This window comes from Bowmanella dokdonensis, from assembly GCF_017254865.1.
Lineage (GTDB): Bacteria > Pseudomonadota > Gammaproteobacteria > Enterobacterales > Alteromonadaceae > Bowmanella > Bowmanella dokdonensis.
This window is the reverse complement of sequence record NZ_JAFKCV010000003.1, coordinates 1-111482: the sequence shown is the minus strand read 5'-3', so window position 1 is coordinate 111482 and position 111482 is coordinate 1. Positions and strand designations below refer to the sequence as shown.

Annotated in this window: 128 protein-coding genes, 1 tRNA gene, 2 rRNA genes and 1 riboswitch (1 of these 132 running past the window's edge); of the genes, 65 read left to right on the top strand and 66 right to left on the bottom strand. The window is 54.0% G+C overall.

From position 1 onward, the window contains the following. The 16 genes from dnaE to rpsB all read right to left on the bottom strand — a co-directional run. A protein-coding gene (dnaE, locus tag J0A66_RS06420) for a DNA polymerase III subunit alpha (protein ID WP_206572975.1) crosses the window boundary here: on the bottom strand, positions 1 to 418 show its 5' end (the start). 3050 nt of this gene lie to the left of the window's left edge; 418 of the gene's 3468 nt are visible here — the first part of the coding sequence; the start codon lies at positions 416 to 418; its stop codon lies beyond the left edge, outside the window. Then, the gene (gene rnhB, locus J0A66_RS06415; protein ID WP_206572974.1) at positions 411 to 1004 is read right to left on the bottom strand and encodes a ribonuclease HII; all 594 of its coding nucleotides are present in this window, start codon (positions 1002 to 1004) and stop codon (positions 411 to 413) included. Before rnhB ends, dnaE begins: the two co-directional genes overlap by 8 nt. After that, the gene (lpxB, locus tag J0A66_RS06410; protein ID WP_206572973.1) at positions 1001 to 2146 is read right to left on the bottom strand and encodes a lipid-A-disaccharide synthase; all 1146 of its coding nucleotides are present in this window, start codon (positions 2144 to 2146) and stop codon (positions 1001 to 1003) included. The genes rnhB and lpxB overlap by 4 nt, the downstream gene beginning before the upstream one ends. Positions 2147 to 2149: 3 nt before the next feature. Next, a complete protein-coding gene (gene lpxA, locus J0A66_RS06405; RefSeq protein ID WP_206572972.1) occupies positions 2150 to 2920 on the bottom strand; it encodes an acyl-ACP--UDP-N-acetylglucosamine O-acyltransferase in 771 nt (256 codons plus the stop codon). Between the two features lie 4 nt (positions 2921 to 2924). After that, positions 2925 to 3371: a 3-hydroxyacyl-ACP dehydratase FabZ gene (gene fabZ / locus J0A66_RS06400; protein ID WP_206572971.1), complete on the bottom strand. Its 447-nt coding sequence runs from the start codon at positions 3369 to 3371 to the stop codon at positions 2925 to 2927. After that, positions 3372 to 4418: a UDP-3-O-(3-hydroxymyristoyl)glucosamine N-acyltransferase gene (gene lpxD / locus J0A66_RS06395; RefSeq protein WP_206572970.1), complete on the bottom strand. Its 1047-nt coding sequence runs from the start codon at positions 4416 to 4418 to the stop codon at positions 3372 to 3374. An 11-nt stretch (positions 4419 to 4429) separates the two neighbouring features. Further along, positions 4430 to 4948: an OmpH/Skp family outer membrane protein gene (locus J0A66_RS06390; RefSeq protein WP_206572969.1), complete on the bottom strand. Its 519-nt coding sequence runs from the start codon at positions 4946 to 4948 to the stop codon at positions 4430 to 4432. A gap of 42 nt (positions 4949 to 4990) precedes the next feature. Next, a complete protein-coding gene (gene bamA / locus J0A66_RS06385; protein WP_206572968.1) occupies positions 4991 to 7456 on the bottom strand; it encodes an outer membrane protein assembly factor BamA in 2466 nt (821 codons plus the stop codon). Between the two features lie 52 nt (positions 7457 to 7508). After that, positions 7509 to 8861 (bottom strand): sigma E protease regulator RseP, encoded by a 1353-nt coding sequence (gene rseP / locus J0A66_RS06380; protein WP_206572967.1) that lies wholly within the window; start codon positions 8859 to 8861, stop codon positions 7509 to 7511. Beyond that, positions 8862 to 10046, bottom strand: coding sequence for a 1-deoxy-D-xylulose-5-phosphate reductoisomerase (ispC, locus tag J0A66_RS06375; protein ID WP_206572966.1), 1185 nt, complete (start codon positions 10044 to 10046; stop codon positions 8862 to 8864). It lies immediately after the preceding gene. Then, positions 10046 to 10909, bottom strand: a complete 864-nt coding sequence (locus tag J0A66_RS06370) for a phosphatidate cytidylyltransferase (protein ID WP_206572965.1) — start codon at positions 10907 to 10909, stop codon at positions 10046 to 10048. The genes ispC and J0A66_RS06370 overlap by 1 nt, the downstream gene beginning before the upstream one ends. Positions 10910 to 10928: 19 nt before the next feature. Continuing rightward, positions 10929 to 11654: a polyprenyl diphosphate synthase gene (gene uppS / locus J0A66_RS06365; protein WP_206572964.1), complete on the bottom strand. Its 726-nt coding sequence runs from the start codon at positions 11652 to 11654 to the stop codon at positions 10929 to 10931. A 30-nt stretch (positions 11655 to 11684) separates the two neighbouring features. Then, the gene (frr, locus tag J0A66_RS06360) at positions 11685 to 12242 is read right to left on the bottom strand and encodes a ribosome recycling factor (protein WP_206572963.1); all 558 of its coding nucleotides are present in this window, start codon (positions 12240 to 12242) and stop codon (positions 11685 to 11687) included. Positions 12243 to 12266: 24 nt separating this feature from the next. Continuing rightward, on the bottom strand, positions 12267 to 13007 hold the full coding sequence (gene pyrH, locus J0A66_RS06355) for a UMP kinase (protein WP_206572962.1): 741 nt from the start codon (positions 13005 to 13007) through the stop codon (positions 12267 to 12269). 332 nt (positions 13008 to 13339) lie between these two features. Next, positions 13340 to 14212: a translation elongation factor Ts gene (gene tsf / locus J0A66_RS06350; protein ID WP_206572961.1), complete on the bottom strand. Its 873-nt coding sequence runs from the start codon at positions 14210 to 14212 to the stop codon at positions 13340 to 13342. Positions 14213 to 14326: 114 nt separating this feature from the next. Further along, complete coding sequence (gene rpsB / locus J0A66_RS06345) at positions 14327 to 15055, bottom strand: 30S ribosomal protein S2 (protein ID WP_206572960.1); 729 nt, start codon at positions 15053 to 15055, stop codon at positions 14327 to 14329. 330 nt (positions 15056 to 15385) lie between these two features. Between rpsB and map the strand changes: the two genes are divergently transcribed. From map to dapD, 3 genes are read left to right on the top strand one after another with little or no spacing between them, the layout of a single operon-like run. Next, positions 15386 to 16174, top strand: a complete 789-nt coding sequence (gene map / locus J0A66_RS06340) for a type I methionyl aminopeptidase (RefSeq protein WP_206572959.1) — start codon at positions 15386 to 15388, stop codon at positions 16172 to 16174. A 9-nt stretch (positions 16175 to 16183) separates the two neighbouring features. Continuing rightward, a complete protein-coding gene (gene glnD / locus J0A66_RS06335; RefSeq protein WP_206572958.1) occupies positions 16184 to 18832 on the top strand; it encodes a [protein-PII] uridylyltransferase in 2649 nt (882 codons plus the stop codon). Then, positions 18820 to 19644, top strand: coding sequence for a 2,3,4,5-tetrahydropyridine-2,6-dicarboxylate N-succinyltransferase (dapD, locus tag J0A66_RS06330; protein ID WP_206572957.1), 825 nt, complete (start codon positions 18820 to 18822; stop codon positions 19642 to 19644). Before glnD ends, dapD begins: the two co-directional genes overlap by 13 nt. A 51-nt stretch (positions 19645 to 19695) precedes the next feature. Here dapD and J0A66_RS06325 read toward each other — a convergent pair whose 3' ends face one another. Continuing rightward, positions 19696 to 20133, bottom strand: coding sequence for a flavodoxin domain-containing protein (locus J0A66_RS06325; RefSeq protein ID WP_206572956.1), 438 nt, complete (start codon positions 20131 to 20133; stop codon positions 19696 to 19698). A 2-nt stretch (positions 20134 to 20135) separates the two neighbouring features. Beyond that, a complete protein-coding gene (gene truC, locus J0A66_RS06320; protein ID WP_338143870.1) occupies positions 20136 to 21224 on the bottom strand; it encodes a tRNA pseudouridine(65) synthase TruC in 1089 nt (362 codons plus the stop codon). A 67-nt stretch (positions 21225 to 21291) separates the two neighbouring features. On the opposite strand from truC, the gene J0A66_RS06315 reads away from it, so the two are divergent. The 4 genes from J0A66_RS06315 to J0A66_RS06300 all read left to right on the top strand — a co-directional run bounded on the left by J0A66_RS06315 (position 21292) and on the right by J0A66_RS06300 (position 25721). Beyond that, positions 21292 to 22311, top strand: coding sequence for a DUF3549 family protein (locus J0A66_RS06315; RefSeq protein WP_206572955.1), 1020 nt, complete (start codon positions 21292 to 21294; stop codon positions 22309 to 22311). Next, a complete protein-coding gene (locus J0A66_RS06310; protein WP_206572954.1) occupies positions 22308 to 22610 on the top strand; it encodes a DUF3301 domain-containing protein in 303 nt (100 codons plus the stop codon). The genes J0A66_RS06315 and J0A66_RS06310 overlap by 4 nt, the downstream gene beginning before the upstream one ends. An 831-nt stretch (positions 22611 to 23441) precedes the next feature. Continuing rightward, positions 23442 to 24596: a glycoside hydrolase family 43 protein gene (locus J0A66_RS06305; protein WP_206572953.1), complete on the top strand. Its 1155-nt coding sequence runs from the start codon at positions 23442 to 23444 to the stop codon at positions 24594 to 24596. Between the two features lie 81 nt (positions 24597 to 24677). Then, positions 24678 to 25721 (top strand): alpha/beta hydrolase, encoded by a 1044-nt coding sequence (locus tag J0A66_RS06300; RefSeq protein ID WP_206572952.1) that lies wholly within the window; start codon positions 24678 to 24680, stop codon positions 25719 to 25721. 213 nt (positions 25722 to 25934) lie between these two features. Here J0A66_RS06300 and J0A66_RS06295 read toward each other — a convergent pair whose 3' ends face one another. Further along, positions 25935 to 26576 (bottom strand): GNAT family N-acetyltransferase, encoded by a 642-nt coding sequence (locus J0A66_RS06295; RefSeq protein ID WP_206572951.1) that lies wholly within the window; start codon positions 26574 to 26576, stop codon positions 25935 to 25937. 109 nt (positions 26577 to 26685) lie between these two features. On the opposite strand from J0A66_RS06295, the gene J0A66_RS06290 reads away from it, so the two are divergent. Next, positions 26686 to 26916 (top strand): DUF2789 domain-containing protein, encoded by a 231-nt coding sequence (locus J0A66_RS06290; protein WP_206572950.1) that lies wholly within the window; start codon positions 26686 to 26688, stop codon positions 26914 to 26916. Between the two features lie 11 nt (positions 26917 to 26927). Here J0A66_RS06290 and J0A66_RS06285 read toward each other — a convergent pair whose 3' ends face one another. Next, positions 26928 to 27296 (bottom strand): DUF3192 domain-containing protein, encoded by a 369-nt coding sequence (locus J0A66_RS06285; RefSeq protein ID WP_206572949.1) that lies wholly within the window; start codon positions 27294 to 27296, stop codon positions 26928 to 26930. Positions 27297 to 27461: 165 nt separating this feature from the next. Between J0A66_RS06285 and J0A66_RS06280 the strand changes: the two genes are divergently transcribed. Next, entirely contained in the window at positions 27462 to 27764 is a 303-nt protein-coding gene (locus J0A66_RS06280; RefSeq protein WP_206572948.1) for a DNA-binding protein, read from the top strand. Positions 27765 to 27788: 24 nt separating this feature from the next. Here J0A66_RS06280 and syd read toward each other — a convergent pair whose 3' ends face one another. Next, complete coding sequence (syd, locus tag J0A66_RS06275; protein WP_206572947.1) at positions 27789 to 28331, bottom strand: SecY-interacting protein; 543 nt, start codon at positions 28329 to 28331, stop codon at positions 27789 to 27791. A gap of 54 nt (positions 28332 to 28385) precedes the next feature. On the opposite strand from syd, the gene queF reads away from it, so the two are divergent. The 9 genes from queF to J0A66_RS06230 all read left to right on the top strand — a co-directional run bounded on the left by queF (position 28386) and on the right by J0A66_RS06230 (position 39315). Beyond that, positions 28386 to 29225 carry an NADPH-dependent 7-cyano-7-deazaguanine reductase QueF gene (gene queF / locus J0A66_RS06270; RefSeq protein ID WP_206572946.1) on the top strand — a complete coding sequence of 280 codons (840 nt, stop codon included), beginning with the start codon at positions 28386 to 28388 and terminating at the stop codon, positions 29223 to 29225. A 412-nt stretch (positions 29226 to 29637) separates the two neighbouring features. After that, positions 29638 to 31212, top strand: a complete 1575-nt coding sequence (locus J0A66_RS06265) for a GGDEF domain-containing protein (protein WP_206572945.1) — start codon at positions 29638 to 29640, stop codon at positions 31210 to 31212. Then, positions 31212 to 32570, top strand: coding sequence for a nucleotide 5'-monophosphate nucleosidase PpnN (ppnN, locus tag J0A66_RS06260; RefSeq protein WP_206572944.1), 1359 nt, complete (start codon positions 31212 to 31214; stop codon positions 32568 to 32570). The genes J0A66_RS06265 and ppnN overlap by 1 nt, the downstream gene beginning before the upstream one ends. 97 nt (positions 32571 to 32667) lie before the next feature. Further along, positions 32668 to 33042, top strand: a complete 375-nt coding sequence (locus J0A66_RS06255; RefSeq protein WP_206572943.1) for a DUF3192 domain-containing protein — start codon at positions 32668 to 32670, stop codon at positions 33040 to 33042. Next, positions 33043 to 34716, top strand: a complete 1674-nt coding sequence (locus J0A66_RS06250; RefSeq protein WP_206572942.1) for a hypothetical protein — start codon at positions 33043 to 33045, stop codon at positions 34714 to 34716. It begins immediately after the preceding gene. A gap of 130 nt (positions 34717 to 34846) precedes the next feature. After that, entirely contained in the window at positions 34847 to 35854 is a 1008-nt protein-coding gene (locus J0A66_RS06245) for an isocitrate dehydrogenase (protein ID WP_206572941.1), read from the top strand. Positions 35855 to 36010: 156 nt separating this feature from the next. Then, complete coding sequence (locus J0A66_RS06240; protein ID WP_206572940.1) at positions 36011 to 36322, top strand: ComEA family DNA-binding protein; 312 nt, start codon at positions 36011 to 36013, stop codon at positions 36320 to 36322. A 119-nt stretch (positions 36323 to 36441) separates the two neighbouring features. Continuing rightward, positions 36442 to 37854, top strand: coding sequence for a mannose-1-phosphate guanylyltransferase/mannose-6-phosphate isomerase (locus tag J0A66_RS06235; RefSeq protein ID WP_206572939.1), 1413 nt, complete (start codon positions 36442 to 36444; stop codon positions 37852 to 37854). 15 nt (positions 37855 to 37869) lie between these two features. Then, complete coding sequence (locus tag J0A66_RS06230) at positions 37870 to 39315, top strand: phosphohexomutase domain-containing protein (RefSeq protein ID WP_206572938.1); 1446 nt, start codon at positions 37870 to 37872, stop codon at positions 39313 to 39315. A gap of 58 nt (positions 39316 to 39373) precedes the next feature. Here J0A66_RS06230 and argS read toward each other — a convergent pair whose 3' ends face one another. From argS to J0A66_RS06175, 11 genes are all read right to left on the bottom strand, one after another. After that, entirely contained in the window at positions 39374 to 41110 is a 1737-nt protein-coding gene (gene argS / locus J0A66_RS06225) for an arginine--tRNA ligase (protein ID WP_206572937.1), read from the bottom strand. 123 nt (positions 41111 to 41233) lie between these two features. Next, entirely contained in the window at positions 41234 to 42850 is a 1617-nt protein-coding gene (gene prfC / locus J0A66_RS06220; protein WP_241264058.1) for a peptide chain release factor 3, read from the bottom strand. 83 nt (positions 42851 to 42933) lie between these two features. Then, on the bottom strand, positions 42934 to 43386 hold the full coding sequence (gene rimI / locus J0A66_RS06215; RefSeq protein WP_338143869.1) for a ribosomal protein S18-alanine N-acetyltransferase: 453 nt from the start codon (positions 43384 to 43386) through the stop codon (positions 42934 to 42936). Beyond that, the gene (locus tag J0A66_RS06210; protein ID WP_206572935.1) at positions 43383 to 43733 is read right to left on the bottom strand and encodes a hypothetical protein; all 351 of its coding nucleotides are present in this window, start codon (positions 43731 to 43733) and stop codon (positions 43383 to 43385) included. Before J0A66_RS06210 ends, rimI begins: the two co-directional genes overlap by 4 nt. Before the next feature lie 656 nt (positions 43734 to 44389). After that, positions 44390 to 44466 (bottom strand) — tRNA-Trp (locus tag J0A66_RS06205). Positions 44467 to 44556: 90 nt separating this feature from the next. Further along, a complete protein-coding gene (locus tag J0A66_RS06200; RefSeq protein ID WP_206572934.1) occupies positions 44557 to 45354 on the bottom strand; it encodes a choline/ethanolamine kinase family protein in 798 nt (265 codons plus the stop codon). Continuing rightward, positions 45332 to 45940: a nicotinamide riboside transporter PnuC gene (gene pnuC, locus J0A66_RS06195; RefSeq protein ID WP_338143868.1), complete on the bottom strand. Its 609-nt coding sequence runs from the start codon at positions 45938 to 45940 to the stop codon at positions 45332 to 45334. Before pnuC ends, J0A66_RS06200 begins: the two co-directional genes overlap by 23 nt. Next, positions 45940 to 46197: a hypothetical protein gene (locus J0A66_RS06190; RefSeq protein WP_206572933.1), complete on the bottom strand. Its 258-nt coding sequence runs from the start codon at positions 46195 to 46197 to the stop codon at positions 45940 to 45942. The genes pnuC and J0A66_RS06190 overlap by 1 nt, the downstream gene beginning before the upstream one ends. A 12-nt stretch (positions 46198 to 46209) precedes the next feature. Then, complete coding sequence (locus J0A66_RS06185) at positions 46210 to 48279, bottom strand: TonB-dependent receptor (protein WP_241264057.1); 2070 nt, start codon at positions 48277 to 48279, stop codon at positions 46210 to 46212. 67 nt (positions 48280 to 48346) lie between these two features. Further along, a riboswitch (TPP riboswitch) is annotated at positions 48347 to 48503 on the bottom strand. Positions 48504 to 48553: 50 nt separating this feature from the next. Beyond that, a complete protein-coding gene (locus J0A66_RS06180) occupies positions 48554 to 49147 on the bottom strand; it encodes a DUF502 domain-containing protein (protein ID WP_206572932.1) in 594 nt (197 codons plus the stop codon). Between the two features lie 65 nt (positions 49148 to 49212). After that, positions 49213 to 50085 (bottom strand): MBL fold metallo-hydrolase, encoded by an 873-nt coding sequence (locus J0A66_RS06175; protein ID WP_206572931.1) that lies wholly within the window; start codon positions 50083 to 50085, stop codon positions 49213 to 49215. 96 nt (positions 50086 to 50181) lie between these two features. Here J0A66_RS06175 and J0A66_RS06170 point away from each other — a divergent pair, with 96 nt between their 5' ends. The 7 genes from J0A66_RS06170 (at position 50182) to J0A66_RS06140 (ending at position 56761) form a co-directional block, all read left to right on the top strand. Continuing rightward, entirely contained in the window at positions 50182 to 50934 is a 753-nt protein-coding gene (locus J0A66_RS06170; RefSeq protein WP_206572930.1) for a sulfite exporter TauE/SafE family protein, read from the top strand. Next, positions 50931 to 51320 carry a rhodanese-like domain-containing protein gene (locus tag J0A66_RS06165; RefSeq protein ID WP_241264056.1) on the top strand — a complete coding sequence of 130 codons (390 nt, stop codon included), beginning with the start codon at positions 50931 to 50933 and terminating at the stop codon, positions 51318 to 51320. The genes J0A66_RS06170 and J0A66_RS06165 overlap by 4 nt, the downstream gene beginning before the upstream one ends. Positions 51321 to 51532: 212 nt before the next feature. Further along, the gene (locus J0A66_RS06160) at positions 51533 to 54079 is read left to right on the top strand and encodes an efflux RND transporter permease subunit (protein WP_206572929.1); all 2547 of its coding nucleotides are present in this window, start codon (positions 51533 to 51535) and stop codon (positions 54077 to 54079) included. Next, entirely contained in the window at positions 54079 to 54876 is a 798-nt protein-coding gene (locus J0A66_RS06155) for an outer membrane lipoprotein-sorting protein (RefSeq protein ID WP_206573295.1), read from the top strand. The genes J0A66_RS06160 and J0A66_RS06155 overlap by 1 nt, the downstream gene beginning before the upstream one ends. Positions 54877 to 54880: 4 nt before the next feature. After that, on the top strand, positions 54881 to 56161 hold the full coding sequence (locus J0A66_RS06150; protein ID WP_206572928.1) for a hypothetical protein: 1281 nt from the start codon (positions 54881 to 54883) through the stop codon (positions 56159 to 56161). Between the two features lie 57 nt (positions 56162 to 56218). Continuing rightward, entirely contained in the window at positions 56219 to 56440 is a 222-nt protein-coding gene (locus J0A66_RS06145) for a YgaP family membrane protein (protein WP_206572927.1), read from the top strand. Positions 56441 to 56458: 18 nt separating this feature from the next. Next, the gene (locus tag J0A66_RS06140) at positions 56459 to 56761 is read left to right on the top strand and encodes an ArsR/SmtB family transcription factor (protein WP_206572926.1); all 303 of its coding nucleotides are present in this window, start codon (positions 56459 to 56461) and stop codon (positions 56759 to 56761) included. 14 nt (positions 56762 to 56775) lie between these two features. On the opposite strand, the gene J0A66_RS06135 is transcribed toward J0A66_RS06140, so the two are convergent. Further along, positions 56776 to 58101: a sigma-54 interaction domain-containing protein gene (locus J0A66_RS06135; RefSeq protein ID WP_241264055.1), complete on the bottom strand. Its 1326-nt coding sequence runs from the start codon at positions 58099 to 58101 to the stop codon at positions 56776 to 56778. 198 nt (positions 58102 to 58299) lie between these two features. Between J0A66_RS06135 and J0A66_RS06130 the strand changes: the two genes are divergently transcribed. The 6 genes from J0A66_RS06130 to J0A66_RS06105 all read left to right on the top strand — a co-directional run bounded on the left by J0A66_RS06130 (position 58300) and on the right by J0A66_RS06105 (position 65751). Next, positions 58300 to 59574: an NAD(P)/FAD-dependent oxidoreductase gene (locus tag J0A66_RS06130; RefSeq protein ID WP_206572925.1), complete on the top strand. Its 1275-nt coding sequence runs from the start codon at positions 58300 to 58302 to the stop codon at positions 59572 to 59574. 231 nt (positions 59575 to 59805) lie between these two features. Further along, entirely contained in the window at positions 59806 to 61377 is a 1572-nt protein-coding gene (locus J0A66_RS06125; protein WP_206572924.1) for a cytochrome ubiquinol oxidase subunit I, read from the top strand. Continuing rightward, positions 61374 to 62510, top strand: a complete 1137-nt coding sequence (gene cydB / locus J0A66_RS06120; protein WP_206572923.1) for a cytochrome d ubiquinol oxidase subunit II — start codon at positions 61374 to 61376, stop codon at positions 62508 to 62510. The genes J0A66_RS06125 and cydB overlap by 4 nt, the downstream gene beginning before the upstream one ends. 10 nt (positions 62511 to 62520) lie before the next feature. After that, positions 62521 to 62625 (top strand): cytochrome bd-I oxidase subunit CydX, encoded by a 105-nt coding sequence (cydX, locus tag J0A66_RS06115; protein ID WP_206572922.1) that lies wholly within the window; start codon positions 62521 to 62523, stop codon positions 62623 to 62625. Continuing rightward, on the top strand, positions 62618 to 64210 hold the full coding sequence (locus J0A66_RS06110; protein ID WP_206572921.1) for an ATP-binding cassette domain-containing protein: 1593 nt from the start codon (positions 62618 to 62620) through the stop codon (positions 64208 to 64210). The genes cydX and J0A66_RS06110 overlap by 8 nt, the downstream gene beginning before the upstream one ends. Continuing rightward, positions 64207 to 65751: an ATP-binding cassette domain-containing protein gene (locus J0A66_RS06105; RefSeq protein ID WP_206572920.1), complete on the top strand. Its 1545-nt coding sequence runs from the start codon at positions 64207 to 64209 to the stop codon at positions 65749 to 65751. The genes J0A66_RS06110 and J0A66_RS06105 overlap by 4 nt, the downstream gene beginning before the upstream one ends. Here J0A66_RS06105 and J0A66_RS06100 read toward each other — a convergent pair whose 3' ends face one another. Beyond that, positions 65752 to 66168 (bottom strand): acyl-CoA thioesterase, encoded by a 417-nt coding sequence (locus J0A66_RS06100; RefSeq protein ID WP_206572919.1) that lies wholly within the window; start codon positions 66166 to 66168, stop codon positions 65752 to 65754. It abuts the gene before it with no gap. Between the two features lie 59 nt (positions 66169 to 66227). On the opposite strand from J0A66_RS06100, the gene J0A66_RS06095 reads away from it, so the two are divergent. Further along, positions 66228 to 67991: a GNAT family N-acetyltransferase gene (locus tag J0A66_RS06095; RefSeq protein WP_206572918.1), complete on the top strand. Its 1764-nt coding sequence runs from the start codon at positions 66228 to 66230 to the stop codon at positions 67989 to 67991. Between the two features lie 304 nt (positions 67992 to 68295). Here the strand turns inward: J0A66_RS06095 and J0A66_RS06090 are convergent, their stop codons facing one another. The 24 genes from J0A66_RS06090 to J0A66_RS05975 all read right to left on the bottom strand — a co-directional run bounded on the left by J0A66_RS06090 (position 68296) and on the right by J0A66_RS05975 (position 88012). Then, positions 68296 to 68841 (bottom strand): phage tail fiber protein, encoded by a 546-nt coding sequence (locus J0A66_RS06090; protein ID WP_206572917.1) that lies wholly within the window; start codon positions 68839 to 68841, stop codon positions 68296 to 68298. A gap of 4 nt (positions 68842 to 68845) precedes the next feature. Further along, positions 68846 to 69175 carry a hypothetical protein gene (locus J0A66_RS06085; RefSeq protein ID WP_206572916.1) on the bottom strand — a complete coding sequence of 110 codons (330 nt, stop codon included), beginning with the start codon at positions 69173 to 69175 and terminating at the stop codon, positions 68846 to 68848. After that, positions 69172 to 70587, bottom strand: a complete 1416-nt coding sequence (locus J0A66_RS06080) for a hypothetical protein (RefSeq protein ID WP_206572915.1) — start codon at positions 70585 to 70587, stop codon at positions 69172 to 69174. Before J0A66_RS06080 ends, J0A66_RS06085 begins: the two co-directional genes overlap by 4 nt. After that, entirely contained in the window at positions 70584 to 70865 is a 282-nt protein-coding gene (locus tag J0A66_RS06075) for a hypothetical protein (protein ID WP_206572914.1), read from the bottom strand. The genes J0A66_RS06080 and J0A66_RS06075 overlap by 4 nt, the downstream gene beginning before the upstream one ends. After that, positions 70858 to 71139, bottom strand: a complete 282-nt coding sequence (locus J0A66_RS06070; RefSeq protein ID WP_206572913.1) for a hypothetical protein — start codon at positions 71137 to 71139, stop codon at positions 70858 to 70860. The genes J0A66_RS06075 and J0A66_RS06070 overlap by 8 nt, the downstream gene beginning before the upstream one ends. Position 71140: 1 nt before the next feature. Further along, positions 71141 to 71680: a hypothetical protein gene (locus J0A66_RS06065; protein ID WP_206572912.1), complete on the bottom strand. Its 540-nt coding sequence runs from the start codon at positions 71678 to 71680 to the stop codon at positions 71141 to 71143. A 12-nt stretch (positions 71681 to 71692) separates the two neighbouring features. Further along, positions 71693 to 72133: a hypothetical protein gene (locus tag J0A66_RS06060; protein WP_206572911.1), complete on the bottom strand. Its 441-nt coding sequence runs from the start codon at positions 72131 to 72133 to the stop codon at positions 71693 to 71695. Positions 72134 to 72145: 12 nt separating this feature from the next. Next, entirely contained in the window at positions 72146 to 73891 is a 1746-nt protein-coding gene (locus J0A66_RS06055) for a hypothetical protein (protein ID WP_206572910.1), read from the bottom strand. A gap of 3 nt (positions 73892 to 73894) precedes the next feature. Next, the gene (locus J0A66_RS06050) at positions 73895 to 77578 is read right to left on the bottom strand and encodes a phage tail protein (protein ID WP_206572909.1); all 3684 of its coding nucleotides are present in this window, start codon (positions 77576 to 77578) and stop codon (positions 73895 to 73897) included. Continuing rightward, the gene (locus J0A66_RS06045; protein ID WP_206572908.1) at positions 77578 to 77988 is read right to left on the bottom strand and encodes a DUF6950 family protein; all 411 of its coding nucleotides are present in this window, start codon (positions 77986 to 77988) and stop codon (positions 77578 to 77580) included. Before J0A66_RS06045 ends, J0A66_RS06050 begins: the two co-directional genes overlap by 1 nt. After that, the gene (locus J0A66_RS06040; protein ID WP_206572907.1) at positions 77985 to 78593 is read right to left on the bottom strand and encodes a hypothetical protein; all 609 of its coding nucleotides are present in this window, start codon (positions 78591 to 78593) and stop codon (positions 77985 to 77987) included. Before J0A66_RS06040 ends, J0A66_RS06045 begins: the two co-directional genes overlap by 4 nt. Next, on the bottom strand, positions 78590 to 79183 hold the full coding sequence (locus tag J0A66_RS06035) for a hypothetical protein (RefSeq protein ID WP_206572906.1): 594 nt from the start codon (positions 79181 to 79183) through the stop codon (positions 78590 to 78592). The genes J0A66_RS06040 and J0A66_RS06035 overlap by 4 nt, the downstream gene beginning before the upstream one ends. After that, positions 79180 to 81945, bottom strand: coding sequence for a tape measure protein (locus J0A66_RS06030; protein WP_206572905.1), 2766 nt, complete (start codon positions 81943 to 81945; stop codon positions 79180 to 79182). Before J0A66_RS06030 ends, J0A66_RS06035 begins: the two co-directional genes overlap by 4 nt. After that, entirely contained in the window at positions 81932 to 82285 is a 354-nt protein-coding gene (locus J0A66_RS23690) for a DUF1799 domain-containing protein (protein WP_206572904.1), read from the bottom strand. The genes J0A66_RS06030 and J0A66_RS23690 overlap by 14 nt, the downstream gene beginning before the upstream one ends. Then, positions 82243 to 82554: a hypothetical protein gene (locus J0A66_RS06020; RefSeq protein WP_206572903.1), complete on the bottom strand. Its 312-nt coding sequence runs from the start codon at positions 82552 to 82554 to the stop codon at positions 82243 to 82245. Before J0A66_RS06020 ends, J0A66_RS23690 begins: the two co-directional genes overlap by 43 nt. A gap of 8 nt (positions 82555 to 82562) precedes the next feature. Continuing rightward, positions 82563 to 83486, bottom strand: a complete 924-nt coding sequence (locus J0A66_RS06015) for a hypothetical protein (RefSeq protein ID WP_206572902.1) — start codon at positions 83484 to 83486, stop codon at positions 82563 to 82565. Then, positions 83473 to 83637 carry a hypothetical protein gene (locus J0A66_RS06010; protein WP_206572901.1) on the bottom strand — a complete coding sequence of 55 codons (165 nt, stop codon included), beginning with the start codon at positions 83635 to 83637 and terminating at the stop codon, positions 83473 to 83475. Before J0A66_RS06010 ends, J0A66_RS06015 begins: the two co-directional genes overlap by 14 nt. Then, the gene (locus tag J0A66_RS06005; RefSeq protein ID WP_206572900.1) at positions 83627 to 84085 is read right to left on the bottom strand and encodes a phage tail terminator protein; all 459 of its coding nucleotides are present in this window, start codon (positions 84083 to 84085) and stop codon (positions 83627 to 83629) included. The genes J0A66_RS06010 and J0A66_RS06005 overlap by 11 nt, the downstream gene beginning before the upstream one ends. Next, complete coding sequence (locus J0A66_RS06000; protein ID WP_206572899.1) at positions 84076 to 84519, bottom strand: phage virion morphogenesis protein; 444 nt, start codon at positions 84517 to 84519, stop codon at positions 84076 to 84078. The genes J0A66_RS06005 and J0A66_RS06000 overlap by 10 nt, the downstream gene beginning before the upstream one ends. Next, positions 84516 to 85013 (bottom strand): phage protein Gp36 family protein, encoded by a 498-nt coding sequence (locus J0A66_RS05995; protein ID WP_206572898.1) that lies wholly within the window; start codon positions 85011 to 85013, stop codon positions 84516 to 84518. Before J0A66_RS05995 ends, J0A66_RS06000 begins: the two co-directional genes overlap by 4 nt. Further along, positions 85013 to 85357, bottom strand: a complete 345-nt coding sequence (locus J0A66_RS05990; protein WP_206572897.1) for a hypothetical protein — start codon at positions 85355 to 85357, stop codon at positions 85013 to 85015. Before J0A66_RS05990 ends, J0A66_RS05995 begins: the two co-directional genes overlap by 1 nt. 137 nt (positions 85358 to 85494) lie before the next feature. Further along, entirely contained in the window at positions 85495 to 86427 is a 933-nt protein-coding gene (locus J0A66_RS05985; protein WP_206572896.1) for a major capsid protein, read from the bottom strand. Between the two features lie 11 nt (positions 86428 to 86438). After that, positions 86439 to 86795 carry a capsid cement protein gene (locus J0A66_RS05980; RefSeq protein WP_206572895.1) on the bottom strand — a complete coding sequence of 119 codons (357 nt, stop codon included), beginning with the start codon at positions 86793 to 86795 and terminating at the stop codon, positions 86439 to 86441. After that, positions 86792 to 88012: a hypothetical protein gene (locus J0A66_RS05975; protein ID WP_206572894.1), complete on the bottom strand. Its 1221-nt coding sequence runs from the start codon at positions 88010 to 88012 to the stop codon at positions 86792 to 86794. The genes J0A66_RS05980 and J0A66_RS05975 overlap by 4 nt, the downstream gene beginning before the upstream one ends. A gap of 204 nt (positions 88013 to 88216) precedes the next feature. On the opposite strand from J0A66_RS05975, the gene J0A66_RS05970 reads away from it, so the two are divergent. Genes J0A66_RS05970 through J0A66_RS05960 form a run of 3 tightly spaced genes read left to right on the top strand, consistent with a single transcriptional unit; the run spans position 88217 to position 88906 of the window. Continuing rightward, a complete protein-coding gene (locus tag J0A66_RS05970) occupies positions 88217 to 88414 on the top strand; it encodes a hypothetical protein (protein WP_206572893.1) in 198 nt (65 codons plus the stop codon). Between the two features lie 32 nt (positions 88415 to 88446). After that, positions 88447 to 88752: a PapB/FocB family fimbrial expression transcriptional regulator gene (locus J0A66_RS05965; RefSeq protein ID WP_206572892.1), complete on the top strand. Its 306-nt coding sequence runs from the start codon at positions 88447 to 88449 to the stop codon at positions 88750 to 88752. Beyond that, positions 88721 to 88906: a hypothetical protein gene (locus J0A66_RS05960; protein ID WP_206572891.1), complete on the top strand. Its 186-nt coding sequence runs from the start codon at positions 88721 to 88723 to the stop codon at positions 88904 to 88906. The genes J0A66_RS05965 and J0A66_RS05960 overlap by 32 nt, the downstream gene beginning before the upstream one ends. Positions 88907 to 89034: 128 nt before the next feature. Here the strand turns inward: J0A66_RS05960 and J0A66_RS05955 are convergent, their stop codons facing one another. The 5 genes from J0A66_RS05955 to J0A66_RS05935 are packed head-to-tail and all read right to left on the bottom strand — an operon-like array spanning position 89035 to position 90742. Continuing rightward, positions 89035 to 89385 (bottom strand): hypothetical protein, encoded by a 351-nt coding sequence (locus J0A66_RS05955; RefSeq protein ID WP_206572890.1) that lies wholly within the window; start codon positions 89383 to 89385, stop codon positions 89035 to 89037. After that, positions 89378 to 89878, bottom strand: coding sequence for a hypothetical protein (locus tag J0A66_RS05950; RefSeq protein WP_206572889.1), 501 nt, complete (start codon positions 89876 to 89878; stop codon positions 89378 to 89380). Before J0A66_RS05950 ends, J0A66_RS05955 begins: the two co-directional genes overlap by 8 nt. A 22-nt stretch (positions 89879 to 89900) precedes the next feature. Beyond that, complete coding sequence (locus J0A66_RS05945; RefSeq protein ID WP_206572888.1) at positions 89901 to 90284, bottom strand: hypothetical protein; 384 nt, start codon at positions 90282 to 90284, stop codon at positions 89901 to 89903. Continuing rightward, positions 90281 to 90496: a hypothetical protein gene (locus J0A66_RS05940; protein WP_206572887.1), complete on the bottom strand. Its 216-nt coding sequence runs from the start codon at positions 90494 to 90496 to the stop codon at positions 90281 to 90283. The genes J0A66_RS05945 and J0A66_RS05940 overlap by 4 nt, the downstream gene beginning before the upstream one ends. A 30-nt stretch (positions 90497 to 90526) precedes the next feature. Further along, positions 90527 to 90742, bottom strand: coding sequence for a hypothetical protein (locus tag J0A66_RS05935; protein WP_206572886.1), 216 nt, complete (start codon positions 90740 to 90742; stop codon positions 90527 to 90529). A 284-nt stretch (positions 90743 to 91026) separates the two neighbouring features. Between J0A66_RS05935 and J0A66_RS05930 the strand changes: the two genes are divergently transcribed. After that, entirely contained in the window at positions 91027 to 91305 is a 279-nt protein-coding gene (locus J0A66_RS05930) for a helix-turn-helix domain-containing protein (RefSeq protein WP_206572885.1), read from the top strand. A 106-nt stretch (positions 91306 to 91411) separates the two neighbouring features. Here the strand turns inward: J0A66_RS05930 and J0A66_RS05925 are convergent, their stop codons facing one another. Next, positions 91412 to 91693: a hypothetical protein gene (locus J0A66_RS05925; RefSeq protein WP_206572884.1), complete on the bottom strand. Its 282-nt coding sequence runs from the start codon at positions 91691 to 91693 to the stop codon at positions 91412 to 91414. A gap of 37 nt (positions 91694 to 91730) precedes the next feature. Between J0A66_RS05925 and J0A66_RS05920 the strand changes: the two genes are divergently transcribed. The 29 genes from J0A66_RS05920 to J0A66_RS05780 all read left to right on the top strand — a co-directional run bounded on the left by J0A66_RS05920 (position 91731) and on the right by J0A66_RS05780 (position 110612). Beyond that, positions 91731 to 92192, top strand: coding sequence for a hypothetical protein (locus J0A66_RS05920; RefSeq protein ID WP_206572883.1), 462 nt, complete (start codon positions 91731 to 91733; stop codon positions 92190 to 92192). A 10-nt stretch (positions 92193 to 92202) separates the two neighbouring features. Further along, the gene (locus tag J0A66_RS05915; protein ID WP_206572882.1) at positions 92203 to 92475 is read left to right on the top strand and encodes a hypothetical protein; all 273 of its coding nucleotides are present in this window, start codon (positions 92203 to 92205) and stop codon (positions 92473 to 92475) included. Next, positions 92462 to 92920 carry a hypothetical protein gene (locus tag J0A66_RS05910; RefSeq protein WP_206572881.1) on the top strand — a complete coding sequence of 153 codons (459 nt, stop codon included), beginning with the start codon at positions 92462 to 92464 and terminating at the stop codon, positions 92918 to 92920. Before J0A66_RS05915 ends, J0A66_RS05910 begins: the two co-directional genes overlap by 14 nt. Beyond that, a complete protein-coding gene (locus tag J0A66_RS05905) occupies positions 92917 to 93846 on the top strand; it encodes a hypothetical protein (RefSeq protein WP_206572880.1) in 930 nt (309 codons plus the stop codon). Before J0A66_RS05910 ends, J0A66_RS05905 begins: the two co-directional genes overlap by 4 nt. Then, the gene (locus J0A66_RS05900) at positions 93846 to 95564 is read left to right on the top strand and encodes a TnsB C-terminal domain-containing protein (protein ID WP_206572879.1); all 1719 of its coding nucleotides are present in this window, start codon (positions 93846 to 93848) and stop codon (positions 95562 to 95564) included. The genes J0A66_RS05905 and J0A66_RS05900 overlap by 1 nt, the downstream gene beginning before the upstream one ends. A 21-nt stretch (positions 95565 to 95585) precedes the next feature. Then, the gene (locus J0A66_RS05895; protein WP_206572878.1) at positions 95586 to 96620 is read left to right on the top strand and encodes an AAA family ATPase; all 1035 of its coding nucleotides are present in this window, start codon (positions 95586 to 95588) and stop codon (positions 96618 to 96620) included. An 8-nt stretch (positions 96621 to 96628) separates the two neighbouring features. Next, positions 96629 to 96832: a hypothetical protein gene (locus tag J0A66_RS05890; RefSeq protein WP_206572877.1), complete on the top strand. Its 204-nt coding sequence runs from the start codon at positions 96629 to 96631 to the stop codon at positions 96830 to 96832. Then, positions 96825 to 97487, top strand: a complete 663-nt coding sequence (locus J0A66_RS05885; protein ID WP_206572876.1) for a DUF3164 family protein — start codon at positions 96825 to 96827, stop codon at positions 97485 to 97487. Before J0A66_RS05890 ends, J0A66_RS05885 begins: the two co-directional genes overlap by 8 nt. A 76-nt stretch (positions 97488 to 97563) precedes the next feature. Continuing rightward, the gene (locus J0A66_RS05880; protein WP_206572875.1) at positions 97564 to 97836 is read left to right on the top strand and encodes an HU family DNA-binding protein; all 273 of its coding nucleotides are present in this window, start codon (positions 97564 to 97566) and stop codon (positions 97834 to 97836) included. 34 nt (positions 97837 to 97870) lie between these two features. Then, positions 97871 to 98662, top strand: a complete 792-nt coding sequence (locus tag J0A66_RS05875; protein ID WP_206572874.1) for a hypothetical protein — start codon at positions 97871 to 97873, stop codon at positions 98660 to 98662. Positions 98663 to 98671: 9 nt separating this feature from the next. Continuing rightward, positions 98672 to 99433 (top strand): 3'-5' exonuclease, encoded by a 762-nt coding sequence (locus J0A66_RS05870; RefSeq protein ID WP_206572873.1) that lies wholly within the window; start codon positions 98672 to 98674, stop codon positions 99431 to 99433. Next, a complete protein-coding gene (locus J0A66_RS05865; protein WP_206572872.1) occupies positions 99430 to 99732 on the top strand; it encodes a hypothetical protein in 303 nt (100 codons plus the stop codon). Before J0A66_RS05870 ends, J0A66_RS05865 begins: the two co-directional genes overlap by 4 nt. After that, a complete protein-coding gene (locus J0A66_RS05860) occupies positions 99729 to 99923 on the top strand; it encodes a hypothetical protein (RefSeq protein WP_206572871.1) in 195 nt (64 codons plus the stop codon). The genes J0A66_RS05865 and J0A66_RS05860 overlap by 4 nt, the downstream gene beginning before the upstream one ends. A gap of 157 nt (positions 99924 to 100080) precedes the next feature. Then, a complete protein-coding gene (locus tag J0A66_RS05855) occupies positions 100081 to 100437 on the top strand; it encodes a hypothetical protein (RefSeq protein ID WP_206572870.1) in 357 nt (118 codons plus the stop codon). A gap of 242 nt (positions 100438 to 100679) precedes the next feature. Further along, positions 100680 to 101390, top strand: coding sequence for a DUF2786 domain-containing protein (locus tag J0A66_RS05850; protein ID WP_206572869.1), 711 nt, complete (start codon positions 100680 to 100682; stop codon positions 101388 to 101390). A 42-nt stretch (positions 101391 to 101432) separates the two neighbouring features. Further along, complete coding sequence (locus tag J0A66_RS05845) at positions 101433 to 101678, top strand: hypothetical protein (protein WP_206572868.1); 246 nt, start codon at positions 101433 to 101435, stop codon at positions 101676 to 101678. Continuing rightward, entirely contained in the window at positions 101671 to 102303 is a 633-nt protein-coding gene (locus J0A66_RS05840) for an HNH endonuclease signature motif containing protein (RefSeq protein ID WP_206572867.1), read from the top strand. Before J0A66_RS05845 ends, J0A66_RS05840 begins: the two co-directional genes overlap by 8 nt. Next, positions 102296 to 102715 (top strand): phage protein GemA/Gp16 family protein, encoded by a 420-nt coding sequence (locus tag J0A66_RS05835; RefSeq protein ID WP_206572866.1) that lies wholly within the window; start codon positions 102296 to 102298, stop codon positions 102713 to 102715. The genes J0A66_RS05840 and J0A66_RS05835 overlap by 8 nt, the downstream gene beginning before the upstream one ends. Beyond that, a complete protein-coding gene (locus J0A66_RS05830; RefSeq protein ID WP_206572865.1) occupies positions 102696 to 103097 on the top strand; it encodes a Mor transcription activator family protein in 402 nt (133 codons plus the stop codon). Before J0A66_RS05835 ends, J0A66_RS05830 begins: the two co-directional genes overlap by 20 nt. 401 nt (positions 103098 to 103498) lie before the next feature. Then, positions 103499 to 103912 (top strand): N-acetylmuramoyl-L-alanine amidase, encoded by a 414-nt coding sequence (locus tag J0A66_RS05825; RefSeq protein ID WP_206572864.1) that lies wholly within the window; start codon positions 103499 to 103501, stop codon positions 103910 to 103912. Continuing rightward, a complete protein-coding gene (locus tag J0A66_RS05820) occupies positions 103909 to 104460 on the top strand; it encodes a hypothetical protein (RefSeq protein ID WP_206572863.1) in 552 nt (183 codons plus the stop codon). Before J0A66_RS05825 ends, J0A66_RS05820 begins: the two co-directional genes overlap by 4 nt. A gap of 66 nt (positions 104461 to 104526) precedes the next feature. Beyond that, positions 104527 to 105087, top strand: a complete 561-nt coding sequence (locus tag J0A66_RS05815; RefSeq protein ID WP_206572862.1) for an alpha/beta hydrolase — start codon at positions 104527 to 104529, stop codon at positions 105085 to 105087. Next, positions 105080 to 105298, top strand: coding sequence for a hypothetical protein (locus tag J0A66_RS05810; RefSeq protein ID WP_206572861.1), 219 nt, complete (start codon positions 105080 to 105082; stop codon positions 105296 to 105298). Before J0A66_RS05815 ends, J0A66_RS05810 begins: the two co-directional genes overlap by 8 nt. A gap of 2 nt (positions 105299 to 105300) precedes the next feature. Then, positions 105301 to 105798, top strand: coding sequence for a DUF1804 family protein (locus tag J0A66_RS05805; protein WP_206572860.1), 498 nt, complete (start codon positions 105301 to 105303; stop codon positions 105796 to 105798). Further along, a complete protein-coding gene (gene terL / locus J0A66_RS05800; protein ID WP_206572859.1) occupies positions 105791 to 107419 on the top strand; it encodes a phage terminase large subunit in 1629 nt (542 codons plus the stop codon). The genes J0A66_RS05805 and terL overlap by 8 nt, the downstream gene beginning before the upstream one ends. Beyond that, positions 107409 to 108851, top strand: coding sequence for a phage portal protein family protein (locus J0A66_RS05795; protein WP_206572858.1), 1443 nt, complete (start codon positions 107409 to 107411; stop codon positions 108849 to 108851). The genes terL and J0A66_RS05795 overlap by 11 nt, the downstream gene beginning before the upstream one ends. After that, entirely contained in the window at positions 108851 to 109048 is a 198-nt protein-coding gene (locus J0A66_RS05790) for a hypothetical protein (protein WP_206572857.1), read from the top strand. The genes J0A66_RS05795 and J0A66_RS05790 overlap by 1 nt, the downstream gene beginning before the upstream one ends. Positions 109049 to 109056: 8 nt before the next feature. Further along, the gene (locus tag J0A66_RS05785) at positions 109057 to 109350 is read left to right on the top strand and encodes a ubiquitination-like system serine protease family protein (RefSeq protein ID WP_206572856.1); all 294 of its coding nucleotides are present in this window, start codon (positions 109057 to 109059) and stop codon (positions 109348 to 109350) included. Beyond that, a complete protein-coding gene (locus J0A66_RS05780; protein WP_206572855.1) occupies positions 109350 to 110612 on the top strand; it encodes a phage head morphogenesis protein in 1263 nt (420 codons plus the stop codon). The genes J0A66_RS05785 and J0A66_RS05780 overlap by 1 nt, the downstream gene beginning before the upstream one ends. Before the next feature lie 522 nt (positions 110613 to 111134). Here the strand turns inward: J0A66_RS05780 and rrf are convergent. Then, positions 111135 to 111250 (bottom strand): 5S ribosomal RNA (gene rrf, locus J0A66_RS05775). Positions 111251 to 111366: 116 nt separating this feature from the next. Further along, positions 111367 to 111482: ribosomal RNA gene (locus J0A66_RS05770) — 23S ribosomal RNA — on the bottom strand; the annotation flags it as partial.

The window sequence follows — 111482 nt, the reverse complement described above, 5'->3', positions numbered from 1 at the left end:
CCAGATCCCCTTCCCGGCCACCGGAAAGAATAATCACGCCTTCACGGTGTTCAGCCAGCCAGTCCTTATCTATGACCGGCCTGTCCTGCAGGTAACCACGCTGGTACGCCCTGGAAATCAGCAGGGTGATATTCTTGTAGCCTTCGTTGTTTTTTGCCAGCAGCGTCAGCCGAAAGAGCTGCTCTTCCAACTCTTCACCACGCACCCAGAAGTCGGCGCCTATGATAGGTTTGATACCCTGGGCGTGGGCCTCACCGTAAAAACGTACCAGACCACAGAAGTTCATCTGATCGGTAATGGCCACGGCCGGCATGTTCAAAGCCTTGACCTTGGCCAGAATGGGCTTGACCTTGTTCAGGCCATCCCGCATGGAAAAATCGCTGTGGACGCGAAGATGCACAAAGCTGGGTTCAGCCATTTAACACTCCATGGCGTTGCTTCAGGGCCATCTGGACAGGTTTAAAACTCAATCTGTGGTGCGCCGTCGGCCCCAACAAACTCAATTGTTGCAGATGCACCGCAGTCGGATAGCCTTTATGCTTGGCAAAACCGTACTCGGGAAACTGGCTGTCCAGCACCTGCATTTCCCTGTCGCGGGTGACTTTGGCGACAATGGAGGCAGCCGAGATGCAGGCATGCAGACTATCGCCCTTGATCACCGCCTCACTGGAATAACCCCAGCCAGGACAGCGATTACCATCCACCAGCACGTGCTCAGGCTGCACAGACAGCCCTTGCACAGCACGGGTCATGGCAAGCAGGGTGGCGTGCAGGATGTTCAACTTGTCGATTTCTGCCGGGTTCGCCCGTCCCACCTGCCAGCACAAGGCTTTGCTGAGAATTTCATCATACAGCAGCAGGCGTCTTTTCTCCGACAAGGTCTTGGAGTCCGCCAGGCCTGCAATGGGCCGGGCCGGGTCCAGAATCACGGCTGCTGTCACTACATCCCCCACCAGGGGTCCTCGACCGACTTCATCCACGCCGGCTATCAATCTGTTCTTCATGCTTGTTCTATCAACTTCCCGACTGCCAGCGCGGCCTGATGATCGGCATCTTTTTTCAGGCTCTGGTGCAATTGTTCGAACCGGGCTACAAGTTGGGGGGCGCCGTCGACCAGCATGGCCTCAAGCAGTTCGGCCATTTTATGCGGCTGTACCTGATGTTGAAGTAACTCCGGTACCAGTTCCTCCCCTGCCAGCAGGTTGGGCAGGGAAAAATACTTGGGTTTGTACATCCTTCTGCCCATCTGGTACGTCAGCCAGTTAAACCGGTAAGCCACCAGCATGGGTCTTTTGCATAACATGGCCTCCAGGGTGGCCGTGCCGGACGCCAGCAGTATGGCGTCTGCGGCCACCATCGCCTCACGGGACCGGCCATCTATCAGCTTGAGTTCAAGTTCAAAGGCATGCCCTGCCAGATAGGCTTCTATTTGTTCACGACGCCTGGCATTGGCAGCCGGGAGCAGAACCTTAAGACCTGGCAGGCGCTTCTGCAACAGGCTGGCGGCGGTCAGAAAGGGCTCCAGCAACAGCTTGATTTCGCTGCCACGACTGCCCGGCAGCAGGGCCAGTACCCTGTCATGCTCTTCCAGCCCCAGGGCCAGCCTGGCGGCCAGTTGATCCGGATGCAGTGGAACCTGATCGGCCAGCGTATGACCGACAAAGGTGCAGGGAACCTGATGCCTGTCATAGAAGGCTTTCTCAAACGGCAGCAGGCTCAATACCAGATTGGTGGCTTCGGCTATCTTGAAAATGCGTTTTTCACGCCAGGCCCAGACACTTGGGCTCACATACTGGACGGTTTTGATGCCGGCTTTTTTCAGGCGTCGCTCCAACCCGAGGTTGAAGTCAGGGGCATCGATACCGATAAACACATCAGGAGGATTAGCGCTAAAATGCTTCGCCAAAGCCTTGCGAATTGACAGCAGCCGTCGAATCCGGGATAGCACTTCCACCAGCCCCATCACCGACAGCTCTTCCATATCAAACAGGGATTGGCAGCCTTGTGCCTGCATCAGCGGACCGCCAATACCCTCAAACCGGGCATCGGGAAATCGTTCCTTGAGAGCACGGATAAGGCCAGCCCCCAGGATGTCGCCGGAAGCTTCTCCGGCTACCAGCCCAATTCGGATCGGCCTGTCTGCCATGACTCAGCGCAAGATGCCGCGGGAGGAGTTGGCCACAAAGTCTGCCAGAATGCCGACCTCAGGCGTGTCCTTTTCCATTTCGCGCAACTCAATCAGTGCTTCCTCCACCGTCTTACCACTGCGATACAGCACCTTATAAGCCCGGCGGATGGCAAGGATACTTTCCTTGCTGAAGCCTCGTCGGCGCAAGCCTTCTGCATTGATGCCGTGGGGGGCAACTTTCTCCCCGCCCGCCATTACATAAGGAGGTAAGTCCTTCAACAGGATAGAGCCTGCCCCACAAAAACTGTGGGAGCCTATATGGCAGAACTGGTGAACCCCGGACATGCCCCCTATGATGACCCAGTCACCTATATGCACATGGCCGGCGATACTGGCGTTGTTGGCAAAAATATTGTTATCCCCGATCATGCAGTCATGAGCGATATGCACATAATTCATGAACAGGTTGTTGGATCCGACCCTGGTCAGGGACTGGTCCTGGACGGTACCGCGATGAATGGTGGAAAATTCACGGAATACGTTGTTGTCGCCCACCTCCAGGTAGGTGACTTCGCCGGCGTATTTCTTATCCTGACAATCCTCCCCTATGGAGGAGAACTGAAAAAACTTGTTCCTCCTGCCGATCCTGCTCGGCCCCCTGATCACCACATGGGGCGCGATGACACAATCATCGCCGATCTGCACGTCGGCGCCGATGACGGAGTAAGGCCCCACCTGAACATTCTCACCAAGGCGGGCACTGGGATCGATTATGGCTGTTGCGTGGATCACCTTGTTACATCTTCCTCATGGCACACATGAACTCGGCACTGCAGACTTCGGCACCATCGACACTGGCGACACCGGAAAACTTCCAGATTCCCCGGCGCTCCTTGATCAGGCGTACATCGAAGTCCAGCCTGTCGCCGGGCACCACGGGGCGTTTGAACCTGGCATTGTCGATGCCTGCATACAGATACAGATCGTCTGAATTGCCCACGGTCTTGAATCCCAGGATGCCGGCAGCCTGCGCCATGGCCTCTAAAATCAGCACACCGGGAAAAATGGGCTTGCCCGGAAAATGTCCGGTGAAGCAGGGCTCGTTGAAGCTGATATTCTTGTAGGCGATGATTGACTCACCAAGCTTGTATGCCGTTACCCGGTCAATCAACAGAAAAGGGTACCGGTGGGGCAACAGCTCCATGATTTCTTCAATTTGGATCTGATTCAACTCATTAGCCAACTACTTGTCTCCCTCAGGGGCGTCTTTCACGCCATGAATACTCTGTTCCAATCTTTTGACACGTTGACCCAGCTTGTCCAGGTTACGCACACTTGCCACCGCCTTGCGCCACTCCCTGCTTGGCTGGGAGGGCAGGCCTGAAGAGTACAAGCCGGCTTCAGTAACACCTTTGGTGACCATGCTCATACCGGTGAAATGAACATTATCGGCAATCTCCACGTGGCCGGTAACCGCACTCAGGCCACCAATGGTACAGTTGCGGCCAATATGCGTACTGCCGCCGATGACGGTGCAACCGGCGATGGCGGTATTCTCCCCAATTACCACGTTGTGGGCAATCTGGCACTGATTGTCGATGATAACCCCGTCATGCAGCACGGTGTCTTCGAGGGCTCCCCTGTCCACTGTGGTGCTGGCGCCAATTTCCACCCTATTACCCAGGATAACCCGGCCAATCTGCGGAATCTTGACCCAGCGGCCCTTGTCATTGGCGTAACCAAATCCGTCTGCACCGATAACAGCGCCGGACTGAATAAGGCAGTCTTGGCCAATCTGCACATCATGATAGAGGGTGACGTTGGCCCACAGCTTACTGCGGGCACCGATACGACTGTTCCTGCCGATCACACAGCCCGCACCAATCTGCACACCTTCGGCCAGTTCAACACCGGCTTCGATAACCGCATGGGCGCCTATGACCACCCCTTCGCCAAATTTAGCATCTGGTGCAATCACAGCATGGGGAGAGACGGACTCTGCGGCTGCCGGTGTGGTGTCCATCAACTGGGCCACCAGGGCAAAGCCCACATAGGGGTTGTCCATCACCAGTGCTGCGCAGGAGCAGTGCGGCAGATCGTCTGCATGCAGAATGACGGCTTCGGCCGACGTGTCTGCCAGGCGGCTGCGATACTTGCTGTTGGACAAAAAGGAGATCTGACCTTTTCCCGCGCCAGCCAGAGTGCCTACAGAATGGATCAGTATGCTTTCATCTCCTTCGATGCGGGCGCCGATATGATCCGCCAGTTGTCGCAAGCTGTATTGCTGCATGTAGCGTTCCGTTACTTGATTTTGCTGACCTGATCGATGACCTGCTTGGACAGATCTGTGCCTTTGTCCTTCATGTATATAACGGCTTCAGCATTAAGCACCATGTCGTACTTGTCCTTCTCAGCAATGCTGTCGATGGTCTGTTTGATCAACCCCAGCAGTTTGTTACGCTCTTCCATCTGACGTTGCTGGATTTGGTTCTGCAGGGGCTGGGTCTTACCGGCATAGTCATCACGCAGGCTGATCAGTTTGTCTTCCAGCTCCTTGCGTTCCTTCTCGCTCATGGTGGCGGCATCGCGCTGTTGCTTCTCGAGATAGTACTTGATGTCCTTCTCCAGACGGGTGATTTCTTCGATCTGGTCCTTGAATTCAGCCCGGATGTTTTCCTGGATCACGGCTGCCTGGGGCAGGGACTGGAAAACGCCCTGAACACTTACCACGCCAATCTTCTGCTCGGCCAGGGCCGCTGAACTCATCATGGATGTGCCAAGAATGGCGGCAGTCAGTATGCTTTTGCTCAGAGTTTTCAAATTATTCTCCTTAAATGAATCTGCCCCTGGTCGGGGCTCTTATTAGAATGTCTGGCCAATATTGAATGAGAAGAAGCGGCTTTCGTCGCCATCTTCTTCTCGCAGGATCCGTGAGAAGCTGAAGATCATCGGGCCCATGGGTGACAGCCACTGCACGGACAAGCCGGCGGAGGTTCTGAAACGCCCATAATCACCATAATCGGCTATTTCAGCCCGTTCGGATTCTCTCAGTCCGTTGTACTTGTCGATACGAAACTCAGTGTCCCACACATTCCCCACGTCCACAAACAGACTGGTACGTACCGAATTGTCGAACTCCTCATCTACAAAAGGCGTGGGAACAATTAACTCAAGGCCACCCAGGGCCATCGCGTTACCGCCGATCGCTCGCTGAGACACCACGATGTTGTCCTGATTCGGTCCAAGCGGAATCGGTGTGCCGTCCGGTCCGGTAATGGTACGCGGTTGCCGGTAAATGGCTCGGGGACCAACCGTATTGTTCTCAAAGCCGCGAAGGGAGTCGCTGCCCCCGGCACGGAAGTTATCCCAGAAAGGCAGGATCTGATCGTTACCCTCTATGTCGCCGTAACCATTGCCATAGCCCAGTTCCAGGCGGGCCAGGAATGACCAGCGCTGATCCCGGGACAAGGGGAAGTAATGTTTGGCATCGAAGCTCAGCTTGAAATAATCCACGTCTGAGAAAGGTGCGGTGACCTTGGCCACTGCCCGCTGTGAGGAGCCAGCCGTGGGGAAAATGCCCCGGTTAAGGGTCGAACGGCTCCAACCGGCAGTAAATTCATAGGTATTGAAGTCGATGCCGGCGTCCGGGTTGCTGGGATCGGCAAACAGGCTGTAGAAATCCTGGATCTGATCATAGGTCTGCAACTGGGAAATTTCGTTGAATCTGTAGGTAAAACCGAAGTTGAGCCGGTTATATTCGTTAACCGGATAACCGAAGTTGGCGCCGATACCCCAGGATTTGTTGTTGTACTGCACCAGATTGGCGTTACCCGCATCGAACTCTGAGTAGAACAACGTGCCGCCCAGGCTGATGCCGTCGATGGTGAAATAGGGGTCCGTATAGGTGATAGTTGCACTTTGCTGATAGGAAACGGTATTCAGGCTCAGGCCCAGGCGCTTGCCGGTGCCCAGGAAGTTATCCTGTTGAATGCCGGCCTGCAGGCTCAGCTTGGTGCGATCTCCATAGCCGATACCCGCATTGAAAGAGCCCGAGGGTTGTTCCTTAACGGTAAAGTCCACGTCCACCTTGTCTTCTTCACCTGGCAGACGGACCGTATCGAATTCCACTTCCTCAACATAGGTCAACCGCGACATATGTCCTTTGGACGACTCCAGCGCCACATTGGACAGCCAGGCCCCTTCCATCTGCCGGACTTCCCGGCGCAGTACTTCATCGGCGGTGACATTGTTTCCCTGGAAATTGATCCGGCGTACATAAATTCGTTTCCCCGGATCCACCGACAGAGTCAGCTTGACCGTCTTGTCCTCGTCATTGATCTCCGGAATGGTGGTCACCGTGGGAAAGGCGTAGCCGAAACGACCCAGGTATTTGCTGATAAACTCTTCTGTATAAGTCACTTCAGCCAGGTTATACATGCGCTCCTTGCGCAGCGGCAGGATCTGCTTGATGGTCTCTTCCTGTCCCAGCAAATCCCCAATCAGCTCCACGTCGGAAATCGTATACTGCTCACCCTCTGTCACGTTCAGCGCCACATAGATACCGGATTTATCCGGCGTCATGGACACCTGAGTGGAATCCAGGTTGTAACGTAAGTAGCCCCGATCCATGTAGTAACTGCGCAGGGTCTCAATGTCACCTGTCAGCTTCTGTTTCTGGTAGCGTGTCTCTGACAGGAAGTCCCACCAGGGCGTGTCAAATCTAAGCTCTACCTGATCCAGCAGTTCCTGGTCGGTAAAAATCTCATTGCCGACAATGTTGATCTGCTTAATCTCGGCGGCGTCCCCTTCTTCGAACAGGAACTTAAGATCCACCCGGTTGCGCGGCAACGGGGTGATAATGGCGTTCACATCAGCGTTATATTTACCGATACTGTAATAGAAATCCTTCAGACCATTTTCAATGGAAGTCAGCACCGTTTTGTCGAGGGGATCGCCGACACGGATCTTGCTGTCATCCAGACTCTGCTGGAGCTGCTCCTCCTTGATGTCCTTATTGCCATCGAAGGTGATATTGCTGATAGTCGGGCGCTCGCGCACCTGTACCACCAGAGTATTGCCGTCGCGCAAGACCTTAATGCTTTCGAAGTGCGTGGATGAATACAGGGAACGGATCAACTGGGCGACACGGAATTCATTCAGCCTGTCTCCCACCTTGACCGGCAGGTAGGTCAGAGCGGCACCCAGCGCAACACGCTGCAGCCCCTCCACCTTGATATCTTCAACAATGAATTCACTGGCCGGCTCGGCCGCGCTGACGGAGGCTCCGGATAGCAATAAACCGGCTGCAACTAACTGTTTTAACTTCATTTAATATTATTCTTCCAAACTACCGGGCCTGCATCCAAACCCTTGAGACAGCCTATAAGCGAGCAATGTCATTCACAATGGCGATGGTCATCAACAGGAGAAGCAGCGCCCCCCCTATACGAAATCCAACTTCCTGCACCGATTCAGGAACCGGCCGCCCCGTCAAAAGCTCAATAAAATAATAGAGTAGGTGCCCACCATCAAGTACCGGTAAGGGTAAAAGGTTGATAATGCCCAGATTAACGCTGATCAAAGCCAGAAAGCTCAGGAAATACACCAGTCCGTAACCTGCACTGACACCCGCTCCCTGGGCGATGGAAATGGGACCACTGAGATTCTTCACCGACACATCGCCGGTAATCAGCTTACCGATCATTTCCACACTGAGCACCATCAGACGCCAGGTCTTGTCCGCCCCCTCCAGTAAAGCCCCAACCGGGCCATACTGGTGGGTAAAACGGTAAGACTCCGGCCAGGATTCCACTTGCGGCACCACCCCAAGGTATCCCTGCTGGCGACCATCCACCTCCCGGCTCTCAATCCTGGCCTGCAAAGAGGTCTGATAACCATTTCGCTCAACTTGAAAATCCAGCACCCGATTGGGGTTTGCCGCAATCAGGTCCACTATTTGTTTCCAATTCTGCACGGGAGTTCCGTCCAGACGGACAATTTTATCCCCTGGCTCAAGCCCACCCGCCTCTGCCGGCGACCCTTCGGCAATATAAGCCAGGGTCCTGGTGGGCTCGGGACGAAAGGGGATCAACCCCAGGCTGGACAGGGCTGATTCACTGTCCGGGTTGAACTGCCAGTTGGCCAGATCCAGAGTTCGTATCACCGGCTCACCGCCTTGGGGCATGCTCAATTGCATTCGCAATTCCGGTTTGCCGATATGCGAGATCAACTCCAGGTTGACCGCTTCCCAGTCAAGCGTCTGCCGGTCGCCAATTGCCTGGATTTGCATGCCAGGCTGAATACCGCCCTGTGACGCGATAGAGGCCTCGGGTACCTCCCCCAGTACCGGTTTGACGGTTTCCACACCCAGCATGTACATCAGCATCAGGGCAAATACCGCAAAGACAAAATTAGTCAGGGGGCCGGCAGCAATAATGGCAATCCGCTTGATAACCGGCTGTCGGTTAAAGCAATAAGGCAGTTCCTCTTCCCTGACCGGCTCGACCCGCTCATCCAGCATTTTCACATAGCCACCCAATGGAATGGCAGCCAATACATATTCTGTGCCTTTGCTGTCATGGGTTCGCCACAGTGCCTTTCCAAAGCCGATGGAAAAACGTTGTACTTTCACACCACAGCGACGGGCGACGAAAAAGTGCCCCCACTCATGGACCGCCACCAGCAGCCCCAGGGCGATAACGAAAAACAACAGGCTCCAGAAAAATGCAAACATCTATGCCACCATCTTGTTGAGTAACTGCCCGGCGATGGCTCTGGCCTGGGCATCGAATTCGACAATGGCATCCAGACTGGTCAGCGGACAGCTTTCCAACTGTTCCAGTACCGCCTCATTGAACGCGGCTATCTGCGGGAAAGACAGGTGCCCCTGCAAGAAGGCCTCAACAGCCAGTTCATTGGCGGCGTTCAGTCCTGTGGTGGCATACTGGCCGGCTCCGCATGCCTGCATGGCCAGACGCAGGTTCGGATACTGGTCGTAGTCCGGCAGGCGGAAACTGAAGTCCGTCATGCTGGAAAAATCCAGCGGCTGTACGCCGGAGTCTATCCGCTGGGGATAGGCAAGGGCGTGAGCAATGGGGGTGCGCATATCTGGATTACCCAACTGGGCCAGCACCGAGCCGTCCCGGTACTGGACCATGGAATGGATCACGCTTTGCGGGTGAATAACCACCTGAATCTGCTCCGGTCTGGCACCAAACAGCCAACAGGCTTCGATAAACTCCAGCCCCTTGTTCATCATAGTGGCGGAGTCCACCGAAATTTTCCGGCCCATATTCCAGTTGGGATGGCAGCAAGCCTGCTCTGGGGTGACCGCGGCGAGTCTGGCTTTGTTCCAGTTCAGAAAGGGCCCGCCTGAACCGGTCAGCAATATCTTGTTGATGCCTGCATCTTCTAACTTGCCATAGCCAAAATCTCCCGGCAGGCATTGATAGATAGCGTTATGCTCACTGTCGATAGGTAAAAGCTGCGCTCGGCTCTTTTGCACTTCATCCATAAACAGCTTGCCGGACATCACCAGGGCTTCCTTGTTGGCCAGCAATACTTTCTTGCCGGCCTTGACCGCCGCCATCGTAGGCAACAGGCCGGCTGAACCGACAATAGCAGCCATTACCGTGTCGGTGCGCTCATCAGATGCCACCCTGTCCAGGGCATCGGCACCGGCCAGCAGTTGGCAGTCCAGTCCCGCATCGTCCGCCATGCCTCGGGCCCGGGGTAACTCTGCCCGGTCGGCTATTACCAGATAATCCGGCTGGCATTGACGGGCCTGCTCGATAAGCAAAGTCAGGTTTTTATTGGCGGTCAGGGCAAAGACCCTGTATTTATCAGGATGCCTGGCGATCACATCCAACGTGCTTTGCCCGATAGAACCGGTGGACCCCAGTATGGTTATCTGCTGCATCAGGTCATCCACAGCACATAGCACAAAGCGAAGATCGGGAAGGCGGCGGTCAGGCTGTCAATGCGATCCAGAATACCGCCATGGCCCGGCAGCAATGTGCCGCTGTCCTTGCAACCGGCACAACGCTTGAACATGCTTTCATTGAGATCGCCCAGGGCCGATACGCCTACAGTGACACCGCCGATCAGTATATGCGTCCAGATCATCGAAGCATTAACCTGATAATGCAACGCGGCAAAGCCGATAATGGCAGAGGAAGCGGCAATACCGCCAAGCAACCCCTCCAGGGTTTTGCCGGGGGAAACGTTGGGTCTGAGCTTGTGGCGGCCGAACTTGACCCCGACAAAAAATGCACCGATATCGGCGGCCCAGACAATGCCAAGCACATAAAAGATCAAAGAGGCCCCATACAGATCATCCACGTCGTAAAGCTGGGTGCGCAAAGTCACGATGGCCACCCAGGTGGGGATCAGGGTCAGCAGACCAAACAGGCCGCGCAGTCTGATACTGTTACGCCAACGACTGGTATATCTGGGATAAGCGAGGATCATCAGCAGGGAAACCACCCACCACAGGGCGGCCAATGCCAATACGCTCAGGTAGACATTATTCAGTTGACCCTGATACCAGATAAGTTCAGTAGGCACCCAAAAAGCCAGCAAGGCGCAAATAAGCAGCGCCAGAGCCGTATACAGGGCCTTATGCAGCCTCTGGCTTAGCCCCATCAGCTTGCTCCACTCCCAGGCACCCAAGCCAATGATCAAGCCAATACACAGCTCAAAACTCTCAAGGGGGAGAAACAGAATGGCTCCCAGCGCCAGAGGCGCCAGAATCAGGGCCGTGATGATACGTTGTTTTAACAAGAGATAGATCCTTTGACGCTCATGTCTCTACCTGTTCGGATGTCATGCCAAAGCGTCTCTGCCGGGCGGCAAAATCCGCCAGGGCCAGTTCAAATTCTTCTTCATTGAAATCCGGCCACAGAGCCGGGGTGAAGTAAAGCTCAGCATAGGCCATCTGCCAAAGCAGAAAGTTGCTGACCCGGCTCTCACCGCCGGTGCGAATCAACAAATCCAGATCGGGTAACGAAGCAAGGGATGTTTGTGCATCGAAACTGGCTTCACTGATTTCGCTGCTGTCTATTTCGCCGGCCGCCACCTTGTCAGCCAGTTGCCGGGCCGCCTGCACTATGTCCCAACGACCGCCATAATTGGCCGCGATATTAAGCACCAGCGACTGGTTGTTGGCCGTCATCTGTTCGGCCGCGCGAATGCGCTCCACCAGCTTGACGTCAAAACGGCCGAGATCGCCGACCACCTTGAGCCTGACGTCATTCTTATGCAATTTCTTGACTTCACTCTTGAGCACCAGGTTAAAGAGTTCCATCAGCACGCCCACCTCTTCTGCCGGCCGACTCCAGTTCTCACTGGAAAAGGCAAACAGGGTAAGCGCCTCAATACCCTTTCGCCTGGCCAGCGACACGGCGTTGCGCACAGACTCCACACCGGCCTTGTGGCCGAAGGTGCGAAGTTTGCCCCGTTGCTTGGCCCAACGACCGTTACCATCCATGATGATAGCAACGTGCCGGGGGATGATTTGTGAAGACATAAGGTAATTCCTGATCGGGCGCCGGCCCGATCAGATTTCCATCAGTTCTTTTTCTTTGTCCGCCAGCATCTGATCGATCTGTTTGACGAAATCATCCGTTAGCTTCTGGACTTCCTCCTCGGCACGATGCCCTTCGTCCTCACTGATCTCTTTTTCCTTGACCAATTCCTTGATATCAGAGTTGGCATCGCGACGAACGTTGCGAATCCCCACACGTCCCTGCTCCGCCTCAGCGCGTACCACCTTGATCAGGTCCTTGCGGCGTTCTTCCGTTAATGCCGGCAACGGAATACGGATAACCGTACCGGTACTCATGGGGTTCAGGCCCAGATCAGACTGCATAATGGCCTTCTCCACCGCCTGGGTGGCACTTTTATCGAATACGGTGAGCGACAGGGTACGGGCATCTTCGGCCACCACATTGGCTATCTGGCGCAGCGGCGTGTCAGACCCATAGTAACTAACCATAATACTGTCCAGCAGGCTGGGATGGGCGCGGCCAGTGCGAATTTTGCTGAACTGGCTTTTCAGTGCACTGATGGATTTGGTCATGCGCTCTTTGGCGTCTTTTTTAATGTCGTTAATCATGCTTTCAATCCTAAATAGCGGTGCTTAATTGAGATTATTCTGATGATCTATCAGCGTGCCTTCGCACTCTCCCATCACAACCGCCTTGAGACAACCCGGCTTATTCATATTGAAGACCCGGATAGGCAGGTTGTGATCGCGGGCCAGAGTAAAGGCCGCCAGATCCATCACTTTTAATTCTTTTTCCAGCACTTCCTGATACGTGAGTTGCTGATACATAACGGCTTCCGGGTTCTTGGCCGGATCCGAGTCGTAGACGCCGTCGACCTTGGTGCCCTTGAGCACTGCGTCGGCTTCAATCTCGATTCCTCTCAGGCAAGCGGCTGAATCCGTAGTAAAGAAGGGATTGCCGGTACCTGCGGCAAAAATCACTACTCGTCCTGACTTGAGAAGGCTGATGGCCTCAGCCCAATTATAGGCGTCACAGACTCCGTTGAGTGGGATCGCTGACATCAGTCGGGCATTGACAAAAGCCCTGTGCAGGGCGTCGCGCATAGCCAGCCCGTTCATGACAGTGGCCAGCATCCCCATATGATCGCCCACCACCCGGTTCATACCCGCCCTGGCCAGGCCTTCCCCACGAAACAGATTGCCGCCCCCGATGACCAGTCCCACCTGAACGCCTAACTCAACCAGTTCCTTGATTTCCTGGGCCATCCGGTCCAGCACTTTGGGATCAATGCCGAATCCTTCTTCGCCCATCAGGGCTTCACCACTGAGTTTTAATAAGATGCGACGATAGGCAGATTTGGGATTGATGCTCATTGAAGTGACTGTTCCTGTAAATTCGTTAAGCCGTGGCGAATGAGCACGACATCCCATATAGCGTGGGAGTCAGTGCCTCCACCAGCAGGATGCCGGGCTGTGCTGTGTTCTTGTCGGATTAGGAGCAAGAGGCACCACACAGAATTGCCGTCTTTTCGCGTCCTGCAATCACGGCACGTCGTTCATCCTGAACATAATAAAAAGCACCCCAGATGAGGTGCCCGTAGTTTATATGACATTGCCCTGGGGCAAAAGTCGCAGAGCCCATTTATTTGCGCTGCGGTTCACACAGAAGCCTGAGATCCGGCTCCTGTGTGAGGCCTTGAGGTGCCTTACTTCTTGGCAGCCGCCATCTGGGCCTGGACTTCGGCAGCGAAGTCTTCGGATTTCTTCTCGATACCCTCGCCCACTTCGAAGCGAACGAAGTTGATCACATCGGCACCGGCCGCTTTGAGCAACTGACCGACGGTCTGGGAAGGATCCTTGACAAAGGGCTGACCGGTCAGGGAGATTTCACCGGTGAACTTGCTCATGCGGCCGGCAACCATCTTTTCGGCAATCTCGGCAGGTTTACCGCTTTGCATGGCAATGTCGATCTGGATGGCTTTTTCTTTCTCAACCACCTCGGCAGAAACCTGTTCAGGTTTGACGAACTGTGGGTTGGATGCGGCAACATGCATAGCCACGTCTTTGGCCAGATCTTCGCTACCACCGGTGAGAATGGTCAGCACACCAATACGGCCACCGTGGACATAGGCGCCCAGGGTGTCACCTTCAATGGTCACCACACGGCGAACATTGATGTTTTCACCAATCTTGGCCACCAGGTTGTCACGGACATCGGATACCTTGGCACCGTCCAGCTCCAGACCATTCAACGCTTCGGCGTCGTTAACCTTATTGGCCAAAGCCAGTTCCACCACCTTGTTACCGAAAGCGAGGAAGCTTTCATCGCGGGCAACAAAGTCAGTTTCACAGTTCAGTTCCATCATTACCGCAACATTGCCTTCAACCTTGGTCAGGATCACGCCTTCGGCGGCAATACGACCGGCTTTCTTGGCGGCTTTGGCCTGACCGGACTTACGCATGTTTTCGATGGCCAGCTCGACATCACCGCTGGTTTCCTCCAGCGCTTTCTTGCAATCCAGCATGCCGGCACCGGTACGCTCACGAAGTTCTTTTACAAGGGCTGCAGTCACTGCCATTTTAAAATTCCTCAGTAGGTTTGTTCGTTAAAACACAGGGGCATTCAAGCCCCTGTGTATGTCATCCATTGTTCAGAGGCCGACGAGTCAGCCTGTCGTGACATGGGAATGAGATTATTCAGCTTCTACGAAGTCGTCGCTTTCAGCCTGGGTTTCCAGGTTCTGCTCACGGCCCTGGCTGACTGCGTCCGCCGCGGCGTTCAGATAGAGCTGTACTGCACGGATGGCATCGTCGTTACCGGGAATGACGTAATCCACACCATCCGGATCGGAATTGGTATCGACCACGGCAACCACAGGGATACCCAGATTTCTGGCTTCAGTGATGGCGATATGCTCATGGTCGGCATCGACGACGAACAATACATCAGGCAGACCGCCCATGTCTTTGATACCACCCAGACTGGATTCCAGCTTGGACATTTCACGAGTCAGCATCAGGGCTTCTTTCTTGGTCAGCTTCTCGAACGTACCGTCCTGAGCCTGCTGCTCAAGATCTTTCAGGCGCTTGATGGACTGACGAACAGTTTTCCAGTTGGTCAGCATACCGCCCAACCAGCGCTTGTTGACGTAGAACTGATCGCAACGCTGAGCCGCTTCTTTAACGGCATCAGAGGCGGCACGCTTGGTACCGACGAACAGGATCTTGCCTTTCTTGGAAGAAACACTGGACAGGTAGTTCAACGCGCTGTTGAACAGCGGAACCGTTTTTTCCAGGTTGATGATATGAACCTTGTTACGGGCGCCGAAGATGAAAGGTTTCATTTTCGGGTTCCAGTAACGGGTCTGGTGACCGAAGTGCACGCCGGCTTGCAGCATGTCACGCATAGATACGTTTGCCATTAGAATTTCCTCAAATGGGGTTAGGCCTCCATACATCCCAGCTCTCGATCCGCCTGGCGGACACCCCGAAAACCGTGTCGATGTATGTGTGTGTTTAATAAAAATTTGCATTCTTGCCGACCGGTAACATCTGAGTCGGCGAAAATTGCGGGCGCTTTATACCACGACAGGGCTATAAGATACAACCAGTAGTTATCGTTTCTGGCCCAGCCTAACCTATACAGCAAGGGTCTCAGAGGCTAGAATGCGCCCTGTCCCTATTTTACTTTTTTGTTTTGGAACAGAGGCAACCGACCTGCTCCAGGATAAGAACTAGCTACGGAAAAAGCATTGACTGCCATTATAAAAACCCCCGACGAAATAGACAAAATGCGTGTGGCTGGCAAACTCGCCGCCGAGGTACTGGAGATGATTGGCCCTTATGTAAAAAAAGGCGTCACCACTGACGAGCTGAATGACATCTGCCACGACTATATTGTCAATAAACAGCAGGCAGTGCCGGCACCACTGAATTACCACGGTTTCCCCAAGTCCGTCTGCACCTCTGTCAATCATGTCATCTGTCATGGGATCCCGGCGGACAAGAAGCTAAAAGATGGCGACATCATTAACATCGACGTGACAGTTATCAAAGACGGCTATCACGGGGATACCTCCAAGATGTTTGTGGTCGGTGAGCCCACTATCCTGGCTCAGCGCCTGATCAAGGTAACCCAGGAATGTATGTACAAAGGCATTCAGATGGTCCGCCCGGGCGTGCACCTGGGTGATATCGGTCATGCCATCCAACAACATGCGGAACAGCACAACTACTCTGTAGTGCGGGAATACTGTGGCCATGGAATCGGCAAGGAATTCCATGAAGAACCCCAGGTCTTGCACTATGGTCGTCCCGGCACAGGTGAAGTGCTGCAGGAGGGCATGTGCCTGACCATTGAGCCGATGATCAACGCCGGTAAGCGTCATTCCAAGCTGCTTAAGGATGGCTGGACAGTGGTGACCAAGGACAGGAGCCTCAGCGCACAATGGGAACATACCCTGCTGGTCACGGCCAACGGTTGTGAAATACTCACCCTGCGCAGCGATGAAAGCATTGAACGCGTGCTAAACCATTCATAAGGAAACACTTTGTCCCTGCAAAGCCTGCTCAGGCAAATCAAGATGATCAGCACGCCGGACAATGTGCCGGCGTTCAAAGCCTGTGTGGAAAACAGCTATCAATGGCTGAGGGAAGAATCTGCCAGTTTGCAGGTTGACAACCTGGTGACTGGACGGGCCGGGTTTGTCGACGCCCTGCTCTGCCATGCCTGGCAACTGATGGAACTCTCACGGCAAAAGGATTTGGCTCTGGTGGCTGTTGGGGGCTACGGTCGCGGTCAGTTACAGCCCTATTCTGACGTGGATTTACTGCTGCTAAGCCACAAGCCCTTACCGGATGAAACCAAGGACAGAGTGGGTCGCTTTATTACCCTGCTGTGGGATATAGGTCTGGATGTGGGTCAGGCGGTGCGCACGGTCAGTGAGACTGTAAAGCTCGGCAAGGCGGATATTACCATCGCCACTAACCTGGTCGAAGCCCGGCTGCTGACAGGCAGCCAGGCGACGTTTGAACAGTTGCAGGAAAAAGTGCAGGGCAAAAGGTTCTGGAGCAGTCAGGATTTCTTTATTGCCAAGTATGAAGAGCAATTACAACGTCACGCCAAATTCAACGGCACAGCCTACAACCTTGAACCCAACGTCAAGGAAAATCCCGGCTGCCTGCGGGATATTCAGAATATTGGCTGGGTAGCAAAGAAGCATTTCAAAGTGCTCAAAGGCCAGGAACTGGTGGAGCACGGCTACTTTACCACCCGTGAGTTCGAAGAACTGCTGGAATGCCGGAATCATCTGTGGCGTATCCGCTTCAACCTGCATCTGGTGGCCGGACGCAGCGAAAACCGGCTGTTGTTCGACTACCAGCCCCAGGTCGCCAAACGACTTGGTTATGGGGACGAAGGCAAGGCCTCGGTGGAAACCATGATGAAGGCCTTTTTTCGCACCGTCAGGCGCATCAGCGAGCTGAATGAAATGCTGCTGCAGCATTTTCGCCAGGATATTCTGGCCACTAAGGTGCGCAAGTTTGTTCCCATCAACCAGGATTTTGCCCTGGCCGACGGGTTGATACAGGCACGCCATGACCAGGTCTTCGACACCCCGGAAAAGCTGCTGAGCTTTTTGTTGCTGGTCGCCGACACGCCCCAGGCCACGGGACTGCACTCTGCAACCTTGCGCCTGATGCGCAATGCCAGGCGCAGCTTTCGCGCCCATTATTTCTGCGAGCATCAACCCTGCCGTGAAATCTTTATGCTACTTTTGCGCCATCCGCGCTTTTTTGGCCTGGCCTGGGATCTGGCCCATAAGCACGGCATCATGCAGGCTTACCTGCCGGAGTGGAACCAGATAGTGGGCATGATGCAGTTTGATCTGTTCCATGCCTATACGGTGGATGAACACACCCATAGGTTGGTCAAGCATATCTATCATTACAGCCAGCCTGAAGGTGCCAAGGACTTTCCCCGCTGCCATCGCATTATGCAGAACCTGGATAAGCCGGAACTTTTGTATATTGCCGGCATTTTTCACGATATCGGCAAAGGCCGGGGGGGGGATCATTCCAAGCTGGGCGCCGAGGATCTGGCCCGTTTCAGTGACAGCCACGGTTTGTCGGGCAAAGACAGGGAACTGCTGGTCTGGCTGGTAGAGCACCACCTGCTGATGTCCGTTACCGCCCAGCGCCGTGATATCTACGATCCCGAAGTGATCCGCGAATTTGCCGGCAAGGTGCGCAACAAATCCTACCTGAACCATTTGTATGCCCTGACCCTCGCCGATATCCGCGCCACCAATGACAACCTCTGGAATGACTGGAAAGCATCCCTGTTACGCGAGCTCTACCAGATGACCCGTAAGGCTCTGGAGAATGGCCTGGAATGTCAGATCGATCTGCAGTCCAAGGTGGATGAACACAAGCAGGAAGCCATTAACATGCTGGTCAGTATGGGCCGTAATGCCGATCAGGTGCAGGAGTTTTGGCAGCGACTGGACTGGGATTATTTCGTTCGCTTCAAGCCCAGCCAGTTAATCTGGCATGCCAGTGTCATCCTCGGCCATGAAGAGCTGGACGAACACCAGGTGCTGGTGGAACTGAGCGACGATACATCCAAGGCGGGTACTGAGCTTATCCTTTATGGCCGAGACCGGGCCACCCTGTTTGCCCAGGTCGCCTCTGTCCTGGATAGTCGCAACTGCTCTATACATGACGCCCAGATCATGAGTACCCAGGATGGTTACGTGTTCGACAGTTTTATCATCCTTGAACATGACGGCAGCCGTATTGAATCAGTGTCCCGCCGCCAGAATCTGAAACAGGCCATTGTCACCCAGTTGGCCCGCCCCGGCCATCGCCATACCAATAACCGCAAGATGCCCAGGCGGATGAAGCAGTTGAACGTGCCAGTCAAGATGCGTTTTTTCACCAACCAGGCCAACATGACCCTGCTGGAAATGGAGGCGCTGGACGCGCCGGGGCTACTGGCCACCATCAGTCATCAGTTTGTTGAGCTTGGCTTGTCACTGCACATGGCAAAGATCACCACCATAGGCGAGCGCGCTGAAGACCTTTTTATCCTGACCAACGCTCAGGGGCTGGCGCTCAGCAACGAAGAGCAGGTAATCCTTAAAAAACAATTGATCGCAATACTGGATCAACAATATCAGAGTGAAACATGTCCGAACTGAAATCCATTATCGAATCCGCCTTCGAACAACGCGCCAATCTGACCGCGGCTACCGCCGACGAAAAAGTCCGTTCTGCGGTAGCCGACACTATCCAGTTGCTTAACCAGGGCAAGGCCCGGGTGGCCGAAAAAATTGCCGGTGAGTGGGTCGTGCACCAGTGGTTAAAAAAAGCCGTGCTGCTGTACTTCCGCCTGCATGACAATCAGGTAATGGACGGAGCCGAAAGCCGCTTTTATGACAAGGTCCCTCTTAAGTACAGCCATTACAGCGCCGAGCAGTTTGCCGCAGAGGGGGTCAGGGTGGTGCCGCCGGCGACGGTCCGCACTGGCAGCTACGTGGGCAAGAACGTGGTCCTGATGCCATCTTATGTCAATATTGGCGCCTTTGTTGACGAGGGCTCCATGGTGGACACCTGGGCGACAGTCGGTTCCTGTGCCCAGATAGGCAAGCATGTGCACTTGTCAGGCGGTGTCGGCATCGGCGGGGTGCTCGAGCCCCTGCAGGCCAATCCCACCATTATCGAAGACAACTGCTTTATTGGCGCACGCTCAGAAATCGTCGAAGGCGTGATAGTCGAGGAGGGAGCAGTCATTTCCATGGGCGTGTACATCGGCCAGAGCACCCGCATCTATGACCGGGAATCCGGCGAAATTCATTACGGAAGGGTACCGGCCGGCTCCGTGGTGGTGCCTGGCAACCTGCCGTCTAAAGACGGCAAGTACAGCCTTTATGCGGCGATTATCGTCAAGAAGGTAGATGCCAAGACCCGTGCCAAGGTGGGTATCAATGCCCTGCTGCGGGGTGCGGAATAGCGAGTACATCCAGTGGCAGGTAACAGGTTTTAGACCTGTCACTTGTCACTATCAAGAATATACCTCCCTGAGCCAGGGCAGCACCTCGTCCTGGGGATCCAGGGTTTCACAGGCATCGACTTTCAGAAGCGGCGCCCTGGCTTCCCCCTGTAATTCCTCCAGCAAGGCAAAGAGCCTGCGACCGGCACCACAGTAGGTCTCACCATAGCTGCTGTCACCCAGGCCAACTACTGCAAAGGGCTTGCCTTTGAGCAAGGGAAAAGTGGATTCGAGCTCCAGTACAAAAGGTTCCAGATTGGGTGGAATGTCCCCCTGGCCGGTGGTTGAACTGATAAAGAGTAATTCTTCCACTTCCCGGAACCCGGCAAGATCCGGTTCGTGATGGACATGGGCCCGGTGCCCGAGTTCTTCCAGCACCTCTTGAACATCCTCAGCCAGTTGCTGGGCATTGCCATAGACACTGCCATAGTAAATACCTATTTGCGCCATGCTTACTCCTCTCTTTGGCTAGCCGGTTCGATATAAGGTGGTGAATGGCCAAAATCCCGCCATTTGGCCAATAATGCCTGGAAACGGTCCTCTGTTCCGCAGGTTATTTTAATCATCTGTCGGCTCCGCGGATGTTCAAAGTTCATTTCGCATGCCGTCAACGCCAGTCCAACAAAACCAAATCTGTCCCGCACCATGGCGTTGTGTTTACCATCACCGTGGTTGACGTCACCGACTATCGGATGACGAAGATGCGCCATATGGCGTCTTAGCTGGTGTTTACGACCGGTTTTAGGCCACAGCTCCACCAGCGAATAGCGGGCGCTCTGATAAGGACGCACCGGGATGGGCAGTTCGAAGCGTTGTAAGGTTCTGTACAAGGACAAAGCCGGCTGGGCGGGCTTGTCCTTGCGGGCCCGTTTGTCGGCGATTTTATCCAGCTTTTCCCTGAGTGGGTAGTCAATCATCCCCTCATCAGGTGTAAAACCCCGCACCAGCGCCTGGTAGCGTTTTTCGACCCGACCGGTGGTAAACAACTCAGTCATAGATCGGGCCATTTCGGGGTTAAGAGCAAACAGCAATACGCCTGAGGTGGGCTTATCGAGGCGGTGGACAGGATAGACCCGCTGGCCAATCTGATCTCGGAGCGCCTGTACCGCAAAGCGGGTTTCATACTTGTCAATCAGGCTGCGATGGACCAGCAGGCCGGCCGGTTTGTTAACCGCTATCAAAGACTCATCACGATAAAGAATCTGCAACTGCTCCAGGGGCTGATAGAGACGATCAAATTCAACCAGTACCTGAAAAACAGTTTCGAGGGCTTCTGTGCGCTGCCAGCTCATCTCTGCCATTGGCCGAAGCAGCAGTTGCTCAGGCAGGGGTTTCTTGTCCTGAATCAGCCTGGCCAGGCTCGGCACAAATACAAACTGCAACCACTGCTCGAAACTCAGGGTATCGCAACAAAAAGGTGCCTTACTCTGCAAGGCCTGGGCAGACGGCAAAGTGGTTTGCCACAGCTTGGCCTGCTGCATACTGGTAACCAGCCGGCCAAGCAAACGATTACTGGCTTTACGCTTGATAACGTCGGACATCGGGTGTTTGCGCTTCTCTATCGGGGTATACTAAGGGGCTGCTAGTACCTGGGCAAACAAGGGTAACATGACCGTCATCGATACACTTAGCGAATTCCTGCTCCAATCCGGATGCCAATACCGAATCTATGATTTGGGCCGAGGCATCCGCCCACTCAACAGCCAGACTTTTCTGGAAATCGAGAATAATCAGCGCCCCCATCCCTACCCAAGGTTGGGGCAGGCCTGGCTGGCCGTGCTGTTCTGGAACAAACAGCTTTCCAGTCAGCACTATATCTGGTTCTTGAAGCTGCCTTTGGATGAGCAGGGCATGTTGGTCCTGGCCGCCAGGAATCAGTTTCTTCACATGGTGGTAGAACTGCTTGGCAAACAGATCCAGGAAAAAAAACTGGAGTCATTGCCGGATCATCCTTTCAGCTTTGTACCGGGTCAGCAGCAGATGGCCGACTTCAACGCCCAGGTTCGCCATGCACTGAAATTACCCGCGGCTGAACAACTGGGCCAAGCCCTTGCTTACCTGAGGGAGCCTGAGCTACACCATTGGCAATCGGTTCCGCTGCAGGGATTGGCCGATATGGTGGTGCGCGCCGGCGAGCCATCAGTGCAGACACTGCTATTGGAAAACTTCCCCCGATTGGCGCAGCCCGTGCAGGTCGCCCTGATGCAGTCGCTGGAAAGTCAGACACCTGGCATCCCCATGACTGAGTGTGTTATTGCGCTGATGCGAAACAATCCTGATGACCATTCCATCCAGCTTGCGGGATTACGGGCCCTGAGCCGAAGTACTGCCGACGGATTAGTTGAAGGGGAGTTGGAAAAGCTACTCGCTCCTGACAATGCACCAGACGCAGATCTGCTGATCACTATATCTGGCCGGCACTGGCACCGGCTGGAAAAGGACGAATTGCTCCGTCCCTATCTGGAGAAGCTGGCCCAACAACCAGCGGATCTGTTCGGCGCGGTATTTGCCGACCTGGTGCGCATTCCCTGTCTGAGAAACAAGATGCTGGCGGCACTCAGGAGCACAGACAAGTCCCCGGGACTAACCCGCGCAATTGGCCAGCTATTTAGTGAGAAGGCCCAATGAGCTTGTTTGATGTGGTGCTTTTGCTGTTGATTAGCGCAATTGGCTGGCAATTCTGGCGTATCCGGGCCATCAGTGAACAGGCTGCCGCCTACCTTGAGCGTTATTGTCAGCAACAAGGGCTGCAGTTTATTGCTTTGGCCCGGATCAAGACCCGCCCCGTCGCCAACAGGGGTAAACTCGACTGGCACAGCGAGTTCAATTTTGAATTCTCCGGCAACGGAGAGGACAGTTATCAGGGGCGCTTGATCATGACAGGACTGAAGGTAACGGAAACTGTTCTGCCCCCCTATCGCATCTGATTTCGATAAGCGACATTTTGCAGGCCACATATAATAAAGGCGCGGCCAAATGGCCGCGCCCCTACCAATGACAAAATCCCTTTATTGCACTCCGTTGCAATCAAACCAGTCCTTGTCCCATGTCCCTGTGGATTCCTGTCCTTTCAACCTTACCCTTCCTGAGTAAGACGCTTATCCTTAAGCGGGTCCTTTCCTTTGTCCTTCTTGACTGCCTGAATCCATCCGGGCAGTATTCTCCGTCCTGGAGTTGTCCCAATTCGTCCGTGACCCATCGTGTTTCCTTGTGACAGGGATAAAGATAAAGGAAAGCCGCTTTTTTACCATGGAGTAAAATCGTCAGTCGCAACAGCCCCAGTCGGCTCGGACACGAACTTTCAAAGTTTTTACTTTATTAATTAGGTGGTTACGAATTTTCGTAGGAAGTTGGAAGGAGAAAAAAAGCAGTTTATCCTACAGCAATGTGAGAAATGTCTTACAAGAATACCCGCCGCTATCGTACAGGTAATTTCAGGTCTTTTGGAAACTGTCACAGAGAACGAGATTTTCAGTCACTAAGAGATTGTATCCACGGTAAAGAACCACTCGATAGTGGCCCCTTCCCCAGCCCCTCGTTTCCCCATCCCGGAGCAATGTCTCAGGTTAATTCTCTCAGGAACTGATCAGCGTTTAAACGCCTGGCAAGGTATTTACCTTCCTGATTTTTCAAAATGCGCCTTGAACTTTGTCAAATAAGGTAAGGCTGTTAAACGGATTCGCAACGGTCTTACCGTTTTGCATCGTTAGAAATTTGAATAAAGTGTTAATCAAAGTTTTTGTCCCGGGACGCCTTAAATGCTGACTGCAAAGAACAGGATTAACATTAAAAACAAGCTGAAGTTCTTATCCCTGCTTGTGGCACTGTCAGGCGCCATCGCATGCAGTACAGGCACTGAGCAGACAGCGGCAACTAACGCGTCTTCATTAAATGCACCTCCCTCACGCTTCGACAATCCTGTAATTAAATACGATACAAAAGATCCTACCAAAGAGGTGGGCGATATCATCTATACGGCGGATCCAGCGGTGATGGTTCTCGATGACACTGTCTACCTCTATACCACCCATGACGAACAGTATGCTGATGGCAGTGATTATCGCATGTACGATTACCGCCTGTGGACGAGTAAGGATATGGTTAGCTGGGAAAACAGAGGGGCAGTACTCAAGTACGCTGACTTTGACTGGGCCCGGGGAGACGAAAAAACCGGCAATGCATACGCACACCATATGATACACCGAAAAGATGCATCGGATAAATCCCGGTATTACTTTTACGTCACGGTGGAAGGCGGACAAGCGGATGGAAAGTTTGGCTTTGCCATAGGAGTGGCAGTTTCCGATAGTCCTGACGGGCCTTTTGATGACCCAAGGGGTATGCCAATGATTTTGCTTGAAGATACCGCTCAGTACAAAGATCACAGTTGGCGGAATATCGATCCTGCAGTGTTCATTGACGACGACGGCAATGCCTATCTTTACTGGGGAAACAAGCAGTTGTGGTGGGTAGAACTTGAACCGGATTTAATACACCTCAAAGGCGAAAGTTACACGCTCAATGCACTAGGAAAAATGCAGAACCGCGACACCAGTAAAGTCAGCATTCATGCGGTCGATACTTTGCCCAATTTCGAAGAAGCGCCTTATGTGTCAAAACACAATGATCTTTATTATTTAACCTATGCGGCGGGGTTTCCAGAAAGCATTGCCTATGCCACCAGCTCATCCGTCACCGGGCCCTGGGAGTACCAGGGCATTATCATGGATCCCCTTCCTGGCACCACGACCATTCACCCTGCAATCTTTGATTTCCAAGGCAACACCTATCTTGCTTATCACAGCGCCCAACTGCCCGGCGGGGGAAGTTATCGCCGATCTGTGTGTGTGGACAGAGTGTATTTCAATGAAGATGGGACCATTAAACCTATTGTCAGGACATCTGGACAATAGGTGTCGATAGTGACGTAACGACTGAATCACATCCGGGCATTTTACCGGTGATTTCAGAGAAATAAAAAAGACAGGTATTGCATGAAGACGGTTAACAGAAAAAGGTTCATTCACTTTTTGCCACTGACAGACGTTTTGTCTCATATTGTGAAAAAAGAGTCTGGAAATGCTCCCATGGATTCCTGGCCCGGACATTCATACCTGGACCTGGGCAGGATGTTGTTTTTGACTGCGGTTTGTTTATTTGCGTCAAACACGCTGGCTCAGCACGACGCCATGACGCCAATCTCCCCGCCCGCTCAGCCTGATGCAATCGAACTCGACACGCCTGCCCTTACTGACGCTACAGCTCAGGAGACATGGCACTCTCAGTATGGTAGTCGCTTTGCTCGTAATGTGACCATCGCCACCCTGACGCCCTTCCTGCCAAGTCCGGAAAAAGCCACCAGAGCCGCCGTTGTGGTGGCGCCCGGTGGTGGTTTTCGTACGCTGTCGATGGACAACGAAGGCTGGAATGTCGCCCGGGCCCTGGCTGACCAGGGCATTGCGGCCTTTGTCCTGAAATATCGGTTAAATCAAACGCCAGCGGACATGGCTGAGTTCAGCCGCTCGATGGACCAGATGTTTGCAGACGCTGGCCGTCGTTCTCCACAATTCGATCCAGAGCAGATGAAAGTGCGCCTTGCGCCCCAGCTCGAAGACGCCCGGGCCGCGTTTGACCTTATCCGGCGTCGCGCAGCTGAATGGAAAATCGACCGGGATCGTATTGGCATGATAGGTTTTTCTGCCGGCGCCATGCTGACTATGGCGACCACACTTGTCGGTGAAGACGCCAAGCCCGCATTTATTGCCAACATTTACGGCCCGTTGAGTTCATTAGCCGTTCCGGCCGATGCACCACCTCTTTTCGTGGTGCTGGCCGCAGATGATCCTCTCTTTGCCAATAGCGGCTTCGGCCTGATTGAGAGTTGGCACCGGGCCAATAAGCCGGTCGAGTTCCATTTTTACGAACAGGGTGGTCACGGGTTCGGCATGTATCCGAAGGAAACGACCAGTACCGGTTGGTTTGAGGCTTACACTGCCTGGCTGACTATGCATGGGATGCTTGAACCTGAGGGATCCTAATCCGCTGCACACTTTATTAGCCTTGAGCCAAGTGAGAATTGGCGAATTGGCGAATTGGCGAATTGGCGAATTGGAGTATAAATCACTTGTTGAATGACATCGTCAGCTTAAAGGACTGGCTCCACCTATACAGATAATTTTGTCCTTCTACTGAGTCTCTTTTGAGTTCGTCGCCTAGCTAAAAATCTCTTTGTGACAGACAATCTCTTTCAGTTAGACAGATCCCACCTTACTCCTGAACATCAGATGCCCCTTGATATGGCCGACCTGTAACTCTTTGACCAGTTGATATTGCCCGTCGGCGAAAAACGCCAGGCACTTTGGCAGGGTGACATACACTGCCACGCCTTCACTGCCTTCGTCTTCCATCATCAGGTTATCGATGGCCTGCATCAATATATGCCCCAAGCCGCGGTGCTGATGATCAGGATGAACACCTATGAAAGACAACATATGGTAATGTTTGGCGGGCACATGCTCCTTGACCTTCTGCTCCTTTTCGACCATTTGCCGGGTACCGAAGAATCCGGCTGTCAACAGCATCTTCAGACGCCAATGCCAGAAGCGTCCGGCTCCGAAACAGACATCCGGTTTGATTACACAGGCCACGGCCAACAGGCGCTCGCCTTCAAACAGGCCGACCATCGGCTGTTTGGCCACCCAGAATGAATTCAACTCTTCCCGGATTGCAGCCCGAAGCCTCGACTCGTAGCCCTCCTTGTCGATCTGGAAGATGTCCATAAACAGCGGATCGTCATGATAGGCCTGGTAAAGTATTGAAGCAGCAATCTTCAAATCTTCCGCTGCCAGGTAGATGGCCTTCACATCTTCAATTGCCAAAGGTGACGCGCCCATATTTCATCCCGCCAGTAATTAACTATATTGTTAGTAAGACTCTAACCCAGGCCGAAGAAATTGTTAACCTTTTGTTAACTTTAAGCTATCAAGCAGCCGGAGATTAAAAATGAATGCCACTAACCCCACCCTCAACGAACTGTTCGATCAACTGGGATTGAAAAGTGACGAGGAGTCCATTAATCAGTTTATTGAACGTCATCGTGGACTGGACAGCAGGGTAAAATTGGAAAAAGCCCCATTCTGGAATGAGGCTCAGTCAAGTTTTCTGCGCAATGCCTGGGTGGATGACGCCGAATGGGCCGAGGTAATCGACCAATTAAACAGCCGGTTGCGCTGAAAGAGCATCGCCTAAATGTCGCGGTAAGCGGCCTCTCCCCAGCCGACCAGCCGCCCTTCCCTGAACACCAGCGGAGTGCACTCGTCCTTAGTGGTCACGCCGTCCCCATGATTACGATGGGTGCGGTAAAATAAAACCTGAATGTCCCCCTGCTCAGCCTGATGAAACTCACTGAAATCAGGCGTGCCTAATCGGCTGTTCAGGTTATCCAGGCTCATTCCTGGTTCCAGCCTGGCAATTTCCTTGCGATTCTTGGCTTCCCTGTGCTGCCAGTCACCATCCTGATATTCATACCCATCTCCCCCTACCGAGATGACACAACCGGTCAGACCCAAAAGGGCAGGGATCAGCAACACAAAAGGAGCGGCTCTCTTAATCATATTATCCTCTTTTTCTGATAGTTTTGGTCAGGTGGAAGTACCCTCGGTCATAAGAAAGCAAAATTGAGACCACATATCTAATATATTGATTTTTATAGTTATATTTAAGGTTAAGCAAAAAGTCGGCGATGATAAGATAGGACTCTGGACCAATTGATAGCGGATTTGACCAAACACTCAATGCATAATCTGGATTATATTCTCAGCCTTTGCCAGGATCTCGCCGCCCAGGGAAAGACTCCGTCGGTTGCCCTGATCAAAAGCCGGGCTCAAAAGCCGCTGCCTCTGGCCGATATTCTGGCCGTGCTGCAACGATGGAAGCAGTCTCCTCAACAGGCCAGGGAAGTCAGCCAAATGACCCCTTCCCCGCCACCGCCGCTGGAACAAAGGGTGGCCAGACTTGAAAAGCAACTCGGTCAGGTGCTTTCTGAGCTTAAGGCTTTGCGTGCCCAACAGACAGGTTCCTGACAGGTCAGCCCGGCTCTGGTCAGATTAAGGGCTCAGGCCGTCCAGAAAACTGGCCAGATCCTGGGCCAGAATTTCCCGGGGCCTGACACCAACCCGCTCAAGCATGACCTGACCAGACTGGTTTTCCAGACTCAGGATGTAGTCGTCATCGTCGGTAACGGCAAAGAACAGTGTTTCCGGATGCCTGAGCCGTCGCTTCATCAATACGTGGCCGATCAGGTTTTGCTGCAACCGGGCAAAATCATCCGGATTCCAGACCTGCAACAACTCAAGCCGACCCCGTTCAGCACTGGCGGGCAAGTTGGCACTCCAATAGCGGGCAAAGAAGGCTTTGAAATCCGGATGGAAAGGCAATTCAAGGGCAGCTTCACTGGCCGAAAAATCAGCCACATCCTCTCTTTTGACCGGTTGCCAGGCTATTTTCCCATTTGCGTCCACTTGCCCCTGCTGGCAGGGTGATGGCCAGTTCTCCTCCCATTCCACCTGCATTGGCTGACGATTGGTTTCATGCTGTTGCATAAAACGCTGGATAAAGCGGTCAAGGCTCGGAACCACGTGACTGTTCATGCTTAATCAAGGGTAGTGATACAATAGCGCCAGTTTAACTCTCAGTGGATAGTAATGACAAAACAGAGTTCTCCCTCCGGATTGGATCATTTGAGCCTGGGTAAAGCATCGGAATATGTCGATCAATACAGTCCTGGACTGTTGCAGCCCGTGCCCCGGAGCCTGAACCGTCAGGATCTGGGCATAGTAGACAAGCAACCGTTTGAGGGAGTCGACATCTGGAACGGCTATGAACTGTCCTGGCTGAATCGCAAGGGAAAACCTTGTCTTGCCCTGCTACAGGCCATCGTTCCTGCCAGCAGCCCTAACCTGATAGAATCCAAATCGTTCAAGCTGTACCTGAACAGCTTCAATCAATGGAAACTTGACAATAAAGAGCAACTGCAAGCGTTGCTGGAAAAGGATTTGACAGAGTGCGCTGCAGCGCCTGTCAGGGTCAGTTTGTTTGACATCCAGGGGGATGCGCGTTTCGAAGTGAGTCATTTCCCGGACGCTTTGCTGTTGGATGAACTGGATGTGGAGATCGAACAATACCAGCCTGACAGCACGCTGTTGCAGACGACCAACAAGTTGGTGGACAAAACGCACCTCAGTCATCTGCTCAAGTCCAACTGTCTGATTACCAGCCAACCAGACTGGGGGAGTGTGTTCATCCGCTATCAGGGGCGCGAGATCGTCCCGGAGAGCCTGTTGAAGTACCTGGTCTCTTTCAGGCAACATAACGAATTTCACGAACAATGCGTGGAAAGGATATTTTGCGATCTGATGGCCCAGTGTCATCCGGAAAAACTCACCGTCTATGCCAGATACACCAGGCGTGGCGGCCTTGACATCAACCCGTTTCGCAGCAATTTCGAGTCACCCTACCCAAATCAGCGTATGATTCGGCAGTAAATCCTGTAACTCGACATGTTTTATTTCATTATCACTTTCATTTTTCGTCCGATTGAGTAAACTGGCGGCGGTTCATAAAAACGGAACTGGGACATGCCTCAAGCAAAACCACAATATGATCGGTTACCCTACTATCTGGTCAAACGTCCTTTAAGTGACGACTGAATAAAGGCGGTATTTACCGCCTTTATTTTTATTTCATTCCAGCAATGCGTTCTTAGCCTGCAGAAATTTATCGGCTACTCCTATCCGGGACCTGTGTGACACGAGTGGTTTTGTGCAAATGCCCGATTTAATGGAAAAATTTGCTTACGGCCGGAGAAATTCCATTATACTGACAGCGTGGAAAGACTTTCTTGAACAAGAGCTGCAAGCCCCATTTGGGACCGGTTCTGTTAAGGATTAAACCTGAATGGAATTTGATTCGGAAGCCAACACCGTGCGTCTAGATTTGTCTTCGCAGAACCAGCAAAAAGTACTACGCAGTTTCAAACATCAAATCGACACGTTGTCGCAGTTTATCCTCAGGCTAAGCAAGTTTTATGAAAATGTGAACCCTTTGCTCGACAAAGAGTTGCAGGTCCTGCGCGGCCACCTGGGCGGTAAGGTTAACTTTACTCTGGCTGAAGTCAGCATTGGCAAACTCACCGCCCTGATTATGGAGAACAGTGATCAGGTCCGTCAACAGAACCAGAAGGTGCAAACGTTACTGGAAAGGGCTGTAAAGTCCTTACAGGAAAGCTCGACTTTGCCGGCACCGCTTCGCCAGGAGACTCAGAGCTTTTTGCAAACTCTGCGACAAAGCCATGCCTCCTTATACTCTTCCCTGCCCCATTTCGAACAGGTGCTGAGCCTGTGTCAGAAGGCCCTGACCAATCTCGAACAACGTCAACGGGCCCAAATCCCCCCTGTCAGTGAGGAGAACCTGCATCTCGCGGATGAATTGCACCAGCAAATTACTGATGAATTGAAAGCCCTGATTACCCAATTGGGTGACTCAGACAGCAGTGATGTGGATCTGGTTGAAATTCGCAATAAGCTGGTGCGGGGCCTGGAGCATCACGAACTGCTTGAATGCTGCCTGATTATCATCCGTGCCATCCTGAAGGATGTGCTGCAGGAACGAAAGCACGCCGAGCGCTTTATTTCGGGTCTGCACAAAACCCTGACCAATGTCAGCCAGACAGTGGGAGACTCACTGCAAAGCAGCCAGGCCAGCTACCAGGAAAAAATTGAGCATAGCACTGCCCTGCGTCAGCATATTCAGGGCATAGAGATTGCCATCGACGAGGCCGTTGATCTGGCCTTGCTGAAGCAGCAGGCCAATGAATACCTGGGCAAGATGTCCGCTACGCTGGACCGACGGGAAAAAGCCGATCAGGAAGAGCAGCTCCAACTGATGAATCTGCTCCGTGAGATGAAAGACCAGCTCACCCACCTGGAACAGGAAACCAACGAATACAAACAGCGTCTGCTGCAACAGAAGTATCACAGTCACCACGATCCATTGACACAAATCCCCAACCGCAATGCTTATAATGACAGGATTGAACTGGAATACCGGCGCTGGAAACGTTACGGTGCCGACTTGAGCCTGGCGCTGGTCGACATCGACCATTTCAAGAGCATCAATGACAATTACGGCCACGCCGGTGGCGATAAGACCCTGCAGGTCATTGCTCAACATATCAGCAAATGCCTGCGGTCCACCGATTTTATGGCACGCTGGGGGGGCGAGGAGTTTATCGTCCTGTTCCCGCAAACCTCCCTGGAGGAGCTGGAAAAACCCCTGGAGCAGATTCGCCAGCAGGTCGAGCGCATCCCCTTCAAGTTTAAGGACAGGAGCGTCACGATCACCGTGTCCATTGGCGCGGCGAGTTTCGTTAGCAGCGATGACGTGGATTCTGTGTTTGAGCGTGCCGACCGGGCCTTATACGACGCCAAGCGACAGGGCAGAAATCGCTGGCTGATTAACAAAGGAAGCTGATGAAAAAAACCATACAACTGAATCCTATCGGCGCCATGAGCCTGTTGTCACAACTGGAAGTGGATCGCCTGAAAAAATCCACCTCCAGTGAACTTTATCGTCTGTTTCGCAACTGCAGCCTGGCAGTTCTCAACAGCGGCGCCCATGAAGACAATTACGAAAATATTTTCTCCCCCTACGAAGACTTTGAAATCAACCTGCTCAGGCGGGAACGCGGCGTCAAAATAGAGCTGGTCAATCCTCCGGCCCTGGCGTTCGTGGATGGTAAGCTGATCAGGGGGGTGCATGAGCATCTGTTTGCCGTGCTCAGAGACTTGTTGCATATGGGTGCCCGCTATGAGGCCCATCTGGTGGATGAAGCCGAACCGGCCCATGTTACTCATATGGTGTTTGACATGCTCCGTAATGCCGAGGCCATCAAACCAGCCGGTGATCCCAACATGGTCGTCTGCTGGGGCGGCCACTCCATCGGCGAAACCGAATACAAATACACCAAAGAGGTGGGATACCAGTTGGGTCTGCGCGAAATGAATGTTTGCACGGGATGCGGCCCCGGGGCCATGAAAGGTCCCATGAAAGGTGCCACCATCGGCCATGCCAAGCAGCGTTATCGCCACGGACGTTACCTCGGTGTGTCCGAGCCCAGCATCATTGCCGCCGAGCCCCCCAATCCCATTGTCAATGAACTGGTTATTATGCCGGACATAGAAAAACGTCTTGAAGCCTTTGTCCGCATTGCCCATGCCATAGTGGTCTTCCCCGGCGGGGTGGGTACTGCGGAGGAGTTGCTATACCTGCTGGGTATAATGCTGCATGAACAAAACAAGGATCAGGTCATTCCGCTGATTCTGACCGGGCCAAAAGAAGCGGAAGCCTATTTCAACAGTATCGATCAGTTCGTGGCAGAAACTCTGGGTCCTGAGGCGCAGAAGCTCTACAGCATCATCATCGATGATCCGGCTGAAGTGGCCCGTACTATCCGAGATACCCAGGCGGAGGTCACCGAATATCGTAAGATGAAAGGTGACTCATACCATTTCAACTGGTCCCTTAAAATTGAGCCAGACTTCCAGGCTCCGTTTGTGCCCAGCCACGAGAACATGGCCAGTCTGAATTTGCACTACGAGCAACCCAAGGCACAACTGGCTGCCTCCCTGCGAAGGGCGTTCTCCGGCATCGTCGCAGGCAATGTAAAGGCAGAAGGCATTAAGCGTATCCGCCAGCATGGTCCCTTCCAAATTAACGGTAACAGCGAGCTGATGGTTATGCTTGACGATTTACTCAAATCCTTTGTGGCTCAGCACAGGATGAAACTGCCTGGCAGTCATTACGACCCCTGTTATCGTGTGGTGAAATAATCGCCCAACCGGCGGCCTCAGGCGTTTACTTTCCTTCCCTGAGGCCGCCAGTGGTGTAGACTCTTGTTCAACTAAGTAATCAGCCAGTCAGTGTTTTATGGATAAGAAAATTGTCAGACGGGTGGGCCTGGGGCTAGCCATCTATTTACTGTTTGCCGCCCTGGTGTTGTTGTTCTATCCGGATGATCCGGCCTCTATGGACTGGAAAGACCGGGAACAATACAACAAGGTACAGGTGGGCAAGCTGGAATTGGGTACCAGCAAGCAGCAGGTCATGGAATTACTGGGGTCCCCGGATATCAGTGAAGCCAAGCGTGTGGAGCAGGACAGTCTGCAAGTGATGTTCTATCGTACACAACATATGGAGTCAGACGGCATTACCACCATGAATGAATGTACACCTTTGCTATTCAGAAACGACCAGCTCATCTCCTGGGGCGAAGGTGCCTATCAAAAATATCTAGACTGGTAAGTGACGCACAAGGATAACCCTCCTCCCCTGGTCAGTCTGCTCTCACAGCTGCGGGATTTGGCCAGGGATTTCAAACAGCCTCAGGCCAAAGAGGATCTGTTGGCAGATTGCTATCGGGTCAGTCAGGCGGCAATCCAGTTGAGCAGGCAGCAGGCCGATCTTTTCCAGGCCCAATGCTTCTTCCGCTATCAGGGCTACGAGGAGCAGGAGGGCCAAGGTCTGAACATGCTTGCGATGACGCTGCTGCTCTGCCAGCAACAGAAATGGAATGACACTGCAACCCTGCCGATGCTGTGTTGCGCCTTATCTGTGGCGATGCTGCCGCAAGACGGACGATCCCAGACAAATTTCAGGCGGCGTCTATCCCAATCTCAGCAGGGACTCTGGCTGGCCGTTCTGATCCCCACATCCAGGTTATTGCCTGTCATTGGCAAGGCCCTGGCAGGCAAGGCTTTGCTAAGGCTCAATGCTGCCCAGCGGCTGATGCTGCTGGCGGCCTTACTTGCACAGAAGGGAAACGAACAGCAAAAACGTTGGTCAGACCGGTTGATAACCCTGGGCAGAATACTGCCAGCCAGCTTTTACCCACTGCTTGATGCGCTTGCAGCTTACCCAGGTATTCTTCCTGCAGGGACTGTGCTGCAAACGGCTCAATGCCAGGCATTGGTGTTATCAGTCTGTCGCGACGGCTTGCTCTGTCGCCGCTTATCCGGCGACATGGCAACCCCCCATCTGGAGCTGATAGAAACCTCATCGGTGCTGACTGTCCGCCCCCCTTCTACCTGGCCGGATCCGCAGCAAGTAAGTTCATTGTGGGACTCACACTGGCAGACCAGGCTGGATGAACTGGTAGTCTCACCTTACCGGCCTGCAAGCGCTTATCCCATCAGCCAGCCGCCTGCCAAGCTATTGGTGATTCAGGAAATGTTGGCCAACCCACTGCCGGAAGTTGAGCTTATTGCCGAGCATATTACTGCCGAAGGCTTTTTAGCCAGGCAGTTAAAAGAATCTGCCAGTCAGCGTTCGAGGATGAATCTGAGGCTGCAGGAGGTCAAACACGCTTTGTTGTATCAGGGGTGTGAACGCACCAGTCACTTGTTGATTCAACAGGCATTACTGAACCGGCTCAATCAGCACTATTTTCCCTTGCAGGAAGCACTTCTGCAGATAACCAGGTTACTGGTTACTTTGCTGGATGCCCTGGCTGCCCGACAGGGCAAGTTCCAGCCGGAAGCCGTGATGACGCTTGGCTACTTTGCCTGCTCCGGTCTGTTTACCCACAAAAAGCTCAAGGCCAGGTTGCGCCTGCCCGGCCAAGGCCCACAATCTTATAATATCAACCATCTGCTTATCTTGGATGCCTCGGATCAGTTGCAGTCACATGGGGTTAAGCTGGCGCAGGCATGGCAACAACCGCCTTCCTTGATTGAAGCGCTGCGCTGCCATAACAGCTTGCCTGAGCAGATACGGAGCAAGGCAGGCGTTCAGCAAATGGCCTGTCTGTTGGGCCTGGCGCTGATTCATACCCGTCAGATCTATTTCAGTACAGAGCCCGGCCAACCTGATTCTGAGTATCAGCATCAGGCCTTGCAACTGCTGACACTGACCCGGGAGGACGTCAGACAAGCCAGAATCACGGCTGTGGAACAATCCCGCTGTTATTGTCCCCGGTAGCCAGACCACGGTCTTTCAACTGACCGGCAATGGAAATCAGACCAGTTTAATGCTATAAAACGCGCCCAGAAACAGCCTGCTTTTCAGCGGGCTGACACCAATAGCCTGACGACAGACATAGGAACTTTTCATGACTCAACAGCGCATTACTGTTATTCGCGGTGACGGCATCGGCCCGGACATCGTCGACGCCGCCATTCAGATCCTGGATAAAGCCGGATGTGATTTTGCCTATGATTATGCCGATGCAGGCCTGGTTGCACTGGAAAAGCATGGCGAGTTGCTGCCGCAGGAAACATTGGATCTGATAGCCAGCAACAAGGTTACCCTGAAGGGCCCCCTCACTACGCCGGTCGGAGAAGGTTTCACTTCCATCAACGTCAGCCTGCGCAAAAAGTTTCAGCTATACGCCAACGTCCGCCCGGTGCTGTCATTCAAAGGCACGAAGGCCAGGTATGAGGATATCGACATCATCACCATCCGTGAGAATACCGAAGGCATGTATTCGGGACTGGGCCAGGTCGTGTCGGCCGATGGCAACGAAGCAGAAGCCATGAGCAGGATCACACGGGAAGGAGCCGAGCGTATTGTCACTTTTGCCTATGAATTGGCGGTTCGCGAAGGGCGTAAGAAAATAACGGCGGTGCACAAAGCCAATATCCTCAAGTCCACTTCCGGCTTGTTCCTGAAAGTGGCCCGGGAAGTGGCCCAGCGTTATCCGCAGATTGAAAGCACTGAAATGATCGTCGACAACACCTGCATGCAGTTGGTCATGAATCCCCATCAATTTGACGTGATAGTGACCACCAACCTGTTTGGCGATATTATCTCCGATCTCTGTGCCGGCCTGGTCGGCGGGCTGGGAATGGCGCCGGGGGCAAACATAGGCAAAGACTGTGCTATTTTCGAAGCCGTACATGGCTCTGCTCCTGACATCGCCGGGAAAAACCTGGCAAATCCCACCTCGGTGATCCTGGCCTCTATCCAGATGCTGGATTACCTCGGTCACCCGGACAAGGCAGAAAAAATCCGCCGTGCCATCAAGGAGGTTATTGAGTCAGGTGACCGCACCACTCGCGACTTGGGTGGCACCCATGGCACTACGGATTTTACCCAGGCAGTGTTGGAACGACTCTGACTCCTGCAGTAGCAGGATGACAAGGCCGGTGCTGACCGGCCTTTTTTGTTTCTGTTACGGCAATCTTTCTATCGGAAAATCCGCACTATTTCACCAATTTTGACTACACTTTTTGGCGATGCTCAGCGTCATGACAAGGACAAAGGGAGTCAAGCTATGAAGAAAATAAGCTTTATTGTCGCGTTGTTAGTGAGCCTGGGAATGCCGTTACAGGCTCTGGCAATAGATAAGGACAGCGGGAAGGAAAAAACCGACATGGCGGTAGCCATGGTCAGCAGCATCAATATCAATACCGCTTCGGCCGAGGAACTGACCAAGTTGCCCGGCATCGGCAAGCACAAAGCAGAGGCCATCGTGCAGTACCGCAACGCCAACGGCGAATTTAAGTCGGTGGATGACCTGACCAAAGTACAGGGCATCGGCGCGCAAACGCTGAAGAACCTGCAGGGGCAGATTCGCATCAAGTAGCCCCGGTATTCCGGCACAAGGAGGTGCCGCGTCTATTCCTGCTACTGGCAATTAGCCAATACCCGTCCGCATAATGGGATGGTATGCTAGCGGCATGCGTCAACTCGGAAGATAATAATATGAAACCCATCGTAATGGCCGGCGGTACCGGCAGCCGACTATGGCCGAAATCCCGGGCAGCTTTCCCCAAACAATTCCTCTCTTTGACCAGTGACCAGAGCATGCTGCAGGACACCCTGACCCGATTGGATGGCCTGGAAACTGAAGCGCCTATTTTTGTATGTAACGAAGCCCATCGCTTTATCGTGGCCGAACAGTTGTTGCAGGCCCATTTACAGCATGACGGCATCCTGCTTGAACCGGTTGGCAGAAATACGGCGCCAGCTATTGCTTTGGCGGCCTTGCACGCCACCAAGCAAGGCCAGGATCCTGTCCTGTTGGTCCTGGCAGCAGACCACATCATCGATAATCCGGAGGCTTTCCATCAGGCAATCAAAGATGCCGAACAACTGGCCCAACAAGATAAACTGGTGACCTTTGGGGTAGTGCCCACCAGCGCCCATACCGGTTACGGCTATATCCGTCAGGGCGGCGCCATTAACGGCTCGTCAAACGGCAGCCAGGTGGCAGAATTCGTCGAAAAACCCGACCTGCCTACCGCAGAGCGTTATGTGAAATCCGGTGACTACCTGTGGAACAGCGGCATGTTTATGTTTAAGGCCAGCCGTTACCTGCAGGAACTGGAAAAGCATGCGCCGGACATTTATTCGGTATGCAAAGCGGCCATCGATACAGAGAGTCAGGATCTGGACTTTGTTCGTGTGGACGCTGAAACCTTTGCTGACTGTCCGTCCGATTCCATTGATTATGCGGTAATGGAGAAAACCGATGCGGCAGCAGTAGTACCGCTGGATGCAGGCTGGAGCGATGTAGGCAGTTGGTCGTCCCTGTGGGAAGTACAGAAAAAGAATGCACAAGGCAACGTGATCCGTGGCGATGCTATTCTGGAAAACGTACATAACAGCTATATCAACGCAGAGCAGCGCCTCATCAGCGTTGTAGGCCTGAATGATGTAGTGGTGGTGGAAACCAAGGATGCGGTATTGGTCGCCCACAAGGACAAGGTCCAGGACATTAAAAAGGTGGTCGACAAGCTCAAGGCCGAAAAACGCCCGGAGTTTGAGTTCCACCGTGAAGTCTTTCGTCCCTGGGGAAGTTATGACTCGCTGGATCAGGGCAGTCGCTTTCAGGTGAAACGCATCAAGGTTAAACCCGGTGAAAAACTCTCTGTCCAGATGCATCACCACCGGGCTGAACACTGGATTGTGGTGGCGGGTACCGCCAAGGTCACCTGTGATGATAAGACCTTTCTGCTCACCGAGAATGAGTCCACCTATATTCCCATCGGCACGGTGCACAGCCTCGAGAACCCGGGTAAGATCATTCTGGAACTCATCGAAGTGCAATCCGGCTCCTATGTGGGCGAAGACGACATTGTGCGCTTCTCCGACCGTTACGGACGAGCTAAGTAACCAGGAAGTTCTTGCATGCAACTAAGCTGTTTTAAAGCCTATGACATCCGGGGCCAGCTGGGCAGCCAGCTCGATGAAAGCGTTGCCTATCGCATTGGCCGGGCTTTTGCCGAGCACCTGCAGGCTCAAACCGTAGTGGTAGGCGGCGATGTGCGCCTGACCTCACAGCCCCTTAAGCTGGCCCTTAGCGCCGGACTCATTGATGGCGGCGCCAAGGTGTTGGATTTGGGCCTGACCGGCACCGAAGAAATTTATTTTGCCACCAGCCATCTGGACATGGACGGCGGTATACAGGTAACCGCCAGCCATAATCCCATCGACTACAACGGCATGAAACTGGTTCGCCAGCAATCCCGTCCCATCAGCGGTGATACCGGTTTATTCGATATTCAAGCACTTGCCGAATCCTACTTGCAGGAAGACGTAGAACTTGCCTTAAGTGTCTATGGCCAATCCCTCAGCGAAGCGAGCTTTCTGCAGGGCCACCCCAGGGTTGAACAGCATAACCTGGAGGCCAGCGGCCACTATCGGCGCCAGTCCAATCTGCAGGCCTTTACCCAGCATATTCTGCGATATGTTGATCTGCAGCACTTCAAACCGCTGAGATTGGTCGTCAACGCAGGCAACGGTGCTGCCGGTCACGCCTTGGATGCGATAGAGGCAGTCCTGCAAAAGCAGCACGTCCCCATCCAGTTTATCAAGATCAACCATCAGGAAGACGGTACCTTCCCCAACGGTATTCCAAATCCTTTGTTACCTGAGTGCCGGCATCAGACCACCGATGCGGTACTGGCTCATAACGCGGATATGGGCATTGCCTGGGACGGAGACTTTGACCGCTGTTTCCTGTTTGACGAAAAAGGCCAGTTCGTGGAGGGCTATTATATTGTTGGCTTGCTGGCCCAGGCTTTTCTGGCGAAAGATCCCGGTGCGGCCATTATTTTTGATCCCCGGGTCTACTGGAATACCGAAGATATCATCAGGCACGCGGGCGGCAGACCGGTGATGAGCAAAACCGGCCATGCCTTTATCAAGGAGCGTATGCGGCAGGAAGATGCCGTGTACGGCGGCGAGATGAGCGCCCATCATTACTTCCGCGATTTTGCCTATTGTGACTCTGGGATGATCCCCTGGCTGCTGGTAGCCGAATTGCTCTGCACCGCCGGCAAGAGCTTGTCACAGTTGGTTGCTGAGCGCATCCGCGCCTTCCCGTCCTCAGGTGAAATCAACAGCAAAGTCGGGGATGCCGATGCCACACTGGATAAAATCCTGGCCCGCTATGAGCCCCAGGCGAGACGGGTTGACAGGACAGATGGTGTGGGTCTGGAGTTTGATGACTGGCGTTTTAACCTGCGTAAGTCCAATACCGAACCGGTCATCCGGCTGAACGTGGAATCCCGCGGCAATATTGCCCTGATGGAAGAAAAGACGGCTGAATTACTCGCACTGATTCGCAGTTAGTGAGGACAAAAGCCAAAAGGTCCTGACGACCCTTTTGGCTTTTCTCGCCCATTAGAAATTACATCTTTTCCATGGTTTCAATACCCAATAGATCCAGCCCCGTCTGCAGGGTTCTGGCAGTCAGATGAGCCAGACGTAAACGGCTGTTCCTCTCCTCCTCTGCAACGCCGTCTTTAAGTATCGGGCAGGCTTCATAAAAGCCCATAAACAAACTGGCCAGTTCATACAGATAGGTACAGAGCACATTGGGTGTGGCGTCTTTCTCCACTTGTTTGATAGCCTCGGCAAACTGTGCCAGTTTCAGACCCAGGGCACGCTCCTGACTGGCCTGCAGGCAGAGCTGAGTATCCAGATTGTCTGCACTGACACCAGCCTTACGGAAGATGCTCTGGACCCGGGTATAGGCATATTGCAGATAGGGGGCGGTATTGCCCTCAAAGCTCAGCATACTGTCCCAGTTGAAGATATAGTCGGTGGTACGGTTTTTACTCAGATCGGCATATTTGACTGAGCCAATCCCCACCTTTTTGGCAACCTCTTCCCGCTCTTGGGCAGTCAGATCATTACTGCGTGCGGCAATCAACTGACGGGCCCTTTGCACTGCCTCATCCAGCAAATCGGCAAGCTTCACCGTACCGCCTGTTCGGGTCTTAAAGGGTTTACCGTCGCTGCCCAGCATCATGCCAAAGGGACAGTGTTCATAGCTGGTCTGCTGTCGAATCAGCCCGGCCTTGCGACCGACTATTTCGGTCTGCTTAAAATGCAGGGCCTGACGGGCATCGGTGAAAATCAGGATACGATCGGCATCCAGTTTGAATGAGCGATAGCGCATGGCCGCCAGATCCGTGGTGGAATACAGGTAACCACCACCGGATTTCTGGATGATATACACGGCCGGGTTGCCTTCCTTGTCAGCCAGCTCCTGTAAGAACACGACCTGGGCGCCCTGATCTTCCACCGCAATGCCTTTCTCCTTCAGCTCGGCCACCACATTGGCAAGTTCCGGGTTATAGGCACTTTCACCCATAATATCTTCGCGACCCAGGGTAACATTGAGCTTCTGGTACACCTCTTCACTGTGAGAGATGGATACCTCGATAAACTGCTGCCAGAGCCTGGCGCACTGGGCATCGCCGCTCTGCAGCCTGACCACATACTCACGGGCCCGGTCGGCAAAGCCATCTTCATTATCAAAACGCACCTTGGCTTCACGGTAAAAATCTTCCAGATCGGACAAAGCGGTCTCGGCAAGCTCATTCTCGGCCAGTTTGTCGCTTAAGTGAGCCAGCAACATGCCGAATTGGGTGCCCCAGTCGCCCATATGGTTCTGGCGAATCACCTTATGCCCCATAAACTCCAACGCCCTGACCACCGCATCACCGATAATGGTGGAGCGCAGGTGACCGACGTGCATCTCCTTGGCCAGGTTGGGGGAAGAATAATCCACCACCACCACCTGCGGCGATTCGGGTTCAATGCCCAGACGACCATCGTCAGCAGCATCGCTCAACCGCTGTGCCAGCCATTGGCTATTAAGGTGAATATTGATAAAGCCGGGACCTGCCACCTCCAGCTTTTCAGCGATGCCCTCAAGCTCCACCGCCTGCACCAATTGTTCGGCGATATCCCGTGGTTTTTGCCGCATAGCCTTGGCAAGCGCCATGGCGCCGTTGAACTGATAATCACCAAATTCGGCACGGGTGCTTTGGGTCAGGGGCGTAGGCGTGTCAGCCGGTGCACCAATTTTGTCCAGGGCTTGCTTGAACTTATCCAGCAGTAATTCGTAGATTGTCATTGTCTGTTTAACTCATTATTTACCACTGAGGCCAGAGTAGATCCGGAGCAAGTAAGCGCTTCTCGGCGTGCAGGCTGATAGACAGACTTCTCTGTGTCCTCTGTGACACTGTGCTTATAAATACTAGTGCTCTCTGGTCTTATGGAATCTGATATCCGGGTGACGTTCCTGAGCCAGTGACAGGTTAACCATAGTCGGGGCTATATAGGTCAGGTTATCTCCACCATCCAGTGCCAGGTTGACTTCAGCCTTGCGCCGGAACTCATCCAGCTTTTTGCCATCCTCACAGTAAACCCAGCGTGCCGTACTAACATTGACCGGTTCATAAATGGCATCGACGTTGTATTCTGATTTGAGCCTGGCCACCACTACATCAAACTGCAATACGCCAACAGCGCCAACGATCAGATCGTTATTAACTAGGGGCCTGAAGACCTGTACAGCCCCTTCCTCGGCCAGTTGGATCAGACCTTTCTGCAGTTGTTTCTGTTTCATCGGATCCCGCAGGCGGATGCGTTTGAACAGCTCGGGGGCGAAGTTGGGGATACCGCTGAACTTCAGTTTCTCCCCCTCGGTAAAGGTGTCACCGATCTGTATGGAGCCGTGGTTGTGCAGGCCGATAATATCCCCCGCGTAGGCTTCTTCCACCGCTTCACGGTCGCCGGCCATAAAGGTCAGGGCATCAGAGATGCGCACATCCTTGCCAATCCGGGTCTGAAACAACTTCATGCCCTTTTGATATTTACCCGAAACGATTCGGCAAAATGCAATGCGATCCCGATGCTTGGGATCCATATTGGCCTGGATCTTAAACACGAAGCCAGAAAACTTCTCTTCTTCAGCGCTAACTTCCCGCTCGTCAGTCTCCCGGTTCTGCGGTCTGGGTGCCCAGGCCACCAGCCCGTCCAGCATATGATCCACGCCAAAGTTACCCAACGCGGTACCGAAAAACACCGGGGTCAGTTGACCGGCCAGAAAGGCTTCCTGCTCGAATTCATGGGACGCCCCCATCACCAGTTCCAGTTCCTCGCGAAGCTGCCCAGCCAAGCCTTCACCAATGGCCTTTTCCAGCTCAGGATTATCCAAACCTTTTATAACGCGCTTCTCCTGGATGGTATGGCCCATTCCCGAACGGTACAGAATCGTCTCATCCCGCTGAATATGGTACACGCCTTTAAATTCCTTTCCGCAGCCGATTGGCCAGGTAATGGGCGCACAGGCAATATTCAGCTCGGTCTCCACTTCATCCAGCAGTTCCATGGGATCACGGATATCCCGATCCAGCTTATTCATAAAGGTCAGGATGGGGGTATCGCGCAGACGGGTCACTTCCATCAGCTTGCGGGTTCTGTCCTCGACCCCCTTGGCGGCATCGATGACCATCAGACAGGCATCCACTGCGGTCAGGGTACGGTACGTGTCTTCGGAAAAATCCTCGTGTCCGGGGGTATCCAGAAGATTGACCAGCGCGTTGGAATAAGGGAACTGCATGACTGAAGTGGTCACCGAGATCCCCCGCTCCTTCTCCATCTCCATCCAGTCGGATTTGGCATGCTGGTTGGAGCCCCGGCCCTTAACGGTGCCCGCTTTTTGCAAGGCGTTACCGAACAGCAAGACTTTCTCGGTAATCGTAGTTTTACCGGCATCTGGGTGAGAAATAATCGCGAAGGTGCGTCGCTTGTTCAGTTGTTCTAAATACGCTTTACTTGCCACTGTGCTCTCGAAGTTGCCCTTGCCCATATTGGGCACATCATAAATTGATTCAAAGGCGCGGATTGTAGCCGAAAAACCTGGCGAAGTCCCCCTTAGCCAAGGCTTGCGGACTAACTTTTAATAGTTAAATCCGCGAGTTTCATAATCAGGGCATCTTCCCTGCCCTGTTCAGTGGGATAGTAATTTTTGCGGGTTTCGATGACCTGGAAGCCATTTTTACGGTAAAGATAGATAGCGCCCTGGTTGGAAACCCGGACCTCCAGCCAGATCTCGCTTATCCCCTTGTCGCGGCACTGCATAAGGAAATGATCCAGCAGTGGCTGAGACAAGCCTTTTCCTCGCGCCTGTGGAGCCAGGCCGATATCCATCAGGGTCCCCTCATCAAGAACCTGTAAGCCAACATAAAACCCCAGCAGTTGCTGGCCCTGCATCATCTGCCAGGCAAAGTACTGCCCCTCAAGACAGCTGGCAAACGTTTCTTGGCACCAGGGATATTGATGACACTGGCGCTGAAGCTCATAGGCCGGCAGATAATTATCGCCATTAAGGAGCTGAAAATTCACCTTAGCTGCAGGGCTTGCCATAAGGCACGTTTTAATCCAGGTTGGGTACTGAGGGTGGAAGGGGCCGGACATTTCAGCGTCTGACCATCGAAGCAGATGTCATCCGCCACGTGCCAGGTCACCTCTGCTGATCGCTCAATAAAAAGAAGCGCCTGCTGGATATCCTGCCACATGGGGTGATTGGCGATAGCTTGCGGAGTGGGTTGTTCGGCGGCTACCGCCTGCTTAGGGTGCGCTGGCGTCGGCTCGGCTTCAGCAGCCAATTCTGTCGGCGGCTGGCGCAGACGGTACTGCACTATGCCCATCTCGGCCAGGATCGCTTGTTGGTAAGGGGTGATACTTTTCATCGGGTGAAGATTAGCATGAAGCGGAATTTCAGTGATAGCTGGAATTGATTCAGGAGTGCCCCAGGCGGTGAGATATTACGGGCCTCCTTTCCTTCGTGTCCTCACCCACCATGATTAACCATCAGCAGCTTTAACCGGCCTGGGCAGCAGGTGAGACACAAGGATGCGGCGAATAAAACGCTCCTGGTGAATTTGTCGAACCCGTGGGGGTCCTCACCCTCCGCCCTATTGCTTTATTCCGGGTACAAAAAAACCAGCAATTACGCTGGTTTCTTCTTAATTCGTGGCAGGGGCGGAGGGATTACAAAATACTTCCTGTATTTTGCCCTGCGGGCCGTCGCCAGAAGGCGGCGACGTTCAAATTCGTTCCCTACGAATTTGTCGAACCCGTGGGGGTCCTCACCCTCCGCCCTATTGCTTTATTCCGGGTACAAAAAAACCAGCAATTACGCTGGTTTCTTCTTAATTCGTGGCAGGGGCGGAGGGATTACAAAGTACTTCCTGTATTTTGCCCTGCGGGCCGTCGCCAGAAGGCGGCGACGTTCAAATTCGTTCCCTACGAATTTGTCGAACCCGTGGGGGTCCTCACCCTCCGCCTTATTGCTTTATTCCGGGTACAAAAAAACCAGCAGTTACGCTGGTTTCTTCTTAATTCGTGGCAGGGGCGGAGGGATTCGAACCCCCAACCGTCGGTTTTGGAGACCGCTGTTCTACCAATTGGAACTACGCCCCTGCAATGGAGGCAGAATTATACCCATGCAAGACCAAAGGTAAAGGGAATTTGCCCGCTTTGCTGTTTAAATGAGTATTTGTTGTGCAAAGGCTAATTAGCCTTTTCCTCTGCTCTGGCAGCCAGGTACCAGAGATGATTGGTGAACTCTGCCAGCGGTATCACATACTCTACCCTTTCGCTGACAAACTGACCGGTGAATCCCCTCAGGGTGGCATACTCCTGGCACAGTTGCTGGCTTTCCAGGCGGCTCAGGCCATTAACCAATATTGCGTTGGCCAGATCAAAGAATGGGCAGGAAAGGGCCGCGTATTCCCAGTCCAGGGTCATTCTATCCTCAGACAGGCAGATATGGCCAAACGACAGGTCATGATGACAAAACACACGCTTGTCCAGTGCCTGCCATATCTTGCCGTAATGCCGGGATTTTTCCATCAGCGCCGGCTGCCGGCTGCCGGCCTTTTGCAGATAAAACTGCCAGTCCCGAAGCAGATCCAGGGGTGACACCTCGACAGGCAAATCATGAATTGCTGCCAACCGTTGAGCCAACTTTGCCACCTTTTCACGATTGTTCAGTGGACTGTCCATCAGAGAAGGACTGTCCAACCATTGTTCCAGCATAAAGTCCTGGCGGACAGATAAATACAAAGGCTTGGGTGCAAATCCCTGAGCAGCCAATTCATGCTGTAAAGCGAATTGTCGCTGCCGATCTAATCTGGCCGGGCCCTGCGCGGCAAAACACTTCAGGAAGAACTGCTTTCCCTTGGCCGTCAGGCAGAAATTGTGATTAACCGCGCCGGCCCGGATAAGTTGTAAAGTGTATTTTTCACCAATCCAGTCCAGCTTATTCAGTTCATGCCGGATGGCCTCAGGAAGCATCTGGCTGAGCAATATACTCTCCCCGCCACTTGAGATACCCATAGGCGGCAAAGGCCACGTAACTGACAAACAGCAGTCCGGTCAGATAAAGCCCTGAATGCCAGTAGAGCCAGGCGGCCAGGGCATTGATCACTATCCAGTAAAGCCAGTTCTCCAAAACTTTCTGGGTCACCAGATAGGTGGTGAACAGGCTGAAGACTGTCACCAGGGCATCCAGATACAGGTAGTCACTGATAAAAAAGTCAGACAAGCCGGCTGCCAGCGCCCAACCAATTAACAGCAAACCCGCGATGACGGGAAGATGGAAGGTCCAGTTGTATTCCTTCAGACCATTCAGGGTCTGATCCTCTATTCTTCGCCAGTTCAACCATCCATAGACAGCCATGCCCAGGTAGTAGAGATTAAGCAGGGTTTGCAACGGCAGCGTATGCTCCCAGAACAGCCAACTGTAAATACCGGTACTGATAAGGGCACAGGGCCAGCACCAGATACTCTGGCGGGCAGCCAACCACACATAGGCGATAGCCAATAACACAGCTATTACCTCCCAGATTGACTGACTCGCCCATTGTTGGGCGAGCATGTCATACCAGGCCACTATTTACCTGACCCCATGGCATCGCCATTGAGGAACTTACAGACAAATACCGCCTGACCTATCTCCTGATGACTGCGCTGCATCTCCTCAGCCAGTATCTGCAAAGTGACCAGATAATCACCACTCACCCTAGTACTGGTGCTGGTGGTCTCCACCTCCAGCTCCGAGTATTGGTTGAGCCTGTCGATAAAGGTCTGAATAGGGGCAATATATTTGTCCACCAGTGGGTAAAGGGAAATCTCGGCAACTATTTTCATACTGCATCTCACTTAGAACAGATAATCCAGGCTCACACCCAGCATGCGGCCGTCACCCAACTGATAATAGGGTTCGGGCGCTTCATAAAACTCCCTGGGATCGTTGTTAAAGCCGCCGAATCCGCGCACCTGGTATTCTTTATCAAACAGATTGTGCCCCCAGACAGCGAAAGTCCAGTCTTTGTACTGATAGGAAAGGCGGGTATGCACCAACACATAGGCGTCGGATTGCTCGTTATGGCCATCGGAGAAATAGAATTCATCCTTGCCATCGGCTTCCAGATGCCAGCGCAGACTGTCAGTGATATCCCAGTCCATTCCCAGATTAAAGGTATAGCGTGGAGACTGGGCCTGCTCCCGTTCTTCCACATAGGAGCCATCGGCACGCTCATAGCCTTCGAAGGTCGCCCTGAGCCAACCCAGGTTGGCAAACACCGACCAGGCAGACGTAACCTGCCATTGAGTCTCCAACTCCAGACCATAGTTGTTGCCGTTATCGGCATTGTCGATCACATCGATAAAGTCAGCCGTGCCGTCTTCACGGATCAGCACATCAAAATCACTGACCTGGGTATCATCCCGCTGCATGTAAAAGGCGGCCAGGCGAATATTGCCACGTCCGTCGGCGGTACTGCCTTTGACCCCCAGCTCATAGTTCCAGCTATATTCGGGGTTAAAGATACGTTTTTCATCACTTACCCGCTCATCCGGGTTGAAGCCACTGGCCTTATAGCCACGGTAGATCCCGGCATAAACCAGTGCTTGTTCATTCACCTGATGATCCAGCACCAGTTTACCGCCCACTATGGTATCTTTGAGGGACTCGGTAAAGCCGTTGCTGTCCCGATAATCGATAGTGAAGCGATCGACCCGCAATCCGAATGTCAGACGGGTCTGGTCTGAGAAATGGGTCTGCGTCTGACCGTACAGCGCGATATTGTCCGGCTGATAGTTGCTGAAAAAATCAGACTCTGCGTAAGTGTATTGACGCGCAAGGTCTTCATCAGTGGATTTGGCATACAATCCCAGCACCCAGTCGGTGCTGCCGGAAAATATGCGCCCTTCTTCATCTGACAAAGCCCTCACTTCCAGTGCCCGGGTATCCCGTTCACGGTAATAGGCATCGAAGGAACTGTATTCCCAGGGGTGAAAGCCCACATAGGTCCAGTCCTCGTCATAGGCATAGCCGATATCCGAATCGGAGACAGAACCAATGGCCACCAGACGCCCCCAATCTAACTGCCAGTCAGCCTTAAGACTCAATGCATGAGTTTTCTGGCGATCGAAGCCGGGCTCATCGGAGCGGGTCTGGCGGGTATTCTCCAGCGAGAAGGCATCATAGCCGTTATCGATATCAAAATGCTGGTAATTCAGGCTCAAACTCAGATCGTCGCTGACCAGGTATTTAAGCTTGAAACGCCCGGTCAGCTCATCTTTATTCTGGGTATCATCCCGGCCAAGATAGGTGTTCTCCATAAAGCCGTCACTGCGATACTGCTGAACCGCCACCCGGTATTTCAGCTTTTCGCTGAGATCACCGCCCTGGGCCAGGCCCAGGGACCAGGTATCCTGTTCGGCCAGGCTCAGGCTGACACGGCCTGGCTGGTCGCTTCCGGCTTCCACTGTCTGGATCTTAATCACCCCCGCCAGGGCATTAGCACCAACCTCCGTGGCCTGGGGGCCTTTAAGCACTTCCACCTGCTGCACATCAAATAGCGTACCGATGGCGGCAATGCCGGAAAAATCCATCTCATCAATAACAAACCCTACAGAAGGATTGATGGGCTCGGCAAACTGACTGCGTTCGCCAATACCGCGGATTTGCACAAAGCGGCCCCGTGAGGCACCGGCGGAAAAATTCACATTGGGGGCGACATTAAGTATCTGTTCCAGATGCTGAGCCTGGCGATGTCGAATCTGCTCCTGATCCACCACTGATACGCTGGCGGGCAGGGTCTGCAGACTCTGGGCGTTAAAATCAGAGGTAACGACGATACGCTCAATTGAGTCGGCTTCACTGGCCAGGGCCGGATTGCAGGCCATGGCAATAGAAAAGGATAAGGCTGTAAGTCTTGCTGTCATTGGGATCTTCTCTTAACAATCTGAAAAGATCCGGGTTCGCGGCAGGTCAATGGGACTGATAGCGGGGCGGGGCCCTTTAAACCATTCCTACGCCGGTATTATCCGGATCAGGTGTAAGGGTTCCCGCCTTGTCCATAGTTGGATGGGCGAATCTCAGCCTCTAATCCAATTCCTGTCAGACCCCGTCTGCCACAAATTGATGTACGGCACCCCTTGGCTTGCAGAAAAACGTTAAGTTCTCCTGACTCGGCGCGGATTGTAGCAAGCCTGCAGGCTAGCGCAAGGTCTCCTTGCGTACCCTGGCCTGACTGATGTGGGCCGTCAGGACCTGTTGCATTGCTTGTTGCACCGGCATATCCAATGCTTCACAGCGAGAGCGTGGTAAGTAAAGTAGGTGCCCCCCCACCTGATAACTCAGTGGCACATAGACGGCGATGATATCGTCCCCTTGTGCAAAAGGAATGGTCTCGTTAGTGACAAAGCCAATCATGCGGATATCTTCATGCAGGGTGACCAGCACGACTTTTTTCAGCTCATCCTGACCGGAGCTGGAAAACAGGCGCATGATATCCCTGGCGCTGCCGTAGAGAGTCTTGACCAGCGGGATCCGCTCCAGCAGGCCTTCCAGCAAGGTAAACAGCTGTGACAGCAGATACGCCTGAACCAGCAACCCCAGTACAAAAATAATGATCAGCCCTGATACCAATCCCATACCGGGCAGGTACCAGCCCACCGGTAACAGGTATTCCAAAGGTACTCTGAGCAGAGACTCGGACCAGTTGAAAAACCAGTACAACGCACCAAAAGTAATGGCGATGGGCAGACTGAACAACAGTCCACGGGTAAAGGTTTGCGACAGGGATTTCATGACAGGCCCGGCTGAGTAACAGGGCCTGCAATGTAGCATTGCCAGTGCCGGCAAATAAAGAGGAGCTACTGTGATTTGCCCAGTAAATTGAGCGGGAGCTTCAGGTATGACACACCGTTGTCTTCCTGTGGCGGCATTTTACCGGCGCGGATATTCACCTGAATACTGGGAAGGATCAGCCTGGGCAACCCCAGGGTCTTGTCCCGGCGACTGCGTTTGTCCACAAACTCGGCGGTTTTTGTAGTCTCACCGATATGCACATTGGCCCGCTTGTGCTCGGCTACGGTGGCCACATACTTTAGCTCCCGACCGCCTGGCTGATAGTCGTGACAGACATAGATGCGGGTGTCATCGGGTAACGCATAGAGCTTTTGCACCGAAGCATAGAGCAGCTCGGGACTGCCTCCTGGAAAATCGCAGCGAGCCGTACCCGCATCCGGCATAAACAGACTGTCGCCGACAAAGGCGTTGCCGTCGATCAGATAGGTCAGGCTGTCATTGGTATGGCCCGGCGTAGCCAGCACCTGTCCCCGTATAGCCCCAAGCTTGAAGTCATCCCCTTCCTCAAACAAATGATCGAAGTCACTGCCATCTGCTTTCAGGCTGTCTTTTAAATTGAAGATTTCACTGAATGTCTGCTGGACCCTGGCAATGCCTCTGCCGATGGCAATCCTGCCACCAAGTTGCTGCTTGATATACTGAGCAGCGGTCAGATGATCGGCATGGGCGTGGGTTTCCAGGATCCATACCAGTTTCAGTTTATGCTGCCTTATATAGTCAATTAACTGATCGGCAAACTCTGTGCCTGTGTGCCCTGAAGCCTGCTCAAAGTCCAGGGCAGGGTCAATCACGGCCGCTTCGCCGCTTTGTGGATCCCGGATCACATAGCTCAGCGTTGAGGTCGGCTGATGAAAAAAGGCTTGAACCTGAATAGACATGATTTTCTCCCCACTGATATTTTCCACCTTGTAATTTAGCAACTCACGAATTAATATACAACCAATCGGTATAAGTTATTCCTATATGAGATAAACATGCAACTGGTCTTGTTTGCTGCTTCTGGCATCGGTCTCAGCCTGGGGATTTTCGGTTCCGGAGGCTCGGTGCTCACCCTACCGCTGTTGGTCTACCTGCTCAACCAGGAAGCTAAGGTGGCCGTGGCAGGTTCGCTTTTTATTGTTGCCCTTATAAGCGGCAGTACACTGCTTTTCGGGCCGGCCAGGCGACAGATTGTGTGGCGAATTGCCCTGATGATGGCAGTGGCGGGCATTTTGGGTTCGCAGGCAGGGGCCTGGCTTGCTGGCGCAGTGAGAGGCGAGATCCAACTGCTGACCTTCGCCATGCTGATGCTACTGGCCGCTGGCAGCATGTGGAAGACACTGTCCACCACCCCAAACAAGACTAATATGGCTAAGGTGTTTGTGGCAGGACTGGGGGCCGGAGCACTCACCAGCTTCACAGGCGCCGGCGGCGGTTTTATTTTACTGCCCCTGCTAAGCCGTTACGCCTCTTTGGATTTTTTCCATGCCCGTGCCACCAGCCTGCTGCTAATCTTCAGCAATGCCCTGTTCGGATTGTCTGCCAATCTCTACAACCAGCCCAAACTGGTCAACGAATTGGACTGGATGCTGCTGGTGACCCTAGGCGTAATTGGTGTCGTCGGCAGTCTGGCCGGTCAGCACTGGTCAGCCAACTGGCCACAACAAGCACTCAGAAGAGGGTTTGCTGTGTTATTGGCGCTAATCGCCCTGTTCATTATTAGCCACAATCTGATGGAGGTCATATGATCAAAACTGCCCCGCAACTGGTGGAAGAAGTCAAGCAAGGCATTAAGGAGGTCCCTGTTACAACCCTGGAGAATCAGCTTGCTCACAAAATTGTTCTGATCGATGTCCGGGAACCGGATGAATACCTGCAAGGCTTTATCCCAGGGGCCGTCAACCTTCCCCGGGGCATTCTGGAGACCAGCCTGACCACGCTTCCACAGGCCAAAGGGGCTGAAGCCCCGTTAGATGAGCTTGCCCAGCACGAGATCTATTTATATTGCCGCAGCGGGGCCCGTTCTGCCCTGGCCACCGAGTCGTTGATGCGAATGGGCTTTAACCGGGTTTACTCGGTGGCGGGCGGATTTGAAGCCTGGAAAAAAGCTGATCTTCGCATAGAAATGCCCTGAGCAGTGTGGGAAGGGCGCCCAGCCCTTCCTTGTCATTAAACTTTGATGTTTTTTTGATCTGGATCCAGTCCTGATATCCGGGACAGGGTCAGACTGTTGGCAGCGTTCCCTTCCAACCCTCTATTTTAGTAAAATACGAAATAATAGATGACAAGATAACCTAGACTCGCTATATTTCGCTATTATCTAAATTAGATACACAGGAAATAGATATGGCCGATTCCCTCATCCAATTCGCCATCCACCGGCGAAAACTGGTCTACTGGACCCTGTTGCTCTTGACGCTGGTACTGGTGGCACAACTGCCCCGCATCCGCATTGATACAGACCCGGAAAACATGCTACCTCAGGACAATGCGGCCAGACAGTTTCACAATCAGACCAAACAGACCTTTTCCATGCACGACACCATTGTGGTGGGCGTGGTTAATCCAGAAGGGATCTACCAGAGTCATAGCCTGCAAGCCTTGTTTGAAGTGACCGAGTTTGCTGCAGGGTTGGACGGTGTGGTTCAGGCCGATCTGATGTCGCTGGCCAATGTGGACAACATCATCCAGGAAGGGCCCGGTACCTTGCGTTTCGAATGGATGATGAAATCGCCCCCCGGGGATCGCGAGGCAGCCGAGCGGATCCGTGTTCAGGCAGAGCGCCTCCCCCTGTTGTTCAATACCCTGGTCTCAGAAGACGGTCAGGCGGCCGCTTTGTATGTGCCCATAGTGGACAAGAACCAAAGCTATGCCATCGCTCAGCAACTTCGGGAGTTTATCCGGGGTCTTGACAACCAAGATGACTGGCATATCACCGGACTGCCGGTGGCGGAAGACAGATTCGGCTATGAGATGTTTGTGCAAATGGGTATCTCCGCCCCCCTGGCCGGCTTAACCATATTTATCCTGTTATGGGTGTTCTTCCGCAATATTCCTTTTATCACGGCGCCTATGATCGTGGCCATGGCCACTGTGCTGATTACCATGGGACTGTTGATTGGTATGGGTTTTACCGTGCATATCATGTCCTCCATGATCGCAATATTCCTGATGCCCATCGCGGTGGTGGACTCGGTGCATATCCTCTCTGAGTTTGCCGATCGCTATGAGTCCGGAAAAGACCCGAAACAGGTTATCCGCCAGGTGATGGGACACCTGTTTACACCCATGCTGTTTACCTCCATCACCTCTACCATCGGCTTTCTATCCCTGATGCTCACCCCCATCCCGCCGGTGCAGGTGTTCGGAGCTTTTGTAGGATTCGGCATTATGCTGGCCTTCCTGCTTACGGTGATTTTTGTGCCTGCTTATCTGGCCGGCCTCAGTGACAATACCCTTAACCGCCTGACCCAGGGGCTGCCAGATGAAAGCCAGTCCAGGCTGACGCCGGCCCTGATAGCCCTGGGCAGGTTGGCCGGCAGCCATGCCAAGCTCTGGGTGATGGGCTTTGTGGCGCTTTTTGCGGTGTCGTTATACGGTATCAGCCTGATCCAGATAAATGACAACCCGGTGCGCTGGTTTAAGGCCGATCATGAACTGCGCATTGCAGACCGGGTACTTAATCAGCATTTTGCCGGCACTTATGATGCCTACCTGGTTTTACAAACTGAGGGGCAGGCCATTCAGCCTGCGATTAACGCCATTTCCACCCTGGCCGCCGAGCCGGCCTTGTCGGATGATCTCCGTCTGTGGTTAAACCAACTGAGTCAGCAACTCAGTAAGGGTCAGGACCTGTCCGCCGCTTTGTTGGATATTGAAGATAAGCTTTTCAGTGCAAGTTCCACCGAGGAGGAATTGCTCAGCACACTATTGTCGCAACTGGAAGCCATTGGCAGTGAGGCGAAACGCTTCCTGGATCCGGCGGTACTGAGCTATATGAGTCAATTGCAAATTTACCTGCAGGAAACCGGACTGGTGGGCAAGTCCAACAGCCTGGCTGATATCGTCAAGACGGTAAATCGTGAATTGCACTCTGGCCAGGATAAGGATTTCGTGCTGCCCGACAGCAGTAACGGGGTGGCCCAGACTCTTCTGCAGTACCAGTCGTCCCACCGTCCGCAGGACTTGTGGCACTTTGTCACTCCAGACTACCGGCAAAGCCTCATCTGGCTGCAACTGACCAGCGGTGATAATCAGGATATGACGGCGGTGATGGATAAGGTGCGGACCTATCTGGACCTCCACCCGCTGCCCGAAGGCCTGACCCTGAACTGGGCCGGCAAAGCCTACCTGAACGTCATCTGGCAGCAGCAGATGGTTGAGGGCATGCTGGACAGCCTGATGAGCGCCTTTGTTATCGTGATGCTGATGATGATGCTGCTGTTTCGCTCCATTCTGTTTGGGGTACTGGCGATGTTGCCCCTGACCCTGACCATCACCCTGATCTATGGTCTTATCGGTTGGCTGGGTAAGGATTATGATATGCCTATCGCGGTGCTCTCGGCCTTGACCCTGGGTTTGTCCGTGGACTTTGCCATTCACTTTATCGAACGCTTCAGGGCAACCCTGAGCCAGCATAAAGACTGGCAAACCACCTTAGCCCTGATGTTCGAGGAGCCGGCACGGGCCATCAGTCGCAATGCCATCGTGATCGCCATGGGCTTTACCCCCTTGCTGTTCGCCCCGCTGGTGCCCTATATCACAGTGGGGGTGTTTCTGGCCAGTATTATGGCCATCTCAGCCCTGGTGACCCTGGTCATGCTACCTGCGGTAATGACCCTGCTGCGGCGCTGGCTGTTTAAATCCCTGAACCTGAATGAAGAGAAACCATGATGAAAAAGCTGTCATTGGCTGCGCTGGCCGCCGGCTTGCTGGCGGGCTCTTCCCTGAACGCTGCAGAAGTGGATATCAACGCCATCGTCAAACAGGCCGAACAAGCCGCTTACTACGCCGGAGAGGACGGCCGCAGTGCCGCCCGTATGATGATTACCGATGCCCAGGGGCGCAAACAATTACGCCAGTTTATTATTTTGCGCAAGGACCAATCAGACGGCGGCGATCAGGACATGCTGGTGTTCTTCTCACGCCCAGCCGATGTGCGGGGAACGGTGTTCAGGGTCAGTAAGCACAAAGACCGGGACGATGATCGCTGGCTGTACCTGCCTGGCCTGGATCTGGTTAAACGCATCTCTGCCGGCGACAAGCGTACCTCTTTTGTCGGTTCGCATTTTTTCTATGAGGATGTATCGGGCCGCAATACGGATCAGGACAATTTTACCCTGCTTGAGGAAACCGACAGTCAATACCGCCTTCAGGCTGTTCCCAAACAGCCTGATACGGTGGAGTTTACCCGCTATGAGGTGAGCATCGACAAGCAGACCATGCTGCCGATGCTGATCCGCTTTTTCGATGCCAAAGACCGTGAATATAGAAAAGTGGAAGCCCTGAAAGTGGAGACCATCGAAGGCTACCCCACTGTCACTCATTCGCGCATCCAGGATCTGCAAAATGGCGGAGAGACAGAAATGCAGTTTCGTTTTATCAGCTATGACCTGGGCCTGCCGGATGACATCTTCTCCGAGCGCAGCCTGCGAAACCCTCCCGGCCAATGGCTGGATTTAAAGGAATAGCCTGATGTTTCGCCTCAGTGCAGTACTACTGATGCTGGCCGTTCCTGTGCTGGCCCAAACCACCTCCCAGGATGAATGGCAGGATTGGGGGGCAGAAGACTGGGACTTTGCCACACAGACAGCCTCGACGCCTGTGCATGGTTTTGCCGAGCTGGCGTTGGGCACTCGGGTGGTGGACAGTCCGTTCCATTCAGGTACCAGTCTGCAGGATGCCAGGCTGAGGCTGGAAAGCCAGTACCAGTGGAACGGGATCAGTCTGGTAGCAAAGCTGGACGGTTACTATGACGGTGTATTGGACAATTGGTCGGGTCGTACCCGGGAATTGTCCGCACAATTCACCCCCCTTAAGAATCTGGATATCAAGGCAGGCAGGCAAATCCTGACCTGGGGAACAGGAGATTACTTGTTTCTCAACGACCTTTTCCCCAAGGACTGGCAGTCATTTTTTGCCGGTCGGGATGACGAGTACCTCAAGGCCCCTTCCGATGCGGTAAAAGTCTCGGCCTACTATGACCTGGTCAATATCAACCTGGTGTGGACGCCACAGTTCGATCCGGATAATTACATAAGTGGCGATTATTTCTCTTTCTTCAGCCCCTGGGCCGGTGGCCTGATTGCCCCACAACCAGGGCTGTCTGCGCAAACGCCGAACAATGACGAATGGGCATTGCGGTTGTATCGCACTATCGAAAGCCTGGAACTGGCTTTCTACGGCTATGACGGCCATCACAAGAGCCCCAAATCCCTTACCGAAACCGGTCTGCCAACCTTTAGCAGACTCAGAGCCTGGGGCGCCTCGGCCAGAATGCCCCTGGGCGCGGGGCTGGCCAATCTGGAAATTTCCCATCACCAGAGCCTGGATGACGGCAACGGCGATAATCCGCGTATTCCCAACAGTCAGTGGTTGGTGCTGGTCGGCTATGAACAGGAACTGGTGACGCGACTGACCGGGGCTTTCCAGTTTTATTTGGAACATACCAGCGACTATGCCGCCCTGCTCACTTACTCCCCCTTTACCCAATGGGAAACCGAACAGAACCGAACTCTGGTTACCACCAGGCTGACCTGGCGCAATGCCACCGATGATCTGAGCCTGTCTCTATTCGCCTTTTTCTCACCCAGTGACGAAGATGCCTACCTGCGCCCCTCGCTGGATTACCGGTTAAATGACCAGTGGAGTCTGGCCGGCGGCCTGAATTTATTTTCTGGACGCGACCAGCACAGTTTCTTTGGTCAGTTTGAAGACAACAGCAATGCCTGGCTGCGTGTCAGATACAGCTTCTGAAGTGATTGGTTGGTCGCGCCAACTGATAAGTGACAAAACGATAAGAGGAGAAAGTAAATGAGTGTCGAGCGTGCCCTGACTGCCTTTGCCGGCTTTATGGTGCTATTATCCGTGGCCCTGACCGTTTGGGTCCACCCTTATTTTATCTGGTTGACGGTATTTGTCGGTGCCAACCTGTTCCAACAATCCTTCACCGGATTTTGCCCGGCCACCCTCTTTATGCGCCGGGTAATGGGTCTGAAAACAGAAGCCGAGCTGGCCAAAACCCGGCTGCCCTGAAATGACGAGGTAGATTAAATGTCGACACTGGAACTGCATCAACAGGAGGCCGAACAGGCAGCGGCTTTCTTGCGCTCCATCGCCAATCAGCACCGCCTGCAGATCCTGTGTCGGCTTGCTTTAGGTGAAATGAATGTGGGCGAACTGCACAAGCCGTTTGATCTCAGTGCCTCGGCTTTCTCCCAGCATCTGGCGGTCCTGCGACAACAGGGGCTGGTAAAATGTCGTAAGGAAGCGCAAACCATTTACTACAGTATCAAGGATCCTGACACCCTGAAGTTTATGCAACTACTAAAGGACAAATTCTGTCCGCATCTGTAACGCCGACGGACTGATTACTGAACGCCTATGCGGTTCTTCTCTCTGGCCAACTTCAGGCCATGCTTTTGCAACTTTCTGTAAAGGGTACGGGGGCTGACTCCCATCCTCTGGGCCAACTCATCCAGTGTGCCAGGAAATGTCTGACAGGCACGGGATAGATACTCCCCCTCAACCTTTTCCAGGGTGGTCCAGTCGTTGTCCGTTGCGGAGGGAGAAGGCAACCGACGAGAAACATGTGTGGGTAAATCTTCCAGGTGGATGCCGTCCTCCTCGGTCATCAGGCAAGCCTGCTCAACCAGGCTTTTCAGCTCTCTGATATTACCCGGAAAATTGTGCTGACAGATAGCCCCCATGGCCGCAGGGGTAAACTGCTTATGCCGCTGACCCACAGATTCAAGAAACTGTTGTACCAGTAACGGAATATCCTCAGCTCTTTCCCTTAAAGGGGGAAGCCGTACGGTAAAGCCTGCAATACGGTAGAAGAGATCCTGGCGAAACTGACCGGCTTCCACCATCTCCAGCAGATCCTTGTGGGTGGCACAGACCAGGCGGAAGTCAGACTGTTTTGGATGCAGCCCGCCCACCGCTCTGAAACTGCGGGTTTCCAGCAGTCTGAGCAACTTGACCTGCAAGTTGAGTGGCACATCCCCTATCTCATCAAAAAACACCGTCCCGCCATGGGCCACTTCAATCAGCCCTTTTTTGCTGGATGTGGCGCCGGTAAAGGCCCCCTTTTCATAGCCGAATAACTCGCTTTCGAACAGGCTTTCATTCAGACCGGTACATTCGATGATCACAAAGGGGCGACCAGCCCTGTGACTGGCATCATGGATTGCCCGTGCAACCAGCTCCTTACCGGTGCCGGTTTCGCCCTGCAGCAGGACGCTGATATCGCTTACAGCGCAGCGATTGATGCTGTTCAGCATCTGGCGAAAGCTCTGGGAATTGCCGATCATCTTGTTGTCCTTCACCTCTGATGAGGCGAATTCCACTTTGTCGAGAACTTCCAGAAATCCAAGGGTCATGCCAGCTTCATCTTTCACCGGCCTCATCAGTATGTTGCAGTATTGTCTTCCCTTTCCGGTTTCATGAACATGCACTACGCGAGTCGAACGACCGGTTTGCTGGCATACCTGCATAGGGCAATCTTCGCCATGCTTATCACAAGGCTGCTCCGAGCCATGTGAAATCTGATGGCAGCGGCTGCTACCGGCCTGCACGGACAGGCTATAGGTATCCTGGTAAGCCTGATTGACTGCCAGGATCCGGTAATCCGGACCAATAAAGATGGCCGGCTTGTCGATGGCAGCGATCATGGCCTGAATCACGGAGAGGTTCATTTGTCAGCTTTGACAGTCACCTGAGAGAATTACTGCCATATTTGTCACAACCCGGGTCTCAATACAAGCACTTTGCATTTGGCCTCGCCTGCAGGCAGCGATCTTGGGGGCAGAGGATGTCACTGCAGGTTGGCATTAAACTTGTTAACACTTTCTTTACATGCCTGCTTCAGGCTGATTATCCAGGAGACAGCAATTATGGCAAAAGTAGTGATCCTCGGCGGAGGCACAGGCGGCATGCCGGCCGCGTATGAGATAAAAGAGGCTTTGGGCGGACAACATGAGGTACTGCTGGTCAATGAGCGGGCAGAGTTTCGCTTTGTTCCATCCAATCCCTGGGTTGCAGTGGGCTGGCGGGAGCCCCAGGCGATCACCCTGCCTATGGAAAAGTATCTGAACAGGAAAGGCATTGGCTTTCAATGTGTCAGGGTCGACCGGATTGATCCCCACAAGCAGTTGCTGGTGGGTAGCCAGGGGGAACAGATAGCCTATGACTACCTGGTGATTGCCACCGGCCCTAAACTGGCCTTTGAGGGCATCCCCGGCGCCGGTCCACAGCACTTCACCCAATCCATCTGCACGTTGGATCATGCCATCCGCTGCCAGCAGGACGTGGAAAAACTGAAGGCTCAACCTGGCCCCGTTATTGTCGGAGCATTTCAGGGAGCAAGTTGTTTCGGTCCGGCCTATGAATACGCCTTTATCCTGGACAAAGCCTTGCGTGACGCCAGGCTCAGACACAAAGTACCGATGTTGTTTGTCACCAGCGAACCTTATATCGGTCATCTGGGGCTGGGCGGGGTTGGTGACTCCAAATCCCTGCTCGAATCTGAGTTACGCCAGCGTGATATCAAGTGGCTGTGCAATGCCAGAGTCGAGTCGGTGGAGCCGGATAAGATGCGGATCGCCGAGCTGGATAAAAAAGCCGAACTGGAGCAGGAGCATCAGCTTCCGTTTGTGCATGCCATGCTGATCCCACCTTTTGCCGGCGTCGATGCAGTGGCCTCGGTACCCAATCTATGCAACCCGAAGGGCTTTGTTATCACCGATGAATTCCAGCGTTCAGTCGCATACCCCAATATCTATTCTGGTGGTGTCTGTGTGGCCATTCCACCCGTGGAATCGACGCCGGTTCCCACCGGCACCCCTAAAACAGGTTATATGATTGAAACCATGATGACCGCCATCGCCCATAATCTGAAAAGCGTCATCCTGGAAGGGGCTGAACCTCAAGCCAAAGGCACCTGGAATGCTATCTGCCTGGCGGATATGGGCGACACGGGAGCAGCCTTTGTGGCCATGCCCCAGATCCCACCGCGCAATGTGGCCTGGTTCAGAAAAGGCAAGTGGGTTCATCTGGCCAAGATTGCCTTTGAAAAGTATTTCCTGCGCAAGATGAAAACAGGCACCAGTGAACCTTTGTATGAGAAGTACATCCTCAAGGCCCTGGGGATTGAACGACTACAGGATTAGCCCGTTCATTTCGGCCCGTTACTGACATTTTTGTCAGTAACGGGCGCTATGTCCTTGTCATGCCAGACTCCAGCACACTCACATTTTTCTTATATAAATCATTCACTTGAGACTCTCCTTTTGCAAAGGAGTACCTCTTTAGTGATATGGATCAATACTTGCTCCTGGCCCTGGTGAAACACTGAGAATCAGTTAACCACCTCTGAGGAATCGCACCGTGAGGGTCTTACCATGAATGAAACCTTGATCGAGCTGTCACGCTGGCAGTTTGCGCTGACCGCCATGTTCCACTTTATATTTGTGCCGCTGACCCTGGGCCTGAGCTTTCTGCTGGCCATCATGGAATCTGTATATGTGATGACAGGCAAGGAAATCTATAAGCAGATGACCAAGTTCTGGGGCAAACTGTTCGGTATCAACTTTGCCCTGGGCGTCGCCACCGGTCTGACCATGGAGTTCCAGTTCGGTATGAACTGGGCTTACTACTCCCATTATGTAGGAGATATCTTCGGAGCGCCGCTGGCAATTGAAGGCCTGATGGCGTTTTTCCTGGAATCCACCTTTGTCGGGTTGTTCTTCTTCGGCTGGGACAAACTGTCCAAAGTGAAGCACCTGACCGCCACCTGGTTGGTGGCACTGGGCTCAAATTTTTCTGCCCTGTGGATCCTGATCGCCAACGGTTGGATGCAGTACCCGGTGGGTGCCGAACTCAATATTGACTCCATGCGAATGGAGATGACCAGCTTTACCGAAGTGATATTTAATCCGGTAGCCCAGGTCAAATTCGTCCATACGGTGTCGGCCGGCTATGTAACAGGCGCTTTGTTTATCCTCGCCATCTCCAGCTACTACCTGCTGCAAAACCGGGAGGTTGCCTTTGCCCGTCGCTCTTTTGCCATTGCGGCCAGCTTTGGCCTGGCCTCAGTACTGTCAGTGATAGTATTGGGGGATGAAAGCGGCTATGAACTGGGCGATGTGCAGAAGGTCAAGCTGGCCGCGGTGGAGGCCGAATATGAGACCCAACCACCACCGGCCTCTTTTACCCTGTTTGGCATCCCCAACGATGAAACCCAGACCACCGACTATGCGGTAAAGATCCCCTGGATGATGGGCCTGATCGCTACCCGCTCACTGGATGAGCCGGTGTTGGGGATCAAGGACCTCAAAGAGCAGCACCGGCAAAAAATTATCAAGGGCAGTCAGGCATATGCCTTACTGGAGAGAGTCCGCAGTGGCCAGGCCAACGAGCAGGAACTGGCACTGTTTAACGCCAACAAGGACAACCTTGGCTATGCCATGCTGCTGGAGCCGTTCACCAAAGAGATCGGTAGCCCCAGTCAGCAGGCAATTCAGCAAGCCGTAGATTACAGCATACCGCCGGTAGCGCCGCTGTTCTGGAGCTTCAGGCTGATGGTGGCCTCCGGCTTTATTATGCTGGCGTTGTTTGCCCTGGCCTTCTGGTACAGCGCCAAGCATCAGATTACCAAGCCTCGCTGGCTGCTAAGAGCCTGCCTGTGGAGCTTACCTTTGCCCTGGATTGCCTCGGAGGCCGGGTGGTTTGTTGCCGAGTTCGGTCGCCAGCCCTGGTCCATTGCCCAGGTTTTGCCGGTGCACGCATCGGTCTCCAACCTGACTGTCACCGATGTGGTCATCACCCTTATCGCTTACAGTAGTTTCTATCTGGTGATGTTCATCGTGGGTTTCTATCTGATGCAGAAGTTTGCCAAGCAAGGGCCCAGTGCCCTGGCTGAGCAGGCCGAACAGGACAAGCTGCAACTGAATATTAAAGGAGCACAAGCATGATCGACTATGAAGTACTGCGGATTATCTGGTGGGTGCTGGTCGGCGTACTGCTGATTGGTTTCGCCATTACTGACGGCTTTGATCTGGGAGTCGGTGCGCTGCTGACCCTGGTGGGCAGGACGGACGAAGAGCGCCGTGTGATGATTAATACCATAGGTCCGCATTGGGACGGTAACCAGGTCTGGTTTATCACCGCCGGCGGGGCCATCTTTGCCGCCTGGCCAATCATCTATGCCACGGCGTTTTCGGGGTTTTACCTGGCCCTGGCCTTGACCCTGATCGCACTTTGGATGCGCCCTATCGGTTTTGACTACCGCAGCAAACTGCCCAATGTCTCCTGGCGAAAGGCCTGGGACTGGGCCCTGTTTGCCGGTGGACTGGTGCCGGCCCTGATATTTGGCGTGGCTTTTGGCAACCTGCTGCTCGGTGTGCCTTTTGAACTGGACAGCAATCTGCGCTCTACCTATACGGGCAGCTTTTTCGCCCTACTCAGCCCCTTTGCCTTGATATGCGGACTAATTTCGGTGTCCATGCTGCTAAACCATGGGGCCACCTGGCTGCAGCTGAAAACCACCGACAATCTGCTCTATCGGGCCAGGCTGGTTGCAGTAATTTTGTCATTGGTCAGTGTGGTATTGTTTGTCCTGGCCGGCATCTGGGTCGCATTCGGCATCGAAGGATTTGTTGTTACCTCAGCCATTGATACGCTGGCCACCTCCAACCCCCTTAATAAGACTGTCGTCCAAAAAAGCGGTGCCTGGCTGACAAACTACGAGCGGTATCCCTGGATGCTGAGCGCCCCCCTGCTGGGGATCTTTGCCGGCCTGGTTTGCGCCTGGATGTCATTTAAAGGAAGGGGCGGATTGGCGTTTGCGGCCAGTTCACTGAGTATGACCGGCATCATTCTGACCGCGGGTTTCTCCATGTTCCCCTTCCTCATGCCCAGCAGCACCATGCCCAATGCCAGCCTGACCATGTGGGATGCTACCTCCAGCCTGCTGACACTGAAGATCATGTTTGCGGTAGCCTGCATTTTTGTGCCCCTGGTACTGGCCTACACCCTCTACAGTTTCTGGGTTATGCGGGGTCGAGTCAAAGCGTCTGATTTAAATCAGGGCCATGCCATCTACTAGGAGAATTGCTATGTGGTATTTTACTTGGATACTGGGCGTCTTGCTGGCCTGCGCCTTTGGCATCATCAACGCCATGTGGCTGGAGTCCACCGAAGACATGGACAGAGATGCCTGACAATGACAAGTCGCTGAAAGGCTGGATGAATGAGCAAGGCGCAGCCTGTGGAGGTGCCTTGCTGCTATTGCCTGCGCTGGCGCTGCTTGCCATCATCACCCAGATAAGCCTTTACTGGCATCTGAGTCTGGCAGTGGATGGCCTGATAGTTCATCAACAAATCGCCAGACCTGAGACCTGGTATTGGCTGTGCATTTGTGCCTGCGCCTGGCTGGCTTTGGATCGGGTGAGGCATTGGCTGACCCATCGCTCTCACCACAAGCTGTGTGGGCAGATGCAAAACGCCCTGCACCGGCAGTTGTTGCTGGGCCAGTTGGCCCTGGTGCGCCAACACAGTCGCTTTTACTGGCAACAACTCTGGCTTAACGAGATCCCGTCGGTGGCAGATTACCTTAGCAGGTACAAGGTGCAGCAGGCGGTGGCAGTATTGGCTCCGGTGCTGGTTTTATTCTGGCTAAGCGGTGTCAGTTGGCTGGTAGCGTTACTGATACTCATCTGTTTACCCGTTGTACCTCTGTTTATGTATCTCGTGGGGACCGGAGCGGCAACCTTACAGCGAAGACACTTTATCGCACTGGAGCGACTGGGCAACTTGTTTACCGACAGGCTCCAGGCAGCCGATCTGATGCTAATCCATCGTGCCTATGACGCCCAGCACACGCTGCTTGATTCGGCCAGCCAGGAGTTGAATAAACGCACCATGAAAGTGGTGAGCCTGGCCTTTCTCTCCACCACTGTGCTGGATTTTTTCTCTACGCTTTCCGTTGCCTTAGTCGCCGTGTTTGTGGGCTTTAACCTGCTTGGGGAAGTTCAGTGGGGCCCTCCTCTGAGCTTGCAGCAGGGGTTCTTTATCCTGTTAGTCGTGCCCCTTTGTTTCACTGAGCTAAAAACGCTGGGCCGTCTTTATCATAAGAAAAACGCTGCTCTGTCGGCAGCGTCTGAGCTCAAACCGGTTCTCGCCCCTTCTCTGTCTCCCCGCCCCGGCGGACCTTTTCAGGGGCTTGAGTGGCATAACCTGACCACTAGTACCCCGAACCTGAAGGCCAGTCATCTGGTACTGCAACCTAAAGATTGGGTATTGCTGCAGGGCCCCTCCGGCAGCGGTAAATCCGTGTTGCTGGAATGTCTGATGGGCCAACGGTCATGCAGCCATCAGGTAAAAGGTGAGATCGCCCTGCTCACCCAACAGGCGGTCATTACGCCCGATACCCTCAGACAAAATTTATGCCAGGGAAATCAATATCCGGACCAGCAATTATGGGAGGTACTGCAAAGCGTCGAACTGGACAGCTGGGCCAGACATCTGGCTGAAGGACTGGATACCCTGATGGGGAAGCATCCACCGCTGTCGGGAGGACAGGCACAGCGTCTGGCACTGGCCAGAATACTGCTCAGTCAGGCTCAATTGGTGTTACTGGATGAACCGACAGCCCATTTAACCGACCAGCAGCATCAGCGCCTCGCCAAAGTGATCCGCACCCAACTTAGTGGAAGAACCCTAATCTGGGCATCCCATAAAGCCCTGCCTGAAACCTGGTTCAACCGACATTGGCATGTCAACCAACTGGAGGTCACTCAGCGATGAGATGGAATCTGACCGCCATATTGCTGGCCGCCGTTCATGCCGCTGCCGGACTGGTTTTGCTGGTATTTTCCAGTTGGTTTATCGCCGCCTGCGCCATCGCTTCTCCCGGTTTCAACTATATGATTCCAGCGGTGGTTATACGCGCTCTTGCACTATTGCGCATCGCCTCCGGTTACGCGCAGATGTGGCTGGGGCACCGTGAATTACTGGACCATCTAGCGGATATCAGAAGCTGTCTGTTTCAGCGTTTGCGGGACTGTCGTCGCCCTGCACAGGATGCCAGCATCGAGGCGTTAGCTCACCACACCGAAGCGCAGGCCGCCATATGGGTAGCCTGGATTGCCCAGAATGCGGGCGCAATATTAATGCTGATGATAGGTCAGTTAACGCTTCTTTGGTGGGTGCCGCAACTGGCCTGGTATGGCTGGTTGTTGCTGTTGGCCTATGTGGTCATAACAGCTTGGACCTGCCTGAAAAGCATGTCAGCCATCCAGCACCTGCAGACTCAGCAACAACACTTTCGTAATGAAGCAGACAATCAACTTGCCGCCGTCTCACTCTGGCACTTGCAGCTTCAGTATAAACTGGCCGATGCCTCCGCCACCTGGCTGGCCCGTAATCTGGCCGAGCAGCACACCGAGTCAGGGAGGAGCTCGCTTCATCTGGTCAGTTTAAGTTTGTTGCTGATGTTACTGGCGCAACCTGATCTTCCCTATCAGGGACAGGCCGTTCTATTGGTCCCCGTGATGCTGCTGCTCAGCGCCAGGGATTGGTTGAGCGCAGCGATAGCTTCCCAACCAGCCCTTTCCGGCTATCTGCATAGTAAAAAGGAACTGCAAAGCCTGCCCGTTGAGCCGGTTAAACGAATAAGGGGCCCTTCAACCCTTGGGCACTTTGGATTGAGACAATTTCAGATACCGGGCTTGCCTGTTCCCCCCATCGACCTGGATCTTGAACCAGGCAAAGTCCTGTTATTGAAAGGCAGTTCAGGCTCTGGAAAATCCAGTTTACTGCAAGCTATCTGCGGCTTGCTTCCCGCATCAGGCAAACGTCTGGCCAATCATTTGCCGTTGCAGGACGGTGTAGTCGATAACTGGCATCTCGCCCTGCAACATCCCCTCTGTCTGTCCGCCACCTTGGCAGAAAACCTGCAAATAGCCCGTCCTGACGCTTCATATTCAGATATGCAACAGGCTTTACGCAAAGGAAATCTTTATCATCTGGTGAATGCTCTGGAGGAATGGATGGGCCAGGGAGGAAGACAATTAAGCGGTGGTGAGTTAAAACGCCTGAACCTGGTCCGGGCGCTTCTAACCAACACTCTATTATGGTGCATGGATGAGCCCTTTGAAGGACTGGACTCACATCAGCAACAACTATTGGCAGAGACTATAAACCAGGCTGCTAAAAATAGGATTATTCTGATTGCCAGCCATGTGCAACCTCCTAATCTGAGAGTCACCCAGATCATCAACCTGGACGACCTGGTTGAATCGGCACAAAGTCTGTTGTCAGTTTACCCTTGCCTGACTGCTCCCTGACTATTCCAGCATATTCAGGGTTTTGAGTTCTTCGCGGGTCTGTGATTCCAACTCCTTCATGCTTTTGCCGTGCGGCATGGGTTTCTTGGTTTCAGGATCCACCCTGACAAACACGATATCATCGGCAAAACAGATGGTTTTCTTGGTTGCCTTGTTCCTGACCAGGCAGGAAACAGTGATGGAAGTGCGGCCTACGGCTTTGGTGGCCAGGCCGAATTCCACCACATCGCCCTGTAATGCAGGGGATTCGAAACTGATCTCCCCGATATGCTTGGTAACCAGATGATTGGTTTCCAACTGACAGATGGCGTAGATGGCCGCCTCTTCGTCAATCCACTCCAAAGCCCTTCCACCAAACAGAGCATTGGCGTAGTTGAGATCGTTTGGCATCACTAAGCGGCGGGACAAAAAGCGCATTCGTATTCCTTATCGGGATTCAATAAACTACGCCTATTATAAACCAGCCACGGCCAAGCGTGACACAAAACAAGCTAGATCAATGGCTTAATCAACGAGCTCAAGAGCCGGTTCAACGCCAGTTGCTGGTTATCAGCGGCGAGCCGGACTGGGCCATTAGTCAGGCCCAGACAGTGCTGTACCGTCTGAAGCTTACCTGTCACTTGTGGGTAGGTGAAGGTGCAGCCGATAACATTCAGGCAAACCAGTACCGCCAGTACCTGGGCAGGGAATACCAGGCGCTGATCTATAATGCCTTCGATGGCTTGCGCGCCAGCGCACTGGCTGCACTTAGCGGTGCGGTGCTTCAGTCAGGGTTAATGATTCTCCTTTGTCCAGATCTTCAGGAGTGGCCTACTTACCAGGATCCACAAAAGGCCCAGCGTATCTCCTATGGATACCTCAGTCAGGCCAGCCACAGCCATTTCGTCGCCTGGTTGATCCAACGGATAAATAACGATCCTGCGGTCGCTTTCTATTCCAAAGAGGGTTTCAACGGAACCAATGTTCCCCTTCTTCCATTCAGCGAGGCCCTGCAACACAGTCTGAGTAAGACAGCGACGCAACAGAAAGCTGTCGACTCCATATTGAATATCGTCTCCGCTGAAAAACCTGATGCACTGGTTATCACTGCCGATCGGGGACGGGGAAAAAGCTCAGCCCTGGGTATCGCCTCTGCCCAACTGCTTGAACAGGGAAAAGAGGTTTTACTTTGTGCGCCGGTAGTGTCGGCTGTTGAGCAGGTTTTTGCCATGGCCAAAACCCTTTACCCCAGAGCTGAAGAAAGTCGTCTCACGCTCACTGGGGCGCACTCCTCAATGAGCTTTCAACCTGTAGACAGGATCCTTGCTGAACAACCCGTTGCCGATATTCTGTTGGTTGACGAAGCCGCAGCCATCCCGGCACCACTACTCAAGGCACTCTGCGAGCGTTACTCCAAAGTGGTGCTTTCTACAACTATCCATGGCTATGAAGGCAGCGGGCGGGGATTCGAAATCAGATTTAAGCCCTATCTGCGCGAAAAACACCCAAACCATGATACGTTGCATCTGCTACAGCCTATCCGTTGGCAACAAGGCGATCCGTTGGAAGCCTTCTGGTTCAGTTGCCTGCTGATGACAAAGTCCCGCTATCAGCAAGTGGCTGTGCCGAATGAATCCATCAGTTATCAGTGGTTCAGAGGAAAAGAATTGGTCCATTCGCCTGAACTCCTTCACCAGGCATTTGAATTACTGGTTAATGCTCACTACCAGACGACGCCGGATGATCTGGTGCGAATACTGGATGCCCCTGACCAGCGCCTCTATCTGTTAACATCGGATGGGAATGTATTGGCCGCTGCCCAGATCAATTGGGAAGGCAATAAAGCCCTGGATGAGATAGCTACTGAGGTGGTGAAAGGCAAAAGACGGGTAAAAGGCCATTTGCTGCCCCAGCGTCTGGGCTTTATCTTCAAGGATGCAGCATCTACCAAACAGCGTTACTGGCGAATCGTCAGAATCGCGGTTCAACCTGAACTCCAGCACCAGGGACTTGGCGGCAAACTGCTAAGGCAAATAGAAGCCGATGCCCGGGATCTGAAGCTCGACTTCCTGGGCAGCTCTTTTGCTGCCAGCGAAGATATGCTGAAATTCTGGCAAAAAGCCGGTTACCAGCTTGTCCACTTAGGTGATAAAAAAGACGCTTCCAGCGGCGAAGTCAGTGCCCTGGTGCTGAATCCCTTATCCAAAAAAGCCAAGCAAATTCAAACCAGGCTGATTAGCTTCAGCGATCAACTCTCCTAAAAGCTTTGCGGCTCTTTACCATTAACTAGATGCCCGGCGGTGTGCCTCAGTTCGAGAACTACTCTCACATGGGGGTAAATCACGCCCGGACGGGGATTAAGTATCCCCGTCAGTGATTTACGGGAGGCCCGGATGGCCGACCTGGAGACTGTAGCGCGGCGATTGGTTTTGAAAAGTCTGACAATAGGTTTTGAAATTGGCGATACACGGGGGTGTGTCTTAAACTAATGAGTGGCGCTTCCCGCGCCATCCTTGTAATGACGGCAGTAAAGCATCAGGCCCGGCAGGACGCCGGGCCATCTCCTTACACCATATTGATGACCAGCGACTCTATTTTCTGTGCCCCATCCGCGCCAAATGTCAGCGGAATGGGTGCCAGCACCACCACGTCCTCGGCGTAGTCCTGACTCAGCGTACCCACAATGGTAAACACATTGTCAGCCCGGCCGGTGTACTCATACGCATCGCCATCGATGTAAATCATGCCGGCATTGGGCGTACTGGCATGCACAGGCGTGGTTTTGATCGTAATGGTGCCCAGGCCAGAGTCATTACCCGCCTCGGCACTGTGCTTTGTGTACAGTTGGCCAATGGCCTTAACCGTGGCATTCTGCCATAAGCTCCAGTGACTGGTTGTACTACTGGCCGGTATGTTGACCTCTGGCTGGTTGCTCAACGGTAATTGGTTACCCGCCACCGCGCCCAGGGTCACTGCCACCGGTGCATAGCTGCCACCGCTAAGCTCGTTGTTGGTGCCGGCCGCCCCGGGGTCACCGCTGTGGATCTTAAGCAAGTTGGCAGTAATAGCGCCCAAGGCCTGGGCAATACCCGCCGCGACTAAGTTATTCATATTGTCACTCCTCGATGGTTCGGCGGGACTCCGCCACGTTTACACTGTCGATCGTCTTGCGATATTCTTTGCCGTCCACTAGGACCATAAACTGCCTGTCCACCTGGCCAGCAAAACTCATGTCTTCGTGGGTCAGTTCGACCCTGAACTTGTTACCACTTGCCACAATGCCGCCGGTTGACATCATTTTCTTTACCAGCAGCTTCCCACTGCTGGAGAACACACTAAAGATCGCCTCAGTGGCATCCGCCGGCGTCACTTGAAGCAGCGTTTCACCGTCTTTAAAACGGGCTAAAATTTCCAAATTCCATGCGCTATGTCTGACCATACTCATAGAACCACCTCCAGCACCTCAGTGCGTGTAAATGTCACATCTACCTGTTCTGTCTCCCAGGTCACTGTCAACAGCTCCACCGCTTCCGGCAGGGCTGTCCATTCCGTTACTACCACGCCCCAGGCGCTGGCTTGTATCAGGGCGTCACCACTGATACGCCAGGCAGGCAACGCGGTTGCTAACGCCCCCGTTTGTGCTTTGGCCGCCCCTGCTGCGGTCAGCCAGGGGAGACTGGTTACCGCGCTGCCAGAAGTTGCCAGCGCATCGCCCCGGGCAGCATGTCGGTGGGTGCTTTGACTGGGTACCCCGCTTTGGCCCGCGGCTATCCCGCGGCCTACCAACTGCAGTGTGCCCACCGCAGTGGCACCGCTTGTGGCAGTGACCACCGCCGCCGCCAGTTCGCCGGTGAATATGGGGCCAAACACCGCTTTGATATGATTGCTTACATCCACAACCCCGCCCGCCGTCGACTGCTGACCAGTCACGCCGACAGCCTGATTCCCGGCCAGGACCACACCGTTTGAACCCAAGTTGGGTAACTGCACCGTGACAGCCCCCGTGCTCACCGCCACTTGGTTAAAACTGCCCAGCCCGGGGCGGCTGTAATTGCTCAGATGTACCACATTGCTGGCGCGGCCCTGGGGTGCGTAAATTGGTGTGGCCACAGAGACGCAATTGACTGTGGCAACCGCAATGGCAACCCCTTCGATCGCAACTTCCCCCACCACCTGCACCCACTGAGTACCGTCAGTGGGCATATTGACCTGGGTGATGACAGCACCTGCCTCAGTGTCAGTCACGCTGGTACCGCTGCCCACATCAAACGGCCAGTACCTAACTACAGCGCCCGGCATCACAGTTCTGGGGTCCTCGCCGTTGGCAATGGCCTCTGCCTCTGCCAGTGTTGGCATCCTGGTCAGAGCCATGTAACGGCTAAACGTGCCTTTTGAATACCGGGTGGGACTCTCGTCACCCCGCCCCATCAAGCGGGTGGTTTTCCCGGTGATGCCTGTTGTTTGATCACTGACAATGCTGTCAAGTACCGCGGTGCCGCCCACAGGGCAGACGATCACTTCCAGGTTGCCGCTCGCACCACGCCCTCTGACCAGCAAATGCTCCTGCCCAATCAAGTTTGGGTACGTCCCTGTGGTTCTCACTGTCGCATTGCCGCTAAGGGTCAAACCTAAGGTGTTGACTGGCACACCGTCCTGGCGGAAGAAGAATTGCAACTCTCCGGTCACAAACGGCCCGGTCGATTCGATATAGTGGAATTGGCCGCTGGTACCCTCTTTAGGCGCCAGCTTCACAAAGCTGGCCCGGGCAAACTGGCCACTGCCGATATCCAGACCGCTGTCTATAACCTCCAAACGATCGTTCAGCCCGTCTAAGACGTTGGCAAACCGGTTGCTCACGCCATGGCCTCCGGATCCAGCGGCTCTGACCATTCCGGCATGCTCATTCTGGCCTCCGCTTCGGCAGCGTCCAGGTGCTCACACTGTGCCAGCACCGCATCAACATCCACACCAGGCTTAAACATCGCTTCGATTCGAGCGCGTGAATGGTTGAGGTTACGAAACACCTGGGACCCGTCGAGGCTCAACCGTGCTTGCTGCAGCAGCGCCAGGCCCGCCTCTGACAGCAGCGGCGTAATAAAGACCACATCGGCAATAACATAAGTACGCTCAGACATGCTTACCTGCCTTTAGCCGCTTCACTCGCCCATCGGACCGCTCAAAAGTGGCCTCGGTATAGCCCTGGTCCAGCAGCCAGTTTTTGATAACCCGCCAGGTTCTGGGCTCAAACGGGCCCAGGGCTACCGCATTGGTAATCCTGGCTGTTGTTATGCCTGCCGCCGTCACCTGACACACAAAACACCGCCGATCGCCAGCAAAGACGCGCAGTGTCGTATGGGTATGCTCTGATTCGACGACTAAACCCTCAGAGAGATAGGGTTTTAAAGGCATGTCATTCCCTCACTTTTATCCGGCAACCTGCAAACGCGAAATGCTGTGCCGGGTCGGCTATATCCATGTTGACTTCTGCCACGGTGACTTCCCACAGCCCCGGCGTCTTCCATGTCACATCAAACTCAGCTATGCCACCGACAAACGCAATGTCGATGATCCTGGGCGCAGTGCCCAGCAGGCCTGCCAGGGGCAATGCAAACTCGGCATTGTTGGGCACGTATCCGCCCTGGCCGTCAGGAACCTGGCTGATCACTTCGCCGTTCATTTGCTGCTCAACCCGAAATCGGCAAGTGGTGCCAGCCTTCATACTGATTAAGTTCCCTGGCTCTTGCGGGCTGATTGCCTGACCTGTTGCAAGGTCGGTTACGCTGGCAAGGATTAATTCTGGCTTTACAGGCTCGGGGTTTGATTTTGCCTGATACCCCCGTAGCGACTCGCCCACAAACACCGGCTCATGGATAGCCGCGTCATATCCGTCCAGCGTTGAGCTATTTGCTGCAATTGCGGCGTCAAATATTGCTTGTTGTTCTGGTGTCATGCTATTTCCTCGTTACATCCAGTATGAAACGTCAGCATTGCGCCCTGCCCCAGTGTAGAGGGCAGTCTGTGCCTTATACTCTGCTTTGAAGCTTTCCTTGAATAAAATAAATCCGTTATGTGCAAACGTACCCACATAGCCCGCCCCGGATTCGTTTTGCCCCGTTATTACTGCGTCAGAGGCAAATGCGCCAGGAAACCCTTGGTAGTTTGGATATCGACAGGCATACTCCAAAACCACCCCATCTATAGTCAGTCGCCAGCCATGTAAACCGGTGCTGGCGCAGTTGGATGCTATATGGGTGACGACCCCCTTACCTGTCACATTCACCACTGTTGAATACTGATTTACTGTCATTAGATCAGCGGCGAACCGAGTGAAAAACACAGTCACGTTGCTATCAAAAATATCGGGTATGGCAATACCACCTCTGCTTAAAGCCCACTCTGACATTCTTACCTCCTATTAAGCCGCCTGCCCCATAAAGCTGCTGCCATTGTAATTCACCAATCGCACCGCACCGGCCTTGCTTAGTGTGTTATCTACGTTGGCTGCGGTACTGGTGCCATCAAATTTATAAATCGCCCCATCCAGATTTCGGAATGTCACCACCCCCGTTCCGCGCTGATTAATAATCACAATCTCGTCCCCGGTCTGAAAGGTGCTGCCGTCTATGTAGATTGTCGGGTAATTACTCCAGCATAAAATCACCATGCGCTGAGTTTGTCTGGTTAGGGTGAACGTACCGGACGGGTCGTAGTAGAAGGTCGTGGCACCACCGGCCAGGGCCGTGTCCAGGCCAGATATATCAGCGATACCAATGGAGATATTCGCGCTCAACTGTTTGCCGTTAACTGTGCGGGTTGTAGGCACACCGCCAAGGCTGCTCAGCGTGGGTTTGTTGCTCAGGTCGGTATAGCTGCCGGAGGTGGCCACTGCGGCAAAGGTTGGTTTGCCGGTCACCTCACTCCAACTGGGCACCCAGGTACTGGGCCTAGCACCAACATCTGCTGCCGTCAGTGTCACCGCGCCAATTTTGCCGCAAACGCTGGTTACCTGGTCGGTGCTATCCAACTTAAACCAGGTGCCGCCAATGTTGTCGTAGATAATCGAATCTCCGACCGCATAGGCAATACCGTTTACAGTGCAAGCTCCGGTGATTTTGTAGAACGCGCTACCCTCACTCGGTGTGGGTGGAGCGCTATTGGAAGACCAGGAGCCGGCGAAGAACAGACCACCCGTCAGACCTTGTGCAGCCTGCTGCGCCTGGTCCCTGGCCAGTTCAGCATCGGCCTTGAGCTGTTCGACATACGGGATCTGATTGGTGGTCCAGTCGTTATACTGAGTGCCAACTGTTTGCTGCCAACCGTTTACTGCTGTGTGCCATGAACTGACCTGGCCATGCTTGGTGTTGACTGCCGCCTGCCAGGTGTTGATTGAGTTGTACCAACCCTGGATGGCTGTATGCTGCGTCCCAACTGTCTGCTGCCATCCATTTACAGAGGTATGCCAACCCTCCACATCTCCATGCTTTGTGCTGACGGCAGCCTGCCAGGTGTTGATTGAGTTGTACCAGGTGTTTACCTGCCCATGTTTAGTATTCACCGCCTCCTGCCAGGTATTCACCTGTCCATACCAGCCGTTTACTGCCGCGTGCATAGCGCTAACTTTGGCATGGTAATGCACCGTAGAGAACTGACTTCCGTTACCTTCCGGCACCGGTGTATCTACCGCCGTCACTGCCCAGTTTTTGGCGGCAATTGCATGGGCTCCCGCATCCCCTATCGCATCCAGGTTGTCCTGTATCTGCTGAGTCTGCTGGCTTACGTCATATAGTATCTGTGGCAGGGTGCTCACTGGCTCCGTTCCAGAGGGAGTTACCACGTTAACTGTGCCAAGTTCGTTCAGCCAGGCATCCATCTGACTAAACCAGGCCGCAAACGCATCGCTGTGCGCTTTCAGTTGATCCAGCACATCCCTGAGCGGCACATCCCCGGCAATAATGGCTATATCCACCGCATTTAAGGTGGCCGGGGCATTGTCTTTCAGTGTTAGGCTGCTGAGGGTTGAGCCAGCAACCCTGAAGGGTAAAAAACCTTCAACGAACACCATGTCGCCATCAACAAAGGCGGCCACGTTGACGCCATTGGTGATCGCAACCACCTTCTGGCCCATGGTGAAATTGGCTTTCGCGTATACAAAGTTAGTCATGGATCACCCGCATAGATAAATGACCTCCAGGAGTGCTGTTTCGCTGGGGTTGGCAAACGTGTAGGGGCGGCTCACTTTGGCCACCGTTGTGCCGCGCACAATGTCATCAGGCTGGCGCATGGCGACACCAGGTGTGTCAGACAGGATCAGCAAATCATCGGTATCAATGTCACCGCCCTGGGCGCACACTTTCATCATGCCCTCGCCAACTGCATTGACCTTAACGATGGCGTGGTCGTCAAACTCTTCGACAATTCCGCTGTAAGCGCCGATACAACCTCTTTGACTGGCCGAGCTGGATACCTCGCCCCAGAACAGGGTTTCGTTGATACTGCTGCTGACAAGTGTCGTGCGCACCATCAAATCGCCTATTTGGGCAGTCACGGGCTTGTGTACCAACAGAATATGAGCACCGGTGAAGTTGGCTATGGTGCCCTGCACGGTCAGGTCATAGGCCACATTTAGGTTGTTGCCGATATAAACCGTTCGAGAGCTGTTCAACCCTCCCCCAGGGGCGTAGATATTCCCGGCCGTCAATACTCCGTCGACAACGGGTGCGTCCAGCTTTACCCCACCTGAGAAGTGCGTTGCTGAGAGGAACCGGATCGGGTAGGTTTGGAACTGGCTTGTAGCGTAAAAGGCGATGCCATGCGGGTTGGCCAACAAATAATTCTGGTAAGCACCCCCAAACCAGCCGAGGCGCACTGAATCTGTCGGGTTGGCGTAGCCTGGGTCATTCCCCACTTCCAGGAATGCGCCATTGAAATCCACCGCCAGGCCGTTGATAAAATCAGCCCGCTCAGCCAACAAAGCACCTTTGAACGCATATAGACCCAGTTGGGTATCCCAGTAAACAACCGGCTCATCTGCAGGGTTAACCCATACATAGTCGGCTGCCTTGAAGCTGATGATGGAGTCATCAGGCGTTGACGCCACTTTAATCTGAGCCACATTGCCGTTCGCATCCACAGACAACAGTGCCACTGCCTTGATCTCGTCCATATCGTCATCAAGGGCAGTGGCCAGGTTCAGGGCGCTTGTAGCTTTGCTATTGGCGTTGGACACTGACGAACTTAACCCACTGATCGCGGTGGTATTGCCGTCTGCCGTTTGCTTGGCACTAAGCGCCAGGATAGCAGTTGCCTCCAGGCCACCCGTGGGGTCATTGATCGTCGCTTGTATAACGCTGATCGCCCCGGCATTCCCATCGGCGTAAGACCAAGCCTGATTTGCCCGAGCAAACGCCGCATTTAGCCCGGTGGTGGGGTGTTCAACAATCCCCTCTATGGCTTCTATGGCTTCTGCGTTGTTATAGGCATCAATCTCTACCTGGGCCACACGCTGAAACGTGGCGCTTAATCCAGTCGTGCTGTTCAGCACCTGCAACGCCAGACCTTCCATGCTGATGGCCTGCCCACCGGGCCCCAGGGCCACCTGGTTGATTCGGTAGTTTACCGCCTCAAGCCCTTCTTCTGGGTCGCGTAGCTCAAGTTCCAAGGATTCCGTTCTGGTCTCAAAGTCGGCATTAGTGGCCCGCTGCTTCGCTTCCTCAATTTTGCCCCGGCTGCGGTCGAGAACATCTTTAATCTGGTCTTCAAACAGGTCCTCTATATCCTGCTCCAGGTCGCTGGTGTCGATGCCCGGCACCTGGTCCCAGAAGTCTGGATCCATTCGATCGCCGCTCAACCCAACCGCCTCTACCACAGCCAATTTCCACTCACCAGCTCCCTCGGCCGTCAGCAGGCGGTACCAAATATAATAAGTAGCGCCGTGAATAGGATTGGGAATATGCAACGCTGTGCCGTTAGGAGCCTGCAGAAACAGTGTGTGATTGTGGACATTCGGATTCAGGGATACATCAGTGGTATACAGCCACTCGTAGATGGCGTCGACATGAGGTGGATTAGGCGGTCTGGCAATAATTCCACCAGGTAGAACCACAATATCAGGCTGAGTGATGGGGGTTTCAGGTACAGTCACCGCAAATAGAATTGAGACCGGTTCGCTGCTTTTATCAAACCGGTTAACCGCAACCACCTCAGCACTATAATCCCCCACAGCCAGACCATTAATGTCCTGACTTTCAATCTGAGATCTCAGTATCGCTGCCTGGATACCTTCGTGCAGTATCCTGACGCGATACTCCCGCACTGCCCCTGGGGCAGGATGCTCCCAGGTCAGATACCCCTGTCGGTAAGGACTCACAGGATCCTGCACGTATTGCAGGTTCTCTATCTGCGCCACAAACGTATTGTCAATAGTGGTGTTAGGCGTCAGGTCAGTCTGGGCGGGGGTGGTGCCTTGGGTATACAACTCCGCAGCAGTTTCTTTTAACTCCAGTTCAAACAGCTTTGACTGCCAGTTGTAACGGGCGTGCAGTACTTCATACAGGCCATTAATGTTCCACTTGGGCAAGGTGACCTGGACGTTTCGGCCCGGGGCGCACTTCAGACCGATGGGACCGACAGAGAGCTTCAGCGTGTCGCCGGCGGCATTCTCCATCATGTCGATCACAGCCAGGCGCTGGGACATGGTGTCGTTGTCAGTGTACAACAACTTCATTGGCCGCTCGTAGGCCACACCTCTGTCTCTACCATTCAGGAGAAAATCACTGACCACGGGTGTCATATCTGTGGCCTGATAGTAATGGTCCCGACTGATGATCGAGCATCGCGCTGTGTTGTATCGCTGGCTCAGACTGGTGTAGGGGTTACGTTGAGGCTTTGCCTCCACTGACGTGATAGTGGCCACAGCAGGCCCCCGAAATGCCGCTACCCGCAACCAGTACTTACCGCCACTTTCTATCCAGCGGCCACCACAACTGGTCAGCAGCTCGTCTTCCACAGCCTCGGGATCGGCGGTCATGTCAATCACGCCGTTACAGGTGTAGCGCTTTTGCTGCTGAGTTTGCCCTTCCCGGTCGATATAGTCGGTCAGCTCATCACAAATAGTTGCTTCAGCTGCAATGTTGGCCAGGTCAAACATATCGTCAGGCAGTTCAATTGAGCCGCCGAACTTTTTCCACCAGAAATTAACCAACGCAGCATTGTCGGTCCACTCCCATGTGTTCTCATCGTTCAGCCGATGCGTGCCGCTGCCACCGGCAGTGCTATCTTTGCGCGGATCATATACCCGCCGTCCTTTAACCTTCAGCTTAAGGTCCTGGACCCCGTTGGGGAAAACATCCGGATCTATCACAAATTCGCAGTACACATCCGTCACGCCAAAGCCGACAAAGCTTTCATCCACGTTAGGCATGCGGTTCAACGCCTGGGGAAGTGCTTCGGTCTGGTCGCCCAGGCGCGGAATAATCTGATAGCCGCTGCCGGTCAGGCTGGTCAGGTTCTTGCCGTCCAGCTGATACATCTCAACACTTTCAGAGACGCCCAAAGCCAACGGCACAAAGAAGTGGTTGTATTCCTTGCCGTCCTCATGCTGGCCTTTGTAGTACTTGATTATCGAGCCGCTGACTATTGTCTCACCCACCACAACCCGGGCTGGAGGCTGGTTACCTACCTGCAACTCCTGATTTTGCGCAACGGCAGCGGCCACGTCCGGCATCATGGACTTGATCATCTTATTGGTGGCAACTGCGGTCATTACCCCAATGGCAATAGCGGAAGCCACCCCAACGCCTACGGCATAGGCACCGGCGGCAACGGCTACGGCGACGACTACTGGCGGCATCAGCAAACCCTCCAGGCTAACTGCACGTCCTGCATCAGCACTGGTATCAGCCCCTGCAGGCTAACTGCCCAGGCTCCCTGGTAAAACACCGCGGCACTGTCGCGGCCATCTACTGTCACCAGCAATACATCACCGCGGCTTACCTGCAGCAGTGGGACCGGCTCACCCAAAACCCTGAGCAAGGTCTGTTTCAACGTGCCGGCACCATAGCGCTTCAGCGCTCTGGCAGCGCCAAGCTCAGTACTGTACCGACCTCTGAACGCCGCAGCGTAGTCCTGCCCTGTAAAGGCCAACACCGCATTAGCGGCAAACAAACAGCAGTCATGCTGGCCCCATTCAAATGGCTTGGCCTGGCATTCATTAAGGTAATTGGCCAATACCAGTTCCCAGTTCGGCAGACGTACACTCATGGGATCTGCTCCCGACCGCCACCGCCGTTCAGCCGGCCACCGCGGCCCACAGCGTTACTGCCGCTGTAACCATTCAGCGGGCCCTTACTCAGTGCCTCAACATCATCACAATAACTGTCACCAGGATGACGATGCCGCCAGGCATTGGCCGAAAAGCGCAGGTTCTCCCGCGGCCGGTTGCGACGCTCCCGGTGCCCGGCCACCTCAATACTAATGACCGGCACGGGCTCATAACTCACCGGAGTGGCCGCCACAAAGCCGTAATGAATCAGCTGCACTGCTGTAATCCTCCGCTTCTCATTCATTACGCCCAAGTAGAGACGCACGGCAGAGCCTACGGCATCATCCTGGATAGCCTCATTCAGCAATGCTTCGTCGTTTACCCGCAGCTGCAATGACAAGCGTCCGGTCTTCACGCCGGATTCGACGGTACCGATATTGGCGAACTCACCCACACCTATCCAGGTGCGGTTGTCCCAGCGCTTTTCACCTACCCTGCTATGGGTATACACTTCGCCGCTTGGCCATTCGATGTGGCACATCAGCAGGCCACGCTTTTCATCCTGGGCCAGAGCAGCTTCTACAGTGGGGTTGAGGATCATCATTGGCGCAAACTCTCCCGGAACTTCAACTTGTAGCTACCCAGCAATGCCTTGCGGCTGGTTGTCTCGGGGATTTTCTGCCCCGGGGGCAGCATGCATTTCACCCGGTTGTTCAGGTTTAAAGCCTGCCCGTTTGCAGGGATCAAACGCAGCTCGGGCAGAATACTGAGTACGACCCGACCGGTACCGTCCACCAGTCCGTCTTCCATCAACTCATATAAGAAGTCACCCACCTGGAAGCGGTCCCCCGCAGGCAAAATCTGCCCGGCAGTCAGCCCGCGCACAGCCAGCTCAATACCATCCTGGTTGGAGCCGTCCACTACCGGGCTGCCCGCCCAAGCGCTTTGGTTTACATGGCGGATGTCTTTGAACCAGAACTGGCCAGAAGGACCCCGTAAGCGGTGCACAAACACTCGCAACTCACGCGCTTGGGTCAGGGTCAGGTTGCGCCATTCAATTTCCCCTTCCCAGTACTCGTCCCCCTCATACACCTGCACATTCGGGTTAAAAGGGTTGTCTTTGGCCTCACTCATGCTGGTCAGGCCAAAACTCACCTGGTAGGGCTTTTTGCTACTAGGCAGGTCCAAAATCATGCAACGTTCCTCACGGCGCGGTAGTAAGCGCCGGTGCCGTTATTCAGTTGATAAATAAGGTCATTGATTACCCGCTCGCGCAGCTGCTGTTCAAAGCCGGCCAGCTTGGCCATGGAGTTTTCATCCGTGCCCTGCACCTGGAATAACGGGTTGTAGTTCAGGTGCACCACGTTGCCGCCGGCGTCGCCCTGGTTGATCTTGTCCACGGCTTTGGTCAGGGCCACGTTCTGGCGTGGGCTCACCACCCGCTCCCCGCGTTGCAGCAGGGCGGTTTGTTCCTCGGGGATATAGTCGCGGCCACCGTGATAGGCAGCGGAATAACTCTGATTCTTGATGGCGCTGACCTGGGCCATGCCATAAGCAATGGCGGCAGCCGCCGCGGCTGCGCCCAATACAGGCCCCACATAGGGAATTGATGCAAGCGCGTTGTAAGCACCGGTGGCCATTTCGTAGGTGTTAATAACGGCCTTGGTGATGGCGAAGGTTTTATATAGGGCAAAGGCCTTTTTACTTTGGCCGGCCATCGCCTTGAAGCCAGATTCGCCGATTGATAGAACGGCGTCCGTTTTCTCCAGTTCGTTCTTGCGCTCCCATTCAGCCTGGCTGAACAGCAACCCTCGCATTTGTCCGGTACGTCTGGCAGTGGCATCCAGAAGGGCTTCCTGCCGGGCATGCTCATCAGCTTCCTGCCGATTGGCAAACCCCTGGGCCTGCAGAATCTGTTGCTGATTTCTGGCGTCTGCCAAGCGGCGGTCCGCTTCATACTGAATCAGTGCTTTTCTGTCTTCAAACCCCTGAATAATCGCCAGTTCATTTTCGTATGACTCACGTAGCAGCCTCAGCCGCTCTTCCTCTGCCTCCCTAGCCCGACGCCTCTTTGTCTCTTCTGTCTGGCGCTGCAATTCCAATAGTTCAGTATCACGCTGCACTTCCAGCCGCAGGCTCAGTTCATCATATTTTTCACGCGATACCTGATTAGCCGCCAGTGCCTGATCCAACATAACCTGCCGGTTAACATAGCTGGCCTCTATCCGCTCTTCCTGGGTCAGCAGGCTCTTTTCCAGCCTGGTCAGTTCTTTCTCGTCCACCGCCGAGGTATCGGTTTCGGCTATTGGGGTATCCACTGCCGGCAGGGTGCTGGTAAACAGCTTACTCTTTAACTCTGCAATCCGGTTTAACTCGGCCTCGGCCTGGGCCATTTGTTCTTTAAGCGCATCGAGGGCGGCACTGTCTTTAAGTGCCTGATTCAACCCACCAAAGTCATTGCTACCCTGGCGCTGACTCATGGTGCGCTGCAGCTTTTCTTCCTCTTCACGGTACTTTTGCTGCAGGGCAATCAGCGTGTTACGGGCGTCGGCTTCCTGGCGGGTCAGTTCACTGATGGACGTGGCCCGGCCGATGGCATTTAGTTCTTTAAACTTGCCAATCTGTTTATCAATGCTGTCGGTCAGGTCGTCAGTTGGCTTTTTGGCGTCGCCACTGGTGGAGGCAAAATAGGCAATGGCCAGGGCTGCGGTCACCGCCACCCCAACCGGCCCACCTAATAACGCCAGGGCACCGGCCCCAGCGCGGGCGGCTATATTGGCCTGCACCTGGGCAGCGGTATAACGTTGGGTGGCTGCAGTTAGCCTGAGACTGGCAGCAGACGCCTGATCAGACAGTGCCGCCCTAGTACGTAAATTAACCGCACTGCTAAACATCGCAGCGGCGGCCTGCTGTTCAGCCTTGGCAACGGCCAAGGCAGCAGAGGCCTGGGTCAATTCAGCCTGGGCAGCGCGCTGGGTGGCCACTTGGTTGGCAATTTTCGCCGCCGTAGCCTGGCCGATGCTGGCCACAAAACGTCCGGCCAGTACTGCCGACAGCAATACAACGCCGTCAGCCAGATTACCCAACACATCCACATTGTCACCCAGTGCTGCCAGGCCGGTGGCGGCCGCATTAATCATGGGTACAACAGCGGCATTCACCGGCTCCTGCAACTTCTTGGCAATGATGTCATAGGTGGTTAAAAAGTCGTTGGCGGCGGCGGTAATGGTGCCGGACGACGCCTCAGCCGCCCCTTCATATTCCTGCAGGGCTTTGATTAGCGTCTCTTTGAAGAACTGGCTGGTGACCTTGCCGTCACCGGTCAGTTTCTTGAATCCTCCGGCGGCCAGGCCAGCGGCCCGGTCCATGGCTTGCAACAAACCAGGTAACGGCTCGGTTACCTGCAGCAGTTCGGTGGTTTGCACCGTACCCTGGGTCGCAGCCTGTTTATAGCCGTAAAGGGTTTGCGCCACCTGGTTGTTAGACGCCCCCAGGTCCTTGGCCGCATTGCTCAGCCCCTCCAGGATGGCGCGGGATTCACGTCCGGTCTGTACCTGGGCTTTTTCCAGCGCCAGCAAACCTGACATGCCCTCAGCCAGCACCGTATAACGAATATTCAGCCGATCGGCAGATTGCTCCAGGTATCGCTGCACCTCGGTGTATTGTTCGGCGGATTGGGTCAAGTTACGCAGGCGGGTGCTTAATTGTTCGCTGCCGGCAATGCTTTTGACGAATTGAATCGCGCCCTGGGCCCCGACATAGGCCGACACGGCCCCGGCCAGTGAGGTATAGGAACTGGCCAGCACCCGGTTTTGTCCGGCTATGCTGGCACTGGCACGCCCCTGGTTCAGGGTTGCCGCCTGCAGGCGGTTCAGATCAGCCGAGTTCTGCCGGGCACCCTGGGTGACTGCCTGGCCGTTGTAGCTGACCCGCATGGCAACGTTATACTGCTTCACGGCAAACCTTTTCTAACGCTTGAACCTTCTCAAAGTCCTTGCCAGCCACCACCAGGCCCAACTTACTCCAGCAAACTTCGGCGCGGTGGTAGTCCAGCGCATAGCGTTGATCTTTGCTGTTCAACATCCACTGGGTTTCAGCGGCACAAAAGGCGCGAAACGCCAGCCAGTTGGACGGGTGGACGAGGAAGTCCGTTTCCTCCGGCTGTAGTTGGGAGGCATCCCCCCCAAAATATTCCCAGTCTGTTTCCAGCTCTGAGTCCTGCTGCGGCGGTGCATTCCAGCGTTGCCCCGCCTCTAGGAGTTTTTTATTGCGGCGTCGTGCTGGGCGTTGACGCACTCGATCGCCACTTTGTGGTACAAGGATGGCCACTTGCCCAGGAAAGCCAGGAACGCCTCCAGCGGTTGCTCCTTGCCTTTCTCATCCTGAAAGCCCTTAACAGCGGCCAGAAAACCTTCACAAGTCTTCAGGTCGCTGCCCTGGTCTGTGATGGCCTGGCCTTCTTCCTCGCTCAGCACTTTGATTTCCAGCTCAAAACTGCTGCCGGGGCGCACTTCCACGGTCCGTTTAACGGTCCAGCCTTTCAGATCACTTAACTTAAACGCCATCACTCACCTCAGGTAAATACCAGTTCAATTTCATCGTTACCGGCATCCGGTAACAGCTTCAGGTCAATGTCGTGGCCGACGTTGCCGTTATCCAACTTCACGTACTGCGGCTTTTTAATCTGCACATTGAGGCAGTTAATGGTGGCAGTCTCCCCAGCGGTCTGGCCGTGCTGAATGGTCAGCGGGCCGTGCTGACGGTTACTGGCGCGGCTGAAGAAGTTGATTTGATCCAGGGTCGGCGCTTCAATCTGGATCTTGCCGCTGGCGTTGCGATCGCTGAACACAATCTGGCTATCCACCAGGGACTCGTCGTACAACGGTTCGTTGCCGGTCGACAGGCTCAACGAGTAAGGGCGCACTGCCTGACCATGCAAGCTGCAGTTACTGGTACGCCCCGGGCCGGTGGGTTTAAACAGCAGCCAGGGGGCATTATCCACGGCAGGCAAGGCAGACACCTGGTGCGTAGGAGCCGCCCAGGTACCCTTAAACTGCCACTGCAGCATCGGGATGCCCTTTTCCATCACAATATCGACCTTGCCCCGCATGCCGGCAATGGCATGCAGGTTCTTACCGATGCGTACATGGGCCGCGGCGGAGCCACCGTCATCGGCTGCCAGCACGTAACTCACGCTGACGCCGGCGTCCACCACCTCAGCCAGTCGGCAGGCCAACAGGGCATCGGCATAGGGCGGGGCGGTACCGGCCACGCCAGAGGCGAAAAAGTGGGTCTTATACCCCAGGGTCACGTGCTCGCCGGTGGGGATGTCTTCCACCGCACCTTCGTAACCCTGTTCCACTTCATCCTGGATGGCCTCTTCCTCAAAGGTGATCTGAAAGTCCATCGCCCGTTGGTAGTGGCTGGCATCCAGCGTTACCGCACCCAGATAGGTTGGCTCAGCGGCCAACAGAATCAGTTTTTCACGCCACCTCATTGCCGGGCTCCTTAGTCACTTTGGTCAGTTCGCCGCTATCGGCCACCTGGTAGCGGCCGCCTTTAAGGCCACGGCTGACCTGTTCACGAATTTTCTGCTTACGGGCAGCGTCCTGCTTGTCTGCTGCCGGGGCGGGTTTCTTAGTCGCCATAGTTTTGTACCTCCGTCACCACGTTGTGCGCGGTCTGAAACTGCAATTGATACAGCACGTTCTGGGTCTGCTTGTTTACCGTCACGATACGCCCACCCACAAAGTGAATGGGCTCAAACTCCCCGATGATCAGCCCCACCAGCGCCGCCTTGACCTTTTGTCTTAAGGCAACAAACGCCGCGGTAGAAGACGCCCCAGTGGCATCGCCAGGGCTGCGCAGCCCCAGCACCACGCCGAACTGCTCAGGGCTGTACTGCTGAATGTCAGGCCCGCCTATTTCGTCTGGCTCTTCGCCCTGGTCTTCCAGCGGCAGCACAAATACCGTGTCCTGCAGCAAAGGACGGTCAACCAGTACCGGCATTTCCAACGCCCCTTCCACATGCAGTCCAGCTGCTTTTAAGCGCTGCTCAATCAGGGTTAAATCCAGGTTGAAGTCGTTCAATCCCACAGGCCGTCCATCCAGTTCGTTACAATCTTGTCAATGCGCGGCTGCTGCCGGCCGGTAATACCCAGGATCTCCCGCTTGGGTATCTTTACCTTCTTGCCGCGCCCGGCCATCCCACCAAAGTGGTGGATGGCGGAATAGATCTCGGTCAGGCCGTGCAGCAGGTCATCACCCTGTACATCGTGGGTCACGCCGCTCATCAGCACGGTGGTGTCCACCAGTGTCTTACCGCCTTCCTCTTTGGCCCGCTGCGACACCGGCCACTTGGTACCGGCAGGGGTTACCCCTTCCAGGAAGCGCCGGGTGACGTCGCTGTCCAGATAAGCGCCAATGGCGTCCAGCATCCGTTGTGGCTTTCTGGCCCCAAGCTCAACCCCCTTGAACAGGTGAAACACCTGGTCGCCGGAAAACTGGATCTCAATAAATGCAGCGCTCATCGGCCAAATCCGCCAAAGTCCCAGCCGCTCTGGCTGCGGCCAACATGCACGGTGGTACTGACCCCGGCAGGGTCCTGCTCACCTAAGCTGATCACCCCTTTGCTGATGTCGCGCAGCTTGGCCATGGCCAGGTCATAGTTGCGTTGGGTTTGGTCATCTGCAGCGCGCATCAGCTGGTAACGCACCAGGTCATAACAAATGCCGGCCAACGGGCTGGCATCAATCACGGTTTGTGACAGCGGCAGGCTGTACCTGCCGTTGGCAGCCAGATAGCCGTTGATCACACTGGTTGCACTGGCCAGCTCCTGATTGATAAATTCCAGGGCCAGCTGGGCGGTTTCCACCAGAGCCGGGGTATAACCGTCCAGAATTTCCGCATTGATAGCAGCCTCCAGCACTTCGGCATTGACGCCGCCGACATACCTGGCCCCGACTATCCGCGTCAGCTCCTGCAGCCCTAACCGAACCTGTAACTGCGCAGGGCTCAGGTACATTATTCGCCCTTGCTCGCTTCAACCTGGTCCCAGGCTGCATCACGTAATTTGGCAGGTACCTGGAAGCCAACCAATTCAGTCAGCGCAGCACACTCAGGCTTACCGCCTTTGGTCCAATGCGCTTCATTGCCGGGTTCCAGCTTGCTGATGGCCTCTACCACTGCAGCAAGTTGCTGCTCTTCACTCAGGTCGCTGGCTCCGTTGTCCGGCTCACCAGGGGTAACAGCTGCACCCAGGGCCTGAACCTGTTCGTCGGTCAGCTCAGGGATGGCATCGCCTTTCACATAGCGTTTGCCGTTATGCTTTACCGGCCAGTTACACAGGTAGGATTGCTTGTTGCTCATCATCATCTCCGGTAGTCCCAGGGATGGCCTTCCGTGGCCGGACATCATCCATGCTTGGCGCTGGGGTGGGTTATACGGTAATGCCCTTTGAAAAAAGCCCTGGCATCCAAGGCTTTTCATCAAATGGCACTAGTGCTTTAGGCAGCGGCCACCGCGTTTTGAATCAGGAAGCCCGATTCAATACCGGTCAGCAGAGGTGCACGCTCATAGTCCACACCGCCCACCCAGGACTTGATCGCACGGTCCACCCAGAACTGTTCAACATTGGGGTGACCTTCCAGGGTGTAGGTGTAGCCAAACGACGGCTGGTGATGGGTAGTGACAGCTTCAGGTACCACGGCCAGAATCACGTCACGGCCCCACAAATCAACAAACTCTTCGTCGGCGTCAGTGACGATGGAACCAGCAATGACCACCTTCTTCACCTGGAAGATTTCCTGGTAATCGGCCACTGCCAGAATCTTGCGTTCGTTGTTGCTGAGCTTGGCCAGCATTTTGGGGTGCTCGCACAGAATTTCGTGTACCTGTACCGGAATCACCATCTTGTTGGGGTACTGACCGGTTTTGGCGCGAATAGCAGCACGGGCAGCCTTTACATCGCCAATTGGATCAGAGTTGGCGTAGTCGCTCCACTGGTCGGTACCAGACAACGTCACCTTATTGCTGGCGCTGTACTTGGACGCGTCACGGGCCAGTTGGGCCTGTTCGTTCTCCAGGTTGTTGCCTTCGATGTGCATCACCGTGTTGGTGGCCTGGATCTTCAGATTCACGTTTGGCAGCATGGCTGCGTCATGCAACCATTCAAACGGGATCACCGCATCCAGGGCATTGTTGGTGGTGCTGTAGTTGCCCGCTTCGTAGCCCACGGTAATACGCTTGGTATTGGTGCCGGGGGCACGGCGGGTGTTCATCAACCTGAACCCTTCCTTACCGAACTGGATGATCTTGCCGGCTTTTTGCGGCACAAATACCCGGGGGAACAACTCATGGCCGACCATGGCCGGATGGCTGAAGCCCAGCACAATCTTGGACAGGACCTTGTCTACTACGCGAATATCATTACGGTTCATGTCGTTCTCCCTTAGGTGTGAGCAGGCAGCAGCAGGGCTTCAAAGGCACTGCCGTCACCGGCAGCAGCTTCCAGGGCCCGGCCTACCACCTTGCCGGTGTTGCGGGTAATAAATTTGCCGTTGGTACCCACCTCCAGCAGCGCATCAGCGGCAATAACACCACCGGCTTCGCAGATGGTTGTACCCATCACGTCCACCGCCAGCTCATCACCGGTGTAGGCGTTGGTTGCGCTGACGCCATGCATCGATGCGCCTGCAGCGGCATAGGCACCAACCCGGGTCACTGCCCGGCAACCTTCCAGGTCAGCACCAGCAATCACCGTCAGGGTGAGGATCGGGTACTTCTGTTTACCGATAAACTTTTTCATTGGGCACCTCCTGATACCGCCGTCACTGCCGTGACATAGTCACAGTCGTGTTTTTTCTGATATTCCACCGCCTTGGCGTCCAGCTCGTCATCACTGAAGGCCGGGCCGGCGTTGTGCAACTCGGGCGCATCGCCCAGGGGCGAGCGGGTACCCAGGCTGTCCAGGTGCTGCTTGGCAAACTCAAACAGGTTGGATTTAACCTGCTCTTTGTTGTCGCCGTCGTTGCGGCTGAATTCAAACGCCTGGTCACCATCCAGGGCCTGCAGGTGGGCCATAAATTCGGCATACCCGGCAGCCTGAGCCGGGGTCAACTTGCCGGCAGTGACTGCGGCGTCCACCAGCTTCTGGTTGTCAGCCACCTGTTTGGCAAACTCGGCTTTGGCCAGTTTGTCTTCAGCCGCCTTGGCTCTGGCCTCAGCGTCGGACAGCGATTGGCTGAACTCCGCCTTAGTATTGTCAGCGGCATCCTTTGCCGCCTTTGCTATGGCAGCGTCTAACTGCTCCTGGGTAATAGTGCCCATATCGTCCTCCGCTTTGGGTTTGGAAAATTCCGGGTGTAAGTGGTCGTCTTGCAGGTCTTCTTTCACGCTGGCACGTTGCAGCCAGTCAAGCTCCCACTTGTCCACAATCTGGTTGGCTTTTTCGATACCCAGGGTCTCGACAAAGAAGTCACGCAGGCCGCGCATCAGGCGTACCAGGGTGTCTGCTGTCTGGGTTTCGATTGAGAACTCGAATTGGTGAGGGGCCGGCTCTTGTTCGGCGGCAAAGTGATACTGACCGACGGGCTGCAGATCCAGCGCCGGGGCCTGGGCTCCCAAAAAGGCCACATGGTCGATATACCAGCCTTTTTGTTTGTTGCGCTTAAGTCCCAGTGAACGACGACCATAACTGCCGGTAATGACCGACTTGGCAAACTCCACGTTTACCTGGTCACCGTCCAGGTACAGCTTATCGTCGTCACTGAGTTTGATGGACTGGGCAAAGCCGTAGACCGGTGTGTCTGCCTCTGGGTGGCTGATGATTAACGGAACCTTGCCAGGTTCAAAGTTGCTCACCACCTGCTCAAGATCAGCCCGGCTGAAATCCAGCGTCTGGCCATGACGGTCGGTGTGCTTGCCGGCGTGAAACACTTCAAACCAGGGCAAGGTGGTAATAGTACCCATCGCCTCGGATATCACCTCAGCAATCGGTTTTCGGGTGGGGGCTTGTGTTTTCATGCGGCCAGAATGCCGCATAGAGGGAAGAGGGATAATGGTCAAACGTTTTACGTTTTACCCTCTGGGGGGGCTTTTTCAAAATACCGCTGCGGACAGAGAATTTCAATCAGGAAATTTTTTCTTCTCTGGTTTGTGACATGGGCTTCCCTGCAGTTCACTGACGTGGCTGCAGGGCTTTTTCCAACCCCGACCTGGATCCCTCCAATGCAACACACCTGGCTTTTACAAACCACCGACAGCTTTATCCCCAAATACATGGCCATTAACCGTCATGGCCGGCCCGTCTGGGTATGGGACCCCAACGACGCCGAACGCTTTGAAAGCGAGCACCACGCCTACCAGAACATCACCACGGATATGAAGTTTCGAGGCATTATCGCCCGTCGCCACAGCGTGGCTTAACAGCGTTTAAGCGTTTTAAAAGGCGGGTTTAAATGGCGTCAACCTCAATGCAATTACCCCTGGTAGCCGGCTCAGAGCCAGCCGAGCGGCTGGAGATATTGTTCCGGCTTTTGCCCCGGATGGCCAAAAAGACCAAACAGGCATTACTGGATCACCTGGTGCACGGTGCACCGGTGGAGCTGTGTTGCTACCGCTACCAGCTATTGCAACCCAACTTCTCCAGGGCGCTGGCCACCCTGAATAACACCAATCACCTGGTAGAGCAGGTAAAAGATTTTGATTTATATCGTTTAAAGGATATTAAAAATGCCAAAGCCGCAACCACCCAAAGCGCCTGAGCCGGTTACCCTGGAAACCAACCACCTGGAACTGGCGGTATTAAAGCTGATGGTCAGGGTGGCGCTTAACCACCTGGATGAAGTACCCGAGCGGGCCCAGAACCTGGCGCGTAAAATTGGCCAGGATCTGCAGGTTGACCCGAACCAGTCTTAACCCTGGTCCTTAAACCTGTTTCAAAACGCTTCAAACGACCTGCAGAACGTTTTAATGGTGTTGCCTGAATATCGCATTAGCGGGTGATGCATCTGAGACGCTCTCAGGTCACTACAGCAAGCGACGCATCAATCAATAATAAGCGATAAGACTTTCCAAGAGGTGCCGGTTCTTCCCTCAACTTCACAAATGTAGCTGTTTCTTATTGTTGCACCATAGGAGTTCTGGGCATCTACCCATCCACTTACCTGGTAGATAACCTTGCGATCTCCCCCTTCCATTTGCGTCACCCGTTGCTCTGTGACAGTCGTTTCAGACACCCCAGAAAAATCAGCACTTGCCGGCGCTTTCAAACGGTTCTTAACGGCTAACTCACAAAACTGCCAGGCTCCCCCTTTGGTTGGATGTTTCTCTTGAGTACCAGTTTTTCCACACCCACTGACTACCAAAGCAATGAACAACAATGCCATCCTAAACATTACGACTTACCCGCCAATCATCAAGATGGAGCACACACTGATATCCATAGATATCATCCCAGTTACTGACAAAGTTTATCCTGCCCTCGTAGTTAACTTTGTCGCCTTTCACCAATTCGGCAAGTGCCAGCGGCGCGTGCTGGCTTGAAAGAAAAGCTGTGTTGCTCTCGTCTAGGAATCCATAGCTATACTTCGACCCCATATCGATAAACACTTGAAAGCGCGTATCTCCGACAAGAGACACATTGGAAATAGCCCCTTCCAGCCGGATATATTTCCCACGCAGCTCTCTTGTGAACAAACTGAATTGTGCTGAGGTGCTGTTGTAACATTGTTGCTTTAATTCATCGAAGGTCAGATCAACCCAGACTTTCTCACCAGACACGGCGACTGGTCCATTCGCTGCAACAGTCGGTTCTCTGATCATCACTGTACATCCTTGGAGCAGCATCAGAATTGTCAGAGTCAAGTATTTAACTCGTTGACTAAACATACTAATTTCCTTTTGCGTTGTTTTACTTTTTACCCAAATTAGCAGCGATAAAGACCAGCACCACGCCGGCCACGAACACACCCAGCATTTGTTCGCCCGTGATATAACCTTTTTTGGATAACCAGGACACGGTAAACATGCACCCTAACCCCAGCACCACAGCAGTACCTTGTATCTTGGCCAGGCTTCGTAATCGGGCCTCCTCTCTGGCTCGCTGCGCCATAGCTTGCTCCCATTCAAAATGAGCCTTTACGTTGTACCCGCAACGTGGGCAAGGCTCAGCAAAGCGGCTGGTTGGCTTCCAGCAGGACGGACAATCCACAATATTGGGGTTGTCCGGATCAAAGCCTGGATCGTTATTAAACTGGATCTGATTGTTGTTGTTCCCATTAATAATCTGGGTCATAGGCGATCCTTTAGCAGTGCGGCCAGTTGCTCGGCGCTGAACTCACCGGACAACTGAATATTGTTGTTGCCGGTAATACTCTGGCCACCCACAGCCGCCTGGCTGTATTGGATGTTGCCGTCGCCATGAAGCTTTAAATCTGAAGGTGTTGATGAATGATCCGCCAACGCCTGCTGCAACGCTTGTTTAAGCTTATTTTTCTTATCTTCCATATTCCCTGCCTGTTACTACTACAACGGCGACTACGCCACCAGACGCAGATGCCTGACAATCCTCTCGGGGGTAATACTGTCACTGTCCTCCAGGTATTCCTCATACAACACGGTTAATACTTTGGCCTTTTGCAGCGGTGTTAAACTGCGGCCCAACTCACTTAATACTTCTTCGACTATCTCCACGCAGTCCTGCAGCGCCTGAACCTGGACAGCAGAACGGCGACCTGTGACAACAAAATTCACATCGCAACCTACCGAAGCAGCCAGCTCCAAATACCGCAGATCCGGCGCTCTATCAGATGCCTCGTAGTTTGCTTGAGCCCGCTTACTAACTCCGCATACGCCAGCGAAATCCTCTTGGGAAAACGAGAGTCGCTTCCGCTCCGATTTCAAACGCTCACCAAATAATGCACATTTGTTCATTTTTTTATTGACACATGCACATACGTGCATCTATTTTATACCTGAACCTTGTAAAACAGTCGTTGCAGCGACTGCACCCATTAACACATAACAAAGGTCATATTATGGATAGCAAGCAAATCAGGCAAGCCCTGCATGACAAGGGCTTTACTTACCAGATGCTCGGCAAACAGTTGGGCATTCATGCACAAACCTTCAGCAATGTTGCTGCCCGCCGTGCCAGCTCGTACCACGCCGCCGAGGCCATCGCCAAGGCGCTGGGCAAGTCCATCATCGAGGTGTTCCCCGACGTACCGTCGTACCGCCACGGTCCGCAACTGCGCCAGGACGCCAAAACCAAAGCCGCCAAAGAGCGGGAACTGGCCGCGCTGTTAAACAGCTAACCCCAGGAGTCACAGCCCATGCACCCTAAACAAACCAATGGCGACATCCTGCATCACTGCAGTGCCAAGCGTATGAGCCAGAAACGGGCCTCGCTGCAGGCAGCGTTTACTGACCAGGCTCCAGGGCGTCTACCCGCCCCTGGTGAATCCCCAGCAGCACCTGAACGATATAGTCGTACACATCGGCCAGTTCAGCATTGCCATGTTCAATCGCACTGCGCCGGTAATTTTCGAACTGAACGATCAACAGGTTCTGTCGAAACAACCCCTTGTCTTCCAGCAACTGCATCAGCGCAATCAGCGCGGTCTGGGTCGACGTCAGCTCACATGCCTGATGTACCAGTTGTCGCTGAACCCCCTGCAGCTGCTGTTCGATGGTCTGTGTCATTGCAGTTCTCTCCTTTGTCCAATAGCTGGAGCGCTGTATGAATCTGAATCGCACTGAATACCTGATGGTCTGGCCGGTAGGTCAGACACTAGCCAAGTTAATACTGCGTCGGGTGTCTGGCAGTTACTCGGCCAGGGCCAAGACGCTGCTGATCCCCGCCCGCGTTGCTGTTGGAGCATTAGCAGCAGCAGTAACACCAGATGCCGGCGATTTGGCGCTTGCCTTAAACCGCACCAATGACCCGCAGTTAAGGGTCTCCACCAATAAGCTGCACTGCGCAAAGGTGGTAATACATACCAGAACCTGGTTCCCCACCGCTTCCGCTCAACCAGCAGCTGCTGTTTGTCCTTCGCAGTCAATAGCTCAAGCAATGCCCAAGCCATCAGTTGCACGGGGTTACCTGAGTGCATGTGTTCGTCCTGTGTGCCAATTGCTGACAAGCCTAAGACGCACCGGGCAGACCGTCACCGGTAAAAAACCAATAAAAATTTACCCCTAAAGGAAAGCCCATGAAAAAGCCCCTGCTGGAAATACATTTCGAAGACCAAGGACAGGACTTTCTCAGATGGACGCTCAAACCCGTTAAACATGGCTACCAGGTACTGGACAGCAATCCGCTGCAGGCCTGGGCCTGGCGAGACGCTCATATCCTGGAGCCGGCCCGTATTCGCCCCGGCTGCTACCTGACCGTGATGACCCCGGTCAGCAAAACCCAGATGCGGCTTCGCTATCGGGTAATCCGAGTCACCACGCTGCAGGAGGCCGGCCATGAGCCAGCATGATTTGTTTGCCTCACTGAATATTGACCCACTGGAGCAGGCCAATGCCCCGGAACTGGACCTGGAGCTGGACGTGATCCACTACGTCAACCAGTGCATTCGCAACAGCGGTCTTGGGCGTGAGCGCTTTTTAGACCGCATCAACCTGTGCCTGCGTAGCGCCGGCAAACAAGTCACCCTGCGCCAGCTTAACCACTGGTTAAGCCCCAGCCAGGCCAATGCCATTCCTGCCTGGGTGATGCCGGCCATCTGCTGGGCCGGGCAGAGCATCCAGCCCTTTAACGGCCTGCTGAATCCACTGGGGTACAAAGCGGCCGACCGGCGCGCCAGCCTGATGCAGAAGATCACCGAATCTAAGCTGGAAGCCGCAGCCAAAACCCGCGAGTCGAAGGAACTGGAAAAGATGATGAAACGGATGCTGGAAAACAATGAGGACACCGAAGAATGAGCAAACAGTTGATGGACCAGCACCCGTTAACAGAACGGATTCTGGCCAAGATTCAAAGTCTGCAGATTCAGATCCCAGAGACTGCAGACGAGCATTGGAAACTGATAGAAGAGTTGGAAGTAGCCCACGCCGCAATCGGTGCTGAGAAGGGTTTTCACTATCTGGCCATGCGTGAACGGGTAGGCCATGGAGAATTTCTGAAGGAACTGGATAAGCGGGGGCTGCCGATCCGGCGCGTCCAGGAGCAAATGCAGATTGCCCGGTTTCTAGGGGCCATGCCAGAGGCAAATGCGCGGGCGACCGCGCATTTAAAACCATCCCAATTGTTAGAGCTGAGTAAGTTACCAGAGCCGAAGAAAGAAGAACTGACCCCAGAAGAGATCGAGGAATACAGCAAACTGCCATATCGCAAGATTGGTCAAATCGTTAAGCAAATCTGCCTGGAGTACAACCAGGAAGAAAAGCTCGCCCACGAGAACCAGAGCCTGAAGCGCAAGCTGGAACAACTGGAAATAGAGCGCTTTGAGGCCATTCAACTGGCCAACCAGGAGCAGCTGCGCAAGGCCCCGCAAACCGTGTATGGCCACCATCCTTTGGTTGCCCATATCAAGCAGGTGCTGCCTGAGGCCAGCGAACACGCCACCCAGGCCGCTATGCTGGGCCGGCATTTTTTATCCCAGTTGCAGATGCTCAGCGACACCCGCCAGGCCCGCCTGGGGGCGGAAGCCATGTATTACTGGCTGGAAACCAGCTACCGCCAGCTTGGCCATGTGCTGGCGCAAATCAAAGAGCAGTACCCCACCCCCGCCATGGAAGAAGCGGGCATACCGGTATACGACCCCAACGAGTGGAGTATGGCCGAGTCCAAGCGCCAGTTGGTGACCGAGATCCACAAGAAAATGCTGAAAAAGCGGGGGGCTAACTGATGCATCCCGCCGTGCACCAATACAAGCAACTGCAGCCGGCCAGCCACCAAAGCGCCTGGAGCGAGGCCACTGCCAAGCACCAGTTGATTGCCCGTCAGCGCAGTGTGTTGGTCAACGATGCGTTGACGGCATCAGCTTCCAGCAATCTGCACCAGGCGATTAAAACCCTCAAGGCAGAACTGGACGCCGGCACTGCTGATCAGGCCAGCCTGGGGGCCTGCCAGATGCTGGGCAAGGTACCCGGCACCAGCACCCTGCGCAATTGGGTGCAGGCATACCAGAGCCAGGGCCTGGCAGGGCTGTTGCCGGGCTACCAGGGCACCCAGCGCCGCCAGTACGGTTGGGAGGCCTTGTTCCTGGAACTGTATCACCGCCCACAAAAACCCAGCCTGGCCAGCGTGGCGCAAACCCTGCGTGAGCAATACGGCTTTGCGCTGGCCACCGAACACAACGTGCGCTACTTCCACAAGACCCTGCCTGCCGAGCTGCAGGACAAATCCCCCTGGCGGCTGGGCCAGTCGGTGTACCGTAAAACCGTGCGCGAATACATCACCCGCACCACCGAGAACATCCCGGTCGGCCTGTTGTACCAGGGCGACGGTCACACGGTGGACGTGTATTGCCGCCACCCTAAAACCGGCAACTTGTGCCGCATCGAGCTGACGGTGTTTATGGACATTCGCAGCCGCTACATCGTCGGCTGGTACGTCAGCTATGCCGAAAGCAGCATTACCAGCATGGCCGCGCTTAGCCATGCATTCGGCACCTGGGACCATGTATGCGCGGTGCTCTATATCGATAACGGCAGCGGCTACAAGAGCCGGATGATGAACGACGACACGGCCGGCTTTTATGCCAATTTTGACCTGGAAGTAATTTTCTCGCTGCCCGGCAACCCCCAGGCCAAGGGCAACGTGGAACGCTTTTTCGGGGTGATGGAGCAGGACCTGGGTAAGACCTTTGACACCTACTGCGGCAATGATATGAGCGAAGATCGCTCACGCCTGTTCCAAAGCAAGAACATCAAAAAGCTGGAAGGCATGGGCCTGAACATCCCCACCATCTCCGAGTGGTGCAACGCCTTTGAAGACTGGCTGGAGCGTTACCACAACCGCCCGCATCCGGAAGTGAAGAATCAGACGCCGGCAGCACTGTGGGACACCCTGGAGCGCACCCCGGTGCACGATATGAACCTGCTGGTACGGCCCCGGGAAGTGGTTAAGGTGCACCGCTCCATGGTGCGCCTGCATGGTCGCAGCTACCGCGCCGAATACCTGTATCAGTTCGACGGCCAGGAGCTGATTGCCGAATACGACCTGCACCACGATCAGAGCATTCGCCTGTTCAAGCTGGACGGCGTGTTGCTGATGACTGCCGAGCTGAAAGCCAAGGTCCATTACCTGCCCACCAGTCGCATCGAAGAGGCCGAAGAGCGCCGCCGTCAGGGTCGCCTGAAGCGCCTGGACAACAAACGCCGCGAGGTTGAACTGCAGGAATCCAGAGACCTGCCAGGTCACTTAGCCCAGGCCGCGGAGCTGGAGCAGATCACCCCATCGATGCAGGACATTGAGCAGGCCAAACAACCCAGTAACGACGACTTCAGCCTGGACGTACTGGCCAACGCCATGCTGCGCAGCAACAAAGACCAGGGCGACGAGCCAGAGCCTGACTTTAACCCCGATGAATTCTACCAATACGGCGCCGCCGGCGACCGCTAACCCAAAAGAAGGAAAGCCCCAATGGCCCAGAAGCACATTGAATACCCAACCAGCTACAACGACAACTACACCGAGCAAGACCAGGTGCACGTGCGCAAGATCATCGACTTTATGAATGCCTCAAAGTCGCGCACCGGCCGTTGGTTGGCCCGGGCGGTGGACGTCAGCGACGCCTATATCAGTTCGCTGTTAAACGGGGCCCACCCGGTGGAAGCCGGCAAGCTGATCTACAAGATTTTACCGGTTATCGAAGACAGTCAGCGCGACAACGCCCCGGGCGAGTTTGTGGAAACCAGCATCTTCCATATGGTCCGTCACGCCTGCCGGATGGCCAAGGACAGCGGCATGTTCTCTATTGTGTCCGGGGCCCCTGGAGTAGGTAAAACCAAAGCGCTGAAACGCTTTAAAGAGCTGTACCCCAACTCGCTGTACTTGTGCGGCAGTGAGGTAATCAACTCCACCGCCATCATCGACATGCTGCTGGACGAACTGAACGTCAAGGCCACTGGCAAGCTGCGCAAGAGCATGAAGGTAGATCGCATTGTCGACCAGCTGGCCGACACCCAGCGCCTGATCATCCTGGATGAAGCCGACAAGTGCCAGGTGGACACGCCGGATCCGCTACGCACCATCTCAGACCGCACCGGCTGTGGGGTGGTACTGGCCGGCAACATAGGGCTGCGTGATGCAGTGGCCTCTGGTGCCGGTCGCTACGACCTGATCGAGAGCCGGGTAGTGTTCTGGCCCAAGCCACTGCTGCACGTCAGCCTGGAGGACGTCAGCCAGTTGCTGCGCCCCTATCTGCGTGACGACCAGATAGCCGAGAGCGAAAGCTTTGAGGAAATCGCCCGCTACGCCGCCCAGGTGGTGGACGGTTCGGCCCGCAAGCTGGTGCGCAGCCTGGTACCCAACATCCAGATGCTGATCCAGCAAAAAGAAGCCAAGAGCGATTACAAGGGCATCGACCGACGCATGATCGCGTTTATTGCCAAGAACTTTATGGGCATTAACCACCCGCCTGCTATTCCGCATCGCACTGCTGCGGTGCCGGTGTAGGAGGTCCTATGGCACTGGTTTGCGCCGGCGAAACACGGCACATCAACTTTGAAGATAAGGACTCAGGCGACCAGTGGGAGTGTCGCCTGAGCACGGCCGAAAAGTCCCTGCGGATCTTTCAGAACGGTAAGTTCCGCATGAGCCATTACGGCATTGAGTTTCCCCCTACCAATGAGCAGTTAATCAACCTAATTGAGGTGACACATGAGTAAGTTCGAGATACCGGCCGGCTATGTCAAAGACGCCGACGGCAACCTGATCAAGGAAGAAAACCTGACCGCCCAACAGCGCGAGGAAGACGCCCTGTGGCCACGGGCCAAGGCCCTACACGATGAAATAGCACGCTTTAAGTACGACAGCATGAAAGCAGTGGAAGACCTGGTGGAGCGCATGATCCGCAACCACGGCATTAAGAAGTTCGAGCGCATCCAGGGCAATGTGCAGTTCATCACGGTGGACGGCCAGTACCGGGTGCAGCGCGCCATCGACAAGCTGATCGAGGTAGACAGCAGCATCGAGGTGGCCCGTCAGAAATTCACCCTCTATCTGCAGGCCATTCAGGAAACCGCGGGGAAAGACGCCGGCGAATTCCTGGATAACGCCTTCGATATGAAAGACGGCAAGGTCAATGTCGCCCGCCTGATTGATATCTGCAACAAGGACATCAAACACCCGCTGTATATCAGCGCGGTGCAGGCCCTGCGCAAGGCCATGTTTGTGTCCGGTACCAAAGCCTATCTGCGCTTCTATCAGCGCAACAAAGACAACGGCTGGGACCCGATGCCCCTGCAGTTCTCCAGCATTGAGCCCCAAGGCCCTGAGGAATCCGCCAATGACGAAGCAACGCAAGCTACGGCAGAGGCGTAACCAGTGGCGGTTCTACCAACCGCCTTTAAACCCAACCAAACCGGCCTTGAAGGCGGTTTAAAACAAGAGAAACAAGATGAACAAAGCTGAATTAATTAACTGCATCCGCGCCAACTGCCATGACAACAAGGCAGCGGCCAGCGCGATTGACAGCCTGGTCACGGCAATCGGACATGCGCTGGCGCGTGGCGAAGAGGTGTCCATCCCCGGCCTTGGCAAGTTTACTGCCAAGCAACGTGCTGCGCGCACGGGCCGCAACCCCAAAACTGGTGAATCAATTCTGATTCCTGCTTCTGTGGTGCCGTCTTTCAAACCTGCAAAGGCCCTGAAGGACAGTATCAATAACTAAGTGAGGCGGCTACGGCCGCCTCCAGGAGAGTGCTATGGCTTTGATGATCAACGGCGAGCAACTTAATGAGCACCAGTTGTTCCAGGTCGATGACGACCGTCGTTCAGCCTCCAGGCTGGCGAAGGTGATGGGACTGCAGCAGGACACCATTGATGAGGTTCGCTGGTTGATCCGCACGGCGCGTATTGCCAAGCCGACGAAGCCGCAAGCCTCTTCTGCTCCCCCTCAACAGAAGGTACCCAACATGTCTACCAACAGTACTGCAGAAATCGCCTTCAAGGTACGTAACAGCCTGGCTCTGGCAACGAAGATGCTGTTCCCGGCCGATATCTCACGTCTGGCCGCAGTGGCCAAGGCTGATGTACGCACTATTCTAGCGCGGATGAAAAGCGACGGTGACGTAGCGACATCCCCCCAGGGGTCTTATTTCATCACCCAGGAGGGCATAGGCCGCTTCCAGGCCAATCACCCTAGTCTCAATGTCAGCCAGGAAGCCCGGGAGCGCGCCGGCAAACATGCGCTTGAAAAAGCCACTGTAGCCGAAAAAGCACAACCGGATACTGCCAGCCAGATTAAGCAAAAAGAGGAGACAGAGTCATGCCCCGGCCCTTTGCATCACATGATGGCAGACCTGCTGCAAGAGCCGGCTGAGGATTCAGACATCCAGGACGAACTGGCCGGCTTTGAGGTGCAACCCAAAAAGCAGCTGAATGGCGTGGTGGAGAAGCTGCGCATCGTCTCATTTGTTCAAGGCAAGTTTCCGCCACAAAGCCAGACCTATCGGCATCTTGGCGAACTGGCCACCTACCTGGCCGAGATGGCGTAAGGAGCCGTTATGCAATCCGTATTCAACCCGTTTTTAAAGCAGTTCAATGTGTCGCCGCTGGCCGCAGTAGTGGACATTGAAACCCATGCCGTGAACAACCCCAATGCCGTTATCTGCTCTATCGGCTGTGTGGTCATCAATATGTTTACCGGTGAGCACATCGGCAGCTTTTATGACCGTTGCAACATCCTGGACCAACTGGACTACCGCAAGGCCGACCAGGAAACGCTGAACTGGTGGAAGGAGCAAAAAGCCCAGTTTCCCAAGGCTTACGCCGAAGCCAATGATCACAACCTGCCACGCCAGGTATTGCCATTGGTGTTGAATGACCTGAACAACTTCCTGAAACGCAGTTTCAACTTCACAACGCCCGCAATAGTGGGTAACGGGCCGGAGTTTGACAACACCATCATTGAACACGCCATGCGCCAGTTTGGTATCAAACCCGTCTGGCACTTTGGCAATAATCAAAGCCTGCGCACCATCGTCTGGCTGGGTCGTGCACTGCTCGGGGTTGACCCGAAAAACCAACCCTTTGAAGGTGAGAAGCACCACGCCCTGGACGATGCCAGGCACGAAGCCCGTTGCCTCCACGTGGTGGTAAAAGCCTTTGCCGATCGGCTGGCGCCGGATCTCATCATGGACATGCCATTCGACCAGTTGAAGCAGCTGTACCTGGATGCCGGTCTGCCGTTTCCGGAGAAGGATGAATTCGCCAGGGTCGACCTGGTGCATCAGTATCTGGGTAACCTCAAGGCGGTACCAGTATGAAACTCCTAGTACTGAGCCTGTTGCTCGGGCCTCTGACTGGCTGCGCCATCACGGACAACACCTATGTGAAAGTTGGCGCGGGCTACAAGTTCAATGAGTCAGACATCACCTGGGAAGACGAAGCTGCAACCCACCCCGTATCGACCAGGTTGGAACTGGGCAAGCGCCTGGGCAACTGGCGCTATGGCCTGATGCACCGTAGCCAGTGGTTCACAGGCTGGCCGGTTAACAGTGACGTGGAGTACTCGGTTAACGAGGTGTTTATTGATTACACCTTCGAGCTGGGAGCGCGCCCATGATCCGGCTTACAGAAGACCAATCCATCGCCCTGGACCATGTGACCCGCCAACCGGCAACGGACACGGCAGAAGCCATGCGCGAAGCCTACTGTGCCCAGACTGATGCAGAGCTGTTAAAGGCTGCGCACCGGCTGGTGCATCAGATGGGCCGACAGATGATCAGCGCCCAGGATGCGGTCAATGGACATTAACAAAATCACCCGCTGCATTCGTTTTAAGTACTTCATAAGCGGTTACCACTGTTTCCCCGGTATCACTGGAGAAATAAAAAACCAGCTTATCGGCGGTCATGAACTTAACAAACTAATGGACCACATCTGGTTCCACTATTTCCTGTAGGAGATACCCATGCCCTTAAATCAAACCAAGCTGGCAGTAAAAGCCCTGATGGATCAACTGATGACTCTGGATGCGCCATTTTCCCTGCAAAGGGAAGGTACCCAATTACTGGTAAAAATCAGGGTAAAAAATGACGAGTCGAATGGCACCGCTTCAGACAAAGAACTCGTCTTAGATCTGTCTGAACCCGGTGCAATTTCCCTCACCGGCCATGAATCCCTGAACCCCCTGGTTGCCGCTTTTTGCCGCAGCTTTCAGGGTTACCTGAGGGCCAGCCGGTTAGCAGCTGAGTTGACGTCTGACTCCTGCAACTGCCCTAAATGCACAGCCAAGCGCGAAGCCGCTACGGCTGCCACTACTCATTGATAAGAGAAAAACAGATGGGTGTGATAACTGCTATTTCATTCGACAGATTCCCAAAGCAAAGGGCTTTGCTAAACAGGCGCGTAAAGGTTTGCTTTAACTACGACACATCAAAAACGGTGCTTGGAACAGTTATCCGAGCAGATCGAGAGACACCTGGGTTAACCATTATCAACTTGGATGATGGCCGAACTGTGTTGGGCACTGAGTGCCAATATCAACTATTACCAGAGTAGGAAACAACCATGGCAGATAAACGCATTCTCGACAAAATCAGAAAGCTGCTGACCCTGGCAGCCAAGACCGGCAACAGCCATGAGGCTGCCAGTGCACTGAGTAAGGCTCAGGCTCTGATGGCCAAACACCAGGTAGATGAAGCTGAAGTGGTGCTGTCAGATATTGGCCGCTACAGCAGCGTGCTGGATCAGATGAAGCCGCCCCAGTGGGTGGTCAACTTGGCCCAAGTGATTCGTTCGGCCTTTGGCTGCGATATAGTGCTAGGTCAACAATGGCGAGGGATAGACATCGTCAGGACAGTTGACTTCTTTGGCATAGAACCCAACCCAGAACTGGCCAAGTACTGCTTTGACGTGTTGTACCGTCAACTGAGAAAGGCCCGCACCGATTACATCAAAGTCAACTGCAAACGCTGCAAGTCCACTACCAAGACGGCCAGGGGCGATGCCTTCGCCGAAAGCTGGACAATGGCGGTGTACGACAAGATCACAGCCCTGGTGCTAACCCCTGAAACGAAACAGCTGATCGAGCGCTACAAAAACGAAAAGATCTTTCGCAATCAACCGGCCAAGGAGTACGAAGCCAGCAGCCGGGCCGGTAAATCGTCCCGCTATAACGACGCCCGCCATGCCGGCTACCGGGAGGGCCGCAATGCCCAACTAAACAGCCCTGTCTCCGGACAGGAAACCCAGAAACTGACTGCCCATTCGCCCAGTTAGCGGGTTGGCTATGTATACCTTTCCTATTCGAGGATGAAACCCATGAAAAATAAACTATCGGACCTGAACAACCATCTGTTTGCTGAGATGGAGCGACTGGGAAATGAGAATCTCACAGACGATGAATTGAAGGTGGAAATCGAGCGCGCCAAGTCCATTGCGGGCATCTCGCGCGAGATCATCAGCAATGCAAATCTCGCCCTTAGAGCAAAGGAACTTCAGATGGAATATGGTCTCAAGAGCATGCCAGAGGTACTGACGGATAGAACTGAGGTCTCCCATGAGTAAGGCAATGTACTCCGCAGCCATGTTGGAATTCTTACAGGTAACCTATGAGGAATGCGATGTTGAGGAAACCACCCGACTGTTCAACTATGCGTTTGGCTTAGAGAAAACGGTAAGCCAGATTAAAGGTGCCTTGGCAAATCACAAGATCCTCAGTGGCCGTACAGGCCGCTTTGATAAGGGTTCACGGCCTTGGAATACAGGCAAAAAAGGCCTGCAAGCTGGTGGGAGATCTGCCGAAACACGATTCAAGAAAGGCGATAAGCCAGCCAACCTGAAACCCATTGGGCATGAGCGCATATGTTCGAAAGACGGCACCATCCTGATCAAAGTTGCTGAGCGTAACCCCTACACTGGAGCGGCAACTCGATATCGACCCAAGCACCATGTGGTTTGGGAGCAACACCATGGACCCCTGCCGGAAGGGTCAGTGCTGCGTTTTATTGACGGCAACCAGCTTAACTGTGATATCAGCAACCTTGAGCTGGTAAGCAAAGCTGTGCATCTGAGGCTCAATCAGACCGATTACCAGGATCTTCCCCCCGAAGTAAAGCCCACTATGAAGGCGTGTGTGGAACTGGAGGTTGCAGTATTTGGCCGTCAGAAGAGGAAGAAAGCTCATGCCTGATCTACCGTCCCTGCGCCGCCAAATCAAAGCAGCACAAACTCAGATGGCCATGGAGCAGGAAGACTACCAGGCGCTTCTGGTACGCCTTACCGGTAAAGCCAGCAGCACCAGGCTGACAGCGTTTGAAGCCGGCAGGGTGCTGGACGAGTTTCGCCGCCTGGGATGGCGGCCGCGTCGGCGCAATGCCCGTCAGATTGCCAGGATCCAGTACCTCTGGTTACGGTTGGGGGAAGCCGGCCTGTTGGAAGATCAAAGCAAGCAGGCCCTGTATAGCTTTTGCGTAAAGTTCACCGGTACCCGGTTATTGCACAAAGCCGCCAGCAACCAGCTAAGAACCGTAATCGACTGCCTGCAGGCCTGGTGCAAACGTGAAAAGGTGGAGTACAAAGACCATGAATCCGGTAAATCTTAAGGCGCTGCCGTATCGCATCAGGATGATCGCCGAAAAACTGGGCATGGAAGCCACCTATCAACTGTTGGCGGAGCATGGCGCAGAATGTCATACCATTCCAGCCAGCTTTAGCCCGGGCTGTGCTCTGGCTAAACACCTGGGCGAAGACGCGGCCAAAGTGCTTTGCCAGCTGTGGCCGGATACGCCAATCGACCTGCCAAAGCCGGATAAGATCTTACTGCAGTGGCGGGATGCTGAACTGATTCACAACATCACTCTGGGTGGTATGACGGTGATGCAGGCGGTGAAAAAATACAATCTGACCCGTCAGCGTATCAATCAAATCTTGTCTTCCCACTGGGAGGAGAAAAATCTGTCTTTGCCTCTTGACCTACCCACCTGACCTGCGCGACATTAACCAGGCTCCACGTTATGCCGGTCTGGAAAACGTTTGACGATACTCCGCTAGATCCCCCTGAAACACACTGTCGCCATGAATGCGACAGATATCATCAAGTTAGCCACCCAGATATGCCAGTGCCTCGACAAGCTGGAAAGGCGGCGCTTAGCCGAGCAGTGCCCAGAGCACCTGAGAAGGCTGCTTAAATCTACCGTTAATTCTGTTGCTATGCAGGCGCAACGACGCGCCAATATCCGCCCCCGCGGCGTACCGGTTCTTATTGCTGATACCAAACGGCCTGCACCCGTTGACCAGCCTAATCGCCGACCTGTTTCCAAACCCGTAATTCCTGCCAAGGCACTGGCCAACTGCGCCCGCCTGCGCGAGCAGTTAGGAGCCCCTAAGTGAACATTCGTTACCTGGTAGTGCACTGCAGCGATACCCCCAATGAGCGCGACGTTACCGCAGCTGAAATCCATCGTTGGCACAAAGAGGGTAACAAGTGGGACGGCATTGGCTATCACCGGGTGATTCGCCGTGACGGCACGCTGGAATATGGCAGGCCAGATTACTGGCCTGGCGCGCATGTACGCGGGCATAACCATCATTCTCTTGGCGTTTGCCTGATAGGGCGGCATTACTTCACCCCGGTCCAAATGATGACGCTGGCCACTCTGCTTAAGCAATGGCGCAGTGAGTACCCGGATGCCCGGATTGTTGGCCACCACAACCTGGACCCGAATAAAACCTGTCCCAACTTCGATGCCGAAGAATGGGCTGCATCCTGCGGCCTGCAACCCAAGGAGAAACGTCAATGATTAATCCAGTCCTTTGGATAAAGCACTTCGTGTTTCTGGTGAGTATGCTTTTGCTGGCCGGTTGCCCGACCACCGACGGTACCGTCAGAGCCACGGTCAACACCGCTATGCTCGGTGCGGCCGTGCTGGAGTTTGAAACCTCCTATCTGCATACCAGTGCGCAAATTGACCGCTATCGCCAAGCCTTCAGTGACGAAGAGTGGCAGGTGATAAACAACGTCAGACAAGACGCCAGGCGGGTACATAATGCAGTTAAAAATATACTCGCTCTGGATGATGGTACCGGCGGCGCAGTGGTGGATATATCCGAGTTTATTCACTCGCTGGAATCAGTCAGATACCACTACCGACAGGCTTATCTGCTATTGGAAAGAAAGGTGCCCTACCTGGAGCCGGCCTTGGCTCAATCACTGGTTACCTTTCACCGGGCAACCCGAACATTGGATACGGCTTACAGGCGGCTCTCAGAGCCGCACCGGGATAACACCGAATTGATTGTTCAGACCCTGCACGTTGTCGGAGCCGGGATTCGGCTTTTTGGGGTGTAGCAGGTGCGGGTAGTCGCTGTACACGGTATTAACGGAGACGGAACCAGGAACGTTGACCTCCTGGGAATGGCCGTTGTACAGCAGTTGGCACAATCCGTTCTGGTCAATTTTGATTATCCGCGCATCAGCCTGTTGAAGGCGGCGTGGGCATTGTCGTTCTGGCAATACGACAAAGTGCGGGCCAGGTTGGCTCAGACCCTGTATGACGTCACTCAGGATGGGGACCATGTTGTTGCCCACAGCTTTGGCGCGGCCGTGGTGTTTGCTTGCATGCACAAGCTGGGCAGACGCTTTGGCCATGTGTGGCTGATTGCGCCGGCGCTGAATATTGATGACCAGGTAACCGGCTTTGATGGCTGCCAGGCCCACAGTATTACCATTGTCGCCAATCCATATGACCGAGCCCTGAAAGCAGGCAGTATCCTGCCCTGGATGGATATTTCTGATGTGGGCCGTCTGGGCTGGCGCTGCGGCGATGACAAGCGGATCAGTACCTTTTTTGTGCCTCACCGGTACCTGCGTGGTGACCAGTCTGACTACCTCAATCACTCCTATGCGTTCTCTGGTGCTATCTGTCAGGACATTGCCAGCAAAATCGCTACCCAACTAAGGAATCATTATGGATAGGCAACAGGAAGCTCAGTTGTTTGAAAAGTTGGGGGAGATCAAAGGCAAGCTCGATGCCATTGAACAGTCCAATGTCGCCCAATGGGGCAAGATGGAATCCATTGATGAGCGCCTGCGCAAGCAGGAAGTGAAAACCGGGGGGATTGCTGCTTTCGTAGCGGCCGGTGTCACCCTGGGTATTGAGTACATCAAAAAGGGAATGGGGAGTTAATTGTGGCCCATGCCAGTGGTAAACGATTAGCTGTGCGCAGCAGCTATGTGAATGAGCAGCTCGACCTGAAAGAGGCCGCGGCACGTCACAAGGTGTCGTATGCCACGGCACTGCGCTGGAAGGCTAAGGCAGCCAGCGAGGGCGACAACTGGGATACCTCACGCAACAGTCTGCTACTGGCTCAGGGGGGTAAGAAGGAGCTGATCAACCAGGTACTTGAACGCTTTTTTACCCAGTCTGAAAACATCTTTAAATCCATTGACGAGGCTGAGAACCTGTCTCCGGCTGCTAAGGTGGACCTGATTGCCAAGTGGACCGATTCAGTGTCCAAAATTCAAAAGCTGCTTGGACCGTCCAACGACTTCAACAAGATTGGCTTTTCCCTTGAACTGCTGCAAAAGCTGGGCACCTTCATTCGCGAACACTATCCCCAACATGCCCATGCCTTTATCGAAATCCTGGAGCCATTCGGTCAGGTACTGAGCCGCGACTATGGTTAAAAGCGTCAGTCAGTTCTTGTCGCAGCTGTCCAGCTATGCGGACTCGCTGCGCACCCAGATAGAAAATGAAGTTGACGGCTTCAGCACCGACCCTGAGGCTCAGAAGGAGCGGGTTTTCCGGGTGCATGACCCGGTGGACGGCTTTCGATTTTTTTGTAAAACCTACTTCCCCCATTATGTGGACAAAACGGAATCGGTGCTGCACAAGCATCTGTTCAAACGCCTGCCGGAGATTTCCGCCACCAAGGAAGGGGTAAGGGAAGGCATCATCGCGCCCCGGGGCGAAGCCAAGTCGACCATTGCCACCCAACTGCACACCCTCTGGGAGATAGTTACTGAGCGAACCCACAACACTGTAATCATCATGGACGCCTTTGAGACTCAGGCGGCACCCATGCTGGAAGCTATTAAGGTGGAGCTGGACGCTAACCCCAGGCTGTTGCAGGACTTCCCCAAGGTAGCTGGAGCCGGGCCGGTTTGGCGCGCCGGCGAGATGATCACCCGCAACAACATTAAGGTAAAAGCCTTTGGTGCCGGCCAGAAAATCCGGGGTATACGTCATGGCCCTTACCGGCCGGACCGGATCAAGCTCGACGACATCGAGAACGACGAGAACGTCAAGAGCCCGGAGCAGCGGGACAAGATCTTCAAGTGGCTGAAAAAGGCTGTACTGAAACTGGGGCCCCCAGACGGCTCGGTCAAAGTCTTGTATATCGGTACCTTGCTGCACTATGACTCGGTACTGGCCAGGACCATTAAGCTGCCTAGTTTCCGGCATACCAAGTTCCGTTCAATTGTCGAATGGCCGGTGAACATGGATCTCTGGGAGGAGTGGGAGGAAATCCTGCGTAATGACGGCGCGGACGATGCCCAGCAGTTTTATCAGCAGCGTAAGGCGGCGATGGATGAAGGGGCCATTGTCAGTTGGCCGGAAAAGCGGCCGCTGTACTTCCTGATGATGGAGCGGGCGGACGATCACCATTCCTTTGACTGTGAATACCAGAACGACCCCACCAATGAGGATGAGGCCACCTTCAGGGACATCAAGTTCTGGGTGCATGTGGGCGATCGCTGGGTCTATTACGGTGCCTGTGACCCTTCCCTGGGTAAGAAGAACAAGGGCCGTGACCCCAGTGCGATAGGCGTGGGCGGTTTCGACCGGCAAAAAGGCGTGTTGCATGTGGTAGAGGCCAGTATACGGCGGCGCATACCCAACCTGATTATTGAGGACATCATCAAGTTTCACAGGGAGTACAACTGCCTGGTTTGGGCGATTGAGGCGGTGCAATTCCAGGAGTTTCTGCGCACCCGCTTAATGGAAGTGGGCTTGGAAAGGGGTATAGCCATTCCTACCCGGGCGGTGATCCCCAATACCGACAAGGATCTTCGCATTGAGAGCTTGGAGCCCTATGTCACTAACGGCCAGATCCTGCTGCACAGCCGCCAGACCATCTTATACGACCAATTGAAACACTGGCCTGAACACGCCCATGACGACGGTCCCGATATGCTGCAAATGCTGTGGATGGTGGCCGTAAGCGGAGCCGGGGGCATCCCAAAAATCCAATCTCAACCGGCGAGACAATCCTTTAACACCCGAGGTTTCGGCTATGGCAGATAAAGTGATCAATAAGAAGGCACTGATGAACAGCGCAGTGCTGGAACGCATGGCAGACAGGCAACTATTAGACCTGCTGCATGAGCTGCCGGATCCCGATCCTATTTTGCGCAAGGCCAATATTGACCAGGAAGTCTATGCCGAGATTATGGGCGACCCGCATGTATTGGGTGAAATCCGTAAGATGTATTCCGCCCTGGTCGGCTACAAGTACCAGATAAAAGCCGGCGACGATTCCTCCCAGGCCGCCAAAGCGCAAGAGCTTTGTCAGGCAGTACTGAAGAAACGGCCTCATGGCGCTATGCGCTGGCCTGATTTGATCTGGAGCTTTGGTCGTGCTCCGCTGACCGGACGGCGCGTGCACCATGTGGAGTGGACCATGGAGGGCAGCAACCTGGTACCTAAGCGGATCTTTGATATTCCGGGTAGCAGCTATTGTTTTAACTATGATGGCGATCTGATGATTCGAACGCTCAACGCACTGGAAGGTGAACCAGCCGAACCGATGCGATGGCTGGTGACCAGACACATGCCAGATGCGCAAAATCCCTATGGTATTGCCATTCTGTCCAGTTGCTTCTGGCCCTGGATGTTCAAAAACGGGGGCATCAAGTTCTTCGCCAAATTCTGTGAAAAGTTCGGCATTCCCTGGCCTGTCGGGCAGTACCCACAAGGTAGCACTGCAGATCAAATCAATGAGTTGGTAGAGCGTCTGCAGCAGTTGGTGGAAGATGCTGTCGCCGCGGTACCGGAAGGCGTGGAGATGACCATCCTTGAAACCAAGGCCTCTGGTGAGCTGCCCCAGGAGCGCCTGGTAAACCTGATGAACCGGGAAATGTCCAAAGCCATCACCAGCCAGAGCCTGGCTACCGAAATAATCGGTAACGGCTCCAGGGCCGCGGCGGAAACTGGTGACAAGCGCACCGACCAGAACAATAAAGCCGATCGCGGCTTGCCGGCCGCTACTATCAATCAGCTATTCGAATGGATAACTGAGGTCAACTTTGGCCCCGCAGTACCTGCGCCAATCTTCCAATGGGTGGATAAGAAGGAGTTGAATACCACTGATGTGTCTTTCTTTAAATCTGCAGCCGAACTGGTACCGATTAGAAAGGCTGATGTCTATGAACGGCTTGAGCTGACAGAACCGGCTGATGATGACGAAATCCTGTTCCTTGGCAGCAAGCCAAAAGAGGAAGAGCAGGACAAAGCCGAGTTCTCCAAGGCCGAGCAGGACCAGTGGAACAGCGAAGATCAAGCCATCAGTGACATCATCGACCAAATCCGCGCCGAGATAGATAAAGGCGAAACCCTCGAACAGGCCCTGGCCAATATGGTGGCCATGGTCCCGAACCTTGACTTCAGCGCCCTGGAAACGCTGGTCCGCCAGGAACTGGAGCTCGATTTCGGTACCGGCATGCTGGAGGCTGAGTGATGACTGATGTGCCATTGGCTAAGAAGATGCTGCAACGGGCAAATCAAGACCGGTTAGCCGAAGATCATCCATTAAGGATCCATGCGAACGCTCTGGCCAAGCTGGATCCCGATACAGCAACGGCGAAACAAGTATTGGGACATTGGGCACGTGCCAAGAAAGCTTGGTGTGAATACACCGGTGAGCCTTTGATTTAGGAGGGGCTGTGGCAAAGGTTGAAAAGCTGCGGGGCAATTCGATAAAGCATGAGACCTTTATTGTTGAATGCCCTGGCTGCAAAACGCTTCATCAGATCTGGACTACGGGCCCGGTAAAATGGTCTTTCAACGGCGACTATGAAAGGCCAACTTTCAGCCCATCTTTATTTGTGAACCCAGACGGCAGTAATCCTACTGTACCCAAATGCCATAGTTTTATTAGGAACGGTATTTGGGAGTTTTTATCCGATTGCACACATGAGCTGGCCGGGCAGAAAGTACCTATGATCGAGGTGGAGTAATGCCTGAAGTTTCAGTCGGCAGAATGCCTTTTAATGAGGCAATAGACTACTTTCAAAAGAAGCTGCTGATTCCGTCGCGCCAATGGACGGATATGGTCGGCCCCATCCATGCCAAAGGCTTCACCGTCGCCGGCGCGACATCGCTGTCGCTTTTACAGGACCTATATAGTACGGTTCAGGACTCAATCCTGGACGGTACCACCCTCACTGAGTTCAGAAAACGCTTTGATGACATAGTTTCCCGTCATGGTTGGAGCTATAAAGGCAAACGTGGCTGGCGGACCAGGGTGATTTTCCAGGTTAACAAGCGCAGCGCCTATATGGCTGGCCGCTGGGAGCAGATTTGGCGATTGAAAGACATTCGGCCATTCCTTCAATACCTGACGGTGGGTGACGAGCGAGTCAGGCAAAGCCACCGTCCCTGGCATGGCATCATTCTCCCGGTAGATCACCCATTCTGGCGCACTCACTACCCGCCTAATGACTGGCTGTGCCGCTGTAACGCTCGTTCACGGTCTAAGGATGACATTGAAGAGGAAGGTTTAAAGGTTTCAAACATGGCTGAGCCGACACCGACCAGCTACGCCGATCCTGATACGGGAGAAGTGGTTAAGAAGTATAAAGGCGTCGGTATTGGCTGGGATTACAATGTCGGTCAGGCTTGGCTGGCTCCTGAAGCAATCTTCGGCCAGCAGCTAATGGAAATTCCCGCAGACCTTCGCAAGGAAGCTCTGAAATGGATGGATACTGACGTCTACGACCGTCCATTCAAGCGCCTGGTTAATAAAGTAGGCACCCAGGTCGCCAAAGGTCAACGGCCAGCAGCTGGACATGCCCAAACAGCGGGCTATTTGGCATCTGAAGTCATCGAATTTCTACAAAGTAAAGGTAAAGGCCCAGCCAGCACCGTCATTGTGGCCAAAGATTCCGATATTGCACACTGGTTACGGGACACCAAAGCAGCCAGAAACCAGATGGTACCTATATCCGTGGCCTCGTCGCTACCTGGTATCGTCAGAACGCCGGATGCTGTCCTGTATGAGAAGGCCAACGGCCGACTTTTATTTGTTCGTCGCCTGTCTGACGGCCGCTATGCGAAGTTTGTCGTGGCAATCGGTTTGAAAGGGAAGATCCAGCACAATAAATCCCGATTCAATGAGACTTTAAACCTGGTTAAAACAGCGGGGATCGTCGCTGCTTATAATCTGCTGCAAAAGGAATACGAATTGATCTTCGGTGAGATAGTGAGGGAGGCCAGGTAGGACGCCTTACCCTACATCCTGCGTATCGAGTGTCCCAACGTTGGGAACTTTCGAAACACTTGCTGGACGGCGCGACAGAGTTTCCCCCGCTTTTTCCAGCGTCTGGCCTTACTAAGCAGTATAGATCTCGGTTTAATGACGTTCAACGGTTTGAAGGGGGTAAAAAACTGTCAATCTGTTACCAGTGAACCAACACTTTATTACCGGTAAATTCTCAACTTCCTGCAGTTTTTTTCAAAACCTATTCTCAGATTGGATCTAGAGGATTTATCCCTGTAAGCCAGTAAATATAAGGCCTCCAGCAGTATTCCGGGTCCCCATCTGATTTGTAAAAATGATTGTTACCCTACAGAGACACTCACAAGGATGTGTGACACAGAGCAGCCAGCAGCTGGAGCACAGGACTATCAACAGGTGATGGGTATGGTGTGCCGGTCTGGGACCAGCATGGCCTGTTTTCCAGGCCGCAGAAACAACTAAGCCCACTGTTAAGTGGGCTTGGCTGTTTCTTACGAATTGGGAGCCTGGCGGTGTGCTACTCTCACATGGGGAGACCCCACACTACCATCGCCGCTATTACGTTTCACTTCTGAGTTCGGAATGGAATCAGGTGGTTCCGTAACGCTATGGCCGCCAGGCAAAAAAGGTTAACAATCTGGACTGTGATAAAGAATTCATCGCTATGTAGCGTATTGGTTTGATGAGTTGTGGCTTGCACATACATCGTTCTGTTACATCGTAACTTGGGCGTTGTATGGTTAAGCCTCACGGGCAATTAGTACAGGTTAGCTTAACGCCTTACAACGCTTCCACACCCTGCCTATCAACGTTCTCGTCTTGAACAACCCTTCAGAGACCTTAAAGGTCTAG

Excerpts from the sequence above, each read along its gene's own strand:
- rseP (WP_206572967.1), bottom strand. The coding sequence starts at position 8,861 with ATGTTTGCATTTTTCTGGAGCCTGTTGTTTTTCGTTATCGCCCTGGGG.
- J0A66_RS05925 (WP_206572884.1), bottom strand. The coding sequence starts at position 91,693 with ATGACACAGACCATCGAACAGCAGCTGCAGGGGGTTCAGCGACAACTG.
- J0A66_RS05885 (WP_206572876.1), top strand. The coding sequence starts at position 96,825 with ATGAGTAAGTTCGAGATACCGGCCGGCTATGTCAAAGACGCCGACGGC.
- J0A66_RS05840 (WP_206572867.1), top strand. The coding sequence starts at position 101,671 with ATGAGTAAGGCAATGTACTCCGCAGCCATGTTGGAATTCTTACAGGTA.
- argS (WP_206572937.1), bottom strand. The coding sequence starts at position 41,110 with ATGACAATCTACGAATTACTGCTGGATAAGTTCAAGCAAGCCCTGGAC.
- J0A66_RS06035 (WP_206572906.1), bottom strand. The coding sequence starts at position 79,183 with ATGATTTTGGACCTGCCTAGTAGCAAAAAGCCCTACCAGGTGAGTTTT.
- J0A66_RS05835 (WP_206572866.1), top strand. The coding sequence starts at position 102,296 with ATGCCTGATCTACCGTCCCTGCGCCGCCAAATCAAAGCAGCACAAACT.
- rnhB (WP_206572974.1), bottom strand. The coding sequence starts at position 1,004 with ATGAAGAACAGATTGATAGCCGGCGTGGATGAAGTCGGTCGAGGACCC.
- J0A66_RS05945 (WP_206572888.1), bottom strand. The coding sequence starts at position 90,284 with ATGACCCAGATTATTAATGGGAACAACAACAATCAGATCCAGTTTAAT.
- J0A66_RS06235 (WP_206572939.1), top strand. The coding sequence starts at position 36,442 with ATGAAACCCATCGTAATGGCCGGCGGTACCGGCAGCCGACTATGGCCG.
- J0A66_RS06265 (WP_206572945.1), top strand. The coding sequence starts at position 29,638 with ATGGAATTTGATTCGGAAGCCAACACCGTGCGTCTAGATTTGTCTTCG.
- J0A66_RS06060 (WP_206572911.1), bottom strand. The coding sequence starts at position 72,133 with ATGTCAGAGTGGGCTTTAAGCAGAGGTGGTATTGCCATACCCGATATT.
- J0A66_RS06125 (WP_206572924.1), top strand. The coding sequence starts at position 59,806 with ATGAATGAAACCTTGATCGAGCTGTCACGCTGGCAGTTTGCGCTGACC.
- J0A66_RS05995 (WP_206572898.1), bottom strand. The coding sequence starts at position 85,013 with ATGTACCTGAGCCCTGCGCAGTTACAGGTTCGGTTAGGGCTGCAGGAG.
- syd (WP_206572947.1), bottom strand. The coding sequence starts at position 28,331 with ATGAACAGTCACGTGGTTCCGAGCCTTGACCGCTTTATCCAGCGTTTT.
- J0A66_RS05780 (WP_206572855.1), top strand. The coding sequence starts at position 109,350 with ATGCCTGAAGTTTCAGTCGGCAGAATGCCTTTTAATGAGGCAATAGAC.
- J0A66_RS06090 (WP_206572917.1), bottom strand. The coding sequence starts at position 68,841 with ATGAATAACTTAGTCGCGGCGGGTATTGCCCAGGCCTTGGGCGCTATT.
- cydX (WP_206572922.1), top strand. The coding sequence starts at position 62,521 with ATGTGGTATTTTACTTGGATACTGGGCGTCTTGCTGGCCTGCGCCTTT.
- J0A66_RS06065 (WP_206572912.1), bottom strand. The coding sequence starts at position 71,680 with ATGACACCAGAACAACAAGCAATATTTGACGCCGCAATTGCAGCAAAT.
- J0A66_RS06130 (WP_206572925.1), top strand. The coding sequence starts at position 58,300 with ATGGCAAAAGTAGTGATCCTCGGCGGAGGCACAGGCGGCATGCCGGCC.
- J0A66_RS06170 (WP_206572930.1), top strand. The coding sequence starts at position 50,182 with ATGCAACTGGTCTTGTTTGCTGCTTCTGGCATCGGTCTCAGCCTGGGG.
- uppS (WP_206572964.1), bottom strand. The coding sequence starts at position 11,654 with ATGTCTTCACAAATCATCCCCCGGCACGTTGCTATCATCATGGATGGT.
- ispC (WP_206572966.1), bottom strand. The coding sequence starts at position 10,046 with ATGCAGCAGATAACCATACTGGGGTCCACCGGTTCTATCGGGCAAAGC.
- J0A66_RS05860 (WP_206572871.1), top strand. The coding sequence starts at position 99,729 with ATGATCCGGCTTACAGAAGACCAATCCATCGCCCTGGACCATGTGACC.
- J0A66_RS06300 (WP_206572952.1), top strand. The coding sequence starts at position 24,678 with ATGAAGACGGTTAACAGAAAAAGGTTCATTCACTTTTTGCCACTGACA.
- J0A66_RS06165 (WP_241264056.1), top strand. The coding sequence starts at position 50,931 with ATGATCAAAACTGCCCCGCAACTGGTGGAAGAAGTCAAGCAAGGCATT.
- J0A66_RS06185 (WP_241264057.1), bottom strand. The coding sequence starts at position 48,279 with ATGACAGCAAGACTTACAGCCTTATCCTTTTCTATTGCCATGGCCTGC.
- J0A66_RS06100 (WP_206572919.1), bottom strand. The coding sequence starts at position 66,168 with ATGCGCTTTTTGTCCCGCCGCTTAGTGATGCCAAACGATCTCAACTAC.
- J0A66_RS05920 (WP_206572883.1), top strand. The coding sequence starts at position 91,731 with ATGAATCTGAATCGCACTGAATACCTGATGGTCTGGCCGGTAGGTCAG.
- J0A66_RS06075 (WP_206572914.1), bottom strand. The coding sequence starts at position 70,865 with ATGTCTGAGCGTACTTATGTTATTGCCGATGTGGTCTTTATTACGCCG.
- J0A66_RS05830 (WP_206572865.1), top strand. The coding sequence starts at position 102,696 with ATGAATCCGGTAAATCTTAAGGCGCTGCCGTATCGCATCAGGATGATC.
- J0A66_RS06140 (WP_206572926.1), top strand. The coding sequence starts at position 56,459 with ATGTCGACACTGGAACTGCATCAACAGGAGGCCGAACAGGCAGCGGCT.
- J0A66_RS05895 (WP_206572878.1), top strand. The coding sequence starts at position 95,586 with ATGGCCCAGAAGCACATTGAATACCCAACCAGCTACAACGACAACTAC.
- J0A66_RS06050 (WP_206572909.1), bottom strand. The coding sequence starts at position 77,578 with ATGCCGCCAGTAGTCGTCGCCGTAGCCGTTGCCGCCGGTGCCTATGCC.
- J0A66_RS06305 (WP_206572953.1), top strand. The coding sequence starts at position 23,442 with ATGCTGACTGCAAAGAACAGGATTAACATTAAAAACAAGCTGAAGTTC.
- J0A66_RS06230 (WP_206572938.1), top strand. The coding sequence starts at position 37,870 with ATGCAACTAAGCTGTTTTAAAGCCTATGACATCCGGGGCCAGCTGGGC.
- J0A66_RS06055 (WP_206572910.1), bottom strand. The coding sequence starts at position 73,891 with ATGACTAACTTTGTATACGCGAAAGCCAATTTCACCATGGGCCAGAAG.
- J0A66_RS06315 (WP_206572955.1), top strand. The coding sequence starts at position 21,292 with ATGACCGTCATCGATACACTTAGCGAATTCCTGCTCCAATCCGGATGC.
- J0A66_RS05980 (WP_206572895.1), bottom strand. The coding sequence starts at position 86,795 with ATGAAAAAGTTTATCGGTAAACAGAAGTACCCGATCCTCACCCTGACG.
- J0A66_RS06180 (WP_206572932.1), bottom strand. The coding sequence starts at position 49,147 with ATGAAATCCCTGTCGCAAACCTTTACCCGTGGACTGTTGTTCAGTCTG.
- J0A66_RS05850 (WP_206572869.1), top strand. The coding sequence starts at position 100,680 with ATGGCAGATAAACGCATTCTCGACAAAATCAGAAAGCTGCTGACCCTG.
- queF (WP_206572946.1), top strand. The coding sequence starts at position 28,386 with ATGACAAAACAGAGTTCTCCCTCCGGATTGGATCATTTGAGCCTGGGT.
- J0A66_RS06310 (WP_206572954.1), top strand. The coding sequence starts at position 22,308 with ATGAGCTTGTTTGATGTGGTGCTTTTGCTGTTGATTAGCGCAATTGGC.
- pyrH (WP_206572962.1), bottom strand. The coding sequence starts at position 13,007 with ATGAGCATCAATCCCAAATCTGCCTATCGTCGCATCTTATTAAAACTC.
- dapD (WP_206572957.1), top strand. The coding sequence starts at position 18,820 with ATGTCCGAACTGAAATCCATTATCGAATCCGCCTTCGAACAACGCGCC.
- J0A66_RS05910 (WP_206572881.1), top strand. The coding sequence starts at position 92,462 with ATGAGCCAGCATGATTTGTTTGCCTCACTGAATATTGACCCACTGGAG.
- J0A66_RS06145 (WP_206572927.1), top strand. The coding sequence starts at position 56,219 with ATGAGTGTCGAGCGTGCCCTGACTGCCTTTGCCGGCTTTATGGTGCTA.
- lpxB (WP_206572973.1), bottom strand. The coding sequence starts at position 2,146 with ATGGCAGACAGGCCGATCCGAATTGGGCTGGTAGCCGGAGAAGCTTCC.
- J0A66_RS06285 (WP_206572949.1), bottom strand. The coding sequence starts at position 27,296 with ATGATTAAGAGAGCCGCTCCTTTTGTGTTGCTGATCCCTGCCCTTTTG.
- J0A66_RS06295 (WP_206572951.1), bottom strand. The coding sequence starts at position 26,576 with ATGGGCGCGTCACCTTTGGCAATTGAAGATGTGAAGGCCATCTACCTG.
- J0A66_RS05930 (WP_206572885.1), top strand. The coding sequence starts at position 91,027 with ATGGATAGCAAGCAAATCAGGCAAGCCCTGCATGACAAGGGCTTTACT.
- J0A66_RS06015 (WP_206572902.1), bottom strand. The coding sequence starts at position 83,486 with ATGAGGTGGCGTGAAAAACTGATTCTGTTGGCCGCTGAGCCAACCTAT.
- J0A66_RS05955 (WP_206572890.1), bottom strand. The coding sequence starts at position 89,385 with ATGTTTAGGATGGCATTGTTGTTCATTGCTTTGGTAGTCAGTGGGTGT.
- J0A66_RS06000 (WP_206572899.1), bottom strand. The coding sequence starts at position 84,519 with ATGAGCGCTGCATTTATTGAGATCCAGTTTTCCGGCGACCAGGTGTTT.
- J0A66_RS06070 (WP_206572913.1), bottom strand. The coding sequence starts at position 71,139 with ATGCCTTTAAAACCCTATCTCTCTGAGGGTTTAGTCGTCGAATCAGAG.
- J0A66_RS05815 (WP_206572862.1), top strand. The coding sequence starts at position 104,527 with ATGGCCGTTGTACAGCAGTTGGCACAATCCGTTCTGGTCAATTTTGAT.
- J0A66_RS06020 (WP_206572903.1), bottom strand. The coding sequence starts at position 82,554 with ATGGCGTTTAAGTTAAGTGATCTGAAAGGCTGGACCGTTAAACGGACC.
- J0A66_RS05915 (WP_206572882.1), top strand. The coding sequence starts at position 92,203 with ATGAAAAAGCCCCTGCTGGAAATACATTTCGAAGACCAAGGACAGGAC.
- frr (WP_206572963.1), bottom strand. The coding sequence starts at position 12,242 with ATGATTAACGACATTAAAAAAGACGCCAAAGAGCGCATGACCAAATCC.
- J0A66_RS06325 (WP_206572956.1), bottom strand. The coding sequence starts at position 20,133 with ATGGCGCAAATAGGTATTTACTATGGCAGTGTCTATGGCAATGCCCAG.
- J0A66_RS05790 (WP_206572857.1), top strand. The coding sequence starts at position 108,851 with ATGACTGATGTGCCATTGGCTAAGAAGATGCTGCAACGGGCAAATCAA.
- J0A66_RS06155 (WP_206573295.1), top strand. The coding sequence starts at position 54,079 with ATGAAAAAGCTGTCATTGGCTGCGCTGGCCGCCGGCTTGCTGGCGGGC.
- J0A66_RS06190 (WP_206572933.1), bottom strand. The coding sequence starts at position 46,197 with ATGAAAATAGTTGCCGAGATTTCCCTTTACCCACTGGTGGACAAATAT.
- J0A66_RS05795 (WP_206572858.1), top strand. The coding sequence starts at position 107,409 with ATGGCAGATAAAGTGATCAATAAGAAGGCACTGATGAACAGCGCAGTG.
- J0A66_RS06150 (WP_206572928.1), top strand. The coding sequence starts at position 54,881 with ATGTTTCGCCTCAGTGCAGTACTACTGATGCTGGCCGTTCCTGTGCTG.
- J0A66_RS05950 (WP_206572889.1), bottom strand. The coding sequence starts at position 89,878 with ATGTTTAGTCAACGAGTTAAATACTTGACTCTGACAATTCTGATGCTG.
- J0A66_RS06290 (WP_206572950.1), top strand. The coding sequence starts at position 26,686 with ATGAATGCCACTAACCCCACCCTCAACGAACTGTTCGATCAACTGGGA.
- J0A66_RS05810 (WP_206572861.1), top strand. The coding sequence starts at position 105,080 with ATGGATAGGCAACAGGAAGCTCAGTTGTTTGAAAAGTTGGGGGAGATC.
- J0A66_RS05985 (WP_206572896.1), bottom strand. The coding sequence starts at position 86,427 with ATGAACCGTAATGATATTCGCGTAGTAGACAAGGTCCTGTCCAAGATT.
- prfC (WP_241264058.1), bottom strand. The coding sequence starts at position 42,850 with ATGGGCAAGGGCAACTTCGAGAGCACAGTGGCAAGTAAAGCGTATTTA.
- lpxD (WP_206572970.1), bottom strand. The coding sequence starts at position 4,418 with ATGCAGCAATACAGCTTGCGACAACTGGCGGATCATATCGGCGCCCGC.
- tsf (WP_206572961.1), bottom strand. The coding sequence starts at position 14,212 with ATGGCAGTGACTGCAGCCCTTGTAAAAGAACTTCGTGAGCGTACCGGT.
- J0A66_RS05890 (WP_206572877.1), top strand. The coding sequence starts at position 96,629 with ATGGCACTGGTTTGCGCCGGCGAAACACGGCACATCAACTTTGAAGAT.
- truC (WP_338143870.1), bottom strand. The coding sequence starts at position 21,224 with ATGTCCGACGTTATCAAGCGTAAAGCCAGTAATCGTTTGCTTGGCCGG.
- J0A66_RS06245 (WP_206572941.1), top strand. The coding sequence starts at position 34,847 with ATGACTCAACAGCGCATTACTGTTATTCGCGGTGACGGCATCGGCCCG.
- J0A66_RS06105 (WP_206572920.1), top strand. The coding sequence starts at position 64,207 with ATGAGATGGAATCTGACCGCCATATTGCTGGCCGCCGTTCATGCCGCT.
- J0A66_RS05990 (WP_206572897.1), bottom strand. The coding sequence starts at position 85,357 with ATGAGCAACAAGCAATCCTACCTGTGTAACTGGCCGGTAAAGCATAAC.
- J0A66_RS06010 (WP_206572901.1), bottom strand. The coding sequence starts at position 83,637 with ATGGCGACTAAGAAACCCGCCCCGGCAGCAGACAAGCAGGACGCTGCC.
- J0A66_RS05820 (WP_206572863.1), top strand. The coding sequence starts at position 103,909 with ATGATTAATCCAGTCCTTTGGATAAAGCACTTCGTGTTTCTGGTGAGT.
- J0A66_RS06175 (WP_206572931.1), bottom strand. The coding sequence starts at position 50,085 with ATGTCTATTCAGGTTCAAGCCTTTTTTCATCAGCCGACCTCAACGCTG.
- J0A66_RS06255 (WP_206572943.1), top strand. The coding sequence starts at position 32,668 with ATGGATAAGAAAATTGTCAGACGGGTGGGCCTGGGGCTAGCCATCTAT.
- J0A66_RS05970 (WP_206572893.1), top strand. The coding sequence starts at position 88,217 with ATGCAACACACCTGGCTTTTACAAACCACCGACAGCTTTATCCCCAAA.
- J0A66_RS06160 (WP_206572929.1), top strand. The coding sequence starts at position 51,533 with ATGGCCGATTCCCTCATCCAATTCGCCATCCACCGGCGAAAACTGGTC.
- J0A66_RS05965 (WP_206572892.1), top strand. The coding sequence starts at position 88,447 with ATGGCGTCAACCTCAATGCAATTACCCCTGGTAGCCGGCTCAGAGCCA.
- J0A66_RS06135 (WP_241264055.1), bottom strand. The coding sequence starts at position 58,101 with ATGAACCTCTCCGTGATTCAGGCCATGATCGCTGCCATCGACAAGCCG.
- J0A66_RS06110 (WP_206572921.1), top strand. The coding sequence starts at position 62,618 with ATGCCTGACAATGACAAGTCGCTGAAAGGCTGGATGAATGAGCAAGGC.
- J0A66_RS05855 (WP_206572870.1), top strand. The coding sequence starts at position 100,081 with ATGCCCTTAAATCAAACCAAGCTGGCAGTAAAAGCCCTGATGGATCAA.
- J0A66_RS05870 (WP_206572873.1), top strand. The coding sequence starts at position 98,672 with ATGCAATCCGTATTCAACCCGTTTTTAAAGCAGTTCAATGTGTCGCCG.
- J0A66_RS06240 (WP_206572940.1), top strand. The coding sequence starts at position 36,011 with ATGAAGAAAATAAGCTTTATTGTCGCGTTGTTAGTGAGCCTGGGAATG.
- J0A66_RS05880 (WP_206572875.1), top strand. The coding sequence starts at position 97,564 with ATGAACAAAGCTGAATTAATTAACTGCATCCGCGCCAACTGCCATGAC.
- ppnN (WP_206572944.1), top strand. The coding sequence starts at position 31,212 with ATGAAAAAAACCATACAACTGAATCCTATCGGCGCCATGAGCCTGTTG.
- J0A66_RS06045 (WP_206572908.1), bottom strand. The coding sequence starts at position 77,988 with ATGAGTGTACGTCTGCCGAACTGGGAACTGGTATTGGCCAATTACCTT.
- J0A66_RS05875 (WP_206572874.1), top strand. The coding sequence starts at position 97,871 with ATGGCTTTGATGATCAACGGCGAGCAACTTAATGAGCACCAGTTGTTC.
- J0A66_RS05905 (WP_206572880.1), top strand. The coding sequence starts at position 92,917 with ATGAGCAAACAGTTGATGGACCAGCACCCGTTAACAGAACGGATTCTG.
- J0A66_RS05845 (WP_206572868.1), top strand. The coding sequence starts at position 101,433 with ATGAAAAATAAACTATCGGACCTGAACAACCATCTGTTTGCTGAGATG.
- rpsB (WP_206572960.1), bottom strand. The coding sequence starts at position 15,055 with ATGGCAAACGTATCTATGCGTGACATGCTGCAAGCCGGCGTGCACTTC.
- cydB (WP_206572923.1), top strand. The coding sequence starts at position 61,374 with ATGATCGACTATGAAGTACTGCGGATTATCTGGTGGGTGCTGGTCGGC.
- J0A66_RS05975 (WP_206572894.1), bottom strand. The coding sequence starts at position 88,012 with ATGAAAACACAAGCCCCCACCCGAAAACCGATTGCTGAGGTGATATCC.
- J0A66_RS06085 (WP_206572916.1), bottom strand. The coding sequence starts at position 69,175 with ATGAGTATGGTCAGACATAGCGCATGGAATTTGGAAATTTTAGCCCGT.
- bamA (WP_206572968.1), bottom strand. The coding sequence starts at position 7,456 with ATGAAGTTAAAACAGTTAGTTGCAGCCGGTTTATTGCTATCCGGAGCC.
- J0A66_RS05960 (WP_206572891.1), top strand. The coding sequence starts at position 88,721 with ATGCCAAAGCCGCAACCACCCAAAGCGCCTGAGCCGGTTACCCTGGAA.
- J0A66_RS06040 (WP_206572907.1), bottom strand. The coding sequence starts at position 78,593 with ATGATGATCCTCAACCCCACTGTAGAAGCTGCTCTGGCCCAGGATGAA.
- J0A66_RS06210 (WP_206572935.1), bottom strand. The coding sequence starts at position 43,733 with ATGAAAAGTATCACCCCTTACCAACAAGCGATCCTGGCCGAGATGGGC.
- J0A66_RS05940 (WP_206572887.1), bottom strand. The coding sequence starts at position 90,496 with ATGGAAGATAAGAAAAATAAGCTTAAACAAGCGTTGCAGCAGGCGTTG.
- J0A66_RS05900 (WP_206572879.1), top strand. The coding sequence starts at position 93,846 with ATGCATCCCGCCGTGCACCAATACAAGCAACTGCAGCCGGCCAGCCAC.
- terL (WP_206572859.1), top strand. The coding sequence starts at position 105,791 with ATGGTTAAAAGCGTCAGTCAGTTCTTGTCGCAGCTGTCCAGCTATGCG.
- J0A66_RS05865 (WP_206572872.1), top strand. The coding sequence starts at position 99,430 with ATGAAACTCCTAGTACTGAGCCTGTTGCTCGGGCCTCTGACTGGCTGC.